91 protein-coding genes (1 of these 91 cut by a window edge) are annotated in these 115,343 nt (G+C 71.3%); 48 read left to right on the top strand and 43 right to left on the bottom strand.

The window, feature by feature from the left end:
- The first annotated feature begins 77 nt into the window (after positions 1-77).
- Positions 78-1,526: an MFS transporter gene (locus ATL40_RS12240; RefSeq protein ID WP_098470477.1), complete on the top strand. Its 1,449-nt coding sequence runs from the start codon at positions 78-80 to the stop codon at positions 1,524-1,526.
- Positions 1,527-1,612: 86 nt separating this feature from the next.
- Positions 1,613-2,851 (top strand): MFS transporter, encoded by a 1,239-nt coding sequence (locus tag ATL40_RS12235; RefSeq protein ID WP_211283119.1) that lies wholly within the window; start codon positions 1,613-1,615, stop codon positions 2,849-2,851.
- Here the strand turns inward: ATL40_RS12235 and ATL40_RS12230 are convergent.
- Entirely contained in the window at positions 2,844-3,707 is an 864-nt protein-coding gene (locus ATL40_RS12230; RefSeq protein WP_098469782.1) for a PPK2 family polyphosphate kinase, read from the bottom strand. The genes ATL40_RS12235 and ATL40_RS12230 overlap by 8 nt on opposite strands.
- A 105-nt stretch (positions 3,708-3,812) precedes the next feature.
- On the opposite strand from ATL40_RS12230, the gene ATL40_RS12225 reads away from it, so the two are divergent.
- Complete coding sequence (locus ATL40_RS12225; RefSeq protein ID WP_169925974.1) at positions 3,813-4,424, top strand: MarC family protein; 612 nt, start codon at positions 3,813-3,815, stop codon at positions 4,422-4,424.
- Positions 4,425-4,440: 16 nt separating this feature from the next.
- On the top strand, positions 4,441-6,972 hold the full coding sequence (locus ATL40_RS12220) for a plasma-membrane proton-efflux P-type ATPase (protein ID WP_098469780.1): 2,532 nt from the start codon (positions 4,441-4,443) through the stop codon (positions 6,970-6,972).
- Positions 6,973-7,023: 51 nt separating this feature from the next.
- Here ATL40_RS12220 and ATL40_RS12215 read toward each other — a convergent pair whose 3' ends face one another.
- Complete coding sequence (locus ATL40_RS12215) at positions 7,024-8,469, bottom strand: DUF2252 domain-containing protein (RefSeq protein ID WP_098469779.1); 1,446 nt, start codon at positions 8,467-8,469, stop codon at positions 7,024-7,026.
- A 205-nt stretch (positions 8,470-8,674) separates the two neighbouring features.
- On the opposite strand from ATL40_RS12215, the gene ATL40_RS12210 reads away from it, so the two are divergent.
- Complete coding sequence (locus ATL40_RS12210; protein WP_098469778.1) at positions 8,675-8,878, top strand: cold-shock protein; 204 nt, start codon at positions 8,675-8,677, stop codon at positions 8,876-8,878.
- A gap of 61 nt (positions 8,879-8,939) precedes the next feature.
- Here ATL40_RS12210 and ATL40_RS12205 read toward each other — a convergent pair whose 3' ends face one another.
- Both ATL40_RS12205 and ATL40_RS12200 read right to left on the bottom strand, forming a co-directional pair.
- Positions 8,940-9,656, bottom strand: a complete 717-nt coding sequence (locus tag ATL40_RS12205; RefSeq protein ID WP_098469777.1) for a PIG-L deacetylase family protein — start codon at positions 9,654-9,656, stop codon at positions 8,940-8,942.
- The gene (locus ATL40_RS12200; protein ID WP_098469776.1) at positions 9,649-10,203 is read right to left on the bottom strand and encodes a dihydrofolate reductase family protein; all 555 of its coding nucleotides are present in this window, start codon (positions 10,201-10,203) and stop codon (positions 9,649-9,651) included. Before ATL40_RS12200 ends, ATL40_RS12205 begins: the two co-directional genes overlap by 8 nt.
- Positions 10,204-10,392: 189 nt before the next feature.
- Between ATL40_RS12200 and ATL40_RS12195 the strand changes: the two genes are divergently transcribed.
- Positions 10,393-11,184: an SDR family oxidoreductase gene (locus tag ATL40_RS12195; protein WP_098470476.1), complete on the top strand. Its 792-nt coding sequence runs from the start codon at positions 10,393-10,395 to the stop codon at positions 11,182-11,184.
- A 52-nt stretch (positions 11,185-11,236) separates the two neighbouring features.
- On the opposite strand, the gene ATL40_RS12190 is transcribed toward ATL40_RS12195, so the two are convergent.
- Positions 11,237-12,202, bottom strand: a complete 966-nt coding sequence (locus ATL40_RS12190) for a LysR family transcriptional regulator (protein ID WP_098469775.1) — start codon at positions 12,200-12,202, stop codon at positions 11,237-11,239.
- A 70-nt stretch (positions 12,203-12,272) separates the two neighbouring features.
- Between ATL40_RS12190 and ATL40_RS12185 the strand changes: the two genes are divergently transcribed.
- Positions 12,273-13,259, top strand: coding sequence for a DMT family transporter (locus ATL40_RS12185; protein WP_098469774.1), 987 nt, complete (start codon positions 12,273-12,275; stop codon positions 13,257-13,259).
- A gap of 11 nt (positions 13,260-13,270) precedes the next feature.
- On the opposite strand, the gene ATL40_RS12180 is transcribed toward ATL40_RS12185, so the two are convergent.
- From ATL40_RS12180 to ATL40_RS12165, 4 genes are all read right to left on the bottom strand, one after another.
- A complete protein-coding gene (locus tag ATL40_RS12180) occupies positions 13,271-14,113 on the bottom strand; it encodes an aminoglycoside phosphotransferase family protein (protein WP_098469773.1) in 843 nt (280 codons plus the stop codon).
- Positions 14,114-14,203: 90 nt separating this feature from the next.
- Positions 14,204-15,856 carry an HNH endonuclease signature motif containing protein gene (locus ATL40_RS12175; RefSeq protein ID WP_169925973.1) on the bottom strand — a complete coding sequence of 551 codons (1,653 nt, stop codon included), beginning with the start codon at positions 15,854-15,856 and terminating at the stop codon, positions 14,204-14,206.
- Between the two features lie 196 nt (positions 15,857-16,052).
- The gene (locus ATL40_RS12170) at positions 16,053-16,715 is read right to left on the bottom strand and encodes a 1-acyl-sn-glycerol-3-phosphate acyltransferase (RefSeq protein ID WP_425443379.1); all 663 of its coding nucleotides are present in this window, start codon (positions 16,713-16,715) and stop codon (positions 16,053-16,055) included.
- A 48-nt stretch (positions 16,716-16,763) separates the two neighbouring features.
- The gene (locus tag ATL40_RS12165; RefSeq protein WP_098469770.1) at positions 16,764-18,062 is read right to left on the bottom strand and encodes an aspartate aminotransferase family protein; all 1,299 of its coding nucleotides are present in this window, start codon (positions 18,060-18,062) and stop codon (positions 16,764-16,766) included.
- Positions 18,063-18,122: 60 nt separating this feature from the next.
- Between ATL40_RS12165 and ATL40_RS12160 the strand changes: the two genes are divergently transcribed.
- On the top strand, positions 18,123-18,452 hold the full coding sequence (locus ATL40_RS12160) for a TraR/DksA family transcriptional regulator (RefSeq protein WP_098469769.1): 330 nt from the start codon (positions 18,123-18,125) through the stop codon (positions 18,450-18,452).
- Positions 18,453-18,478: 26 nt separating this feature from the next.
- On the opposite strand, the gene ATL40_RS12155 is transcribed toward ATL40_RS12160, so the two are convergent.
- Entirely contained in the window at positions 18,479-19,348 is an 870-nt protein-coding gene (locus ATL40_RS12155; RefSeq protein ID WP_169925972.1) for a D-hexose-6-phosphate mutarotase, read from the bottom strand.
- A gap of 163 nt (positions 19,349-19,511) precedes the next feature.
- On the opposite strand from ATL40_RS12155, the gene ATL40_RS12150 reads away from it, so the two are divergent.
- The 5 genes from ATL40_RS12150 (at position 19,512) to ATL40_RS12130 (ending at position 24,566) form a co-directional block, all read left to right on the top strand.
- Positions 19,512-20,057 (top strand): NUDIX hydrolase, encoded by a 546-nt coding sequence (locus tag ATL40_RS12150; RefSeq protein WP_169925971.1) that lies wholly within the window; start codon positions 19,512-19,514, stop codon positions 20,055-20,057.
- A gap of 400 nt (positions 20,058-20,457) precedes the next feature.
- A complete protein-coding gene (dnaK, locus tag ATL40_RS12145) occupies positions 20,458-22,317 on the top strand; it encodes a molecular chaperone DnaK (protein WP_098469767.1) in 1,860 nt (619 codons plus the stop codon).
- Positions 22,314-23,024: a nucleotide exchange factor GrpE gene (locus tag ATL40_RS12140; RefSeq protein WP_098469766.1), complete on the top strand. Its 711-nt coding sequence runs from the start codon at positions 22,314-22,316 to the stop codon at positions 23,022-23,024. The genes dnaK and ATL40_RS12140 overlap by 4 nt, the downstream gene beginning before the upstream one ends.
- 19 nt (positions 23,025-23,043) lie before the next feature.
- Positions 23,044-24,054 (top strand): DnaJ C-terminal domain-containing protein, encoded by a 1,011-nt coding sequence (locus tag ATL40_RS12135; protein ID WP_098469765.1) that lies wholly within the window; start codon positions 23,044-23,046, stop codon positions 24,052-24,054.
- 83 nt (positions 24,055-24,137) lie between these two features.
- Complete coding sequence (locus tag ATL40_RS12130) at positions 24,138-24,566, top strand: heat shock protein transcriptional repressor HspR (RefSeq protein ID WP_098469764.1); 429 nt, start codon at positions 24,138-24,140, stop codon at positions 24,564-24,566.
- Between the two features lie 111 nt (positions 24,567-24,677).
- Here the strand turns inward: ATL40_RS12130 and ATL40_RS12125 are convergent, their stop codons facing one another.
- Entirely contained in the window at positions 24,678-26,060 is a 1,383-nt protein-coding gene (locus tag ATL40_RS12125; protein WP_245867061.1) for an MFS transporter, read from the bottom strand.
- Between the two features lie 49 nt (positions 26,061-26,109).
- Between ATL40_RS12125 and ATL40_RS12120 the strand changes: the two genes are divergently transcribed.
- The gene (locus tag ATL40_RS12120; RefSeq protein WP_169925970.1) at positions 26,110-27,576 is read left to right on the top strand and encodes an MFS transporter; all 1,467 of its coding nucleotides are present in this window, start codon (positions 26,110-26,112) and stop codon (positions 27,574-27,576) included.
- 67 nt (positions 27,577-27,643) lie between these two features.
- Here the strand turns inward: ATL40_RS12120 and ATL40_RS12115 are convergent, their stop codons facing one another.
- The 5 genes from ATL40_RS12115 to ATL40_RS12095 all read right to left on the bottom strand — a co-directional run bounded on the left by ATL40_RS12115 (position 27,644) and on the right by ATL40_RS12095 (position 36,465).
- Positions 27,644-28,675: a LacI family DNA-binding transcriptional regulator gene (locus tag ATL40_RS12115; RefSeq protein ID WP_098469762.1), complete on the bottom strand. Its 1,032-nt coding sequence runs from the start codon at positions 28,673-28,675 to the stop codon at positions 27,644-27,646.
- A 59-nt stretch (positions 28,676-28,734) separates the two neighbouring features.
- Positions 28,735-30,876 carry an RNA polymerase sigma factor gene (locus ATL40_RS15600; RefSeq protein WP_098469761.1) on the bottom strand — a complete coding sequence of 714 codons (2,142 nt, stop codon included), beginning with the start codon at positions 30,874-30,876 and terminating at the stop codon, positions 28,735-28,737.
- Between the two features lie 60 nt (positions 30,877-30,936).
- Positions 30,937-33,057: a prolyl oligopeptidase family serine peptidase gene (locus tag ATL40_RS12105; protein WP_098469760.1), complete on the bottom strand. Its 2,121-nt coding sequence runs from the start codon at positions 33,055-33,057 to the stop codon at positions 30,937-30,939.
- Between the two features lie 88 nt (positions 33,058-33,145).
- Positions 33,146-35,686: a glycoside hydrolase family 65 protein gene (locus ATL40_RS12100; RefSeq protein WP_098469759.1), complete on the bottom strand. Its 2,541-nt coding sequence runs from the start codon at positions 35,684-35,686 to the stop codon at positions 33,146-33,148.
- Positions 35,683-36,465, bottom strand: coding sequence for an HAD family hydrolase (locus tag ATL40_RS12095; RefSeq protein WP_098469758.1), 783 nt, complete (start codon positions 36,463-36,465; stop codon positions 35,683-35,685). The genes ATL40_RS12100 and ATL40_RS12095 overlap by 4 nt, the downstream gene beginning before the upstream one ends.
- Before the next feature lie 203 nt (positions 36,466-36,668).
- Here ATL40_RS12095 and ATL40_RS12090 point away from each other — a divergent pair, with 203 nt between their 5' ends.
- Both ATL40_RS12090 and ATL40_RS12085 read left to right on the top strand, forming a co-directional pair.
- Complete coding sequence (locus tag ATL40_RS12090) at positions 36,669-38,300, top strand: cation:proton antiporter family protein (RefSeq protein ID WP_098469757.1); 1,632 nt, start codon at positions 36,669-36,671, stop codon at positions 38,298-38,300.
- 45 nt (positions 38,301-38,345) lie between these two features.
- Positions 38,346-39,848: an amidase gene (locus ATL40_RS12085; protein WP_098469756.1), complete on the top strand. Its 1,503-nt coding sequence runs from the start codon at positions 38,346-38,348 to the stop codon at positions 39,846-39,848.
- A gap of 31 nt (positions 39,849-39,879) precedes the next feature.
- On the opposite strand, the gene ATL40_RS12080 is transcribed toward ATL40_RS12085, so the two are convergent.
- Genes ATL40_RS12080 through ATL40_RS12070 form a run of 3 tightly spaced genes read right to left on the bottom strand, consistent with a single transcriptional unit; the run spans position 39,880 to position 41,542 of the window.
- Positions 39,880-40,338, bottom strand: coding sequence for a glutaminase (locus ATL40_RS12080; protein WP_143556974.1), 459 nt, complete (start codon positions 40,336-40,338; stop codon positions 39,880-39,882).
- A gap of 21 nt (positions 40,339-40,359) precedes the next feature.
- Entirely contained in the window at positions 40,360-40,782 is a 423-nt protein-coding gene (locus tag ATL40_RS12075; protein ID WP_098469754.1) for an NUDIX hydrolase, read from the bottom strand.
- Positions 40,783-40,798: 16 nt separating this feature from the next.
- Positions 40,799-41,542: an LppM family (lipo)protein gene (locus tag ATL40_RS12070; protein WP_098469753.1), complete on the bottom strand. Its 744-nt coding sequence runs from the start codon at positions 41,540-41,542 to the stop codon at positions 40,799-40,801.
- Between the two features lie 182 nt (positions 41,543-41,724).
- Here ATL40_RS12070 and ATL40_RS12065 point away from each other — a divergent pair, with 182 nt between their 5' ends.
- The 3 genes from ATL40_RS12065 (at position 41,725) to clpB (ending at position 49,575) form a co-directional block, all read left to right on the top strand.
- A complete protein-coding gene (locus tag ATL40_RS12065) occupies positions 41,725-44,352 on the top strand; it encodes a 5'-nucleotidase C-terminal domain-containing protein (protein ID WP_098469752.1) in 2,628 nt (875 codons plus the stop codon).
- Positions 44,353-44,536: 184 nt separating this feature from the next.
- A complete protein-coding gene (locus ATL40_RS12060; RefSeq protein WP_098469751.1) occupies positions 44,537-46,768 on the top strand; it encodes a choice-of-anchor I family protein in 2,232 nt (743 codons plus the stop codon).
- Positions 46,769-46,947: 179 nt separating this feature from the next.
- Positions 46,948-49,575 carry an ATP-dependent chaperone ClpB gene (gene clpB / locus ATL40_RS12055; protein WP_098469750.1) on the top strand — a complete coding sequence of 876 codons (2,628 nt, stop codon included), beginning with the start codon at positions 46,948-46,950 and terminating at the stop codon, positions 49,573-49,575.
- A 73-nt stretch (positions 49,576-49,648) separates the two neighbouring features.
- Here the strand turns inward: clpB and ATL40_RS12050 are convergent, their stop codons facing one another.
- A complete protein-coding gene (locus tag ATL40_RS12050) occupies positions 49,649-50,479 on the bottom strand; it encodes an SCO4651 family lipoprotein (protein ID WP_143556973.1) in 831 nt (276 codons plus the stop codon).
- Positions 50,480-50,617: 138 nt separating this feature from the next.
- Here ATL40_RS12050 and ATL40_RS12045 point away from each other — a divergent pair, with 138 nt between their 5' ends.
- Entirely contained in the window at positions 50,618-51,517 is a 900-nt protein-coding gene (locus tag ATL40_RS12045; protein ID WP_098469748.1) for an LLM class flavin-dependent oxidoreductase, read from the top strand.
- Positions 51,518-51,678: 161 nt separating this feature from the next.
- On the opposite strand, the gene ATL40_RS12040 is transcribed toward ATL40_RS12045, so the two are convergent.
- Positions 51,679-52,458 (bottom strand): exodeoxyribonuclease III, encoded by a 780-nt coding sequence (locus ATL40_RS12040; protein WP_098469747.1) that lies wholly within the window; start codon positions 52,456-52,458, stop codon positions 51,679-51,681.
- Between the two features lie 137 nt (positions 52,459-52,595).
- On the opposite strand from ATL40_RS12040, the gene pyrE reads away from it, so the two are divergent.
- The 3 genes from pyrE (at position 52,596) to ATL40_RS12025 (ending at position 54,948) form a co-directional block, all read left to right on the top strand.
- Entirely contained in the window at positions 52,596-53,171 is a 576-nt protein-coding gene (pyrE, locus tag ATL40_RS12035; RefSeq protein WP_098469746.1) for an orotate phosphoribosyltransferase, read from the top strand.
- A 65-nt stretch (positions 53,172-53,236) separates the two neighbouring features.
- On the top strand, positions 53,237-54,244 hold the full coding sequence (locus ATL40_RS12030; protein ID WP_211283118.1) for a DUF368 domain-containing protein: 1,008 nt from the start codon (positions 53,237-53,239) through the stop codon (positions 54,242-54,244).
- Positions 54,244-54,948: a TrmH family RNA methyltransferase gene (locus ATL40_RS12025; RefSeq protein ID WP_098470472.1), complete on the top strand. Its 705-nt coding sequence runs from the start codon at positions 54,244-54,246 to the stop codon at positions 54,946-54,948. The genes ATL40_RS12030 and ATL40_RS12025 overlap by 1 nt, the downstream gene beginning before the upstream one ends.
- On the opposite strand, the gene ATL40_RS12020 is transcribed toward ATL40_RS12025, so the two are convergent.
- Entirely contained in the window at positions 54,909-55,724 is an 816-nt protein-coding gene (locus ATL40_RS12020) for an HAD-IIA family hydrolase (protein ID WP_098469745.1), read from the bottom strand. The two genes, ATL40_RS12025 and ATL40_RS12020, sit on opposite strands and share 40 nt — an antisense overlap.
- Before the next feature lie 172 nt (positions 55,725-55,896).
- Here ATL40_RS12020 and fbaA point away from each other — a divergent pair, with 172 nt between their 5' ends.
- On the top strand, positions 55,897-56,916 hold the full coding sequence (gene fbaA, locus ATL40_RS12015; protein ID WP_098469744.1) for a class II fructose-bisphosphate aldolase: 1,020 nt from the start codon (positions 55,897-55,899) through the stop codon (positions 56,914-56,916).
- A gap of 78 nt (positions 56,917-56,994) precedes the next feature.
- Here fbaA and ATL40_RS12010 read toward each other — a convergent pair whose 3' ends face one another.
- A complete protein-coding gene (locus tag ATL40_RS12010) occupies positions 56,995-57,339 on the bottom strand; it encodes an STAS domain-containing protein (RefSeq protein ID WP_098469743.1) in 345 nt (114 codons plus the stop codon).
- Positions 57,340-57,583: 244 nt separating this feature from the next.
- On the opposite strand from ATL40_RS12010, the gene ATL40_RS12005 reads away from it, so the two are divergent.
- The 4 genes from ATL40_RS12005 (at position 57,584) to ATL40_RS11990 (ending at position 62,659) form a co-directional block, all read left to right on the top strand.
- Positions 57,584-58,093 carry a DUF3151 domain-containing protein gene (locus ATL40_RS12005; protein WP_169925969.1) on the top strand — a complete coding sequence of 170 codons (510 nt, stop codon included), beginning with the start codon at positions 57,584-57,586 and terminating at the stop codon, positions 58,091-58,093.
- A 45-nt stretch (positions 58,094-58,138) separates the two neighbouring features.
- The gene (locus tag ATL40_RS12000) at positions 58,139-59,425 is read left to right on the top strand and encodes an adenylosuccinate synthase (protein WP_098469742.1); all 1,287 of its coding nucleotides are present in this window, start codon (positions 58,139-58,141) and stop codon (positions 59,423-59,425) included.
- A 104-nt stretch (positions 59,426-59,529) separates the two neighbouring features.
- Positions 59,530-60,990: an NCS2 family permease gene (locus tag ATL40_RS11995; RefSeq protein WP_245867058.1), complete on the top strand. Its 1,461-nt coding sequence runs from the start codon at positions 59,530-59,532 to the stop codon at positions 60,988-60,990.
- A gap of 10 nt (positions 60,991-61,000) precedes the next feature.
- On the top strand, positions 61,001-62,659 hold the full coding sequence (locus ATL40_RS11990; RefSeq protein ID WP_098469740.1) for a CYTH and CHAD domain-containing protein: 1,659 nt from the start codon (positions 61,001-61,003) through the stop codon (positions 62,657-62,659).
- A 30-nt stretch (positions 62,660-62,689) separates the two neighbouring features.
- On the opposite strand, the gene ATL40_RS11985 is transcribed toward ATL40_RS11990, so the two are convergent.
- A complete protein-coding gene (locus ATL40_RS11985; protein WP_098469739.1) occupies positions 62,690-64,135 on the bottom strand; it encodes an MFS transporter in 1,446 nt (481 codons plus the stop codon).
- 74 nt (positions 64,136-64,209) lie between these two features.
- Here ATL40_RS11985 and ATL40_RS11980 point away from each other — a divergent pair, with 74 nt between their 5' ends.
- The gene (locus ATL40_RS11980) at positions 64,210-64,791 is read left to right on the top strand and encodes a winged helix-turn-helix domain-containing protein (RefSeq protein WP_098469738.1); all 582 of its coding nucleotides are present in this window, start codon (positions 64,210-64,212) and stop codon (positions 64,789-64,791) included.
- A 217-nt stretch (positions 64,792-65,008) separates the two neighbouring features.
- A complete protein-coding gene (purD, locus tag ATL40_RS11975) occupies positions 65,009-66,286 on the top strand; it encodes a phosphoribosylamine--glycine ligase (RefSeq protein WP_098469737.1) in 1,278 nt (425 codons plus the stop codon).
- 3 nt (positions 66,287-66,289) lie between these two features.
- Here purD and ATL40_RS11970 read toward each other — a convergent pair whose 3' ends face one another.
- Complete coding sequence (locus tag ATL40_RS11970) at positions 66,290-67,507, bottom strand: Fic family protein (RefSeq protein WP_098469736.1); 1,218 nt, start codon at positions 67,505-67,507, stop codon at positions 66,290-66,292.
- Between the two features lie 145 nt (positions 67,508-67,652).
- Positions 67,653-69,197: a helix-turn-helix domain-containing protein gene (locus ATL40_RS11965; RefSeq protein WP_098469735.1), complete on the bottom strand. Its 1,545-nt coding sequence runs from the start codon at positions 69,195-69,197 to the stop codon at positions 67,653-67,655.
- A 108-nt stretch (positions 69,198-69,305) separates the two neighbouring features.
- Between ATL40_RS11965 and ATL40_RS11960 the strand changes: the two genes are divergently transcribed.
- From ATL40_RS11960 to ATL40_RS11950, 3 genes are all read left to right on the top strand, one after another.
- A complete protein-coding gene (locus ATL40_RS11960) occupies positions 69,306-71,198 on the top strand; it encodes a phosphoenolpyruvate carboxykinase (GTP) (RefSeq protein ID WP_425443377.1) in 1,893 nt (630 codons plus the stop codon).
- A gap of 287 nt (positions 71,199-71,485) precedes the next feature.
- Entirely contained in the window at positions 71,486-72,628 is a 1,143-nt protein-coding gene (gene sfnG, locus ATL40_RS11955; protein ID WP_098470470.1) for a dimethylsulfone monooxygenase SfnG, read from the top strand.
- A gap of 141 nt (positions 72,629-72,769) precedes the next feature.
- Positions 72,770-73,036 carry a hypothetical protein gene (locus ATL40_RS11950; RefSeq protein ID WP_098469733.1) on the top strand — a complete coding sequence of 89 codons (267 nt, stop codon included), beginning with the start codon at positions 72,770-72,772 and terminating at the stop codon, positions 73,034-73,036.
- 88 nt (positions 73,037-73,124) lie between these two features.
- Here the strand turns inward: ATL40_RS11950 and gndA are convergent, their stop codons facing one another.
- Positions 73,125-74,573: an NADP-dependent phosphogluconate dehydrogenase gene (gndA, locus tag ATL40_RS11945; protein ID WP_098469732.1), complete on the bottom strand. Its 1,449-nt coding sequence runs from the start codon at positions 74,571-74,573 to the stop codon at positions 73,125-73,127.
- Between the two features lie 93 nt (positions 74,574-74,666).
- On the opposite strand from gndA, the gene ATL40_RS11940 reads away from it, so the two are divergent.
- The gene (locus ATL40_RS11940; protein ID WP_098470469.1) at positions 74,667-75,584 is read left to right on the top strand and encodes a phosphoribosylaminoimidazolesuccinocarboxamide synthase; all 918 of its coding nucleotides are present in this window, start codon (positions 74,667-74,669) and stop codon (positions 75,582-75,584) included.
- A gap of 39 nt (positions 75,585-75,623) precedes the next feature.
- On the opposite strand, the gene ATL40_RS11935 is transcribed toward ATL40_RS11940, so the two are convergent.
- Complete coding sequence (locus ATL40_RS11935) at positions 75,624-76,949, bottom strand: TNT domain-containing protein (RefSeq protein ID WP_098469731.1); 1,326 nt, start codon at positions 76,947-76,949, stop codon at positions 75,624-75,626.
- Positions 76,950-77,045: 96 nt separating this feature from the next.
- Between ATL40_RS11935 and purS the strand changes: the two genes are divergently transcribed.
- The 3 genes from purS to ATL40_RS11920 all read left to right on the top strand — a co-directional run bounded on the left by purS (position 77,046) and on the right by ATL40_RS11920 (position 79,975).
- Positions 77,046-77,297 (top strand): phosphoribosylformylglycinamidine synthase subunit PurS, encoded by a 252-nt coding sequence (gene purS / locus ATL40_RS11930; RefSeq protein ID WP_098469730.1) that lies wholly within the window; start codon positions 77,046-77,048, stop codon positions 77,295-77,297.
- Positions 77,294-78,007, top strand: a complete 714-nt coding sequence (purQ, locus tag ATL40_RS11925) for a phosphoribosylformylglycinamidine synthase subunit PurQ (protein WP_098469729.1) — start codon at positions 77,294-77,296, stop codon at positions 78,005-78,007. The genes purS and purQ overlap by 4 nt, the downstream gene beginning before the upstream one ends.
- 126 nt (positions 78,008-78,133) lie before the next feature.
- Positions 78,134-79,975, top strand: coding sequence for an AMP-binding protein (locus tag ATL40_RS11920; RefSeq protein WP_098469728.1), 1,842 nt, complete (start codon positions 78,134-78,136; stop codon positions 79,973-79,975).
- An 8-nt stretch (positions 79,976-79,983) separates the two neighbouring features.
- On the opposite strand, the gene ATL40_RS11915 is transcribed toward ATL40_RS11920, so the two are convergent.
- The 6 genes from ATL40_RS11915 to ATL40_RS11890 all read right to left on the bottom strand — a co-directional run bounded on the left by ATL40_RS11915 (position 79,984) and on the right by ATL40_RS11890 (position 87,393).
- Entirely contained in the window at positions 79,984-80,946 is a 963-nt protein-coding gene (locus ATL40_RS11915; RefSeq protein ID WP_169925968.1) for an META domain-containing protein, read from the bottom strand.
- Positions 80,947-81,010: 64 nt separating this feature from the next.
- Positions 81,011-83,023, bottom strand: coding sequence for a glycogen debranching N-terminal domain-containing protein (locus ATL40_RS11910; protein WP_098469726.1), 2,013 nt, complete (start codon positions 83,021-83,023; stop codon positions 81,011-81,013).
- Positions 83,024-83,038: 15 nt separating this feature from the next.
- Positions 83,039-84,199: an ROK family protein gene (locus ATL40_RS11905; protein WP_098469725.1), complete on the bottom strand. Its 1,161-nt coding sequence runs from the start codon at positions 84,197-84,199 to the stop codon at positions 83,039-83,041.
- Position 84,200: 1 nt separating this feature from the next.
- Complete coding sequence (locus ATL40_RS11900) at positions 84,201-85,067, bottom strand: carbohydrate ABC transporter permease (protein ID WP_098469724.1); 867 nt, start codon at positions 85,065-85,067, stop codon at positions 84,201-84,203.
- Entirely contained in the window at positions 85,064-86,005 is a 942-nt protein-coding gene (locus tag ATL40_RS11895; protein ID WP_098469723.1) for a carbohydrate ABC transporter permease, read from the bottom strand. The genes ATL40_RS11900 and ATL40_RS11895 overlap by 4 nt, the downstream gene beginning before the upstream one ends.
- On the bottom strand, positions 86,005-87,393 hold the full coding sequence (locus ATL40_RS11890; protein ID WP_169925967.1) for an ABC transporter substrate-binding protein: 1,389 nt from the start codon (positions 87,391-87,393) through the stop codon (positions 86,005-86,007). The genes ATL40_RS11895 and ATL40_RS11890 overlap by 1 nt, the downstream gene beginning before the upstream one ends.
- Before the next feature lie 95 nt (positions 87,394-87,488).
- Here ATL40_RS11890 and ATL40_RS11885 point away from each other — a divergent pair, with 95 nt between their 5' ends.
- Together ATL40_RS11885 and ATL40_RS11880 are read left to right on the top strand one after the other, a co-directional pair.
- Positions 87,489-89,195 carry a sugar phosphorylase gene (locus tag ATL40_RS11885; protein ID WP_143556972.1) on the top strand — a complete coding sequence of 569 codons (1,707 nt, stop codon included), beginning with the start codon at positions 87,489-87,491 and terminating at the stop codon, positions 89,193-89,195.
- Positions 89,192-90,307, top strand: coding sequence for a glycerate kinase family protein (locus ATL40_RS11880; RefSeq protein WP_143556971.1), 1,116 nt, complete (start codon positions 89,192-89,194; stop codon positions 90,305-90,307). The genes ATL40_RS11885 and ATL40_RS11880 overlap by 4 nt, the downstream gene beginning before the upstream one ends.
- Positions 90,308-90,313: 6 nt before the next feature.
- On the opposite strand, the gene ATL40_RS11875 is transcribed toward ATL40_RS11880, so the two are convergent.
- The 3 genes from ATL40_RS11875 to ATL40_RS11865 form a co-directional block, all read right to left on the bottom strand.
- Positions 90,314-91,144: a MetQ/NlpA family ABC transporter substrate-binding protein gene (locus tag ATL40_RS11875; protein WP_098469719.1), complete on the bottom strand. Its 831-nt coding sequence runs from the start codon at positions 91,142-91,144 to the stop codon at positions 90,314-90,316.
- A 66-nt stretch (positions 91,145-91,210) separates the two neighbouring features.
- Positions 91,211-91,936 carry a methionine ABC transporter permease gene (locus ATL40_RS11870; protein WP_098469718.1) on the bottom strand — a complete coding sequence of 242 codons (726 nt, stop codon included), beginning with the start codon at positions 91,934-91,936 and terminating at the stop codon, positions 91,211-91,213.
- Positions 91,933-92,940: a methionine ABC transporter ATP-binding protein gene (locus ATL40_RS11865; RefSeq protein ID WP_098469717.1), complete on the bottom strand. Its 1,008-nt coding sequence runs from the start codon at positions 92,938-92,940 to the stop codon at positions 91,933-91,935. Before ATL40_RS11865 ends, ATL40_RS11870 begins: the two co-directional genes overlap by 4 nt.
- A gap of 266 nt (positions 92,941-93,206) precedes the next feature.
- Here ATL40_RS11865 and ATL40_RS11860 point away from each other — a divergent pair, with 266 nt between their 5' ends.
- A complete protein-coding gene (locus tag ATL40_RS11860; RefSeq protein ID WP_169925966.1) occupies positions 93,207-94,082 on the top strand; it encodes a DUF1963 domain-containing protein in 876 nt (291 codons plus the stop codon).
- A gap of 86 nt (positions 94,083-94,168) precedes the next feature.
- On the opposite strand, the gene ATL40_RS11855 is transcribed toward ATL40_RS11860, so the two are convergent.
- The 6 genes from ATL40_RS11855 to ATL40_RS11830 all read right to left on the bottom strand — a co-directional run bounded on the left by ATL40_RS11855 (position 94,169) and on the right by ATL40_RS11830 (position 100,744).
- Positions 94,169-95,161, bottom strand: coding sequence for a MaoC family dehydratase (locus tag ATL40_RS11855; protein ID WP_098469715.1), 993 nt, complete (start codon positions 95,159-95,161; stop codon positions 94,169-94,171).
- The gene (locus tag ATL40_RS11850; RefSeq protein WP_098469714.1) at positions 95,161-96,516 is read right to left on the bottom strand and encodes a 3-oxoacyl-ACP reductase; all 1,356 of its coding nucleotides are present in this window, start codon (positions 96,514-96,516) and stop codon (positions 95,161-95,163) included. The genes ATL40_RS11855 and ATL40_RS11850 overlap by 1 nt, the downstream gene beginning before the upstream one ends.
- A gap of 1 nt (position 96,517) precedes the next feature.
- Positions 96,518-97,885 (bottom strand): acetyl-CoA C-acetyltransferase, encoded by a 1,368-nt coding sequence (locus ATL40_RS11845; RefSeq protein WP_098469713.1) that lies wholly within the window; start codon positions 97,883-97,885, stop codon positions 96,518-96,520.
- Positions 97,886-98,021: 136 nt separating this feature from the next.
- Complete coding sequence (locus ATL40_RS11840; RefSeq protein WP_211283117.1) at positions 98,022-98,198, bottom strand: DinB family protein; 177 nt, start codon at positions 98,196-98,198, stop codon at positions 98,022-98,024.
- Positions 98,199-98,308: 110 nt separating this feature from the next.
- Positions 98,309-99,508, bottom strand: coding sequence for a hydroxymethylglutaryl-CoA synthase (locus tag ATL40_RS11835; protein ID WP_098469712.1), 1,200 nt, complete (start codon positions 99,506-99,508; stop codon positions 98,309-98,311).
- Positions 99,509-99,697: 189 nt separating this feature from the next.
- Entirely contained in the window at positions 99,698-100,744 is a 1,047-nt protein-coding gene (locus ATL40_RS11830; protein WP_143556969.1) for a hydroxymethylglutaryl-CoA reductase, read from the bottom strand.
- 95 nt (positions 100,745-100,839) lie between these two features.
- On the opposite strand from ATL40_RS11830, the gene ATL40_RS11825 reads away from it, so the two are divergent.
- From ATL40_RS11825 to ATL40_RS15595, 8 genes are all read left to right on the top strand, one after another.
- A complete protein-coding gene (locus ATL40_RS11825; RefSeq protein WP_098469711.1) occupies positions 100,840-101,508 on the top strand; it encodes a TetR/AcrR family transcriptional regulator in 669 nt (222 codons plus the stop codon).
- A gap of 47 nt (positions 101,509-101,555) precedes the next feature.
- On the top strand, positions 101,556-103,730 hold the full coding sequence (locus ATL40_RS11820; protein ID WP_098469710.1) for an acyl-CoA dehydrogenase family protein: 2,175 nt from the start codon (positions 101,556-101,558) through the stop codon (positions 103,728-103,730).
- A gap of 283 nt (positions 103,731-104,013) precedes the next feature.
- Positions 104,014-104,817: an FHA domain-containing protein gene (locus tag ATL40_RS11815; RefSeq protein ID WP_143556968.1), complete on the top strand. Its 804-nt coding sequence runs from the start codon at positions 104,014-104,016 to the stop codon at positions 104,815-104,817.
- Positions 104,814-106,271, top strand: a complete 1,458-nt coding sequence (locus ATL40_RS11810) for a serine/threonine-protein kinase (protein ID WP_098469708.1) — start codon at positions 104,814-104,816, stop codon at positions 106,269-106,271. Before ATL40_RS11815 ends, ATL40_RS11810 begins: the two co-directional genes overlap by 4 nt.
- 22 nt (positions 106,272-106,293) lie before the next feature.
- A complete protein-coding gene (locus tag ATL40_RS11805; protein ID WP_098469707.1) occupies positions 106,294-112,137 on the top strand; it encodes an Ig-like domain-containing protein in 5,844 nt (1,947 codons plus the stop codon).
- The gene (locus ATL40_RS11800; RefSeq protein ID WP_098469706.1) at positions 112,134-113,102 is read left to right on the top strand and encodes an AAA family ATPase; all 969 of its coding nucleotides are present in this window, start codon (positions 112,134-112,136) and stop codon (positions 113,100-113,102) included. Before ATL40_RS11805 ends, ATL40_RS11800 begins: the two co-directional genes overlap by 4 nt.
- Positions 113,092-114,255 carry a DUF58 domain-containing protein gene (locus ATL40_RS11795; RefSeq protein ID WP_169925965.1) on the top strand — a complete coding sequence of 388 codons (1,164 nt, stop codon included), beginning with the start codon at positions 113,092-113,094 and terminating at the stop codon, positions 114,253-114,255. The genes ATL40_RS11800 and ATL40_RS11795 overlap by 11 nt, the downstream gene beginning before the upstream one ends.
- Before the next feature lie 4 nt (positions 114,256-114,259).
- On the top strand, positions 114,260-115,343 hold the start of the coding sequence (locus tag ATL40_RS15595) for a transglutaminase family protein (protein ID WP_143556967.1). The gene runs 1,196 nt beyond the window's last position; 1,084 of the gene's 2,280 nt are visible here — the first part of the coding sequence; its start codon is at positions 114,260-114,262; its stop codon lies off the right edge, out of view.

The raw sequence follows: 115,343 nt of genomic DNA, 5'->3' as shown, positions 1-115,343 counted from the left end.
GGTATGTTAGGGAGGTGAGTTCGACGTACGCCCCCGCCGCCGCAACCCGCACCCAGTGGTGGGGTCTCGCGGTCCTGATGCTTCCCGTGCTGATCGTCTCGATCGACAACACGGTGCTGAGCTTCGCCCTGCCCTCCATCGCCCTGGACCTGCAGCCCGGCGCCGCCATGCAGTTGTGGATCATCGACGTCTACCCGCTGGTTCTCGCCGGGCTCCTGGTCAGCATGGGCAACCTCGGCGACCGCGTCGGCCGGCGCCGGCTGCTGCTCATCGGCGCCGTCGGGTTCGCGGCGGTCTCCGTGATCGCCGCGAACTCCACCAGCGCCGAGATGCTGCTCGCCTCCCGCGCGCTGCTCGGCGTGTTCGGCGCTGCGCTCATGCCGTGCACCCTCTCCCTGCTGCGCGGCATGTTCACCGATCGCCGCGAGCGCCGCCTCGCCATCGCGATCTGGGCCACCGGCTTCGCCGCGGGCGGCGCGATCGGTCCCATCGTCGGCGGTCTGCTCCTGGAGCACTTCGCTTGGGGGTCGGTGTTCCTGCTGGCCGTGCCGATCCTGCTGCCGTTGCTGATCGGGGCGCCGCTCCTCATCACCGAGTCGCGCGACCCCGCGCCCGGCCCGTTCGACCTGGCCTCGATCCTGCTGTCCATGCTGACCTTCGCTCCGCTGGTGTACGGCATCAAGCACGTGGCCACCCAGGGGTGGGACGTCCTGGCCGGGGGGTGCTTCGCCGTCGCCCTCGGCAGCGCGTACCTGTTCGCTCGTCGACTGCTGCGCCAACGCAACCCCCTCCTGGACGTTCGCCTGTTCGCCGTAGGCGCCTTCACCGGCAGCGTGCTGATCAACCTCATCAGCGTGTTCTCGTTCGTGGGCCTGCTGTACTTCCTGTCCCAGCACCTGCAGCTGGTGCTCGGGATGAGCCCGATGAACGCCGGCCTCGTGCTGGTGCCGGGCACCCTCGCCATGGTGGTGGCCTCTCTCCTGGTGGTGAGGCTCGTGCGCCGCTTCCGCCCGGCCCACCTGGTGGCCGCCGGACTCCTGCTCGGCGCGGCGACCTATGCCACCTTCGCCCTGACCGGGGGGCGGGCCGACCTGTGGGTCTTCGCCCTCGGCTTCGCCGCCCTGGGTGCCGGTGTCGGCGCTGCGGAGACGCTCTCGAACGACATCATCGTGGCGGCCGTCCCGCCCGCGAAGGCCGGCGCCGCCTCCGCGGTGTCCGAGACCGCCTACGAACTGGGGGCCGTGCTCGGCACGAGCGTGCTGGGCGGGGTGCTCGCCGCGACCTACGCCCGCGCCCTCACGATCCCCGCGGGTGTCCCCGCCGAGCAGGCCGCCGCCGCGCGCGAGACCCTCGCCGGGGCGCTCACCGTGGCCGAGTCCCTGCCGGCAAGCGTGGGCGAGCAGCTCGCCCAGTCCGCGCGGCACGCGTTCGACTCCGGGATCGTGGCGACGTCGTTGGTCGGCGTGGTCACGATGCTCTTCGCCGCGGTGCTCGCGCTGCGGGCGCTGCGCGATCAGCGCGGCTGACGCCGACCGGCGGCCGGTGCCCGCACCGGCCGCCGGTGAACACCCGGTGAAGTGCAGTCGGCGCCCTGGTGAGAGAGAGTGGGAGCGTGACCAACCCCCTCACGCGTGCCGGTCGCTGGCTCGAGCCGTGGTTCGCCGCCTACGCGCTCGCCGGGCTGCTCGTCAACGCCCTGGTCCCGATGCTCATCCCCCTGAGCGTCGAGAGCCACGGCCCCACCGCCGTGGCACTCGTGATCTCCGCGTTCTTTGCCGGGCAGCTCACCGCCCCGGCGATCGGCTCCTATGCCGACCGTGCGGGCAAGCAGCGGGTGGTGTTCCTCGGCGCCTTCCCGGCCATGGCGACCTCCGCGATCGGGTTCGGACTCGCCGACTCGGTGCCGCTGTGGGCCCTCGCGGCGCTCGCGGCGGGTGTCTCGGCGGGCGCAGCGCAGACCACCGGCAGTGTGTTCATCGTGGAGGGCCACCCCCGCGAGGAGTGGGACGTGCGGATCGGCTGGTTCCGCCTCACCTTCGGCCTCGGCCAGGTCGCGGGCCTGGCGATCGGCGCCGTCTTCGCCGACGGCCGGGTGAACATGGGGTGGTACGTGGGCGGCGCGGTGATCGCGTTCGGGGTCCTCCTGGGGCGCATCGGGTTGCCACGGGTATCGGCCCCCGCGAAGGGCCACCACCGGGTCCCGGTGAGCGGACCGCCCTCGATCGCGGCGCACCTGCGCCACCCGCGCGACGGCGAGCGGCACCCGAGCGGACTGCGCACCGAGCTGCGGGGCCCGTTCGGGCGGTTCCTGTTGACCTGGCTGCTGGCGATGATCGCAGTGCAGACCATCCTCAACGTGATGCCGCTGGTCATGGACCACGCCTTCAAGGTCACCGCCTCCCATACCGCCACCTACTACCTCATCGGCTCCCTCGCCGGCGCGTTGCTCTACCCCGTGTGCGGTTCGTTGGCGGCGCGCACCACCGCCGCGCGGGTGCTCGGCATCGGCATGCTGATCACGCTGGCGGGCTTCGCGGTGATGACGGCCACCTGGGCGCTCGCGCTGCCCGGAGAAGGAGTCCTCGGGCCCATCGGCCTCGTGCTCATCGCGATCGGGTACCCGTTCGACTACGTAGGCGGCACCATGCTCGCGGCCGAGCTCACCCTGGACGGGCAGGGCTCCGCGATGGGCCTGTTCAACAGCGCCGTGGCGGCCGGCGCGATCGTCGGTGCCATCGCACCCTCATTCCTCGCCACGGCCCTCGGGTACGGCGCGTTGCCGCCCCTGGCCGCCGCGATCATGGTGCTCGCGATGGCAGTCGGGTTCCCGCTGCTGCGCCGCACTACATGAGCTGGCGACGGATGTCGGCGAGGTGGGAGGCGGTGGTCTCGTCCACCTGCGGGTAGCGCGGCTCGAGTCCCCGCATCGTCTCCAACAGGATCGCGAGCGTGGACAGGTGGGAGAACCACTTGTGATCGGCCGGCACCACGTGCCACGGCGCCCACTCGGTGCTGGTGTGGCTGAGCATCTGGGAGAACGCGTGGGTGTAGTCGTCCCACAGGGCCCGCTCCGTCATGTCCGTGGCCGAGACCTTCCAGTTCTTGGACGAGTCGTCGATACGGTCCAGGAATCGGAGTCGTTGCTCCTCCTTGGAGACATTCAGGAAGATCTTGACGATGGTGGTGCCGTTCTCCGTCAGATAGCGCTCCCAGTCGTTGATCTGGCGATACCGCTGCGCCCAGATGTGGTCACCGGCCACCGCGGTGCGTGGCCACAGGAGTTCTGGGTGCACCCGGGTCACGGTCACGTTCTCGTAGTGCGAGCGGTTGAAGACCGCGATCCGCCCCAGTGCCGGCAGCGCCGCCTGGTGGCGCCACAGATAGTCGTGTTCGCGCTCGGTGCTGCTGGGTGCCTTGAAGGAGTACACGTCCACACCCTCCGGATTCACCCCGGACATCACGTGCTTCACCGTGGAGTCCTTGCCCGCAGCATCGATCGCCTGCAGCACGATCAACAGGGCTCCGTCCGCCTGCGCGTAGAACGCGTCCTGCAGCGCGAACAGTTCCTGCTTGGCGCGCTCCAGCGCCGCATTGCCCCCCTGCTTTCCCAACGCGGCGTCCCGCCGGCCGGGATCGAAGTCGTGGCGCAGGTCCACCTTCGCGCCCGGTGTGACGCGGCACGCCGCCGCCCATGATGTGTAATCCATCTCGTCGACCTTTCGTCCGCTGCAGCGTTGGTGGGATTCGCTGCGATGTCCTACCGTCAGAGAAACACATTCGCGGGTCACCCGCAGCGCGAAGGGGAGGAACACGTGACCGTCACGGCGCCCACCCTGCTGACCTTCGCCGTCGCCCTGTTCACCATTGCCAATCCGATCGGCACCATTCCGGTCTTCCTCGATCTCACCGAGAAGATGGATTCCCGCAGACAGCGCCACGTGGCGCTGATGGTCGGGGTCGGCGCGGTGGTCGTGATGCTCATCTCGCTGTTCGCCGGGACCGCTCTGCTGACCTTCTTCGGGATCGACCTGAACTCCTTCAAGATTGCCGGCTTCGCCTACGTCGCCACCATCGCCTGGGCGATGATGGTGCGCCCGGATGCCGTCATGTCCGCCACCGGATCCTCCCCGGCGATCGTGCCCTTGGCCGTGCCCGTGATCGCGGGCCCCGGCGTGATGGCACTGATGATCGCCTACGCCCACGACCACACCGGCCTGACCAACACGCTGATCGGGGTCGGCATCGCGGTGGGCATCAGCGCCCTGGTCGCCGGGATCTATTCCCTGGCGCCGCTGCTGTCCCGGCTGCTCGGAGCCACCGGCATGAACGTGTTCTCCCGGGTGTTCGGTCTCATCCTCTTGGCCATCTGCGTGCAGTCGATCCTCACCGCCCTCGCGGCGGTCTTCCCCTCCTGGTCCCACTGACACCCCCGGAGTCCCCGTGCCCCCCACCCTCGACCTCGAGAAAGCCGACCTGCCAGCCGTCCTCGCCGACCTCGGCGTGGACCCTGCTCACGGACTGACCGCCGCAGAGGCCGCGACCCGCCTGCAGACCTACGGGCCCAACGGCATCACCGAGAAGCAGGAGTCCCTCGCCCGCAAGCTCCTCGGATACTTCACCGGCCCGATCTCGTACATGATCGAGGCCGCCGCCGTCGTCTCCGCGATCCTGGGGAACTGGCCGAGCTTCGCGGTGATCTTCGCCCTCCTGGTGATCAACGCCGCCCTGGCGTTCTGGCAGGACGCGAAGGCCGCCAATGCTCTGGCGGCGCTCAAGGCCGGCCTGGCCCCGGAGGCCACCGTGATGCGCGACGGCGCCTGGAGCACCATCCAGGCCGCCGACCTGGTCCCGGGTGACGTGGTGAAGGTCCGCCTCGGGGACATCGTCCCGGCGGACCTGCGCCTGGTGGGTGAAGGATTCGCCTCGATCGACCAGTCCGCCCTGACCGGGGAGTCCGTGCCGGTCTCCAAGCACGACGGCGACGAGGCCTACTCCGGCAGCGTCGTGAAGCAGGGCGAGATGGCCGGGGTGGTCATCGCCACCGGCAGCAACACCTTCTTCGGGCGCACCGCCAAACTCGTCGCGGGCGCCGGCGCGGTCTCCCACGCCCAGAAGGCGATGTTCCAGATCGGCAACTTCCTGATCCTGGTCGCCGTGGTGCTCGCCGTGGTGCTCGTGGTCTTCCAGGTGTGGCAGGACGTGGACGCCGGGTGGGCGTGGGGCGACGCCCTGACGATCCTGCAGTTCGTGCTGGTGCTCCTGGTCGCTGCGATCCCGGTGGCCATGCCCGCGGTCTTCTCCGTCACGATGGCGCTCGGGGCGCTCGCCCTGTCCAAACAGCAGGCGATCGTCTCGCGGCTGCAGTCCATCGAGGAGATGGCCGGGGTCGACATCCTGTGCTCGGACAAGACCGGCACGCTCACCAAGAACCAGCTGAAGCTCTCCGACCCGATCCTCGTGCAGGCCACCGACCCGCAGGAGGTCATCGTGGCCGGTGCGCTCGCCTCCCGCGCCGAGGACCATGACGCGATCGACGACGCCGTGATCGCCGGACTGGCGACGCCCCTGAGCGGGTGGACCGTCACCGAGTTCACCCCGTTCGACCCGGTCACCAAGTACACCAAGGCCGTGGTCACCGGGCCCGGCGCCACCGATGCCGTGGTCGCCAAGGGAGCCCCGGCCGCCATCCTCGCTCTCGCCGGTGCGGGTGATGCGGAGACGGCGACTGTCAACGACACCGTGGCCCAGCTGGCCGCCAAGGGGAACCGCGCGCTCGCGGTGGCGCGACGGGACGACGGCGCCTGGCGGGTGCTCGGGGTGCTGCCGATGTTCGATCCGCCGCGGGACGACACCAAGGCGACCATCGACGCCGTGGAGGGCAAGGGCGTCGCGGTGAAGATGATCACCGGCGATGACACGGCGATCGCGATCGAGACCGCCCGGCAACTCGGGATGGGCACGAACATCATGACCGCCTCCGACGTGTTCCCGGCGGACATGGACCCGGACAACGTGCCCGAGGTGATCGCCGACCAGATCGAGCGTGCGGACGGGTTCGCCCGGGTGTTCCCCGAGCACAAGTACGCGATCGTGAAGTCCCTGCAGAAGCGCGGTCACCTCGTGGCCATGACGGGCGACGGAGTCAACGACGCCCCGGCTCTGAAGCAGGCCGACTGCGGCACCGCCGTCTCCGGCGCGACCGATGCCGCGCGCGGCGCCGCCGCCCTGATCCTCACCGCACCGGGCCTCTCCGTCATCAACAACGCGGTGGACGAGGCCCGGCGGATCTTCGGGCGGATCACGTCCTACACGATCTACCGCGTGGCGCTCACCCTCACGATCATGTTCCTCGTGGTCATCGCGACCATGACGGAGGGCTTCCAGCCGCTGACGCCGATCATGATCGTGGTGCTGTCCCTGCTGGATGACATCCCGATCATGACGATCGCCTACGACAACACCCCGGTGAGCGAGAAACCGATCCGGTGGCGGATGGGCTCACTGCTGGCCAACTCCGGGATCATCGGCCTGTTCGCCGTCGCCCAGTCGCTCATCATGCTCACCCTCGCCGTCGCCGCCAAGGACCAGGGAATCCTCGGGATCGCCAGCGAGGGGGCCGTGCAGACGATCATGTTCCTGCAACTGGTCTCCGGTGGTCACCTGCTGATCTTCGTCACGCGCAACGAGCGCTGGTTCACCCGCCGGCCCTACCCCGCCAAGCCGCTGTGGCTCGCGATCCTCGGCACGCAGCTCCTGGCGATGGCGATGGCCGCCTTCGGGTGGCTCGTCCCCGCGATCTCCTGGGGCGCGATCGGCGTGGTCATGGCCTACTCGCTGGTGTGGGTGTTCATCATGGGCGCCGTGCGGCTCATCGCGGAACGACTGGTGGACCACCGCACCAAGGCCCGTCGCAAGCACACCGAGCTCTTCCACCGGGATCTGCACGCGCAGCCCGTGGGGCCCGTGGGGTAGGTCTACCAGCGGTCGTGGATCTCCCCGCTGTGGGGAAGTCATGTGCCCAGGCTAGTTCGGCCGGAAGGCGCTCCCGGTCTCGCCCTCGGCCACGGGCAGGCGACCCGAGGCGACGGCGGCGGCGAACTCCTCGTGATCGGCCTCCGTCTGGTCCGCGTACCCCCGGGCGAAGGCGGCGAACGCGTCGGCGGGGGCGTCGTCGTCGCCCAGGTAGGTGGCGATCATCGAGGCGCCCGAGGTGCGGGCATGCCCCTTGGCCAGCAGCGTGCCGACGATGTGGGAGTAGTCCTCCAGGGCTCCCGCCTCCAGGCCGTCCAGGGGCACCGTGCCCTTCATGTTGCGGAAGGTGCGCACGTAGTACTGGTTCCCGCCGACGCTGGTCCACCCCAGCAGCGGGTCGGACACGGTCTGCAGCGCCTGCTGGCTCTCCACCACCCGTTGCCCCTGGTGGTCGTGCCAGGCGTGCTCGCCGTGCACGTACCGCGCCAGCACCGACCGGCGGGCCTGTTTGAGCTGCAGGAAGATCACGTCGTCGGGGTGGGTGCCCTCCAGCAGCGCCACGTAGGCGCGCAATCCCACGCTGCCCACGCCCACCACCTTGTGGGCCACATCCGTCAGCTGATACCACGCCAGCACCCGGCGCCACTGCGCCGGCAGGGAGTGCAGGTACTCATCCAGCCCCTGCGCCACCAGCTCCGCATCGGCCCGGGTGAGCCGTTCGATCAGCGGCGGCTCGGCCTGGATCTCGCGTTCGCCCCGCTCGTTGCGGGCGGTCAACTTCGGCAGCACCCGGTCGCTGGTGCGCTTGCGGGCGGACTTCGCGGCCTTGCGGATCGCCTTGATCAGCGCGGGGTCGTTCGCGGTCTCGGTGAGGTGGTCCACGTCCATCCGCTCGAAGGAGCGCGTGATCAACGGCATGTGCGCCAGTCGCGCGACCTCGGCGGCATACGCCCGCACACACGCGCGCACCGCCTGCTCGCAGTCCTCCTCGGTGAGGGAGTTCTCCCGGCCCGCCACCCAGATCGAGGCGGTCAGGCGCGCGAGGTCCCACTCCCAGGCGCCCACGTGGGCCTCGTCGAAGTCGTTGATGTCGATCACCAACTCCCCCTCGGGGGAGCGGTAGAAGCCGAAGTTGCCCAGGTGCGCATCCCCGCCCACCACGGGGGTGATGCCGGAGGTCGGGAGGCGAGCGACGTCGTCGGCCATCACGATCGCCGACCCCCGCAGGTAGCCGTACGGGGACCCCACCATCCGCGCGACCCGGATCGGGACCAGATGCTCGATCCGCCCCGCGTGGGAGGCCTCCACGAGGTCCACGGCCTCGGGGCGGTGCGCGCGTGCGCGCCAGCCGATCTCTTTCACCGGGCGGGTCTCGCGCAGCGTGCGGCCCAGGGCCTCGCGCTCGTCGCGGCTGACCAGCCGCTTGCGCAGACTCGTGGCCCCCCGGATCGGGTCGTTGCCCGTCAGGGGCGAGATGAGGCGGGTGAACTGCGGCATGGTGATCCTCCCGACGTTGGGTGGGGCACGGGTGAGTCTAGGTGCACGGCCCATCGTGGTGTATCGTGAGCGTTGGTTGCAGTGAATCGCGCATGTTGAGGCCCAGCCGAATGGCTCGGGCCTTTCTTTCTGTGAAGAGGTGTGCAAGGCGCCGTGGCTGAGGGCCGTCTTCTGGCCCGTCTCACCGAACACAAGGAAAGACATCATGACTGAAGGCACCGTGAAGTGGTTCAACTCCGAGAAGGGGTTCGGCTTCATCACCCCGGACGGCGGGGGTAGCGACGTGTTCGCTCACTTCTCCGCGATCGTCGCGGACGGCTACCGCAGCCTCGAGGAGGACCAGCGGGTCTCCTTCGAGGTCACCCAGGGCCCCAAGGGCCCGCAGGCTTCGAACATCACCACTCTCTGAGAGAGTGATCCACAGCGGGCGCCCGGGGTCGACCCGGGCGCCCGCTGTGCTGTCCGGGTGATCAGATCACCCGGACCAGGACGGCGTTCGCCACCCCGATCCGCTGACCCTGCCCCGCGGTCATCTCGGCGAGCATCTGCCGGGGAGCGGGATGCCACGGCAGGGCGGCGAGGTAGGCCTCGTGCGCCTCCAGGGAGGCGATCCCGGCCTCCAGCGGCGGGCCGGAGACGTCGACGCCGTGGGTCAGGCGGGTGTGCCCCGCCACCATGAGCCGCTGCGTGGCCCACGGTTCCAGGCCCTCCTCGAGCAGCTCGGGGAAGAGCCAGGGGTTGTCGGCGTCGCGCATGGCATCGACCACCGCCAGTCCGCACACCCGGTGGTCCACGTGGTTCAGGCCCCACGGGGCCTCCAGCTCCCAGGTCGGGGTCACCACCAATTGGGGTCGGACCTCCCGGATGACCCGCGCGATGTCGCGCCGCAGTTGCGGGGTGTGCTGCAGGAGCCCATCGGGGTGATCGAGGAAGCGGACATCGCTCACCCCCACTGCAGCGCACCCGGCGCGTTGCTCGGCCTCGCGTACCACGGCGGTCCGCTCCGGTGGCATGCCGCGGATCCCCGCCTCACCGCGGGTCAGCAGCAGATACGTCACCGCGACCCCCTGCGCGGTCCAGGCGGCGACGGCGCAGGATGCTCCGTACTCGGCGTCGTCCGGGTGGGCCACGACCACGAGCACGCGCTCGAGCCCGTCCGGGGTGAAGGTCTCCAGCGACTCACTCATCGGGGGAGTACACCACCCGCAGCACGCCACTGGCGAACGCCTCGCAGGAGACCAGGCGCATCGGGAGCATGGCGCCCTCGCCGAACAGTCGCTCTCCGTGGCGGGCGGCGATCGGGTGGATCAGCAGCCGCAGCTCGTCCAGCAGGCCGGCCTCCAGCAGTTGGCGCACCACGCTGATCGATCCGGGGACGATCACCTTCCCGATGGTGGGGTCCGAGCGCAGGGCGCGGGCGCTGGCGAGCAGGTCCGCCGTCGCCTCCACGTTGCGCCAACCGAGGTCACCGGCTGAGCGGGTGGCGACGAGTTTGCGGGTGTCCCCGAGCTGCGCCGCGAACGCGGCGTCCTCTCCGCCCGCGGCCTCGCGGTCAGGCCAGGCGCCGACGAAGGAGTCGTAGGTCACCCGGCCCAGCAGGATGACCTCGGCGCCCTCGTAGTCGCCGCCGGCCGCGGCGCCCATGTCCTCGTCGAAGTACCGGACGTGCCAGTCCGGGTCGATCTCGGCGACGCCGTCGAGCGTGATGAACAGGGACGAGACGATGGTGGCCATGGTTCCTCCTGGGTCGAGTGCAGGGTAGACCTCCCGGCGGCCCGGAACTCACCGAATCCCCGCACCCCCTTGTTCCCGCGCCGCCGGGCTGCCTAGCGTCGAAGGTGGCAGGGGCACCCCGAGTGAGAGGGAGGCATCGTGACCAACCCACCCGCACAGCAGCAGCAGTGGCCCGGACGCACAGCCGACATGACCCCCGTTCCCGACCACGGTGAGTCCTCCTGGACCCCGCGGGAGCGCCTGGTGGGCAAGCGGGCGCTGATCACCGGCGGGGACTCCGGGATCGGGCGCGCCGTGGCGATCACCTTCGCCAAGGAGGGCGCCGATGTGGCCATCAGTTACCTGCCGCAGGAGCAGGAGGACGCCGAGGAGGTCGCCGCGATCGTCGAGGGCGTCGGCCGCCGCGCGATCCTGCTGCCCACCGATCAGCGCACCCAACAGGCCAATCAGGACCTGGTGCGGCTCGCCGTCGAGGGCCTGGGTGGCCTGGACCACCTCGTGTCCAATGCGGCCTTCCAGTGGGGCACACCCGGCGGGCTGGAGAACTTCTCCGCCGAGCAGATCGACCAGGTCATCACCACGAACCTGACGGCGAACCTGTGGTTGATCCAGGCGGCGCTGCCGCACGAGCCCGAGAGCATCACGATCACCACGTCCATCCAGGCCTACCAGCCCTCGGGCCCGCTGCTGGACTACGCCGCGACCAAGGCCGCGCTGAACAACCTCACCGTCAACCTCGCCGCCGAGCTCGGACCGCGCGGCATCCGCGTCAACGCAGTGGCGCCCGGACCGATCTGGACGCCGCTGATCCCCTCCACATTCGGGGAGTCCAAGGTGGAGGGGTTCGGCACCGACACCCCGCTCGGCCGGCCCGGGCAACCCGCGGAGGTCGCTGCCGCCTTCGTGTTCCTGGCCAGCCAGGAGGCCTCCTACGTCTCCGGGACCGTGCTCGGGGTGACCGGGGGGCGCGCGGTGTTCTAGCCCGACCCGGGCACGGTGCCGGCGGGCAGGTCAGCAGTGCCGGGGTGCGGGCTCACGCGCGCGCCTCTGCTCCTGTGCCGGCCCCGGCGCTGGCTCCGGCCCCGGCCCCCGCCCCGGCGCCTGCTCCTGCCCCGATGCCCGCGACCAGCGCCGCCACCAGCGCCGCGGTCGCGGGCGTCGCGCGCGGCGAGGTGACCAGGCTCAGGCGACGCGGGCACGGCGGGTCGATGGGCACCATGATCGTGCCGCGCGGAAGCAGGCCCTCGGCGTAACTCGGGGCGATGCTCACCCCGGTGCCGACCTTCACCATCGAGAGCAGTGCGCCGAGCCCGTTCACGCGCTGCGCGATCCGCATCGCCAGCCCCGCCTGGTCATGGATCCGCTGCGCCTGCACCAGGCAGCCGCCGTTGCCGCACAGCAGGGGATCGTCGGCGAGGTCCGCGAGGGCGATGGCGCTCTGGTGCGCTAGTGGGTGGTCGGTGCGCAGCACGAAGCGCATCTCGTCCCCGGGCAGTGCAACCCCCTCGAACTCCGGCTCGACCCGCAATTCACCACCTACGAGATTCACGCCGTCGTCGATGAGGATCGCCGCGTCCACGGCGCCGCTGCGCAACCAGCCCGGCAGTTCGGCGTCGTCCCCTTCCAGGACCTCCAGGTCGATGCCGGGTGCCGACTCGGCGAGATGCGTCGTCACCTGCGGGAGCAGGCCGTGGATCACACTCGTGACGGCGCCGAGCCGCACCAGCCCGGTGGGTCGCCCCGCGAACGCGCCGACCTCGGCGCGCAGGCTGTCGGTGGCGGCGATCGCCGCCTGGGCGTGGGGGAGCAAACGCTCTCCCAGCGGCGTGGCTGTGGCATCCACGCGGTGCACGACGGCGCCGCCCACCTCCCGCTCCAGGGCCGCCACGGACCCGGAGACGGCGGGCTGGGAGACACCCAACGACTCGGCGGCAGCGGAGAAGGAACGCTCGCCGAGGACCGCGACGAACGCCCGCAACTGCGCCAACGTGAGAGCCATAGGAAGAGGTTATCCCGCGCCGGTGCGGGGTTGTTGGACGGGGCGCGAAGTCGGGGAGCACAGTGCTGCCATGACGACCCCGGTGGCCCCTGTGGCACGTGCTGCTCCTGATTCCTCGGTAGCGGCTTCCGCTGTAGCGGCACACTCCGATGTGCCGCCGACGCGCGGCTACGTGACGGCGCTGATGTTCGCGGCCACCGCCCTCACGTGGGGCTCGAGCTACCTGATGATGAAGTACGCCCTGGTGGGGATCTCCGCCGGGCAGGTCGCCGTGGGGCGCATCCTCCTCGGCGCGCTGACGCTGATCGCGATCATGACGATCACCCGGCGACCGTGGCCGCGCTCGCGCGCCCTGTGGGGGCACCTCACGGTGGTGGGTATCTTCCAGGGCATCGTGCCGTTCTCGCTGTTCGCCTGGGCGGGCCACTACCTGCCGACGGGTCTCTCGGCCATCCTCAACGGCGCGACGCCCATGTTCACCGCGCTCTTCACCGCGATCGCCGTTCCCGCGGCGGCGCTGCGTGGGCGGCAGTGGTTCGGGATCGGTCTCGGCGCGATCGGGGTGATGATCGTCATGGGCCTGTGGGGGGTCATCACCGACCCTGCCTTCGGGGACTCCCTGGTCGCGCAGCTCGCGGTGATCGGGGCCACGATCTCCTACGGTGTCGGGTTCACCTATCTGCGGCGCATGGTCACCGGGCGCTACCGGTGCGACGCCGTGACCCTCGCCTCCGTGCAGGTCACCATGGGCGCGGTGGCGGCCCTTGCGGTCTCGCCCGTGATCGCGTGGGGGCCGATGAACCTCACCCCCTCGGTGGTGGCCTCGATGCTCGTGCTCGGCTGCATCGGCACGGGGGTGGCCTTCACCTGGAACATGCGGGTGGTGATGACGTGGGGTCCCGTCGCCGCCTCCACCGTCACCTACCTGCAGCCCGTGGTCGGCGTGGGGCTCGGGATGCTCGTGCTGGGGGAGACCTTCGCCTGGTACCAGGGGTTGGGCGCCGTGGTGGTCATCGCCGGGGTGTTCCTCACGCAGCGTCCGGTGCGGGTGCGCTAGCCGGGCGCGCACTAGCCTAGCGCCCGCTCGAGCATTCTGCGGCCGTCGTCGGCGAAGTCGGGCTGGCCGACGTCAGTGGCCCACACCACCGTGCTGATCGCCTGCATGAGGAGTTCGTCCCGCCACCCCGCCTCCCTCCAGGGTTCGCCACGCCCGATCCCGTCGAGGTACGCCGTCAGGCGGGGATCGCCGTCGGGAAGGGCTCCCCACAAGCGGACTGCATCGGAGTACCAAGGCCGCCATGCGAATCGCCCCAGGTCGATGAGGGCGACCCCCTCGGGGGAGACCACCCAGTTGCGCGGCGTCATATCGCCATGGCAAGGCACGGCAGGCTCGTGCGCAGGTGTTCCGGCAGTATGGGCGCTCTGGGCGCGGCGAAAGAGGTCGCGACCCAGGAGTGGCGCGGCCCGCGCGAGCCGTTGGGCGATGGTCTTGTGGCGTGCCGCCACGTACTGAGTGCCCCGCTCCCCGTCGGGAGAGCCCAGCGATTGCAGGTGTGCCAGCAGACGACCTGCCTGGCAATAGACCGACGGGTCGGCAGCGGCGTGGGTCCCCTCGACGAGCTGCCCGGGCACGAAGCTCAGCACGAGGAGGTGGTCCGCCTCGCTCGCGAACCGCAGCTCGGGGAATCTCGGTCCCAGGGGACCGAGCGAACGGTGCGCGGCGATCTCACGCTCGGTGTGGGCGCGCATCACAGGCGACGGCGCCTTGATCACCAGGTCCTCGCTCGCCGCGCGCACCCACAGCACCGTGGTGAGCCGCTCTGGCCAACTCATATCCGCAACGAGCTCCGCGTGCGGCAGCCACCGATCCACGTGGCTCTGCTGCTGCGGAGTCAGGCCGGGCAGTGGCATCGGCTCAGGATAGTTGATCCGTGGGGCAAGCCTCCTGGCGCGGCGCAGTGCCCGCACCGGTGTGGTGCAGGCACTGCGCGCTGAGCGCACTCAGGTGTCGAAGAGCGTGGGCGCTGTTCGATCGTCGGCGAGGGTGTCCGACGTCGTCGGTGGTGCTGGTGGTGAGTCGGGTGGGGCGCCGGGTGGGGCGCCTGGCGGCTCGCCGGGTGGTGCGCCTGGTGGTGAGTCTGGTGGGGTGTCGTGGGGTGTTCGTCTCTCGCGCCAGGTGCTTCCTGTGCCGCGGCCGGGTGCTCTTGCCGCTTGATGTGGTCGTGATGCTCGGGGGATGAGGAGCCTGTCGTGCAGGCGGGTGGTGGTTCCGAGGGCGCGCACGGTCGGGGTGGTGAAGGTGAACCCTGTGGCGGTGGGCGTGATGCGCAGGTTGCGGTCGTGGACCTCGTGGTGGTGGCGGCTACACAGGGTGATGCCGTTGGTCAGGCTGGTGTCGCCGTGGTTGTCCCATTCGAGGATGTGGTGCACCTCGCACCATTCGGCGCGGATGGGGCAGTCGGGGTATTGGCAGTGCCGGTCGCGGACGAGGATGGCGCGGCGCAGGTCGCCGGTGTAGGTGCGCTGGGTGCGTCCGAGGTTCAGGGGGATGCCGCCGGGGTCCAGGACTAGGCGTTGCATGAGGGCGTCGCAGGCCAGGACGTCCAGCGCGGCGTAGGGGATCAGGGTGCCGTCCACCAGCTGTGCCAGGGGTGGTTCCTCGCTGAGGCCGGAGGCGGCGAATGCCTCGGCATTGCGATGGAAGACATCGCCCGTGCTGGCACCGGTGCGTTGAGTGCAGGCGAGTCTGCGGCGGTGAGTGAGCAGGTGCCAGGTGTCCTCTCGGATGAGGATGGACAGGTGGGGGCGGACTTGGGCGCCGGTGCGGGCGTCGCCGATGCTCAAGGCGTGGTCGGCGAGGTGGATGAGGGCGTCGGCGCGGCGCTGTTCGGGGGTGCGGGTATCGCCTGTGGCGGGGGTGGGGGTGAGCGCGTCCAGGGCGGTGCGGAGGGTGGCGCCGGCGATGGGGTCGAGGAAACCGTCGATCTGGACGCCGCCGTGGCGGGTGAGCAGGTGCAGGCGGCGGTTCTCGCGTGCGGTGTGGTGGTCGCGGTCTGCTTGGTCGGCCTCGATGGCGGCGGCGCGGGCGCGCAGTTCTTTGCGCAGTTCCGGGACGGTGGCCTGGGTGGCTCGCTGCAGGATCTCTGCTTCTTCGCGGGCGAGGCGATCGCGGGTGGCGTCACTCACCCCACTCAGGACGCTGCTGATGGCGCGGATGTGTCCTTCGCTCACGGTCCCGGTTGCGGTGGCCTCGCGCACGGTGGGCAGCAACTGCAGGGTTGCGCCGGCGGCGGCTTCCGCCTTGGCGGCGCCGAGGCCCTGGCGGGTGCTGGTGGCGCGGTGGGTGATCGCATCGCGGGGGTCGGTCCCGGCGCGGGTGCGGGTGGTGGCCGCCGCGGTGGCGTAGCGGGTGCGGGTGACGTTGAGGATGGAGGCGCAGGTATCCAACCCGGTCAGTGCGGCCTCGATGGCGTCCTGGCCGCCCAGGGCAGCGGCTCCCGCTCCGGCTTCCACGGCGCGTTCGGCCTGCGCCACGCGCTCGGTCAGCGTCGCGATCGCTGCGCGAACAGTCGAGACGGCCTCACGCACCCCGAACGCCGGGGAGTCGGGCCGCACAGGTGGGGACGAGCTCGCGGGGTGGGGGAGTGTCGGCACGGGGGTGGAGTCGCGTGTTGCCGTGGCAGGTCCGGGTCCCGCCGCCGGCCACGCCTGTGGTTCTGCCACCATCGCACTCACCCCCCGCTCGTATCCTCGCTGATTCGAACTGATGTAGCCATGCTAGAGGAGCCGACTGACATCCAGGAGGAGTCGGGAGGATCTGTGGACAGCCAGCGAGGCGGGGAGGTGGGCGCTATCCGCCCTCGCCCGCGGGCCCCTCGCCGGCCGCCGTCGGGCCTTCCTGCTCGCCGACGTCCGGGCTCTCGTCCCGCAGCCGCGGTTCGATCCGGTTCTCCGGGGTATACCCCGCCTTGTCCGCATAGAACGCCCGGATCCGCTCCATGTCCGCGGCGACGTCGCCGGTGAGCGTGATCGTCGGGCCGATGCCGGTGGTCCGGGTCGGTCGGTCGATGTACCCGAGCCCCACCGGCAGGTCGGCGGCGCGCGCGATCCGATAGAACCCGGACTTCCAGTGCGTCGCGCCCTTCCTGGTGCCGTCCGGCGTGACGACGAGCGAGAACGGCGCCTCGCGCTGCGCCTGGAGGATCTCCGAGACCACGCTCGCCGGGTTCGCGCGGTCAACCGGGATCCCGCCGAGGGCGCGCATGATCGGCCCGCGCCACCCCGCGAAGAGCTGCTGCTTGCCGAGCCACTTCACCCGGATCCGCAGCCGCCAGGTGATGGCGAGCATGTAGATGAAGTCCCAGTTGGAGGTGTGCGGGGCTCCGAGCAGGATGCGCGTGGTCTCCGGCTGCGGATCGGAGCGGTACTCCCACCGGGAGAACCGCCAGAACACCGCCGCCACTCCAGCCCGCACGCTGGTGCTCACCCGGGTGCCGACCTCACGCATGCTCATGCCACGAGAGTACGCAGCCCGACCGGCCGGGACCGGCGACGGCGAGAATCACGCCGTCGCGCACTCCCCGATCGCTCGGTCCAGGATCTCCACCCCCAGGTCGATCTCCTCCTCGCTCGCCGTCAGCGGTGGTGCGATGCGGAACGTGCCGCCCCACCCGGGGATCTGGACCACGTTCATGTGCAGGCCGAGTTCCAGGCAGCGGGTGGTCACGGCGGCCCCGAGCGCATCCGCCGGCGCCTTCGACTCCCTATCGGTCACCAGTTCCAGTCCCTGCATGAGCCCGTGCCCGCGCACGTCCCCGATCGCGGCGTGCCGCGACTGCAGGCCCACGAGACCCTCGTGCAGCCGCGCGCCCAGCACGGCCGCTCGTGACACGAGACCATCGCGCTCCACCACGTCGAGCACCGTGTTCCCGACGGCCGCGACCAGCGGGTCCGAGACGTGCGTGGTGTAGAAGAGGAAGCCGCGCTCGTGGGCGATCGCCTCGATCGACTCCGAGGTGATCACCGCGGCCAGCGGCAGCCCCGCACCGAGCGTCTTGGACAGGGTGAGGATGTCCGGCACCACGCCCTCCCGCTCGAACGCGTACATCAGCCCGGTGCGCCCCACCCCGGTCTGCGCCTCGTCCAGGATCAGCAGCATCCCGCGCTCGCGACACTGCTGCGCGAGTGCGGTGAGGTACCCCGGGGGCGGCACGATCACGCCGCCGGAGGAGAGGATCGGCTCCACGATGCAGGCCGCCAGCGACCCCGTGGACTGGGCATCGACCAGGGAGAACCCCAGATCGAGCTGCCGCCGCCAGTCCAACTGGCCATCGCCGTCGGGCACATCGGGGCGGTAGGAGTTCGGGGTGGGGATCGCCAGGTTCCCGGGTGCCACCGGCCCGTACCCCGCGCGCTTGGAGGAGTACGTCGCGGCTGCGGCGCCCTGCGTCATGCCGTGCCAGGAGGCGGCGAAGGACACGATCTCGTGCTTGCCGGTGACGAGCTTGGCCATCCGGATCGCGGCCTCGTTGGACTCCGCCCCGGTGGTCAGCAGCAGCACCTTGCTCAGCGGGTCGGGCAGGCTCTCGCTCAACCGCCGCGCGAGGTCCACCACGGGACGCGAGAGCATCCCGGAGAAGCGGTGGTCGAGGTCGCCGACCTGCCGGCGCACTGTGGCCACGACGTCGGGATGGCTGTGGCCCAGGACGGCGCTCATCTGCCCCGAGGTGAAGTCGAGGATGCGGCGGCCCGACTCCGTGGTGAGCCAGGAACCCTCCGCGCTCGCGATGATCTCCGGGGTGAAGATGCCGCCGTAGCGGATGAGGTGTGCATCGGCGTCGCGCCAGAAGTCGTCGGTCACGCCGCGCACGCTACCGCTGTGGTGTTTCGCGCGGGTGATCCGACGTGATCCACTGACGCGATGGACCTCCGGGAGCGGCTCGAGGCACTGCGTGAGGACCTCCTCGCGCGCCTGGTCGCGCTGGGCGCGAGCCGGGAGCAGATCGTCGAGGCCGCCCAGGGCGCCAACATCGACGATGAACACGATCCCGAGGGCGCCACGATCGCCTTCGAGCGGGAGCAGGTGAGGGCGCTCTCACGCGGCACGACGGCGCAGCTCGCCCAGGTGGAGGCCGCACTGATCCGGATGGCGGAAGGAACGTACGGGGTGTGCGAGGTGTGCGGTGAGTCGATCCCCGAGGGGCGGTTGGAGGCGCGGCCCACGGCCAGTCGGTGCGTGCGGCACGCCTGAGTCCGGCTCAGGAGGCCACGTCCGGCTCAGGTCGAGGCCACCGCGTAGGTCGCCCGCATCGTGTGCGAGCCTCCGGCCTCCAACGGGATCACGCCGTCCAGGGCGTTGGCGACCTCGAGGCACATCATGCCGCGCCACTCCTCATCGCCGAAGTCAGCCATCGCAGCCGACTTCGCGACGGCCGGATTCCACACGACGGTCTTGCTGGAGCCGGACTTCGTGAGGCTGATGAGGCGGCCGGCGGCGGGGTCGATGACCTGGGCGGCGCCGTCGTGGGTGTAGACGCGATCCGTCTCGCCCGCGAACGTGACCTCGCCCTGCTGGATGTTGTCCGGGAGGCCGCCCGGTGCCTTGTCGACGTAGTGACAGCCCTCGAGCCCGCGCACGCTGACCGCGTCGATGTCCGCGACGGCGAGATAGGTGTGGAGAGCATTCTCCAGCACCAGAGGCTCCTGGGTCGTGATCGCGAGTTCGAGCGTCAACTCCTCACCCATCTCCACCACGTAGTCGGCGCTGATGGTGGGATGGCCGACGTCGGCGCCGTCCAGGTGGAAGGCGAGGGAGACGGTCCCATCGACGTCCTGAGCGCCGGTGAACTCCCAGGTGGAGGTGCGGAACCAGCCGTGAGCGGGCGTCATGTCGCCCGTGCGGCCGTCGGCGAACCAGGGCGCGGAGAGCGGGATGCCACCGCGAATGGCGCGTCCGGGCACGAACGTCGAGTGCTCGCTCAACCAGATCACCGGGTCCTGGCCGGACGGCGCCCAGTCCGTGACGTGGGCGCCGTGCAGGTAGACCTCGCCGGTGCAGCGTGCGCTCTCCACGCGGACCGCGGGCAGGTTGCCCTGACCGGTGATGAGCGTGACGGAATCGGGGAGCTCGACAGGGCGTGGATCCATACGCCAGACGGTACGGCCCCGCCACCGCCGGCGCCTGCCGACCGGGCCCACGCCGTCGTACGCGACCACCGTAGGGTCCCGCCGGGGTGTCCGCAGCGCGAGCAGTAATGGCTCCTGAGGCGAGAGGAGGGCGGCAGCGCCGATGTGCCGTGAGAATGGCCCCATGGCGGAGTGGTGGGATCTGCGGGACCCGGACGGCGAACCGATCGGTCAGCGATACCAGCGCGGGTCTGCGGCGCCGTTGCCCGAGGGTGCCTTCCACCTGGTGTCCTCTGTGTGCGCGGTGCGCGCGGACGGCCGGGTGCTGATCACGCGCCGCGCGCCGGGTAAGACCTATCCCGGGGAATGGGAGTTCCCCGCGGGCAGCGCTGTGTCGGGGGAGGAGAGTAGGTCCGCCGCCGTGCGGGAGCTGCACGAGGAGAGTGGCCTAGCAGTCGCCGAGGCCGACCTGGTGCTCGTGGCGCGCTTCGTGCACGGGTCCGAGATCTTCGATCTCTACGCCGTCAGCATCCCTGGCGATCCGGTGCTCGCACTGGACCCGGAGGAGGTCGACGACGCAGCCTGGGTCACGCTGTACGGGCTCGCCGCGCGCGCCGCGGGGGTTGGGGGCGCCGGAGCCCCGCAGATGTGCGGTCCCTGGGTGCGTCGGCTGCGTGAGCAGTGGCAGGCCCTCTCGTCGGCAGTCGCCGCCGTGCAGGCGTCGTCGTAGCCTCGCCGCGGACTGCCTTCGCGCTCGCTCCTGCTCCGCTGGGGGCGGATCGCCCTCGCGCACGGCGGATGAGCGACGGCGTGGCGCGGCACCTGCGGCATCGGCCCTGGTCAGAGGCCGGGCTCCCTGGAGCGGGCGCCGAGTATCCGCCGTGCGCGAAGGCCGTCCGCCGTGCGCGAGCGCGCCTATGCCGATCAGGCGCCCCCGCGCCCCCACTCTGCGCGCGACCCCGCGCCGAACCCACCACGCACGAACCGTGCCCCCGGGAATAGATCCCCACCCCCCAAGGTTGAGCCAGTCAGACTCAAGTTCATTTGACTCCCCGAACTGCGGGGAGTAAGACTTGAGGCCGGACGACTCAACTAGGCCGCGCACGGCGCAGGCCGGAAGGAGCAAGAACATGGGACGTGCAGTAGGTATCGACCTCGGGACCACCAACTCCGTGGTGGCCGTGCTGGAGGGTGGCGAGCCCACCGTCATCGCGAACGCGGAGGGTGCCCGCACCACGCCGTCGGTCGTGGCATTCAGCAAGGCCGGCGAGGTGCTGGTCGGCGAGGTCGCCAAGCGTCAGGCGGTCACCAATGTGGACCGCACCATCACGTCGGTCAAGCGCCACATGGGCACCGACTGGACCACGAAGATCGACGACAAGGACTACACGCCGCAGGAGATCTCCGCGCGCATCCTCGGCAAGCTGAAGAAGGACGCCGAGTCCTACCTGGGTGAGCCCGTCACCGACGCGGTCATCACCGTGCCGGCGTACTTCAACGACGCCGAGCGTCAGGCCACGAAGGACGCCGGGCAGGTCGCCGGCCTCAACGTGCTGCGCATCGTCAACGAGCCCACCGCCGCCGCCCTGGCCTACGGCCTGGAGCGCGGCAAGGAGGACGAGCTCATCCTGGTCTTCGACCTCGGTGGCGGTACCTTCGACGTCTCCCTGCTCGAGGTGGGCAAGGACGACGACGACTTCTCCACCATCCAGGTGCGCGCCACCAACGGTGACAACCGTCTCGGTGGTGACGACTGGGACGCGAAGGTCGTCGAGTGGCTCATCACCCAGGTGAAGAACAACTACGGCGTGGACCTGTCCAAGGACAAGATCGCCATGCAGCGTCTGCGTGAGGCCGCCGAGAGCGCGAAGAAGGAGCTCTCCTCCGCCAGCTCCACCACGATCTCCCTGCAGTACCTGTCCATGACGGAGAACGGGCCGATCCACCTGGAGGAGACCCTCTCGCGGGCCAAGTTCCAGGACATGACCAAGGAACTGCTGGAGCGCACCAAGACCCCGTTCCACAACGTGATCAAGGACGCCGGCATCTCGCTGAGCGACATCGACCACGTGGTGCTCGTGGGTGGTTCCACCCGCATGCCCGCCGTGACCGACGTGGTCAAGGAACTCACCGGCAAGGAGCCGAACAAGGGCGTGAACCCGGACGAGGTCGTGGCCGTCGGCGCCGCACTGCAGGCCGGAGTGATCAACAAGGAGCGCACCGACGTCCTGCTGATCGACGTCACCCCGCTCTCCCTGGGCATCGAGACCAAGGGTGGCGTGATGACCAAGCTCATCGAGCGCAACACCGCCATCCCGACCAAGCGCAGCGAGGTGTTCTCCACCGCCGAGGACAACCAGCCCAGCGTGCTGATCCAGGTCTACCAGGGTGAGCGCGAGTTCGCCTCGGACAACAAGGCCCTGGGCACCTTCGAGCTCACCGGCATCGCCCCGGCCCCCCGCGGCCTGCCGCAGATCGAGGTCACCTTCGACATCGACGCCAACGGCATCGTGCACGTGTCCGCCAAGGACCGTGGCACGGGCAAGGAGCAGTCGATGACGATCACCGGTGGCTCCGCCCTGCCGAAGGAGGAGATCGACCGGATGGTGAAGGAGGCCGAGGCGCACGCCGCAGAGGACGCCAAGCGCCGCGAGGACGCCGAGGCCCGCAACAACGCCGAGAACCTGGCCTACTCCACCGAGAAGCTGCTCGACGACAACGCCGAGAAGCTCCCCGAGGACGTCGCCTCCGAGGTCCGCGAGAAGGTCGCGGCCGTGAAGACGGCCCTGGAGGGCACCGACGTGGAGGCCGTGAAGGCCGCGACGGCGGAGCTCACCGAGTCCAGCCAGAAGATCGGCCAGGCGCTGTACGCGCAGCAGGCCGCCGAGGGTGAGGGCGCACCGACCGACGAGGCCAGCGCCCAGAGCGCACCCGAGGACGACGACGTGGTGGACGCCGAGGTCGTCGACGAGGAGGACGAGAAGAAGTGAGCCAGGACCGCGACCACTCCGCAGACGCGGAGGAAGCGCGGCGCGAGGCTCCCGGCGAGCAGCCGCCCGCCGATCAGGGCGGGCAGTCGGCGCCCGACGGCGAGGGTCACCCCTCGCCGTCGGGCCCCGACGCCGGGGGCACCGCGCCCGTGGACGAGCAGAACAACGATGGGCAGGCCGTGGGCTCCGAGCAGGACATTGAGCAGGACTCTGGGCAGGACACCGGGCAGGCCGACCAGGACGCCGAACCGAGCGCCGAGGAGCGCCTGCAGGCCGAGGTCCTGGACCTGCAGGACCAGGTGGCACGCGGCAAGGCCGATGCCTACAACGCCGAGCAGCGCTTCAACGCGTTCGTGAAGCGCTCCCGTGAGCAGGAGGCCGCAGCGAAGGAGGCAGGGCGCAGCGACGTGGTCGAGGCGCTCATCCCGGTGCTGGACGACATCGCGCTGGCCCGCCAGCACGGTGAGCTCACCGGCCCGTTCCTCGCGATCGCCGACAAGCTCGAGGCCACGCTGTCCTCGCGCTACGGCCTGGAGCGCTTCGGCGAGGTGGGTGAGGAGTTCGACCCCACCCTGCACGAGGCGCTCATGCACCAGACCGCCGAGGGTGCCGAGAGCACCACCATCGCGATGGTCGCCCAGCCCGGCTACCGCCGGGGCGAGGCCATTGTGCGCCCGGCCCGCGTGGGCGTCGTCGGGCCCGAGTGAGCGAAGGGAGGTCGAGACGATGAGTGGACAGGACTGGCTGGAGAAGGACTACTACGCCACCCTCGGGGTGTCCAAGGACGCCGACGCCTCCGCCATCAAGAAGGCCTACCGCAAGCTCGCGCGCACCCACCACCCGGACCAGAACTCCGGGGACCCGGGCGCCGAGGCCAAGTTCAAGGACATCGGCGAGGCCTACGCGGTGCTCTCCGACCCGGAGCAGCGCAAGCAGTACGACTCGCTGCGCGCCATGGCCGGCGGCGGTCCGCGGTTCACCGCGGGGGCGGGCGGCCCGACCGGCGGGGCCAGCTTCGAGGACCTGTTCGGCGGCGCCTTCGGTGGCGGTGGCGGACGGGGCGGGAGCACCCGGTTCTCCACGGGCGGTGCCGGCGGGTTCGAGGACATCCTCTCGGGGATGTTCGGCGGCGGTGGCTTCCCCGGCGGCGCGGGCGGACGGCGTGCCGGTTTCGGTGGCCCCGAACCGGGCGCCGACCTCACGGCGAGCCTCACCCTGCCGTTCCGCATCGCGGTGGCCGGCGGCGAGATGCCGGTGACCGTGGAGGGCCGCTCGATGACCGTGCGGATCCCCGCGGGCGTCCACACCGGGCAGAAGATCAAGCTGCGCGGCAAGGGCCGGCCGGGGTCCGGTGGCGGCGCACCGGGCGACCTCGTGGTCGCCATCACCGTCACGCCGCACCCCGTCTTCGCGATCGACGGGCGCAACCTCACCGTCACCGTTCCGGTGACGTTCGCGGAGGCCGCGCTCGGGGCGACCGTGAAGGTGCCCACGTTCGACGGGGACACGGTGCGGGTGAAGGTCCCGGCGGGTTCGCCGTCGGGCAAGCGGCTGCGGGTACGCGGCCGCGGCGTGCCCGCCTCCGGCAAGAACGCCGCCGGTGACCTGATCGTCACGATCCAGGTGGTCGTGCCCGATCGCCTGACCGACGAGGCCCGCTCCGCCGTCGAGGCGTTCGCCGCGGCCACGGACGGGGCCGACCCGCGGGCCGGGCTCTTCCACGCCGCGACCGCCTGACGGGCGGGGAAGCGACACGGCGGGCGCCGGGGACATCGGTCCCCGGCGCCCGTACTCTCATATCTGACCGAGGAGGTGAGGCCATGAACGCGCACGATGCACCCACGCTGCCGATCTCGGCCGCCGCGGCGCTCGCCGGCATGCACGCCCAGACCCTGCGGCAGTACGACCGCCTGGGTCTCGTGGTGCCGGCCCGCACCTCGGGTCGTGGCCGGCGTTACTCGCTGCGCGACGTGGATGCTCTGCGCCGCGTGCAGCGGCTGTCCAACGAGGGCATCAACCTCGAGGGGATCGCCCGGATCCTCACCCTGGAGCGGGAGAACGCCGAACTGCGCGAGTCGCTGGAGAACCTGCGCTCGGCCCTGGACCCCGGCTCGCGGGTGTTCGCGGCCAGCGCCACCGGCGACGTGGAGTCCGTGCCGCGGGGGCAGCGGGTTCGGATCCGCACGACGACGCAGCGCACCACGGGTGCGCTGGTGCTGTGGCGCGGTCCGCACCACAAGCAGTACTGAGGCCAAGAACGGGCACGTGGTATCTGCAGAACCACCTCGTGGTGTCTGCAGAACCACCTCGTGGTACCTGCAGAACCACCTCGCGGTGGGGACGGGAGTGCCTCGCGGAGGTCAGGCGGTGGCCTTCTCGCCGTCCCAGCCGGGGACGCGCACGAAGCGGGAGACGATCGTGCCGAGCACGAGCAGGATGAGCGGGTACACCGAGATGTACGTGCGGAACGCGGTGCCCGGGTCCGGGCCGGGGTCCTCGCCCGAGACGTAGCCGAACACCAGCGTCAGGGACGCCAGGGACGCCGAGACGATGACCGCGTTGAGGCGCCCCAGCACCCCGAAGGCGGCGAAGAAGATCGCCTCGCGGTGCACCCCGTGGCGCCTGGCGTCCTCGTCCAGCACTCGCGCCATCACGAGGTCGTTCGTGGCGAGCACCCCCGCATAGCCGACGGCGATGCACACCCCGGCGATCACCGCCGTCGCCAGGGAGTCGGCGAAGTAGAGCGGCACGAAGCCGAGCGCACCGATCGGCAGCGCCCGCTTCCAGGTGCGCTCCGCACCCCACCGGCGCACCAAGCGCGCCCACAGCAGGATCAGGGGGATCGCGGAGACCACCACGGCCACCTGCAGGATCGTGGCGTCCAGGCCGTCGCCCTCGAGGGTGTAGCGCACGTAGAGCTGCAACCCGTTGAGGACCAGCGCCATCGCGGAACCGAAGCAGGCGTTCACCACGCCGATGGTCCAGAAGTGCCGGTTGCCGAGGATCTGCTTGAGGGAGGACCACAGCCGGGGCTTGGCCTCGTTCTCGATCCGCGGGTTCTCGCGGACCCCGAGCGCCATGTAGATGATGATCCCGCTGCCGATCACGCCGAAGATCACCGCGAGCGTGGAGTAGCCGACGGTCGGGTCGGTGCACCCGGCGGCGTCCACCGGGCAACCGAGGATGTTCTGGGCGAGCACCGGGGTCAGGCCGAGCGCCAGGATCATCGCGATCAACTGGCAGGCCTGACGGATCGCATTGGCGCGGGCGCGGACCTTCTCCGCGGGGAAGAGCTCGGGCAGCAGCGCGCCGTAGTTGGCGTTGATGAGGGAGTCCGCCGCCTCGGACAGGATCGCGAAGGTCGCGAACCAGATCACCAGCGTGGTCGCATCCGTGGCCACCGAGTCCGGCACGGTGAACAGGGCGATCATCGAACCCAGCAGCACCGCGGCCCCGACGATCAGGTACGGCTTGCGGCGCCCCCACCGGGTGCGGGTGCGGTCCGAGAGGTACCCGAAGACGGGGTTGTCGATGGCGTCCACCACGCCGTAGAAGAGGTAGACCGTGGCGTAGGTGGCGGCGTTCATGCCGAGCAGGTCGACGTAGAAGAACAGCATCGACCCGCGGATCATGTTGATCGGGATCGAGGTACCGAGCATCCCGATGCCGTACCGACCCGGACTGGTGCGGCGTGACTGGGGCGCGTAGGCCGGCGTGCCGGCGGCGGGTGAGGGCGACTCCACGCCCCGACCCTATGCCCCCCGAGTTGCGGGATGTGGGATGGTCGGAGGTGTGAAGCCCCCCGCCAGCGACACCCCCATCGCTCAGCTGCCGGCGCGACGCAAGACCGCCGTCCTCGCGCTGTGCTGCCTGCCCTTCGTCATGGCACAGCTCGACGCGACGATCGTCAACGTCGCGCTGCCGACGATCGCGAAGGACATGCACGCCTCGCTGTCCTCGCTGCAGTGGATCGTCAGCGCGTACGTGCTCGTGCTCTCCAGCCTCCTGCTGTTCTCCGGCACTCTCGCGGACCGGGTCGGTCGCCGCAAGAACCTCATCGCCGGGATCGCCGTGTTCGTGATCGGATCCGCCCTGTGCGGGCTGTCCGACTCGGTGGGCACCCTCATCGCGGCTCGCTGCCTCCAGGCCGTGGGCGGCGCCCTCATCTCGCCCGCCACGCTCGCCACGATCACCACGATGTACCCCGAGCGTGGGGAGCGGGCCAGGGCGATCGGCTGGTGGGCGGGCTCCGGGGGTGTGGGCCTCGCGCTCGGCCCCCTGCTCGGTGGTGCGCTGGTGGAGAGCCTCGGATGGCAGTGGGTGTTCTACGTGAACCTGCTGCCCGGGGTGATCGCGATCGTGCTGTGCTGGCTCTTCCTGCCGGAGTCCCGCTCCCCGAAGCCCCGCCGGTTCGACATCGCCGGCGTGCTGTTGCTCATGGTCGCCGTGTTCACCCTCGCGCACTCGATCATCGAGGGGCCGAGCTACGGCTGGACCTCCCCGGTGATCCTGGGAGGCTTCGCCGTCGCCTTGAGCGTGCTGGTCGCGTTCGTGCTCACCGGCCTGCACCGGCCCGATCCGGTGATCCCGCCGCAGCTCTTCCTCGACGGCGCCTTCACCCGGTCGGTGCTGACCGTGCTGCTGGGCACTGCGGCGCTCGCGGGCCTGCTGTTCACCACCACGCTCTACCTGCAGGACGTGCGCGGGCTGTCGCCGCTGATGGCGGGCGTCCTCACCCTGCCGATGGTCACCCTCTCCTCCGCCGGGGCGGTCATCGCGGGAGGCCTCGTGGCCAAGGGGTACAGCCGCGCCCTGCTGCTGTCCTCCGGCCTGGGCATCGCCGCCTCCGCCGCGGGCTTCTGGTGGCTGCAGGCCGATGCGGTGTGGCTGATCGTGGTCCCGTTCGTGCTGTTCGGGGCGGGCTTCGGGGTGATGAACAACCCGGTGAACGTGACGGCGGTCTCCGAACTGCCCGACGCGATGGCCGGTACCGCGGCCTCGGTGGTCTCCACCTTCCGCCAGTTCGGGCAGGTGCTCGGCGTCGCGCTCGTGGGCACGCTGATGGCGGGCCACCTCGGCTCGAACCTCAGCACCGGGTTCGATGCCGCGTCGACACCGGTGTGGATCATGATCGCCGCCTGCGGACTCGGGATCGTGGCGCTGAACCTGCGGGCGAGTGACCCGCTGAGCGGCTCGACGCACCGGCAGCACGCGGCACCGCACCCCAGCAACCACGGCGGAGCAGGTTTGCACGCCTGAGAGGCGCACACCGCCCACACCGTCCAGACCGCGCAGGCCGCCCGGACCGAGACGGTCCGCGCAGCACCTACACCGAGCCCCGCTCCACCAGTCGCGCGGGCAGCACCAGGGCCTCGGGGGGACGCTGCGGGTCGCGGATGCGGTCCAACAGGATGCGTGTGGCCTCCTGCACCATCATCAGGAGCGGGTTGTCCACCGTGGTCAGCCCCGGCGTCATGTTCTCCGCCGGGCCGAGGTTGTCGAATCCGATGAGGGCGATGTCGCCCGGCACGCTCAGCGACCGAGCCTGTAGCGCACGCCGGACCCCGATCGCCATCGTGTCCGAGGCGACGAACAGTGCATCGAGGTCGGGTACGCGGTCCAGCAGGCGATGGGTCGCGGCCTCCGCCTGTTCGATACCGAACTGCCCGCCCTCCACGGCGTCGTCGGGCAACCCGGCTGCGCTCAGCGCGGCGCGCCAACCCTCGAGGCGGTCCAACGCAGCGGTCATGTCCAGGGTTCCGGTGATCGTGCCGATTCGGCGCCGACCGGCGTCGATGAGCCGCTGGGTGGCCAGTCGGCCTCCCTCGACGTTGTCCACGTCCACATAGCTCATGCCCTCGGAGACGAAGGGTCGTCCGATGAAGACCACGGGACGCGACCCTCGCATGGTCTCCTCGATCTGGTCGCCGCGGTGCGGTGAGGCCACGATCGCGCCGTCCACGTGTCCGGCATTCAGGAAGGACGCCATCCGACCCGGGGACTGTCCTTCATGTGCGATGAGCAGCACGAGCTGGTTCTCGCTGTCGACCAGTCCGCGGTTGACTCCCCGCAGCACGCCGAGCAGGAAGGGGTCGGTGAGGAATCGCTCGTCTGGCTCCGGGATGACCAGGGCGATCGACCCGGTGTGCGAGGTGGCCAGGGCGCGGGCGGCGCGGTTGGGGGAGAAGCCGAGCCGGGCGATCGCTGCGTCGACGGCTGCCTGCGCCTTGGGCGAGACCCGCTCGCCGCCGTTGATGGCGCGGGACGCCGTGGACCGCGAGACGCCCGCCTCGCGTGCGACTTCGTCCAGGGTGGGAGCTCGCCCGGTCACAGTGCCCTCCTCGCCGCCCACGGCCATCGTGGCAGCCTTGATGTCCTGCGGATGGTAGCGCGTCCACCAACTCCGGACCAACCGGGCTACGGCTCGAGGACCACCGTGATCGTCTCGGTGCTGCGGGGCCCGGTGACCGTGACCACGACCTCGCGTTCGCCCGGTAGCGGCAGGAGCGAGTAGGTCCGGATGGAGTAGGAGCCGTCGTCGGCCACGTCCATGGCGCCGAACCAGACGAAGATGCTGAACCGGTCCACCCAGTAACTCACCTGGGAGGCCTCGCCGTCCTCGATCGGCACGTGTCCGGTGATCGGATCACCGGGGGAGAGACGCACGGTGCGCTCGAACGTGGCCGGAGGTGGCGGCGTCGGTTGCTCGGTCGGGGTGGGCGACGGCGTGGGCGTCGGTGTGGGGGTCGGGCTCACCGAGGGTGACGGCGTGGGCGTGGCCGTGGGGGTCGGGCTCACCGAGGGTGACGGCGTGGGCGTGGCCGTGGGGGTGGGCGACGGCGTGGGGGTCGGTGACGGCATAGGGGTGGCCGTCGGTGTGGGGGTCGGACTCACCGAGGGTGACGGCGTGGGGGTGGCCGTGGCCGTGGGTGTGGGTGACGGCGTGGGGGTGGCCGTGGCCGTGGGTGTGGGTGACGGCGTGGGGGTGGCCGTGGCCGTGGGTGTGGGTGACGGCGTGGGTGTGGGTGACGGCGCGGCCGTGGGGGTCGGTGTCGGGGTCGGGCTCACCGAGGGTGACGGCGTGGGGGTGGCCGTGGGTGTGGGTGACGGCGCGGCCGTGGGGGTCGGTGTCGGGGTCGGGCTCACCGAAGGTGTCTGGGTGGGGCTGGGTGTGGCCGTGGCCGTCGGGGTCGGGCTGGGCGTCGCCGTGGGGGTCGGGCTGGCCGTGGCGGTGGGAGCGGCGCTCAAGGACGGTGCGGGCGCAGGCGTGCTGGGCGCAGGCGTGCTGGGCGCCGGCGCCACGCCCGCAGCCGGCGGACTCGGAACGAGCGTCGCCAGGACCTCGGGAACTGACAAGGGGGAGGAACTTGCGGCGATCGACTCGACGGGCTCTGCCTCGGACTCGATCGAGTCCGCGTCCTCGCCGGGGACAGCTCGCGAGGTCTCGTCGGGGGAGGGCAGATCGCTCGGCGAGGGTGTGGAGGCGTCGTCGGCGTCGTCGCCCTGCTCCGTATCGGAGTCAGGCTCCGCAGCGGAGGCATCGGCCACGGTGGCGGTCTGTGCCGAGGTGTCGGTGTCGCGGACCTCGGAGATGACCGCGAAGGCGGCGGCGCCGGTCACGGCCACACCTGCCACAGCGATGGCGGCCGCGGCCCCGGTGCCGAGCCCGGCGCCGGCCACGGCGCTCGAGGCAGTCGCCACCGTGCCGCCCGCCACTCCCGCGGACCCGGCGCCTGCTGCCGATCCGGCTCCGGTGGCGGCACCGCCGGAGGATGCCGAGCCGTGTGTCGCAGCTCCGCCGGCCTTCGCCAGCGAGCCCCAGCCGAGGAATCCCAGGACCCCGGCGCTCGTGAGTGCCGCGAGCGCGCCCGGCGCCAGCGCGGCCGCGGCGGCCGTGCGCGCCGAGAGCAGGAACGCGTACTGGTTCTCGCAGTCGTCGCACTCCCGCCGGTGGTTGGTGACCGCGATGTCGTGCTCGGAGCCGGGTGAGAGCGCGGCCTCCACCATGAGCATGCGCATCTGCGCGCAGTGCTCGTTGTCGGTGGCCAGCACGTGGGAGCGCACGTAGGAATCGCGGAATGCCCGCCGCGCTCGGTAGAGCATGGCGGACGCAGCATTGGAGGAGACGCCCAACTGGGTAGCGATCTCGGAGACGGAACGGCCCTCGAGGTGGGACTTCACCAGCACGCTGCGGGCGGAGTCCGGCAGCCCCGCCAGGACCTCGCGCACGAGGATCCGCTGGTCGTGGCGCTCGGAGCGACTCGGCCCCGGCATGTCCTCGGGCTCCGGGAGTGCGGACTCCCTGCCGTGCTTGCGAAGGAAGTCGATGCACAGATTGCGCACCGTGGTGTCGAAGTAGGACTCGTACCGGCTGGGGGCGGCCTCACCGTGTGTGGGTACCCGCAGGAGCTTGACCAGCGCGTCCTGCACCACGTCCTCGGCATCGGCACTGGACAGGCGGAAGGAGCGCGCGATGGTCATGCCACGCTTGCGCAGCGCACGATAGCGTGCGCGGTACGCCACGGAGTCGATCGGCAACGGGTCGTTGTCGCCGGCCATCACTGCCCCTTCTCTCGTCGTGCTCGCCGCGGGGTCGTCACTCTGTCACCACGTGCGCCCTCACGCCAAATGGTGACGCAGGAACTCGAATGCGAGCGCCGCCGCATAGGCAGACTGCGCGTTCGTGGCTGCCCCCGCATGCCCGCCTTCGATGTTCTCGAAGTAGGTCACATCCGCCCCCGCTTCCATCATCATCGCGGACATCTTGCGTGCATGTCCAGGATGCACCCGGTCATCACGGGTGGAGGTCGTGATCAAGGTCGGCGGGTAGGAACGGTTCGCGTCGAAGAGGTGATACGGGGAGAAGGCGCGCATGAACTGCCATTCCGTGGCGTCATCGGGGTCGCCGTACTCCGCCATCCAGGAGGCCCCCGCGAGCAGCCGGTGGTAGCGGCGCATGTCCAGCAGGGGTACCTGGATGACCACAGCCCCGAACAGTTCGGGGTACTGGGTCAGCATGTTCCCCGCGAGCAACCCGCCGTTCGAGCCGCCCTTGACCCCGAGATGTGGCGGGGAGGTGATGCCACGGTCGATGAGATCGCGCGCCACCGCCGCGCAGTCCTCGTAGGCCCGATGCCGGTTCTCCTTCAGCGCGGCCTGGTGCCAGGTCGGCCCGTACTCGCCACCGCCGCGGATGTTGGCCACCACGTACGCGCCGCCCTGCGCGAGCCAACCACGGCCGGTCGTGGCGGAGTAGGCGGGGGTGAGGGAGATCTCGAAACCGCCGTACCCGTAGAGCAGTGTGGGTGTGGTGCCGTCCAGGGGGCGGGCGCCGTCGCGTACCACCACGTACGGCACCCGGGTGCCGTCGCGCGAGGTCGCGAAGTGCTGCTCCGCCACCAGGGTGTCCGCATCGAACATCGCCGGGGCTCTGCGCAGGAGCTCGACGGCGTCGCCGGCCTCTCCCTCTCCCTCGCCGAGGGTCACGAGGGACAGCGTGGTCGGGCTGAGGTAGTCGGTGCTGGTCAGCCACAGCGCGTCCGCCAGTCCGGTGGCCTCACCGCTGCCCTCGCCCAGGGGATCAACCGCCGCAACCGAGACGGTGCCGATCTCCGGTACCCCGCCGAGGGGGCGCGGCCGCCAGTCCCGGTCCTCGCCGGTGGGCGGGGTGAGCACGAGCACCCGGCTCTTGACGTCCTCCAGCACCTCCAGGAGCAGGTGGTGGCGGGTCCAGGTGCCGCCCACGAGCGCCGTGCTCGGCGTGGGGGTGAAGACCGCGGTGAAGTCCCTGGCGCCGGCGAGGAACGACTCGTAGTCGATGGCGAGGAGGGAACCGGCGGGGTGGGTCCGCCCTCCGACGGCCCAGTCCTCGCGGAGCTCGACCGTGAGCCACTCGCGGTGTACCCCGGCGGAGGCGGAGGTCGGCACCTCCACCAGGTGCGTGGCGCCGTCGCGCACCTCGAAGAGCTCGGAGTGGTAGAAGTCGATGCTGCGTACCACCCAGTCCCGCTCGAATCCCGGGGTGCGCTCGTGCGCGGCGCCTGTGCCGAGGTCCTCGTGGGCGACCTCGAAGACGATCTCGGCCTCCTGCCAGGCCTGACCGCGCTGCCACCGACGCACCCGGCTGGCGTACCCCGAGGCGGTGGGTTCGCCGTCCGTCGAGCTGGTGAGGTAGACGGTGTCCGCGTCGATCCAACTCAGCCCGCCCTTGGACTCCCCGCGGTGGAAGCCACCCTCCTCGGGCTCGATGAAGTGCCGTTCGACCAGATCGAACTCGCGGGTCACGTCGGCGTCCGAGCCCCCGCGGGAGAGGTCGATCAGCGCGCGGCGGTAGGCGTGGGGGCCCGTGCGCAGCACCTGCGCGCCGTGCCAGACCCAGTCGGCGCCCTCGTCGGCGTTGAGCTGATCGACGTCGAGCAGCACCTCCCAGGTCGGCTCGCCCGAGCGGTACTCGCTCAGGGTGGTGCGGCGCCACAGGCCACGCTCGTGCTGCGAATCGCGCCAGACGTTGTACAGATGGCCACCGGCGAGGGAGACGAACGGGATCTTGTCGGAGGAGTCCAGGACCTCGAGGATCTCGCGCTCGGTCCGGGTGAAGGACGGCCAGGAGGCCACCGTCTCGGCGGTCTCCGCATTGCGTTGCCCCACCCACGCCAGGGCCTGCTCGCCGTCGATCTCCTCGAGCCACAGGTGCGGGTCGTCCGGCTGGGGGTCGGGGGGCGTCGGTGCTGGTTGCGTCACCGTTCGAGCCTAGCCCCGTGGGAGGCATGGTCCGGCGGGCGTCGGCGGCCGACGCCCACCGGACCTGCGCCCACCGGACCGGGCGTCCTCAGGAGGGCGGCAGCGCCGCCCGGTCCTCCTCGTCGGCGCTCTCGTGCGGGCGGTCGGGCACCGTGGCGGTGATGAGGGAACCGTCCTCGCGGCGCGAACCCTCGATGTCGCGGAAGGTGGGCTTGCCCGCGCGGGTCGGCGTGGCGGTGATCGGCACCGTGCGCGGCTGCCCGCGCGTGATGGTGACCTGCTGGCCCTGGACCACCACGTCGAGCGAGTCCGCCTCGCCGGTCTCCAGCGTGAAGGTCATCGCCTCACGGTCCAGGTGTACCCGGATCCGGTTCCCGTGCAGCGTGAGCCGGAACGTGAGCGACTCCCAGCTCGCCGGAAGGCGGGGATCGAAGCTCCACGTGCCCAGGTAGTCGCGCATGCCGCCGAAGCCGGCCACGAGGGCGTTCCAGACCCCGCCGAGGGAGGCGACGTGCACGCCCGCGTCGGCGTTGTTGTGCAGGTCGGCCAGGTCCACGTACACCGCCGAGGAGAAGTACTCCTCGGCGAGGTCGGAGTAGCCGACCTCCGCCGCCACGATCGACTGCACCACCGCCGAGAGGGTGGAGTCCCCGGTGGTCAGCGGGTCGTAGTACTTGAAGTCGGCGAGCTTCTGCTCCTGGGTGAACTCATCGCCCTGGAGATAGAGCGCGAGCACCACGTCGGCCTGCTTGAGCACCTGGTGCCGGTAGATCACCAGCGGGTGGTAGTGCAGCAGCAGCGGGCGCTTGTCCGCGGGGGTGTGCGCGAGGTCCCACAACTCCTTGGACAGGAAGTCGTCGTCCTGGGGATGCACCCCGAGGCCGGTGTCGTAGGGCACGTGCATGTGCTCGGCGACTCGGGAGAACTCGGCGATCTCGGGCTTGGTCAGGCCCAGGCGTTGGCAGACGGCCGCGTACTCCACCGGGTCGGCCGCCTCGATCTGGCGCAGCCGGCGCACCGCGGCCCGCAGGTTCGCCCGCGCCATCACGTTGGTGAAGAGGTTGTCGTTCACCACGGTGGTGTACTCGTCCGGCCCGGTGACGCCGTGGATGTGGAACACCGGTGCGGCGTCCTGGTCGCCCTCGCGCCAGAACCCCAGGTCCGCCCACAGCCGCGCCGTCTCCACGAGGATGTCGATCGCCTCGCGGGTGAGGAAGGAGGTGTCCTCGGTCGCGGTCAGGTACTGGGAGACGGCGTGGGCCACGTCCGCATCGATGTGGTACTGCGCGGTGCCGGCGGCGTAGTAGGCCGAGGCCTCCTCGCCGTTGATCGTGCGCCACGGGAACAGCGCACCGGCCTGGTTCACCTCGCCCGCTCGGCGGCGCGCGGCGTCCAGCATCGAATAGCGGAACCGCAGCGCATTGCGGGCGAAGGTGGGGGAGGTGTACGTCAGGAACGGCAGGACGTAGATCTCCATGTCCCAGAAGTAGTGCCCGTCATACCCCGACCCGGTCATGCCCTTGGCGGGCACCCCGGCGCCCTCGGCGCGCGCGCTGGCCTGGATGAGTTGGAACAGGTTCCACCGCACCGCCTGCTGCAGGTGGGGCTGCCCGGCGATCTCCACGTCGCTGCGGGCCCAGAAGTTGTCCAGCCATTCACGCTGCGCCTCGAACGCGGAGGCGATGCCGTTGTGCTTGAGCCGGTCCAGGGTGCGGCGGCATCGATCCACGAGCTCGCGCGGCGGGACGCCCCGGGAGGTGTGGTAGCTGACGGCCTTGGTGATCCTCGTCGTCGTGCCCTTGGTGCCCTGGATGCGGTAGACCTGCTTGGCCAGGTCGTCCTCCATCACCGTGCGCGGCTCGTAGGAGTCGGTGGTCTCGATGGTGTGGTCCGCGATGACGGCGACGGTCATCCCCGATTCGGTGACGCGGTAGCCCAGGGCCGTGCGGCCGGCGTCCTCGTCCGCCCAGGACAGCACGGGCTGAAGCACCCGGCCGTCGAGGTTGGCGGCGCGGCGCGGGTCGAACCCGGCGCCCATCGCCTCCTTCTTCACCCAGTACTCGTCCTGCCCGTCCTGCCGGTTCAGGATCTGGCAGGAGACGGCGATGGGGGCATCGTCGTCGAGCAGCGTGATCTCGTAGTCCATGATCGCCAGGTGGCGCTCGGCGAAGGAGACCATGCGGCGGCTCTTGAGGTGCACATGCTTACCCGACGGCGTGCGCCAGACCAGTTCCCGCGTGAGCACGCCGTCGCGGAAGCTCAGTGAGCGCTCGTAGGACTCCAGGTCCGCGACCGTCAGCAGGAGCGGCTCGTCGTCCACGTACAGCCGCATGATCTTCGCGTCGGGGGCATTGACGATCGTCTGCCCCACCTTCGCGAAGCCGTAGGCGTCCTCCGCGTGGCGGATCGGCCACACCTCGTGCAACCCGTTGATGAACGTGCCGTGGGCGTGGGAGTCCCGGCCCTCCTCCACGTTGCCGCGCAGGCCGAGGTAGCCGTTCGCGACGGCGAACAGGGTCTCGGTCTTGCCGAGGTCCGCATCGCTGTAGCGGGTCTCGCGCAGCGCCCACTCGTCGATGGGGAACCGGCTGCGGTCGAGGGGGTCGAAGCCGGCGGTCGCGGCCGTCATCGGGCGGCCCCGTCCCCGGTGCCTGCGTCGGACTCGGCGCCTGCGTCAGTGGCGCCGGTGAGTGCGGGCACGAGCTCGTCCAGGTCGCTCACCACGGTGTCGGCGCCGTGCGCGATCAGGTCCTCCGCTCCCGCGCCGCGATCCACCCCCAGCACGAGGCCGAAGTCCCCCGCGCGGCCGGCCGCGACCCCGGAGGTGGCGTCCTCGACCACCACGGCCCGGGCGGCCGGCACACCCAGTTGGGCCGCGGCATCCAGGTAGGTGTCCGGGTTCGGCTTGCCCGGGATGCCCCGGGCCGCGGCGACCTCGCCGTCCACGATCACCGCGAAGCGGTCGATCAACCCGGCGGCCGTCAGCACGCTGCGGGCGTTCTTGGAGGAGGAGACCACGGCCACCTGGACATCGCCCCGCGCCGCGAGTGCGTCGAGGAAGGCGACCGACCCCGGGTAGGGGGCCACGCCGTCGCTCGCCAGGACGTCCATGAAGACGCCGTTCTTCCGGTTGCCCAGGCCGCAGACCGTCTCCGCCTCCGGCGGGTCGTCCGGGGTGCCCTCGGGCAGGGTGATGCCGCGCGAGGCGAGCATCGAGCGCACGCCCTCGTAGCGGGGTTTGCCGTCGATGTAGGTGAAGTAGTCCGACTCCTGGTAGGGGGCGGCTCCCGCCCCTGCGAGGTAGTCGGTGAACAACCGGGCCCACGCGTGCATGTGCACCTCGGCGGTCGGGGTCAGGACCCCGTCCAGGTCGAACAGGACCGCATCCAGCGGGTCGAAATCGGGCACGTTGCTTTCCCCTTCACAGCAGTGATCGGCACCGGGTCGCCAGTTGTATCACCCATCCTTGCGCAGCACGTCCACCGATGCCGCCCCTGGCGCGCGACGAAACCCACGTGTTACCGGCGTTTGGCACGATGGGTGCGCACCGCTGGCCGGGCGGTGCGGAGCGTGCCTGGTTCCCGGCCCGCCGACCAGCAGGGGGAAGTGCCGTGGACGTCGCCGCGATCTACCTGTCCGTCACGATCGTGCTCGGGCTGCTCGCGGTGGCCCTGCGGCTGCCGCCCCTGGTGGGGTTCCTCGCCGCCGGGTTCGCGCTGAACTGGATGGACGTGCCGGACTTCCCGGCGCTGGAGACGATCGCCGATGTGGGCGTCACGTTGCTGCTGTTCGGCATCGGGCTGAAGCTCGACCTGCGCACCCTGATCCGCCGCGAGGTGTGGCTCACGGCCACCGCGCACATGGTGCTCTCGGTGGCCTTCGGCACCGGGGTGCTGTGGCTGTGCGCCGTGGTGGGCCTGCCGCTGCTGACCGGGCAGAGCATGACCACGTTCGTGCTGCTGGCGTTCGCACTGTCCTTCTCCAGCACGGTGTTCGTGGTGAAGGTGCTGGAGGAACGGGGTGAGTCGCACTCGCTGTACGGGCGGGTGGCGATCGGCATCCTGGTGATCCAGGACATCGCCGCGGTGATCTTTCTCACCGCGACCAGCGGGGAACTGCCCAGCCCGTGGGCGTTCGCCCTCGTGCTGTTGTGGCCCGCCTCGAAGCTGTTCCGCGCGGTGTGGAGCCGCATCGGACACGGCGAGATGCAGTCCCTGTTCGGTGTGGTGATGGCGCTCGTGCCCGGGTACTGGCTGTTCGATGCCGTGGGCCTCAAGGGTGACCTCGGCGCGCTGGTCATGGGGATGCTGCTCGCCTCGCACCGCAACTCCTCAGAGCTCTCCCGCTCGCTGTTCCACATCAAAGAACTCCTGCTCGTCGGATTCTTCGTCTCCATCGGGCTCACCGGGCTGCCGGACCTCCCGTTGCTGCTGTTGGCCCTCGGCATGGTGCTGCTGCTGCCGTTCAAGGCGCTCGGCTACGTGGTGCTGCTGTGGCTGATGCGCCTGAGGGTGCGTTCCTCACTGCTCGCGGGCCTCGCGCTGACGAACTACTCCGAGTTCGGACTCATCGTGGTGGCCCTCGGCGTGGAGGCCGGGATGCTGGGATCCCAGTGGCTCGTGGAGATCTCCATCGCGGTGGCCATCAGCTTCGTCTTCGCCGCCCTGGTCAACGGGCGCGGGCACCTCATGGTGGAGAAACTCGCGGAGCGACTGCCGCACCAGCCCACCGAGCGGATGCTCCCGGAGGAGCGACCGACCGACGCCGGCGACGCCGAGGTGGTGGTGATCGGCATGGGCCGGGTGGGTGTGGCCGCCTACGACCGCCTCAGCCACCAGCACGGGCTGCGGGTGGTGGGCGTGGACTACGACGACTCCCGGGTCTCGATCCACGAGTCCGAGGGGCGCCACGTGGTGCAGGGCGACGCCACGGACCTGGACTTCTGGCGCCGGATGCGCCGCAGCGGGTCCGTGCGCACCGCCGTGCTCTCGATGCACGAACACGGCTCGAACATCACCGCGCTGGAGTGCCTGCGCGAGAGTGGTTTCACCGGCCAGGTGGTCAGCGTGGCCCGCTACGCCGACGAACTGGCCGTGGCGCGGGAGAACGGCGTGGACGCCGCATTCAACCTCTACGCCGCGGCGGGCCTGGAGGTTGCCGACCAGGCCTGGCGCCTCGCACAGGGTGAGGAGGCCGACGCCGACGCGAACGGCACCGGCCTGGAGGGCAGCGGGCACGCCTGACGGCACGCGCGGCGGTGGCACGCGTGCGCCCGTAGGCTCACGTGGGTGAGTACCGATCGCCGGCCCAGCCCTCCCGTCGACACAGCCGCAGCCATCGCCGTGGATGTGCGCAGCGGTCAGCGCAGCGCCGAGGAGGTCACCCGTGCGGCGCTCGCCGCGGCCGAGCGGCTGGAGCCGCACCTGGGAGCCTTCGCCCGCCTGAGCCCCGAGCTCGCCCTGGAGCAGGCCCGAGCCGTGGACGAGCGGATCGCCGCGGCACACCGCGCGGGCCGGGTGGACGAGCTCGCCACCGCCCTGCCGCTGGCCGGTGTGCCGTGCCCGATCAAGGACCTCAACCAGGTGGCGGGCGTGCCGATGACCGCCGGCGCCGCGTTGCTGGCCGCGGACCCGATCGTGCCGGAGGCCGACGACGGTTCGGTCACAGCCCTGCGCGAGGCGGGCACCACCATGATCGGGAAGACATCGACCCCGGAGTTCGGGTTCCCGCCGTACACCGAACCGAACCTCGGGCCCGGCGGCGCCGTGCGTGCCGCGCGCACCCCGTGGGACCTCACGCGCGGGGCTGGAGGCTCCAGCGGGGGAGCGGCCGCCGCCGTCGCCGCCGGCATCGTGCCGATCGCCCACGCCTCCGACGGCGGCGGTTCCATCCGGATCCCGGCGGCCGCGTGCGGGATCGTGGGGTACAAGCCGTCCGCGGGGCTCGTGAGCAATGGGCCGACCGGAGTCGCGGGCGCCGGGCTCGCGACCCAGGGGGTGGTGGCCCGGACCGTGCTGGACTCGGCGATCGGCACCGACGTCCTCTCACGCGCCTGGCCGGGTGATGCCCCGCACCCCGCGAGGGGCGTCCTGGCGCAGGCCGTGCGGGACGTGCGGGACACGGAGCCGGTCCGTGGTCTTCGCGTGGGCCTGCTCACCGATCCCGTGGTGGCAGGCGACGCGATGGTCCACCCGGAGTCGATCGCCGCGGCAACGGACCTCGCCACGCTCCTGGAGTCGCTCGGGGCCGACGTGGTGCCGGTCCCGGTGCCGTTCACGCCGCAGGAGTGGCTCGCCTTCATGCCGCTGTGGTCGGTGGGTGCCGTGACGCTGCCGATCCCGCCCGAGGCGGATCCGGCCCTGACACCCCTGACGCGGTGGCTGCGGGAACGCGGCCGCTCCTACACGGGTGCGCAGTACGCCGAGGCCGTGATGGCCGCCCAGCGCGTGGCCCGCCAGACGGCCGCAGCATGGGATGCGGTCGACGTGGTGCTCACCCCGAGCTTGGCCGGCCCACCCGCGCCCGTCGGGTCGCTGCGGGACGACGCTGATCCGGCCGGGGACTTCGAGGACCAGAAGCGCTTCACGCCATGGACCTCGATCGCGAACATCGCCGGTACCCCCTCGATCTCGTTGCCCGTGCACACCGCGGTGGTCGACGGCGTGCGGTTGCCGTTCGGGGCGATGCTCACCGGGCGCCCGGGTGGGGACGCGCGGCTCCTGGAGATCGCGCGAGCGGTGGAGGTGGCCTCACCGTTCCAGGCACCACCAGCCTGGCCCGATGCCGCGTGAGCGCACCGGTGGGGGTGCGCTTCCCCGGAGATCAGCCCAGAACTGTCTCCAGGCGCTCGCGCAGGTAGTCCAGGATCGGGATCGGCGGCGCACCCGCGCTCCAGGTGACGACCGCATGGGCCGGATCGATCACACGCCAGCCCAGGTGCACGGTGCGTCCGGGCGCGATCCCGCCCCGCACCGCTGCCTCGCCGAGTTCCGCGCGGCGGCGTGCGGACTCGGCGGTGAAGCCTCGCCGTCGTTCCTCCTGAGCGACGATGACCTCTCCGATGCCGGCCGCTCGGCCCGAGGGGAGGAGCAGCAGGGCCCCGAGGCGCCACGCCTCGCCTGCGGGCGTGATGCGTTCGCGCCGGCCGATCCCGAAGCGCCGGGCCTCGGGCTGGTAGGTCCCGAGGGTCTCCGGCGCGATGCCCGCGGACTCCAACCGGGAGGCAGCCTGGGCGACGGCGGAGATCACCTCCTGCGGCTCCGGCACAGGTCCGTCAGGCACAGGTCCGTCAGGCACGGGTACTCAGGCATCCGTGCCGGAGATGCGCGTGAGCAGGGGGAGCAGGTGGACCTCCGTGAGCGGAGCCAGTGGGAGGCTGCGGGCCTCGGCCGGTTGCACCCAGACGGCCTCCTCGAGTTCCGCACGTGGCCGGAGGCGGTTGGCCACGGCGGCGCTCACCTCGGCGTGGAAGGCGTGGGCCTCGACCCGGTGCCCCGGCTCGTTGGCCGCCACCTCGCTGAACTCGCCCCAAGCGGCGAGATCGGCCTGTGTCAGATGCAGCCCGAGCTCCTCCGCGACCTCCCGGACCGCCGTCGCCGCGGGCGATTCCCCTGGCTCCTGCTTGCCCCCCGGCTGCATGAAGCGCTCGGTCCCGCGTTTGCGTACCAGCAGCAGGGCGCCGTCCGGGCGCGTGATCACGCAGGCGCTGATACGGATCGTGGTCACGGCTCGAGTCCGGCGATCAATCGCGTCGCCCCCGCACCAGGACGGTGACGAGCCCCGCCACCGCCAGTACGGCCAGGATGCCCAGCCCCCACCACACCAGGCGCCAGACGTCCGCGGAGAACAGCGGTGTGAAGGCCGCACCCTCCGCCTCCAGGGTGAGCGGCTCGTCGTACGGCGCCTGCCAGGTGACGGTGTTCCCCTCCACCAGCACGCTCGAGTGCTCGCCGGTGACCTCGCCCACCTCGTCGACCGGACCCGGGAACGTGACCGTCAGCCGGACGAGGGAGTCCGTGGCTCCTGCGCGACGGGGTGGCACGTCATCCTCGGAGTCCTCCTCCACCGCGGGGGCGGCGGGGATCCCCTCCGCATCGAGCGCGTTGATCGTGCCGGCCACCACGAACTCCTCGCCGTCCCGGGTGATCAGCGGCTCGCCGCCGGCGACCACCAGGTCCGAGATCGGTACCTCATCGAGCGTGAGGGTGGTGCCGAGCCAACCCGACTGCTCGAGCGGGGCGGAGGTGACCTCGGCGTGCTCGCGCAGGCCTGGTAGCGAGGTGTCCACGATCCGCAGGACGAGGTCGGCGGCCTCGGCGCGCGACTCCTCACTCTCCTCCTCCGGGTCGTAGGCAACGGCGAAGGCGATCGAGCCGGACGCGGTATCGGAGTCGCCGTCGAGGGTCAGATCGCCCTCCGCCCGCACGCACCCCGCCGTGACCAGCAGGACGAGTGTGAGCGCGATGAGCCGCAGTCCTCGAAGCATGGGGAGAGTTTGGCACAGTCTTTGCCGAGAGGGTGGTGCTCCGCGCTTGGAGCGCCAGCCGCCGACTGCGCGGGCGCGCAGGTGCTGGCGCCCGGCGACGGGAACGGGCCCGCGAAAGGTTTATCGGTTCGTAACCTGCGATCCATGGACCGGCACATGTCCCACGGATAGGTTGAAGGACTGTGAGCCAGATCTCAGAGAACACCAGACGCAGGCGATCCCTGCCCATCATTGCCGTCGCCGGACTCCTCGGAGCCGGTCTGACCGCCGTCCCGGCCCAAGCGGAGCCGATCGTCGAGACCGAGTTGGTGGGTCTGTTGAACATCAATGATTTCCATGGTCGTATTGATGGGAATACGGTGGCGTTTGCGGGGACGGTTGCTGAGCAGGAGAAGTTGATCTCCGATGCTGGTGGGTCGTTCTTGTTCTTGTCGGCGGGTGACAACATTGGTGCGTCGGTGTTCGCGTCGTCTTCGCAGGGTGATCAGCCCACGATTGATGTGTTGAACGCGCTGGGCCTTGCTGCGTCGGCGGTGGGGAATCATGAGTTCGATCAGGGGTTGGATGATCTGATCGATCGGGTGATGGAGGGTGGCGCGAACGCTGCCTGGCCGTATCTGGGTGCGAATGTGTATGACGCTGCTGGTGTTCCGGTGTTGCCGGAGTACGAGATCTTGGATGCTGGTGGGGTCTCGGTGGCGGTGATCGGGACGGTGACGGAGGAGACTCCGGCGTTGGTGTCCCCGGGTGGGATCGAGGGGTTGACCTTCGGTGATCCGGTGGAGGCGACCAACCGTGTGGCGGCGCAGCTCTCTGATGGTGATGAGGGCAATGGTGAGGCGGACATCATCGTGGCGGAGTTCCACGAGGGTGCTGGTGCGGGGACTCCGGATGGTTCCACCTTGGAGCAGGAGGTTGCTGCGGGTGGTGTGTTCGCGCAGATCGTGGAGGAGACCTCCCCGGTGGTGGATGCGATCTTCACGGGTCACACGCACAAGGAGTATGCGTGGATGGCTCCGGTGCCTGGTGAGCCGGGTCGGGGGCGTCCGATTGTGCAGACCGGTTCCTATGGGGAGTTCCTGGGGAAGGTGCTGTTGGAGTTCGATCCGGCCACGGGTGAGGTGGTCTCGGCCAGTGCGGAGAACATTGCGCGTTCCACCACGCCGGATGCGGAGTTGATCGCCGAGTTCCCGATGGTGGCTGAGGTCGATGAGATCGTGCAGGCCGCGTTGGAGGTTGCTGCGGAGATCGGTGATGAGCCGATCGGTGAGGTGACGGCGGACATCACCACGGCGAATGCTGCGGGGTCGTTCGTGGATGGGTTCTATGAGTGGGACCTGGTGGAGGGTGCGTTGCCGACCAAGGGTGATGACCGGGCCAGTGAGTCCACGCTGGGCGCGTTGGTGGGTGATGCGCTGTTGGCGTCCCTGTCGGATGAGTTGCGTGGTGGTGCGGATATCGGTGTGGTCAACCCGGGTGGGTTGCGCGCGGAGCTGTACTACGACCAGGACGGTGTGATCACCTACGCCGAGGCCAATGCGGTGCTGCCGTTCCTGAACAACCTGTGGACCACGACGTTGACGGGTGAGCAGGTGGTGGAGATGCTGGAGCAGCAGTGGCAGACCACCAGTGAGGGTGAGGTCCCCTCGCGGCCTTATCTGCAGTTGGGGTTGTCCTCCAATGTCACCTACACCTATGAGGTGGACCCTGATGGGGATGGTGTGCTGTTGGGTGACGCCGATGATCAGGGTCGGCACATCACCTCGGTGATGATCGATGGTGAGCCGCTGGACCCGGCTGGGTCCTACACGGTGGGGTCCTTCTCCTTCCTGCTGCAGGGTGGGGACAACTTCCGGGTGTTCACCGAGGGCAGCGATACGCGCGATACGGGTCTGGTGGACCGGGATGCGTGGATCGACTACCTCACCGAGGCCTCCCCGGTCTCCCCGGACTTCGCCCGCCAGGCCGTGGCCGTCCAGGACCAGCCGGAGGAGGTCACCCTGGGTGAGCAGGTGGTGTTCACGGCCTCGATGCTGAACCTCACGAGCCTGAACTCTCCGGAGAACACCACGGCCACGGTGTGGCTGGGTGAGACCGAGGTGGGTGAGGTGCCCGTGGTCGATGGTCAGGCCGTGGTGGACCTGGTCCTGCCGAGCACAGGCCAGGCGGGTGCCAGTGAGTTGGTGTTGGTGGCCCAGCCTTCGGGGACCACGGTCACGATGCCGGTGGAGGTGATCGGTTCGCCGTTCATCGATGTGGCGCCGAGCAACATGTTCTACGAGGAGATCCTGTGGCTGTATGAGCAGGGGATCTCCACGGGGTGGATGACGCCCCAGGGCGCGCAGTTCCGTCCGCTGGAGCCGATCAACCGTGATGCGATGGCGGCGTTCCTGTACCGGATGGCGGACGTGGAGGACTACACCCCGCCGGCCACGTCGCCGTTCGTGGACGTGTCCACCAGCAACATGTTCTACACCGAGATCGCGTGGCTGTATGAGGAGGGGATCTCCACCGGGTGGATGACCTCTGCTGGCCGCGAGTTCCGTCCGCTGGAGCCGATCGCGCGTGATGCGATGGCCGCGTTCCTGTACCGGATGGCCGATGAGCCGGAGTTCACCCCGCCCACGGTCTCCCCGTTCGTGGACGTGTCCACCAGCAACATGTTCTACACCGAGATCACCTGGATGCAGGCCACCGGAATCGCCACCGGCTGGGTCGGCAACAACGGCACCTCGGAGTACAAGCCACTCAACGACGTCGCCCGCGACGCCATGGCCGCCTTCCTCTACCGCTTCGACCACATGGAGTGAGGGCTGAGCGAGTGAGGGACCGGCCTTCCGGCCCTATCGAGTGACACCCGGCGCCCCCGGCCCCCGCGACAGCGGAGGCCGGGGGCGCCGTCGTCCCTCGTGCCTGAGTCGTTCACCCGACCGTCGCCCGGCGGTCACCCGGGTGCGACGCCACGGTCAGATCCGCTCCCTAGCGTTCAGGGTCGTGACTCCCTCACTCACCCCGAGGCGCACACGCGCCCTGTCCAGCCTCGCCGTCGGTGCGCTGGCGGCCGCCGGGTTCGCGGCCGCCCCGGCCGCAGCCGAGACCGCCACCTCCGCCGAGGACGCCGCGATCGGGCTCTCCGTTCTCGGCACCTACGCCTCCGGCGTGTTCGACGAGAGCGCCGCCGAGATCGTCGCCTTCCACGCCGCCACGCAGCGCGTGTTCACCGTGAACGCGGAGGCCGGCGTGGTCGACGTGATCGACGCCGCCGACCCCAGCGCCCCCACCAAGGTCGGCACCCTGGCCACCGCCGGAGTCGGCGACATCGTCGAGGGCGCCGTGGCCAACTCCATCGCCGTGCGCGAGGACGGCCTCCTCGTGGTCGCCGTGGAGCACCCGGACAAGGTCTCCGCCGGCTGGCTGGCGTTCTACGACGCCACCACGCTGGGCTCCCTCGGCGCCGTCCAGGTCGGCTCGCTGCCGGACATGGTGACGATCACCCCGGACGGAACCTGGGCTGTCGTGGCCAACGAGGGCGAGCCCGCGGACGACTACACCGTCGACCCCGAGGGCTCCATCGGCGTCGTGGGGCTGCCGGCCGGCCTCGCCGCGCCGGCGCAGGCAGCGGTGCGCATCGCCGACTTCCACGCCTACGAGGACGGCGCCCTGCCCGAGGGTGTGCGGGTCTTCGGGGAGTTCCCGCACGGCGAGGACCTGCCCGTCTCCCGCAACCTGGAGCCCGAGTACGTCACCACCGATGGCACCACCGCCTGGGTGAGTCTGCAGGAGAACAACGCGATCGCCGTCGTGGACATCGCCTCGGCCACCATCACCGACATCCTGCCCCTGGGCACGATCGACCACTCCCAGGCCGGCAGCGGCTTCGACCCGTCCGACCGGGACGAGGAGATCGCCATCCAGACGGTGCCCACCCGGGGGCTGCTCATGCCCGACTCGATCAGCACGATCGAGGTCGACGGCGAGACCTACCTCGTCACCGCGAACGAGGGCGACGCTCGCGAGTGGGGCGACTACGTCGAGGCCGCCCGTGTGAAGGACCTCGGCGAGGACGGGTTCCCGCCCCTGTGCGAGGGAGTGCTGACGGCGGACCAGCTCGAGGACGAGGTGCTCGGGCGCCTGGAGGTCTCCATCGCCTCCGGGCTCAGCGAGGCCGGCTGCATCGAGCAGCTCCACAGCTTCGGCACGCGCTCGTTCACGGTGCTGACCACCGACGGCGAGCTGGTCGCGAACTCGGGTGACGACTTCGAGCAGATCACCGCGGCGCTGATCCCCGAGTACTTCAACTCCAGCAACGACGAGACCGAGTTCGACTCGCGTTCGGACGCCAAGGGCCCCGAGCCGGAGGCGATCACGGTGGGCGAGGTCGACGGCGTGCCGTACGTGTTCGTGGGAGCCGAGCGGGTGGGCGGCATCTTCGTGTACGACCTGACCGACCCGAGCGCGCCCGCGTTCGTCACCTACCTCAACAACCGCGACTTCGAGGCCGACCCCACCACGGCGCAGGCCGGTGACCTGGGGCCGGAGGGCTTCGCCTTCGTGCCGGCCGAGGACTCGCCCACCGGCGAGGCCATGCTCGTGGTCGGCAACGAGGTCTCCGGGACCACCACCCTGTTCGAGGTGGCCTCGACGGCGCTGCCGTTCATCGACGTCAGCGCCGAGGACATGTTCGCCGACGAGATCCACTGGGCCTACGACGCCGGGATCACGACCGGCTGGCAGACCCCCGCCGGCGCCGAGTACCGGCCGCTGGCCGACATCAACCGCGACGCGATGGCGGCCTTCCTGTACCGACTGGCCGGGCCCGAGGACTACACGCCCCCGGCGGCCTCGCCGTTCGTGGACGTGAGCACGAGCAACCAGTTCTACATCGAGATCTCCTGGCTCGCCGAGCAGGGCATCTCCACGGGATGGCCGACCGCGGCGGGTGCCGAGTTCCGCCCGCTCGAGCCGATCAACCGTGACGCGATGGCGGCGTTCCTGTACCGACTGGCAGCACCGGAGGGCTTCACCGCGCCGGCCCTCAGCCCGTTCGAGGACGTGGCCCCCGCCGACCGCTACTACACGGAGATCTCCTGGCTCGCACAGGAGGGCATCTCCACCGGCTGGCAGGGCAACGACGGCACCGCGCTGTACCGCCCGCTGACCCCGATCGCCCGCGATGCGATGGCGGCGTTCCTCTACCGCTTCGCGCAGACCGAACTGCCCGCCTGATCGGACCTGATGGTTCGCGCCCCCGGGGGCGAGCCACCCACCGCCGAGAGCCCCGGAGCGCGACCGCTCCGGGGTTCTCGCGTGCTCCGGGAGCCTGCGTTCGGTCAGGTTGAGTGGAATACACTCAACTTTGGTCGCGTTGATCCAGTCAGACACTGACTCACGTACCGGAGGTCCGGATGAACGACAAGCTCACCACCAAGTCCCAGGAGGCGATCGCCGCGGCGCTGCAGAGCGCGACGCAGGCGGGTAACCCCCACCTGGAGCCCGTCCACCTGCTCGGTGCCCTGCTGCAGCAGGCGGACGGCATCGCCGTCGCGCTGCTGCGCGCCGTCGGCGCCGACCCGCAGGCCATCGCCCAGCGCACCGCCGGCGCCCTGGCCACCCTGCCGAGCGCCAGCGGCGGCACGACGGCGCAGCCCACCGCCTCGCGCGGGCTCAGCAACGCGCTGACCCAGGCGGGGGAGGAGGCGCGGGCGCTCGGCGACGACTACGTCTCCACCGAGCACCTGCTGCTGGCGTTGGCCGCCTCCAGCACCTCCACCGGGGAGATCCTCACCCACGCCGGCGCCAGCCGTGACGCGCTCGCGGCCGCGCTGCCGCAGGTGCGCGGCGGTCGCCGGGTCACCAGCCCCGACCCCGAGGGCACCTTCCAGTCCCTGGAGAAGTACGGGCAGGACCTCACCGCCCGGGCCCGCGAGGGCAAGATCGACCCGGTGATCGGCCGCGACTCCGAGATCCGCCGCGTGGTGCAGGTGCTCTCCCGGCGCACCAAGAACAACCCGGTGCTGATCGGGGAGCCCGGCGTCGGCAAGACCGCCGTGGTGGAGGGGCTCGCGCAGCGCATCGTGGACGGCGACGTGCCCGAGTCGCTGCGGGACAAGCGCCTCATCGCCCTGGACCTCGGCTCGATGATCGCGGGTGCGAAGTACCGCGGTGAGTTCGAGGAGCGTCTCAAGGCGGTGCTGGAGGAGATCACCCAGTCCGACGGCGAGGTCGTCACCTTCATCGACGAGCTGCACACCGTGGTGGGCGCCGGCGCGAGCGAGGGGGCGATGGACGCCTCCAACATGCTCAAGCCGATGCTCGCGCGCGGCGAACTGCGGATGATCGGCGCCACCACGCTGGATGAGTTCCGCGAGAACATCGAGAAGGACCCCGCCTTGGAACGGCGGTTCCAGCAGGTGTTCGTGGGTGAGCCGAGCGTGGAGGACACCGTGGCGATCCTGCGCGGCATCGCCCCGCGTTACGAGGCCCACCACAAGGTCACCATCTCCGACGGCGCCCTGGTGGCGGCCGCCACGCTCTCGGACCGCTACATCACGGCGCGGCAGCTCCCGGACAAGGCGATCGACCTGGTGGACGAGGCCGCCTCCCGGCTGCGCATGGAGCTGGACTCCTCGCCCACCGAGATCGATGTGCTGCGCCGGACCGTGGACAGGTTGACGATGGAGGAGGCCTACCTCGCGGATGGACCAGGCGGGGGCGCCGACGACGAGGCCACGGCCGAGCGCCTGGAGAAGTTGCGCCGCGACATCGCCGACCGCTCAGAGGAACTCGCCGCGCTCAACGCCCGCTGGGAGCAGGAGAAGGCCGGGCACAACCGGGTCGGTGACCTGCGGGTGCGGCTGGATGAGTTGCGTACCCAGTTCGAGATCGCGATGCGGGACGGCAACTACGAGACCGCCGGGCGCCTGGCGAACGGCGAGATCCCCGCGATCGAGCGGGAGATCGCCGAGGCGGAGCGCGCGGAGGCCGAAGGCAGCGAGTCGGCTGAGGGAGCCCTGCCGCACACCGCCCCGATGATCGCGGACAAGGTCGGTCCGGACGAGATCGCCGAGGTGGTCGCCGCCTGGACCGGCATCCCCGCCGGTCGCCTGCTGGAGGGCGAGACCGCCAAACTGCTGCGGATGGAGGAGGTGCTCGGCGAGCGGCTGATCGGCCAGGCGGGTGCCGTGGCCGCGGTCTCCGACGCCGTGCGGCGCTCCCGAGCCGGCATCGCCGACCCGGACCGCCCCACCGGCTCGTTCCTGTTCCTCGGACCCACCGGGGTCGGCAAGACCGAGCTCGCGAAGTCGCTCGCGGACTTCCTCTTCGACGACGAGCGGGCCATGGTGCGCATCGACATGTCGGAGTACGCCGAGAAGCATGCGGTCGCGCGCCTGGTCGGGGCGCCCCCGGGGTACGTGGGGTACGAGGAGGGCGGTCAGCTCACCGAGGCCGTGCGCCGCAGGCCCTACTCGGTGGTGCTCCTGGACGAGGTGGAGAAGGCCCACCCGGAGGTCTTCGACATCCTGCTGCAGGTGCTCGACGACGGCCGCCTCACCGACGGTCAGGGCCGCACCGTGGACTTCCGCAACGTGATCCTCGTGCTCACCAGCAACCTGGGCTCCCAGGCGTTGGTGGACCCGAACCTGGACGAGGCGACGAAGCGGGAGTCGGTGATGGCCGCCGTGCGTGCCGCGTTCCGCCCGGAGTTCCTCAACCGGCTCGACGACGTGGTGATCTTCGACGCTCTCAGCGTGGAGGAGTTGGGCAGCATCGTGGACCTGCAGGTGGAGCGGCTTGCTGCCAGGCTCGCCGACCGGCGCATCGCGCTGGAGGTCACGCCCGCGGCGCGTGAGTGGCTGGCGTTGGAGGGGTATGACCCCGCCTACGGTGCTCGGCCGTTGCGCCGGCTCGTGCAGCGGGAGATCGGTGACCGCCTGGCGCGCCGTCTCCTGGCGGGTGAGGTGGCCGACGGCTCCCGGGTGCTCGTGGACCGCGCCGAGGGTGAGGCGCCGGGCCTGGAGGTCCGCGGCGCCTGAGGTGGTGCCGCCCGACGCCGAGGGGCGGGTGGGGACCCCCACCCGCCCCTCGGCGTCGGTTCCCGGCCCGTGCTCAGCCGGCGTTCATCTCCGTCATGTCGACCACCTCGTCGGCCGGAGGCGCCTCGATCGTGACGGCCTCCCCGAAGTCGGAGAAGGTCATCGTGGTGCTGACTGCGGTCGGCTCCTGGATGTCGTAGGTCATCTGGACCGTGCGGCCCTCGGAGTCCAACCAGATGTCGTAGGTGATGGTGTCCGGCATCGCTCCGGCTGCCTGGCCCGCCGTTTCCGCGAGGCTCGCGCCATCCACGGTCACGTTGTAGTGGGTGGTCTCCACGCCGTCGACCTCCTCGGCGCCGATCTCCTCGACCGACTCCACGGCAGCGGTGAAGGACTCGAGCTGGGCGATCGGGTCCATCGTGGACTCCTCGAATGCGCCGTCCAGGCTCGGGTCATCGGCGGACATGAACACGTAGCCGCCGCCGGCCGCCTCGCCGAGGCCCATGTAGATGCCGCCGTCGAGCATGATCATCTCGATCTCGCCGGCACCCGGCACGGCCATGGTCATCTGCATCGTGTACGGGTCCTGGCTGTAGTCGATGACGCCGGAGGCGTCGGTGCTGCCGAGGTCGCCCATGTCCATCACCATGGTGAAGGACTGGGTGGTGGAAGACATCGCCTGGACGCCGTCGCCGTAGGCGGCGATGAACGCCTCGGTCGCATCGCCGCTCTCGGAGGCTGCGCCGTCCCCGGTGTCGGTCTCTGTCTCGCTGCTCGTCTCGCTGCTTGTCTCGGTGCCGGCTTCGGTGTCGGACTCGGTCTCGCTGCTGCTGCAGGCGGCGAGACCGGCCACGGCCAGCGTTGCGGTCGTTGTGACGAGGAACTTCCCCCACATGGTTCTCATACCCAGGACCCTATCCGGGGCGCCGAGGCCGGTGGGGGAATCAGCATGACGGCGGTCCCCGCCACCAACGAGGGGGGCCGGGGGTCGCGCCTCGACGGGAGCCTGGTCGTCGCTGGGCGCCGGGGGTAGCGTCGAGCCATGCGCGTGAGTACCTGTCTGCTGCCGATCTACCCCCGCCACCAGGCCCGTGAGGCGTGGCGCCGCGCCGAGGACCTGGGGTTCTTCGCTGCCTACACCTACGACCACCTCAGCTGGCGGGAGCCGTTCCGTGCCGGCCCCTGGTACGACGGCCTCCTCACGCTCGCCCAGGCCGCGGAGGTCACCTCACGGGTGCGACTGGGCACCCTGGTGACCTCGCCGAACTTCCGCCATCCCGTCACGCTGGCCTCCGAGGCCGTCACGCTCGACGACGTCGCCTCCGGTCGCCTCTTCCTCGGCATCGGCGCGGGTACCGACGGCGCAGACGCATCGGTGCTCGGGCAGGCGCCGCTCACCGCGCCACGCCGGCAGGACCGGTTCGAGGAGTTCGTGGACCACCTGGACGCGCTGCTGCGCACACCGGAGTCCACGCTGGAGGGGGAGTGGTTCACCGCGCGCGACGCGGTGACGCGCCCCGGCCCGATCACGGTGCCGCGGGTGCCGTTCGGGATCGCAGGGATCGGCCGCCGCGGGCTGGCGCTCGCGGCACGCCAGGGTCAGGCGTGGATCACCACGGGTGACCCGCGCACGTTCGACCCGGACGGCGGCTGCCACACCGCGGCGGACTCGCGCGCGGGGATCGCCACCCAGGTGGGCCGCCTCGAGGAGGCATGCCACGCCGTCGGGCGGGATCCCGCATCGATCGATCGCATCCTGCTGACCGGCTTCGTGCCGGAGCAGTTCGACTCGGCGGCCGCGGTGGAGGACATGGTGGCCGCACACACCGAGCTCGGGATCACCGAGGTCGTCATCCACGCGCCGATCCCCGGCACCGTCTTCGACCTGGAGCAGGGGGTCTACGAGGCGGCGGGTGCCCTCGCCGCCCGGCTCGAGGGCTGAGACCCAGCCGGCCAACAGCAGGCCAACAGCCGCCGAGCGGAGTGTTGCGCAGGGTTCGCGCGCGCCCAGCCTGCGCAAGCACACGCTCGGCGGGGTGGGGGCTGCGCAAGCACACGTTCGGCGGGGCCAGGCTCGTGCCGAGCGGTGGGTTGCGCGGGTCGTCAGTCGGCGAGGTCGACGATCACCGGCACGTGATCGCTCGCGCCCTTGCCCTTGCGCTCGTTGCGGTCGATCGCCGCACCCGTGACCCGCTCGGCGTAGGAGGATGAGCCGAGCTGGAAATCGATGCGCATCCCCTTGTTCTTCGGGAACCGCAACTGCGTGTAGTCCCAGTAGGTGTAGGCGTCCGGCGTGAACTCGCGGGTCACCTCCCGGAAGCCGGCGTCCTGGATCGCCTGGAAGGCGTCCCGCTCCGGCCGGCTCACGTGGGTGGCACCGGCGAACACCTCCATGTCCCAGACGTCACCGTCCAGGGGCGCGATGTTCCAGTCACCCACCAATGCGGTGGGCAGGTCCTGCTGCGCCCACTCGACGGCGTTGGCCCGCAGGGCCTCCAGCCACGCCAGCTTGTAGGTGTAGTGCGGGTCCGCGAGCGTGCGACCGTTCGGCACGTACAGGCTCCACACCCGCACCCCGCCGCACGTCGCGCCGAGCGCGCGGCCCTCCACCACGGCGGCCTCCCCCCACCCGGGCTGCCCGGTGAAGGAGGTCTCGACGTCGGCGATCCCCACCTTCGAGGCGATCGCCACTCCGTTCCACTGGTTCAGGCCGTGTACCGCCACCTCGTAGCCGAGCGCCTCGAACGCCTCCCGGGGGAACTGCTCGTCCTTGCACTTGGTCTCCTGCATCGCGAGCACGTCCGTGCCGGTGCGCTCCAACCAGGCGGTCACCCGATCGACGCGGGCACGGATGGAGTTCACGTTCCAGGTGGCGATCTGCATGCCACCAAACTACCCACCGAGACTGACATCCACCCCCGCCGAGCCCGTGCCTTCGGCGCCGACTCCGTGCCGTGCGGGCACGGCCTCGCCGCGGACGCCACGGTCTCGGCGGGCAGGAGCGACTACGCTCGGAGTCGATGACTGCCACGCCTGCCCACGATCGCACCTCCCGCCTCGCCGCCCTGGTGGCCGAGCTCGCCGTTGTGCACGGCCGGGTCACCCTGTCCTCGGGCCGCGAGGCCGACTACTACGTCGACATGCGGCGCGCCACCCTGCACCACGAGGCCGCGCCCCTGATCGGCCACCTCCTGCTCGACCGCCTCGAGGAGGAGGGCTTCGGACCCGCGGAGATCGACGCCGTCGGCGGACTGACGATGGGCGCCGACCCGGTCGCCGCCGCGATGCTGCACGCCGCGAACTCCCGCGGCCTGGACCTCGACGCGTTCGTGGTGCGCAAGGCCGCGAAGTCCCACGGCATGGGGCGCCAGGTCGAGGGCCCGGACGTCGCGGGCAAGCGCGTGGTCGCGCTGGACGACACCTCCACCACCGGCGGCAGCGTGCTCACCGCAGTCGAGGCGCTGCGCGCCGCCGGCGCCGAGGTGGTCGCGGCCGCCGTGGTGGTGGATCGGGACACCGGCGCCCGCGAGGCGATCGCGCAGGCGGGCCTGCCCTACTTCTGGGTGCTCGACGCCGCGGACCTCGGCCTGGCCTGAGCGACGTCGATCACTTCGGCCCGGCGGCGCGCGGCGCGCGGGTCCGCGCCGGATACCCTGGGCGCGTGACGCGACCTCGACACGCCGCCGAGCCCGGCGCCCCCGGGCCGAACGCTCAGGACCCCGCCCTCGCCGGCGATGAGGCGCCCGCCGCGCCCCGCGCCACCTGGAAGGACGCCCCGGGCCTGGCGGTGCGCGGCGGCCTGGTGGGCGCGGCGGAATCGGTCCCCGGCATCTCCGGCGGCACCATCGCCCTGGTGGTGGGCCTGTATGACCGCTTGATCGGTAGCGCCTCCGCCCTCATCCACGCCGCGCGGGAGGTCGTGACCGGACTGCGCCGCGGCGAGGGTCTCGGCCCCGCGAGGGCGGCCGTGCGCGCCGTCGACTGGCACTTCCTCGCGCCGGTCCTGGCCGGCATGGTCGTGGTGCTGCTCGCCTCGTTGATGACGATCGCGCCGCTCCTGGAGGAGCACCCCGTGCCGGTCCGCTCGGTGTTCTTCGGCATGATCCTGATCTCCATCTGGGTGCCGATCAGCCTCATGCCGCACCGCTTCCGCCCCCAGGACGGCCTCTACCTGCTGCTCGCGGCCGCGCTCGCGTTCTGGCTGACCGGTCTGCCCGAGGCCGAGGTGGGCGCCGAACCGCCCCTGTGGCTGGTGTTCATCGGGGCCGCGATCGCCATCAACGCGCTCGTGCTGCCGGGCGTGTCCGGGTCCTTCGTGCTGCTCGTGCTCGGCCTGTACCTGCCGGTGCGCAACGCGATCAGCGACCTCGACGTGGTGTTCGTGCTGGTCTTCGCGCTCGGCGCGCTGATCGGCCTGGCCTCGTTCGTGAAGGTCCTGAATTGGCTGCTGCACCACCGCCGGCAGGTCACGATGGCGGTGCTCGCCGGTCTGATGACCGGCTCGCTCCGCGCGCTGTGGCCATGGCAGGAGGGCGCGAGTCTCACCGGGCCGGACGCCCCCGGCGAGGCCGTCACGGCGGTGCTGCTGGCGCTCGCCGGCGCCGCTGTGGTCGCGGGCCTGCTGTGGTGGGAGCACCGCAGCGCCGTGCGCGCCGCCCGGCAGGCCTGATGCCCGAGCCCGACGGCGCGGCCCCGCCTCCCGCCGGGCCGGAGCCCGAGCGTGTGGTGGGCGTCGGCCCGTGGCCCGCGGGACCCGACGACTGGCCCGAGGACCCCCGCCTGGACCCGGAGCTCCTGGCGCACGGGGACCGCCGCAATGTGGTGGACGGCTATCGCTACTGGCGCCTGGAGGCGATCGTGGCGGACCTCGACACCCGCCGCACGCCCCTGCACGTGGCGATCGAGAACCTCGAGCACGACATGAACATCGGTTCCATCGTGCGCACCGCCAACGCCTTCAACCTCGCCGGAGTGCACGTGATCGGGCGGCGTCGGTGGAATCGGCGGGGTGCGATGGTTACCGACCGCTACCTGCACGTGCACCACCACCCGGACGCCGAGACCTTCGCGACCTGGGCGCACCAGGCGGGCCTCGCCGTCGTCGGCATCGACAACGTCCCAGGCTCCTCGCCGATCGAGCGCGGCACGCTGCCACACGAGGCGGTGCTCGTGTTCGGCTCCGAGGGCCCCGGGCTCAGCGCGGACCTGCTCGCCCGGTGCGCTCAGGTGCGCCACATCACCCAGTACGGCTCCACCCGCTCGATCAACGCCGGCGCCGCCGGGGCGATCGCCATGTACGAATGGATGCGGCAGCACACGGGTGAGCCGGCGGCTCAGTCGGCGGACAGTGCTGGCTCGGAGGCGAGGACGTAGGGCACGAGGTCGCCGATCCCCTCGTGCACCTCGGTGGGGCGATACGGGTGCGCGGCGATCTGCTCCCGCTTCGTGGAGCCGGTCAGCACGAGGAAGGTCCGCAGCCCCGCCTCCATCCCGGCCAGGACATCGGTGTCCATCCGGTCGCCGATCATGGCGGCGGACTCGGAGTGGGAATCGATGCGGTTCAGTGCGGCGCGGATCATCACGGGGTTCGGCTTGCCCACGAAGTAGGGCTGGTGGCCAGTGGCCGCGCTGATCAGGGCGGCGACGGCGCCGGTGGCCGGGATGGGTCCCTCGGCGCTGGGACCGGTGACATCCGGGTTGGTCGCGATGAACCGGGAGCCGCCGAGGATCAGACGCACCGCCGTGGTGATCTGCTCGAAGGAGAACCGGCGGGTCTCGCCGAGCACCACGAAGTCCGGGTCGGAGGTGGTCTGGGTGAAGCCGGCCTCGTACAGCGCGGTGGTGAGTCCGGTCTCCCCGATCGCGTACACGGTGCCGCCGCTCGCCTGATCGGCGGTCTGGTCGGCGAGGAACGTCGCTGTGGCCAGGGCCGAGGTCCAGATCGCGTGCTCCGGCAGGTCGATCCCGGCGCGCGCCAGGCGCGCGCTCAAGTCCCTGGGGGTGAAGATCGAGTTGTTGGTGAGGACCTGGAACGGCAGACCGCGATCGCGCAGCGCCGTGATGAACTCCGCGGCGCCCGGAAGCGCCTGCTCCTCGTGGACGAGCACACCGTCCATGTCCGTCAGCCATGCGGCGATGTTGTGCGTCATGACTTCACTGTAGGGGTCCGTGCCTGGGCGATCCATGGGAGCCCGGTGGGTGCTGTCCGGACACCTGGGACCCCGGTCCCCGCACCGGGTGGGGCACTCGTGCCAGACTTGGGGGGTCAATGGTGTGCCGAAACTCCGTTCGGCCGGTGTCAGCGCTTTCCCAAGGAGACCCATGCCCATCGCAACTCCCGAGTCCTACAACGAGATGATCGACCGCGCGAAGGCCGGTTCCTTCGCCTACCCCGCCGTGAACATCACCTCCTCCCAGACGGTGACCGCGGCGATCCAGGGCTTCGCCGAGGCGGAGAGTGACGGCATCATCCAGGTGTCCGTCGGTGGCGCCGAGTACGCCTCCGGGTCCACCATCAAGGACCGCGTGACCGGCACGATGGCGCTGGCCGCCTACGCCACCGAGGTCGCGAAGAACTACGGCGTGACCATCGCGCTGCACACCGACCACTGCGTGAAGAAGAACCTGGACTCCTGGGTCCGCCCGCTGCTGGCCATCGAGGCCGAGCAGGTCAAGAACGGCGGCCTGCCGACCTTCCAGTCCCACATGTACGACGGCTCCGACGTGCCGATCGAGGAGAACCTCTCCATCGCCGCCGAGCTGCTCGAACTCTCCCAGGCCGCCCGCACGATCCTGGAGATCGAGGTCGGTGTGGTCGGTGGTGAGGAGGACGGCCACGAGGCCGAGATCAACGAGAAGCTCTACACCACCACAGAGGACGGCCTGAAGACCGTCGAGGCGCTCGGCTCCGGCGAGAAGGGCCGCTACCTGACCGCCTTGACCTTCGGCAACGTGCACGGGGTGTACAAGCCCGGCGCGGTGAAGCTGCGCCCGGAGATCCTCAAGCAGATCCAGGAGGAGGTCGGGGCCAAGATCGGCAAGACCAACCCGTTCGACCTGGTCTTCCACGGTGGCTCCGGCTCCACGGCCGAGGAGATCTCCGCCGCGGTGGACTACGGCGTGATCAAGATGAACATCGACACCGACACCCAGTACGCCTTCACGCGCCCGGTGGCCGGTCACATGTTCGCCAACTACGACGGCGTGCTGAAGGTCGACGGCGAGGTCGGCAACAAGAAGACCTACGACCCCCGCGTGTGGGGCAAGCTCGCCGAGGCCGGCATGGCCGCGCGCGTGGTGGAGGCCTGCCAGCAGCTGCGCAGCGCCGGCCACAAGATGTGAGTCCGACCCGGTGAAGGTGCCGGGTCGCAGGCAGTGGGCGGGCTGAACGGCCCGCCCACTGCCGCGCGGGGGCGCCGCTCAGGTGGCCGAGTCGCCGCCTGCGACGATCTCCACCATGTCGCCGATCCTGGTCACCGACAGCAGGAACTGCACCACCTCGGGCGGGTCCACGAGGCGGAGCCGACCCGGGGTGCGGGTGGCCAGGCGGGCCAGGAGTGCGATGCCGGAGGAATCCATGAAGGTCACCGCACCGGCGTGCACCGTGGTGGGCCGCGCGGCCTGCTCCGCCGCCGTCACCGCGGCCGCGAAGTCCGGTGCGCTTGCCGCATCGATCTCCCCGCGCAGCGTGAGAATGGTGTGTGATGGGCTGGTGTGCACCTCGGCGCTCGGCGTGGGCCGCAGCGTCGCCAGGGGCGTGTCCATGCATCCTCCGAGGTGGAGTGGGTTCCGAGCCGCGGGGTGTTCGGCGCGGTGCCGCGCGGGAATGGCCGCTGCGGTCCCTAGCGAGCGTACGGGACCATGAGTTTTTTGTGAACGGGTGCAGACTGGTGATCTCCCCAACGTTTGCCACCGATTGACCGTAGAGGGTGCGGCCAGTGCCGATGCACCACCGGTGGGCGATTCGGTGGACGCGGTGCACGTGTGGTGGGGATGGGAGGATGGGGCTGTGAGCGAGGACACCCTGGGCGACCGGTTGCCGGTCGGCCCGCCGTCGACCCTGTTACCGGCCGACCACCCCGACCTGGCGGTGATCGCGCTCCTGGGTGAGGCCGGGACGAGCCTCGTGGCCACGGACCTCGATCCCGCGGCGCTGCGGCGTGCGGCTGCGCAGCACCCCGCATCCAGCCTTGCCTGGGCCCTGCTGGCCCGGGCGGAACTGGCCGACGGCGCAACAGGGGGTGACGCCGTCGCTGCCTACGCCTTCGCCCGGGTGGGCTACCACCGCGGCCTGGATGCGCTGCGGCGCGCCGGCTGGCGCGGACAGGGTCCGGTCCCGGTCACCCACCTGCCCAACCGGGGCTTCCTCGCCGCGCTGCTCGCTCTCGGCGAGGCGGCCGCGCGCATCGGTGAGGACGGCGAGGCCGCCCGCATCGAGGAGTTCCTGCAGCAGTCAGACCCCACGGCGGCCAGCGTGCTCGCCGCGGGGATCCCCCTCGGCGAGATCGCCGCGGGCTAGGTCGTCCGTTCCCGGTCGACACGAGATACCTAGGAGAGATGGTCCATGCCAGCAGTCGTCGTCGTCGGAGCCCAGTGGGGAGACGAGGGCAAGGGGAAGGCCACCGACCAGTTCGGTTCCGAGGTCGACTACGTGGTGAAGTTCAACGGCGGGAACAACGCCGGCCACACGGTCGTCATCGGTGAGGAGAAGTACGCCCTCCACCTGCTCCCCTCCGGCATCCTCAGCCCCGGCGTGACGCCGGTGATCGGCAACGGTGTGGTCGTGGACCTGGAGGTGCTCTTCGAGGAGCTGGACGACCTCAATGCCCGCGGCGTGGACACCTCCAGGCTGTTGGTGAGCGCGAATGCGCACGTCATCCCGCCCTACAACCGCACCCTGGACAAGGTCACCGAGCGCTTCCTCGGCAAGCGCCAGATCGGCACCACCGGGCGTGGCATCGGGCCCACGTACGCGGACAAGATGAACCGCGTCGGCATCCGCATCCAGGACCTCTACGACGAGAAGATCCTCGCGGAGAAGATCGAGGGCGCCCTGGACCTGAAGAACCAGATCCTGCTCAAGGTCTACAACCGCCGCGCCGTCTCCCTGGAGGAGACGATGGAGTCGCTGCTGACCTGGGCGGACCGGCTCAAGCCGATGGTCGCCGACACCACCCTGGTGCTCAACCAGGCGCTGGACGCCGGCAAGACCCTGCTGTTCGAGGCGGGCCAGGCGACGATGCTCGACGTGGACCACGGCACCTACCCGTTCGTCACCTCCTCCTCGGCCACCGCCGCGGGGGCGTGCACCGGCTCGGGCATCGGCCCCACCCGGATCGACTCGGTGGTCGGGGTCATCAAGGCCTACACCACACGCGTGGGGGAGGGGCCCTTCCCCACCGAGCTGTTCGACGACATGGGCGCCTACCTGCAGAAGACCGGCGGGGAGTTCGGCGTCACCACCGGCCGCGCCCGCCGCTGCGGGTGGTACGACGCGGTGATCGCCCGCTATGCCTCCCGCGTCAACGGGCTCACCGACCTCGTGCTGACCAAGTTGGACGTGCTGACCGGCCTGGAGAAGGTGCCGGTCTGCGTGGCCTACGAGGTGGACGGGGTGCGCTACGACGAGATGCCCGCCGATCAGTCCGCCTTCCACCACGCCACCCCGGTGTATGAGTACCTCGAGGGCTGGTGGGAGGACATCACCGGCGCCCGCACGTTCGAGGAGCTCCCCGTGAACGCGCGGCGGTACGTGGAGCACCTCGAGGCGATCTCCGGCACCCGGATCTCGGCCATCGGCGTGGGGCCGCAGCGTGAGGCGACGATCGCGCGGCACGCCATCCTCGGCTGACGCGAGGCATTCCTGCAGGTACCGCGAGGTGGTTGCGCAGGCGTGCGGTGTGACCTGGGCCCTTCAACCCACCACGTCGGGCCGATGTGCGCCACGATAGGGGCGTGCCCCCCACCTCCACGGCCACTGCCGCACGCCCCGGCCTGACCGGCGCCTTCGACCGCTACTTCTCCATCACCGAGCGTGGCTCCACGATCGGCCGCGAGGTCCGTGGCGGCCTCGTGACGTTCTTCGCGATGAGCTACATCATCGTGCTGAACCCGATCATCCTGGGGACCGTGCCGGACGGCACCGGCGCCTTCATCGGCGGCTCCGAGGCCGACGCCACCGCCCGGGTGGCGGCCGCCACCGCTCTCGTGGCAGGCGTGATGTCCGTCCTGGTCGGCGTCGTCGCCCGCTTCCCGCTGGCGATGGCCGCGGGTCTGGGCCTGAACGCCGTCGTGGCCTACTCGATCGCCGCCCTGCCGGAGGTGACCTGGGCCGATGCCATGGGCATCGTGGTGCTCGAGGGGCTGATCCTGCTCGTGCTGGTCGCCACCGGCTTCCGCCAGGCGGTGTTCTCCGCGGTGCCCCGGGAACTGAAGACCGCCATCAGCGTGGGCATCGGGCTGTTCATCGCCTTCATCGGTGTGGTCAACGCGGGCTTCGTGCGCCCCGGCGGCGGCACCCCGGTGACCCTGGGGATCGACGGTTCGCTCGCCAGTTGGCCGCTGCTGGTGTTCGTGGTCGGCCTGATGACGGCGATCGTGCTGTGGATCCGGCAGGTGCGCGGCGCGCTGCTGATCTCCATCGTGGCGGCCACCGTGCTCGCGTTCCTCATCGAGGCCTTCGGTCACGTGTCCGACGGCGACGCCACCGGCTGGGCGAGCAACCTCCCCGTCGTCCCGGCCTCCCTCGTGCAGGCGCCCGACCTGTCCCTGCTCGGCCAGTTCTCGCTGCTCGGCTCGGTGGAGAAGATCGGGTTCTTCACGGTGGTGCTGCTCGCGTTCACCCTTCTGCTCGCGGACTTCTTCGACACGATGGGCACGATGGTCGCGGTCGGGGCGCAGGGTGGACTGCTGGATGCCGAGGGGAACCCGCCCCGCACCAAGCAGATCCTCATCGTCGACTCCATCGGCGCGATCGCCGGTGGCGCCGGGTCGGTGAGCTCGAACACGGCCTACATCGAGTCCTCCGCGGGGGTCGGTGAGGGCGCGCGCACCGGCCTGGCCTCCGTGGTCACCGGGGCCGCGTTCCTGCTGGCCACGTTCTTCGCGCCGGTGGTGAACATGGTCCCCGCCGAGGCGGCCACACCGGTGCTCGTGCTCGTCGGGTTCATGATGATGTCGCAGATCAGCGGTATCGACTGGCGGAATCTGGAGGCCGCGATCCCGGCCTTCCTGGTGATCGTGATGATGCCGTTCACCTACTCCATCACCGACGGCATCGGTGCCGGCTTCGTGGCGTTCGTGCTCATCAAGGTCTTCATGGGCAAGGCCCGGCAGGTGCACCCGCTGATGTGGGTCGTCTCGATCCTGTTCATCGTGTACTTCCTGCGCGGGCCGATACAGTCGTTGGTGGGCTGAGGAGGCCACCGTGACCGATACCCCCCTGCATCCGGCCGTCCACCTCGAGCGTGAGGTGAAGGTACAGCTGCCGAACGACGCCGATCTCGCGCCCCGGCTGCATGCCCTGCTCGAGAGCGACGGATCGGCGCGCGAACTGCGATTCCGCGCGGGCAGCGACCTGGACCTGACGGCCGTCTACGTCGACACCCGCGACGCGCGCCTGGCGCGCTGGGGCGTCACGCTGCGCCGACGCACGGGGGGACCGGACACCGGGTGGCAACTGAAACTGCCAGCCTCCCTGGAGCCCTCCGCAGCGCGGTCCGGGGTCTCCGAGCGCCTGGAACTGCACGCCCCGCTGGAGGCGCCGGTTCCCGAGAGCGACCTGGAGGGTACCGCTGCCGACGTCCTGGCCCGGGTCGGCGGCGTTCCCCTGGCGCTCGGGGAGATCACCGCCGCGCTGCTGCGCGATGCGGACCTCGTGCCGATGGGCCTGGTCCGCACCCACCGTCGCCGCTGGGAGGTCACCCGCTCGCTGCCGGACGGTGGCGCCGAGGCCGTGGCCGAGCTCGTGCAGGACTCCGTGACGGCCTGGGATTCCCGCGGCGTCCTCACCGAGGCGTTCCGCGAGGTGGAGGTGGAGGCGCTCACCGACGACGACGGAGTTCCCCTCCCCGGGTCGCGCAAGGCACTGAAGCGGCTCACTCGGGCGTTCGCGGAACTCGGGGCGACTCCCAGCGCCAGCGGCAAGGGGGCGCGGGCGCTCGGCGAGGTGGCTACCGGGCCGGCCGATGTGGTGGTCCACGAGGTCACCCCGGACTCCCCGGCGCGGGAGGTGCTGGCTGCCGCCATCGCCACCCACGTGCGCGCCCTGCTGCTGGCCGATGTGGGCGTGCGGCGCGGCGAACGGGAGGCCGTGCATCGATTCCGGGTGTCCGAGCGGCGGCTGCGCAGTGTGCTGCGGACCTGGGCGCCGCTGCTGGAGGCGCAGTGGTGCGAGCACTTGGTCGCTGAACTCGTCTGGATCGGTGGGGAGTTCGGTCCCGCTCGGGACGGGCAGGTGCAGCGCGACCTGCTGGGCGCCGACCTCGAGCGCCTCGAGGAGACCGTGGCGTGGCCGCAGGCCGCCGGCGAGATCCGGGACGCGCTTGCTGCGCGCGAGTCGAGGGGACTGGAGCGGGGACTGCGCGCGATGCGCAGTGCCCGCTACACCGCTCTGCTGCACGCGCTGGTCGCCGCGGCCGCTGCACCCGCGCTCGACGACGACACGGCGCAGGCCGCGCAGTCAGATGGCGGGGTGCTCGTCCCGCTCGTGGAGGACCGGGTGTCGCAGCTGCGCTCCGCGCTGCGTGACCTCGATGCGGACAGCGGTGAGGGTTGGCACCGGGCCCGGATCCGCGCGAAGGGTGCTCGGTATGCCGTCGACGTGCTGGTGCAGGCCGGGGTCTCCCGGGCACGCAAGCCCGCCCGCCGCCTGGCGCGGATCACCGACGCGCTCGGTGACGTCCAGGACGATGCGGTCGGGCTCGAGGCGCTGCGGGAACTGGCGGGCGAGGTGACCAGCACGCAGGCGGGCTTCCTGCTCGGGCTGCTCGACGCCGTCGTGCGCACTCGGGCGAAGCGCCACCGGGCGAGGGTCCTCGCCAGGTGCGGGGCCTGGCGCCGCGAGCTGCGCCGTCGACTCCTCTGATCCCGCCTGATCCGGCTCGATTCGATCCGGTCAGGCGGCGCGTGCCACCGCGGCGGTCAGCGCCTCACGCACCGTGCTCGGCCGCACCCGCCAGGCCACCTGCGCGATCGCGAGCAGCGAGATCGCCACGGCCGCGAGGAACGTGGCGGGCAGCCCCCACAGTTCGGCGATGAGGCCGCCGAGGACGGCGCCGAGCGGCATCATCCCGAAGGCCAGGGTCCGGCCGGCGCCCCCCACGCGCCCCAGCAGCGAGCGCGGCACGAGGCGCTGGCGCAGGGACTGCGAGACGACGTTGCCGATCGCGTTCAGCGCGCCGATCGCGGCGAAGGCGACCAGCAGCGCCGGGAGTCCGGTCAGCACGATCGGGGTGAGAAGCAGCAGCGTGTTGACGGTCAGGGTGACCACGATCGTGCGGATCTCCCCGAGCGCATCCTGCACGCGCTGGGCGAGGAACGACCCCGCCACGGCGCCCGCCGCGAAGCCCAGCATCAGGAACGGGAACTGTGCCTCGCTCAGCCCGATGTGGGAGGCGGGGCCCACCGCCCAGAGCACGAACACGGCCATGTACCCCGTGGAGGCGGCGTTCAGCACCGCGGCGTTGATCGTCAGCGGGCGAAGCACCGGGTGGCGCCAGAGGAAGGCCAGGCCCTCGCGGACCTCGGCGCCGGCGGCCGCCATGCGGGTGGTGGCACTCGGGGTGGGGGAGCCAGCGTCGCCGCCTGTGGGGGCGGCGGGTGCCGCTGTGACGCTCCCGGGGGGCGCCCGGTGCGGGGTGGACGCGTGGCGGAAGGAGCCGCGCAGGCCGACGAGGAGGACGAGTGCCGCGAGCGCCGCGAGGGCGCCGGCCGCTCCCAGCCCCCACGCGGCGCCGACCACGAGCAGGGCCGCCGCCAGGGGTGCGCCGAGGAAGCCGTTGGTGACCTGCTGCACGGCGATGACGCGGCCGTTGGCGGCCGGCAGCCGCTCGGCCGGCACCAGGTCGGGCAGGATCGAGGTCGCGCCGAGGTCGGCGAGCACCTCCGTGGCGCCGTAGAGGAGGGCGACGATCAGCAGGATCGGCATCGTGAGGAGGTCCTGGGCCGCCAGCAGCGCGGCGGTGCCCAGCAGGGCGGCGCGGGCGAGCAGCGCGAACACCTGGATGCGGCGACGGTCCGCACGGTCCACCAGCACCCCCGCGGCGATCCCCAGCAGCAGCCACGGCAGCCAGGTCGCGGCGCTGAGCAGGGAGACCTGCGCGGGGGAGGTGGTCAACCCGATGGCGATGAGAGGAACCAGCGCCGCGAGCACCCCGTCGCCGAGGTTCGCGGCGCCGGTGGAGGTGAGCTGGGCGGCGAACGGGCGGCCCAGGGCGCGAGCGGGTGCCGGTGTCGCGGTCGGCGCTGGTGTCGGTGTCGGTGTGGGTGTCGAGGGCGAGACCGGGACGGGCCCGGGATCGGGCGTGGACGATCCGGGCGATGCGGCGAGGTGTGCAGACATGGGCGTCTCGGTTCTCTACGCTGGTGGTGCAGAGGGAACTCTGCAAAGAAACCTATGCAAAGGTAACTCTGCACATGACGGATGGCAAGGCTCCGACCTCGATCGGCCCCGCGGCTCTGAAGGCGTTCGCCCACCCGCTGCGGATGCGGCTGTATGGCGAACTGGTCAACCGCGGCGCCGCGACCGCGAGCCAGCTCGGCCGCGCCCTGGGGGAGAGCAGCGGTCAGACGAGCTACCACCTGCGGCAGCTCGAGAAGCACGGTTTCGTCGAGGACGACCCCGGCCACGGCGGCGGGCGTGAACGGTGGTGGCGGGCCCGGGGTTTCGCCCTCAGCGAGCCGGAACTGATCCGTGACCCGGCGACCTCGGCTGCGGCGCTCGCCGTGATGCATCAGGCCGTGGCGGACCGCACCTCCACGCTCGCTGCCTGGCTCGGCTCCATCGACCCCGCGCAGGTCAACGCGATGCCCGGCTTCCTCAGCTCCACCACCCTCTGGCTGACCGAACAGGAGGCCGAGACCCTGGCCGAGGAACTCTCGGCGGTCTTCGAGCGGGCGGTCTCTCCTTATCGCGGGCGTGAGGCTGCGCCACCGGCGGGCTCCGGCCGGGTGCGGCTGCACCTGGATGTGCTCCCGCTGCCCCGCACCGCCGAGTAGCGGCCTCGCCGAGCGTGCGGTTGCGCACGTCTCGACCCTCGCCGAGCGTGCGGTTGCGCAGGGGCCGAACGAGCGCAGCCTGCGTAGGCACCCGTTCGGCGAGGAGGGGGTAGCGCCGAGCGGGTCCTTGCGCAGAGGCTGTGCGCGGAAATCGTGCGCATCTCATCGTTCGGCGAGGGTGGGGTGAACGGTGGGGTGCTCGCTAGGCTGGTGACCCGTGAAGATCCTCCTGGTCGGCTCCGGCGCCCGTGAACACGCCCTCGCTCGCTCCCTGGCCCAGGCCGGCGCGGACCTCGTGGTCGCCCCCGGCAATCCCGGCACCGCCGCGATCGCCGAGAACCGCCCCGTCGCAGCCACCGACCCCGAGGCCGTGACAGCCCTCGCCCGCGAGGTCGGCGCGGCCCTGGTCGTGGTGGGGCCCGAGGCGCCCCTGGTGGCCGGTGTGGCCGACGCCGTGCGCGCCGCCGGCATCCCGGTCTTCGGCCCCGACGCCGACGCCGCGCACCTGGAGGGCTCCAAGGCGTTCGCCAAGGAGATCATGGCCGCCGCGCAGGTCCCCACCGCGAAGGCCCACGTCTGCGCCACCCGCGACGAGGTGGAGGCCGCCATCGACGACTTCGGCCCGCCCTACGTCATCAAGGACGACGGGCTGGCCGCCGGCAAGGGCGTCGTCGTCACCGAGGACCGCGAGGAGGCCCTGGCGCACGCCTCCTCCTGCCTGGCCAAGGTGGACGGCCGCGTTGTGGTCGAGGAGTTCCTCGACGGCCCCGAGGTGTCCCTGTTCTGCCTCTCCGACGGCGCCGCCGTGCTCCCGCTCGCGCCCGCCCAGGACTTCAAGCGCATCGGCGAGGGCGACACCGGCCTCAACACCGGCGGCATGGGCGCCTACTCGCCGCTGGAGTGGGCCCCGCAGGACCTGGTGCGCGACGTCGTCGCCCGCGTGGCCCAGCCCACTATCGACGAGCTCGCCCGCCGCGGCACCCCGTTCGTCGGGCTGCTGTACTGCGGTCTCGCGCTGACCAGCCGCGGGCTGCGCGTCATCGAGTTCAACGCGCGGTTCGGCGACCCGGAGACCCAGGTGGTGCTCGCCCGGCTGCGCACCCCGCTGGACGAGGTGCTGCTCGCCGCCGCCACCGGCACCCTGGCGGGCGTCGAGCTCGAGTGGGACGACGGCGCCGCCACCACCGTGGTGATCGCCGCCCCCGGCTACCCCGCCTCCGCGACGACCGGCGGCGAGATCGCCGGCATCGAGGACGCCGAGGCCGTGGACGGCGCCTGGGTGCTGCACGCCGGCACTGCGCTGGACGCCGAGGGTCGGCTCGTCAGTGCCGGCGGCCGGGTGCTCTCCGTGGTGGGCACAGGTCCCGACCTGGCCGCGGCCCGCGCCACCGCATACGCCGCCGCCGCCCGGATCTCCCTCGACGGTGCGCAACTGCGCACCGACATCGCCGCGGCGGCCGAGCGCGGCGAGGTCACCGTCCCGCCGCAGCGCTAGCGACTACGAACGTCGCCCCGCTCGCTCCGCGAAGTCGTCCAGTGCCTCGAGGACCTCGGGTGCATGCCACACGCGGTTGCGACGCCGACCCACCACGCTGGGCAGCAGGATCCCGGCCTCCGTCATGGTCTGGATCGCTCCGGCCGCCGAGGTGTAGGCCACCTGGAGGTGCTGCTGCAGGTAGGGAACGTCGAGCACTGGCTGCGCGATGACCAGGTCCAGCGCGCGCCACACGGAGGCGCCGGCCCTCGCCGTGACCCGAGCCTTCCAATCAGACCGGAGTCGGCGAAGGTCGTCCAGGAGCCTCCGACCGTTGCTGATCGCGGTTTCGGCCGACCTCACAAAGATTTCGACAATCGGCTCGATCCGGCCCTGGCGGAAGGCATCCAGGGCCGCGAAGTAGGCACCGGTGTCGGTGAGTATCCCGGCACTGATGGGGACCGTGACACGGCGAGTGATGCCCGACCGTCGCAGCATCGCGTGTGCCAGTGCGCGTCCCGTGCGCCCGTTGCCGTCGACGAATGGGTGGACGGTCTCGAACTGGGCGTGGGCGACGGCCACGTGGGTGAGGGCCGGCACGTCACGCCTCGCGCAGAAGGCGGCGAGGTCGTTCATGGCGAGGGGGACGTACTCGGGTGGCGGGGGGACGAACGCGGCCTCGGTCGGTGCCCGGCCGCCGACCCACACCTGCTCCTCCCGCCAGGCGCCCGGTCTGGCGTCACGGTGGCCGTCCAGGAGTGCCGCGTGCATGGCCAGGATCGCGCCGGAGTCGGGTCGTTCGGCCAGATCGAGCGCCGCACGCATGGCCGCCACATTGCCCGCGACCGTTCGAGCGTTCTTGCTTGCCTCGCTGCCGGCCCCGGGCAGCTCGGCGAGGGCCAGTTGGCGCGCGCCGGCGGTGAGGTGCTCGATCTGAGAGGACGCTGCCGACTCCGATCGGAGCAGGACCGAGGCCATGGGTGCGAACTCGGCGGTTCCCATGACGTCGGCGGCCTCGGCGTCGAAGTGCGCCATCTCCACGCTCGCCTGCTCAGCGTCCGCGGCGACACCTGCCGACACGTCCGGATCCAGGCCAGCGATCTGCGGTGGGATCCCGGCCTGGTACGGGCCGGTCAGTTGTTGCGTGGCCCGACGGGAGAGCGTGCCCTCCGCCGGGATCCACACGCACTCCTCGTGGCGCAGGCTCGGCCACGTGGAGCGGTTCGCTGGGGAGTGTCCCATCCTGGAATAGTACCGCGCGGTGTTTGCGGATAGTAACCTAAACACTAATAACGGCGGGCGTTGTTTGCGGTTGCGGCCCCGGGTGTGGACGGCCGAGGCAGCTGTCCGTGCCGCTCAGGTGCCGCTCGGGTGCCGCTCGACCCCGCTACGCGCTGGGGGCGTGTCGATCCAGGAACGCGTACAGCTCGGCGTCGTCCACGCCGGGGAACGTCCCCGACGGCAGCGGCCGCAGCACCTGGGCGTGCACCTGCGCGCTCGGCCAGGAGTGCTCCGCCCACCGCTGTGCCAGCTCGGTCGCGGGGCGGCGGCAGCAGGAGGCGTCCGGGCAGCGCGAGGTGGTCCGCACGTGCGTCTCCCGGCCCCGGAACCACTTGGCGTGGGCGAACGGCACGCCGACCGTGATCGAGAACTCCTTCCCAGCCGCCACTCGCGGGCCCGCCAGCGACCCGGTGCCCGCCCCCGGTCCCGAGCCCGTGCCGGTCTGGGTGGAGGTAAAGAACGTGCCCTCCGGGGTGTCGGTGTACTGGTGGTACTCCGTGGTGCGGTCCCGGCGGTCGAACGCCTGACGCGCCGCCCAGTACCGGCACACGACCTGCCCCTCGATCGCGCCGGTGGAGTCCTGGGGGAAGACGACGCCGTCGTTGCTCCAGCCGCGCACCAGAGCGCCGTCGCCGTCCGCCCACACGAGGTGGACCGGCAGGTCCAGGTGGCTGGTGGCGAGATTGGTGAAGCGCTGGGCGGCGAACTGGTGGGTCACCCCGAAGGCGTCGCGGAAGTCCTCGATCGCGAGGTCCTTCTCCCGTTTGGCGGTCTCCAGGAACGGCACCGCGGCCGAGCGCGGCACGAGGGCGGCGGCCGCGAAGTAGGTGATCTCGAGGCGCTGGCGCAGGAAGTCCGCGTACGAACTCGGCCGGGAATGGCCGAGTAGCCGGTGCGCCAGCGCCTGCAGCGCGAGTGAGCGCAACCCGTGCCCGCCGGGGATGGAGGCGGGTGGCAGGTAGATGCGGCCGTTGCGCAGGTCCGTCACGGTGCGGGTGGAGGCGGGCAGATCGGCGGTGTGGATGATCGTGAAGCCGAGCGAGGCCGCCAACTTCGCGACGGTCCGGTGGGTGACGGCGCCGTGGTCGTACCCGGCGTCACGGATGGCGCGTTCGGCGATCTCCTCCAGCTCGGGCACGTAGTTGTCGATGCGCTGCATGTGCAGCCGCAGCTCGGTGTTGGCGCGGCGCGCCTCCTCGGGGGTCGCCACGGACTCCCGGTCCCGCCGGTCCAGCTCGTCGTGCAGGGCGACGAGCGAGGCGAGGACGTCCGTGGGCACGGACTTGGTGGGGTGCACCTCGGGGGCACCCAGTGCCCGATAGGTGGAGGAGCGCTGGGCGCGCGCGAGCGCGATCTCGAGTTGCGCGCGCCGGTCCGGCGGCGGCTCGTCGGTCAGCAGGTCGCCGGCGCTCGTGCCGAGGGCACCGGCGATGGCCTGCAGCAGGGTGAGCCGCGGTTCGCGGCGCCCGTTCTCGATGTGGGAGAGCTGGGCCGCCGAGGTGCCGACCCGCTCCGCGAGCTGCGCCAGGGTCAGGTCCGCGCGCGTGCGCGCGTGCCGGATCCGCCGACCCAGGGTGAGGGAGTCCGGGCGCTCGGACTCCTCGGCGGCGCGGGACGGTGGGTCGATGTATCGGGCGGGCGAGGAGGCCATGGTGTGACCATACGGCAACTATGACCAAAGTTGCATGGCTATCTCGACGCAACTGTGAGTCATCCGGGTGCACGCTGGAGATACGCACCCGATCTGCTAGGAGACATCGTGGCCATTGCGCTCGAGCACCCGACCGACGTACCCGGCGACGACGCCGCGGCCCACACCGCCGCGGGCGCCGGTGAGATCCCCGTCCACGGCACCCCGTCCACCCGCGCCGACGTGGTCGGGTGGGTCGCCGAGACCGCCGAGCGCACCCGCCCCGACCGCATCGTGTGGGTCGATGGGAGCGAGGAGGAGAACACGGCGCTCCTGGAGGAGATGGTCGAGGCGGGGAACCTGATCCGGCTCAATCCACGGCTGCGCCCGAACTCCTATCTCGCACGGTCGGTGCCGAGCGACGTGGCTCGGGTGGAAGCACGCACCTTCGTGTGCACCCGCACCGAGGCGGAGGCCGGTCCCACGAACAACTGGCGCGCCCCCCACGAGTTGCGGGCCACCCTGGCCGAGTTGTTCACCGGGGCCATGAGCGGCCGCACCATGTACGTGGTGCCCTTCGCCATGGGCCCACTCGACTCGCCGCTGGCGCGGTTCGGTATCGAGATCACCGACTCCCCGTACGTGGTCGCCAGCATGCGCATCATGACCCGGATGGGGGCCGGCGCGTTGGCCCGGATCGACGACGGCGCCGAGTGGGTGCGTGCGCTGCACTCGGTGGGAGCGCCGCTGCGCCCGGGGCAGAGCGACGTGCCGTGGCCGTGCAGTTCGGAGAAGTACATCGCTCACTTCCCCCAGGACCGCGAGATCATCAGTTACGGCTCCGGCTACGGTGGCAATGCCCTGCTGGGCAAGAAGTGCTTCGCCCTGCGGATCGCCTCCGCGATCGGGCGGGACGAGGGCTGGCTGGCCGAGCACATGCTCCTGATCCGGGCCACCTCGCCGCAGGGCCGTGCCATGCACCTGGCGGCCGCCTTCCCCTCGGCGTGCGGGAAGACGAACCTCGCGATGCTGCAGCCCACGATCCCTGGCTGGCGGGTGGAGACCCTGGGGGACGACATCGTCTGGGCCGCCCCGCGCGAGGACGAGGCGGGCACCACGCGACTGTTCGCGATCAACCCCGAGGCGGGCTTCTTCGGCGTCGCCCCCGGTACCGGCTGGAAGACCAATCCGGCCGCGATGGAGACGATGCGCAGCAACACCATCTTCACCAACGTGGCCCTCACCGACGACGGCGACGTGTGGTGGGAGGGGATGACGGAGGAAACCCCCGCGCATCTGGTGGACTGGCAGGGCCGGGACTGGACTCCCGAGGCGGGTCGCCCGGCCGCCCACCCCAACGCCCGGTTCACGGTCGCCGCGGGGCAGTGCCCCACGATGGCGCCGGACTGGGAGGACCCCGGCGGCGTGCCCCTGGACGCCATCGTGTTCGGCGGCCGCCGCGCCACCACCGTGCCGCTCGTCCGCCAGGCCGAGTCCTGGACCGATGGGGTGCTGATGGGAGCCACCGTCTCCTCCGAGCGAACCGCCGCCGCGGAGGGCACAGTCGGGGAGTTGCGGCGCGATCCGTTCGCGATGCTCCCGTTCGGCGGCTACGCCCTGGGCGAGTACCTGCGGCACTGGATCCGCGTGGGGCAGGGACTCGGGGAGGGCGCACCGGCGGTCTTCGCCGTCAACTGGTTCCGCAAGGACGACCAGGGCCGATTCCTGTGGCCCGGCTTCGGGGAGAACTCCCGGGTGATCGCCTGGATCGCGCAGCGCGTGGCTGGGCGCGGCGGCGGTGCCTCGACGGCGATCGGCACCGTGCCGCGGGCCGCGGACCTGGAACTGGACGGCCTGGACCTGCCCGAGGAAGTCGTGACGCAGCTGCTCCGGGTGGACCCCGAGGCCTGGCGGATCGAGTTGGACAGGGCCGAGGGCTATCTCGAGGCAGTGGGGGCGCCGACCGCGGTGATGGCTGCGCTGCGGCGCGAGCGCGCCGCCCTCCGCGGTATCGACGGGTGAGGCGGCACCGACGGGTGAGGCGGTCCTGACGCGGTCGATGCGTCGATTCCCAGAGGCCTGCTGCGCCGTCGGGCAGTCGCGGCCTGACCGGGCCCGCTCCCGTGCAGCGGGCCGGGCATCCCATCATGTGGGACGCCCGGCTCGCTGCGGCGCCGCATTCGGCGGCTGATTAGCGTCGCGGTCAATCGCCCGACGGGGGCGCCGACGCCGCAAGGGAGCCAACCGTGTCCGAGTCCATCACCGGGTCCGCCGCCGGACCCACGGCCGGGACCCCCGGCCCGCAGTCCGTGCCCAGCCGCATCGTCCGGGAGCCGTTGAGGTTCGCCTACTGGGTGCCCAACGTCTCCGGGGGGCTGGTGGTCTCCACCGTGGAGCAGCGCACCGGGTGGGACCTGGACTACAACGTGCGCTTGGCCCGCAAGGCGGAGGAGGTCGGCTTCGAGTACGCCCTCAGCCAGGTGCGCTACCTCTCCTCCTACGGCGCCGCTCAGCAGCACGAGTCCACCTCCACCTCGCTCGCTCTGCTGCTGGCCACCGAGAAGCTCAAGGTGATCGCCGCCGTCCACCCGGGGCTGTGGGAGCCCGCGGTGCTGGCGAAGTTCATCAACACTGCCGACCAGTTCTCCGGTGGCCGGGCCGCGGTGAACGTGGTCTCCGGCTGGTTCAAGGACGAGTACACCCGCCTCGGCCTGCCGTGGCTGGAGCACGACGAGCGCTACCGTCGCTCCGCGGAGTTCATCGAGGTGCTCCGCGCGCTGTGGACGCAGGAGAACGTGCAGTTCCACGGGGACTTCTACCGGGTCAACGACTTCACCCTGCGGCCCGGCCCCGTGCCGGTGCCGGGCCGGCCGCATCCGGAGATCTTCCAGGGCGGCAACTCCACCGCGGCTCGGCGCAACGGCGGCGCGCACGCCGACTGGTACTTCTCCAACGGCAAGGACTTCGACGGGTTCACCGAGCAGTACGACGATGTCACTCGGGTGGCGCTGGAGCATGGCCGGACGGTGCGGTTCGGGCTCAACGGCTTCGCGATCGTCCGCGACACCCAGGCCGAGGCGGAGGACCAACTGCGCGAGATCGTCGCGAACGCCGACACTGCATCGGTGAAGGCGTTCCGCGACTCCGTGCAGCAGGCCGGCGCCTCCACTGCGGACAAGAAGGGAATGTGGGCGGACTCCACGCTGGAGGACCTGGTGCAGTACAACGACGGCTTCCGCACCCGTCTCATCGGCGACCCGGAGCAGGTGGCGCGCCGCATCATCGAGTACAAGAAGCGCGGCGTGAACCTGCTGCTCCTGGGCTTCCTGCACCTTCTGGAGGAGGTCGAGGCATTCGGCACCCGGGTGCTGCCGATCGTGCGCGACCTGGAGGCGGACCTCGAGCGGGACATCGCCCGCCGCGGGGAGCGGGAGGTGCTCACGGGCTCCTGATCGGGTGCCTGCCATGCGGCGGAGCGCTCCGCCGCACGGCCGAGGCGAGGTTCCGCCGCGCGGTGGAGGCGGCGCCGTCGGCCCGGTTCATAGGCTCCTACCAGGAGGGCTCGCCCGGAGCCCCGACCGCAGGAGGCCGCGATGACCAGCACCGTCAGCACCACCGCCAGCACTGCCAGCACCGCCGTTGCCAAGGCGGCGGTGAGCCGCGCATGGCAGACGCGCATCCTCATCGTCGGCGGCACGCTCGGCCTGCTCGCCATGGTGGCGCTGTTCGTGGCGGGGATCCTCACCTCCACCCCCGGGATGACGGTCGCCAGTTCCTCCGGGTTCGCGGCGCTCGCCGGCTCGCTGACCACGGCGTTCGTGGTGGTGCGGCGACAGGCCGCGGCCGCAGGCGCGGCCTGAGAGGGCGATTGCCGCGCGGCCGTGACGCACGAACGCCCCCGGGAGGCCTCCCGGGGGCGTTCTGCTGCGCGAGGGTGCGCGAGGGTGCTCAGTCCTGCTGGGTCTCGCTGCGGTCGTCGCTCCACTCGGTGTGGAACACGCCCTCCTTGTCCACGCGGTGGTAGGTGTGCGCACCGAAGAAGTCGCGCTGCGCCTGCACCAGGGCGGCGGGCAGGCGCTCGGCCCGCACACCGTCGTAGTAGGCCAGCGAGCTGGCGAACGCCGGCGCGGGGATGCCGTTCAGCGCAGCGCCCGCGACCACCCGGCGCCAGGACTCCACACCCTCGCCGATCGCGTGCGCGAAGTAGGGGTCGGAGATCAGCAGCGCCAGATCGGCGTCGCGCTCGTAGGCCTCGGTGATGCGGTCCAGGAAGCGGGCGCGGATGATGCAGCCGCCGCGCCAGATGCGTGCGCAGGCGCCGCGGTCGATGTCCCAGCCGTACTCCGCCGACGCAGCGGCGATCTGGTCGAAGCCCTGGCTGTAGGCGACCACCTTGGAGGCGTACAGGGCACGGCGCACGTCCTCGATGAACGCGGCCTTGTCCGCCACCTCCCAGCCCGCGGTGGCGGCCGTGAGGTTCGCGGCGCGTGCGGCCTCGCGCTGCGGCACGCCGCCGGAGAGGGCGCGGGCGAAGGTCGCCTCGGCGATCCCGGTGATCGGCACCCCGAGGTCGAGCGCGGACTGCACGGTCCAGCGGCCGGTGCCCTTCTGCTCGGCCTGGTCCAGGATGATGTCGACGAATGCCTTACCGGTCTCGGCGTCGGTGTGCTGCAGCACGTCGGCGGTGATCTCGATGAGGAAGGACTCCAGGTCCCCGGTGTTCCACTCCTCGAAGATCGTCCCGATCTCCTGGGCGGACAGGCCCAGGGCGGAGCGCAGCAGGTCGTAGGCTTCGGCGATGAGTTGCATGTCGGCGTACTCGATGCCGTTGTGCACCATCTTGACGTAGTGGCCGGCGCCATCGGGGCCGATGTAGGTGCAGCACGGGGTGCCGTCCACCTTGGCGGAGATCTTCTCCAGCATCGGGCCGAGGGTGGCGTAGGCCTCGGTGGTGCCGCCGGGCATGATGCTCGGCCCGTTCAGCGCACCCTCCTCGCCGCCGGAGATGCCGGCACCCACGAAGTTCAACCCGCGCTCGCGCATCGCGGCCTCGCGGCGGCGGGTGTCGGGGAAGTGGGCGTTGCCGCCGTCCACGATGATGTCGCCCGGCTCCATGTGAGCAGCCAGGTCCTCGATGACGGCGTCCGTCGGCGCACCAGCCTTCACCATGATGATCACGGTGCGCGGGGCCTTCAGCGAGGCGACGAACTCGGCGGTGGTCTCGCTCGGCACGAACTCGCCGTCGTCGCCGTGGTCGTCCAGGAGCGCCTGGGTCTTGGCGTAGGAGCGGTTGTGGATGGCGACGGTGTGGCCGTTGCGCGCGAGATTACGGGCCAGGTTGGAGCCCATCACCGCGAGTCCGGTCACACCGATGTCTGCAGTTCCCGTGGAGGTCATGGGGCCAGTCTGCCTGCGCAGAGCGCGTGCCGGAAGGAACGTCCCGATGCTGGACGCGCCGTGTCCGGTGCCGCCGGGTGGGAGACTGGGTGCGTGACGCACCATCCCGCCGCCACCGCCGTACCCGCATCGCTGCCCGGCTGGCGCCACATCGCTGCCGGCAAGGTCCGCGATCTCTATGAGCCCACCGCCGAGAACCCCGACTGGGACAGCGACGTGGTGCTCGTGGTGGCCAGCGACCGGATCAGCGCCTACGACCACGTGCTTGCCACGCCGATCCCGGACAAGGGCCGCATCTTGACCGCGCTCAGCGTCTGGTGGTTCGAGCAGCTCGCCGACATCGTGCCGCACCACCTCCTGTCCCTCGAGGTGCCGCCGGCCGTGGCCGGGCGCGCGATGATCTGCCGCCGCCTGGAGATGTACCCCGTGGAGTGCGTGGCCCGCGGCTACCTCACGGGCTCCGGCCTGGTGGAGTACCGCGAGGACCGGTCGGTGTGCGGGGTCCCCCTGCCCGAGGGCCTGGTGGACGGCAGCCGGCTCCCGGAGGCGATCTTCACACCCGCGGCCAAGGCCGCCGTGGGTGAGCACGACGCGAACATCACCTACGAGCGGGTCGCCGAGATGGTGGGCGACGGCGCGGCCCACCGCCTGCGGGAGGTCACCCTTGCCCTGTACTCCCGGGCGGAGCGGATCGCGCGCGAACGGGGCGTGATCCTCGCCGACACGAAGGTCGAACTGGGTGCCGATCCCCGCGGCGACGCCTTTGTGCTGGGTGATGAGGTCCTCACCCCCGACTCCTCCCGGTTCTGGGACGCCGAACTCTGGGAGCCCGGGGGAGCCCAGCCCAGTTTCGACAAGCAGTTCGTGCGCGACTGGCTCACCTCGACCGACTCCGGTTGGGACCGCGCGAGCGATGCTCCGCCGCCCCCGTTGCCGGCAACCGTGGTCCAGCGCACCCGTGCTCGATACGTCGAGGCGTACGAGCGATTGACCGGTCGCGTCTTCGAGTGAGCAGGTGGCGGCCGCCCCGTGCCGCGACGGGGCGCCGGTTCAGGCGCCCACGGTCACCTCGAGCAGGCTGCCGGCGAGGATGAGTTGGCGCACGCCTACGCCGTCGGCGGCGATGCGGAACCGCAGCGCACCTCCGGGCTGGCCGAACCACGGGCGCACGATCTCCACCTCCACCTCCAAGGGCGCGGCGGTCAGGACCTGGTAGAGGCGGGCATCGGGGCTCTCGGCCGGCAGCGCTCGGAGCGGTACCGGCGTGCCCCAGGGGAAGAGGTACACACCGTCGATGGCGCCGATCCTGTCCAGCGCAACCCCCGGCGGCAGCGTGGCCAGGTGCGGCCCGCCGGCGTGCCGCACCTGCTCGTAGAAGGCGGCAAGGGTGGGGCGGTAGGCATCGACACGCTGGTGCAGGTCGGTGCGTGGCACGGGGCGGGCGGCGGGCAGCGGCAGGGAGAGGTACTCCCACAGCCAGGTGTAGGCGGCGGGTTCATCGACGGCTCGGTGCACGATCTCGAGTTCGCCGTAGTCCCGGATGCCCACCGTGACTTCGCGACCGATCGTGCTGACCTCCATCGCGCCCTCGAGCGGCGGGTGGTCCGCGGTATCCCCGGGCAGGATGACGGCGTCGGCCGGGTAGCCGACCTCTGCGAGCCTCGCTCGGAACTGCGCCGCGAGAGGAAGATGGGGGTCGGGGCTCGCTGCGATCCCCGGCTCGGCGTGCCCGCCCCGGTCACCGGGCTCCTCGGGAGCCGCCGGCGCGGTGTCCGGCGCGGTGGCCGGCATGGCGAGGGTGGGCGCCGGTTCCGCGGGGATGATCTGCGTGGCCGTGGCCGTGGCCGTGGCGTCCTCGGCGGCAGGCAGCGGCATCGGGTCGGTCCCCTCGCCCGCGGCCAGCACGAGCCACGCGGGCACCTGATCCACGGCTCGTGGGTGACGGCGCAGGTCCTCCAGCCACTCCTGGTCGGAGGGGACGGCGGGGGAGGGCTGCTCCTGGTCGGCCGGCAGCAGCATCCGCAGCATCGGCGCGTTCCAGTAGGGCCGCTCCTGGTGGTTGACCTCGACACCGAGCTGGTCCGTCTCCGCGCCGATCGAGAGGATGAGGGAGAGCCAGGCACCGCGCTCGGGGGTGGCCTGGAGCTCCCGCAGTTCCGCGAGCGACTCGACCGCCTGCTGCGGGGTCTCGAGGCGAACGGGGGCGGATCCCGGGGGCATCAGGTAGGCGCGCGAGGAGTAGGAGTCCGCGGCCTGCGAGAACTCCAGGTGCGCCGTGACCCACGGGTTCGGATGAGCGGCGGCCTGGCCGCGCAACGCATGTGCGGCACGGGCGAGCAGGCTCTGCTCCCGCGAGGTGTCAGGGATCGAACTCATGGCCCCATCCTCGCACCGACGGCTAGGATCGGGGGGCGCGGGCGAGCAGGCTCGGCCGTGCCCGCCCGCCGTATCCCCTCAGTCGGAAAGCGAACCATGCCGCGCATCGTCGTCGAGGTCATGCCCAAGCCCGAGATCCTGGACCCGCAAGGGAAGGCCGTCAACGGCGCCCTCCCACGGCTGGGCTTCCACGGCATCAGCCAGGTCCGCCAGGGCAAGCGCTTCGAGCTCACCGTCCCCGGCGAGGTGACCGAGGAGATGCTGGCGCAGGTGCGCGAGGCAGCGACCACCCTGCTCTCGAATCCCGTGATCGAAGACGTCGTGCGCGTCGAGGTGGAGGAGTCGTGACCCTCGCCGGAGCCCGGATCGGGGTCGTCACCTTCCCCGGCACGCTGGATGATCGGGACGCCGCGCGCGCCGTTCGCCTCGCGGGTGGCTCCGCGGTGCCGCTGTGGCACGGCGAGGAGGATCTGCACGGGGTCGACGCGATCGTGCTGCCCGGCGGCTTCTCCTACGGCGACTACCTGCGGGCCGGGGCGATCGCGCGCTTCTCCCCGGTCATGACGGCGCTCGTGGAGGCCGCGAACGCCGGCATGCCGGTGCTCGGCATCTGCAACGGGTTCCAGATGCTCACCGAGGCGCACCTGCTGCCCGGTTCGATGATCAAGAACGACCACCTGCACTTCGTGTGCCGCGACCAGGTGCTGCGCGTGGAGAACGCGAGCACCGCGTGGAGCAGCGACTTCCGCGCCGGCCAGGAGATCACCATCCCCCTGAAGAACCAGGACGGGCAGTACGTGGCCGACGAGCGCACGCTGGACGAGCTCGAGGGGTCAGGGCGCGTGGTGTTCCGCTACGTGGGCTGGAACCCGAACGGGTCGCGCCGCGACATCGCTGGGATCACCAATGCCCGCGGGAACGTGGTGGGCCTGATGCCGCACCCGGAGCACGCCGTGGAGCCCGGGTTCGGGCCGGACGGCGCCGCGGGCCCGCGCACCGGCACGGACGGCCTGGGGTTCTTCACCTCCGCGCTGCGCTCCGTGCTCGCCACCGCCTGACACCGCGAGGTGGTTCTGCAGGTACCGCGAGGCGGTTCTGCAGGTACCGCGAGGCGGTTCTGCAGGTACCGCGAGGCGATTCTGCAGGGGCATGAAACCTACGGCACCGTAGGTTAACGTAGTGGTGTGAACGCGACTTCCGGCTCCACCTCGTTCCGCATCCCCGAGCTGACCGTTCCCGAGGAGACGGTCAGCGACCAGCTCGACGCCGCTGCACGAGCCTTCCCCGACCGCATCGCCGTGGACTTCCTGCGCCAGACGCGCACCTTCGCGCAGCTCGAACGGGACGTCTCGCGCGCCGCTCGTGCGCTCCTGGATGTGGGGGTACGGCGCGGTGACCGGGTCGCGATCGCGATGCCGAACTGCACCACGCACGTCGCGGTGTTCTACGCCGTGCTGCGGCTCGGCGCGATCGTGGTGGAGCACAACCCCACCTACACCGCGGACCAGATGCGCCACCAGCTCGCGGACTCCGGTGCGCACGTGGCCGTCGTCTGGGAGCCCGCCGCGCAGGCCGCGGTGGACGCCAAGTCCGGCACGGGTCTTCGGGTGGTCATCGCGGTGGACCTCACCCGCGATCTCCCGCGCAGCTCCCGGGCCGCGCTGCGACTGCCGGTGCGCGCCGCGCGCGAGGGCCGCCGCTCGATGCGCGCCCCCGTCCCCGCCGGTGCGTTGCGCTGGCACCGGCTGCTCTCCCACCGCAGCCTGCCGCACAACCACCCGGGACCCAGCCCCGAGGACGTCGCGCTGCTGCAGTACACCGGTGGCACCACCGGCACCCCCAAGGGCGCGGTGCTGACGCATCGCAACCTCGTCACCAATGCCGTGCAGGGGGAACTGTGGACCTCCATCCGCCCCGGCACCGAGGTCTTCTACGCCCCGCTACCGTTCTTCCACGCGTTCGGGTTGACCCTGTGCATGGTGCTGGCGGTGCGCACCGCCTCCACGATGGTCGCCTTCCCGCGCTTCGACCCAGCCGCCATGGTCGCCGCCCAGAAGCGACGACCCGGCACCTTCTTCCCCGCCGTGCCGCCCATGATCGACCGGTTCGTGAGCGCTGCCCGCGAGGCGGGGGTGGGCCTCGACTCCTTCTCCTTCGCCTTCTCCGGCGCCATGCCCCTGGCCGCCGAGACCGCCGCGGCCTGGGAGGAGGCCACCGGCGGGTACGCGATCGAGGGCTACGGCATGACGGAGACCTCCCCGGTGGCGCTCGGCAATCCCCTCACGCCGGAGCGGCGGCCCGGCACCCTCGGCCTGCCCTTCCCGGGCACCGAGATCCGCGTGGTCGACGCCGAGACCCTCACCGACCAGCCCACCGGCGAGCGCGGCGAACTGCTGATCCGCGGCCCGCAGGTCTTCTCCGGCTACTGGAACCGCCCCGAGGAGACCGCCCACCAGCTGCTGCCGGACGGCTGGCTGCGCACCGGCGACGTCGTGGTGCGCGACGAGTCCGGCTGGGTCACCCTGGTGGACCGCATCAAGGAGATGATCGTCTCCGGCGGTTTCAAGGTGTACCCCTCCCAGGTGGAGGACCGCCTGCGAGAGATGCCTGGGGTGGCGGACGTCGCCGTCGTGGGCATGCCGGCCGGGGACCTGGGGGAGAAGGTGGTGGCTGCGATCGTGCTGGACGGCACCGTGCCCACCCTCTCCCTCGCCGAGGTGAAGGAGTGGGCCGCGACGCACCTCTCACACTACGCGGTCCCCAAGGACATGGCCGTGGTCAGCGAGCTGCCGCGCTCCCTCATCGGTAAGGTCCTGCGCCGCGAGGTCCGGGAGGACCTGGCCGAACAGGTCAAGACCCTCGCCGCGCAGAACCTGCAACGACTGGCGGACCTGCCGCGCCCCAGCATGCCGGCGATGCCCTCGCTGCCGAAGCTCCTGAAGAGGGACGACGGCGCAGCCCCCTCACAGGAGGAGGTCCCCGTGGAGGGGGACGAGCAGGGCGAGGGTGAGGCCCGCGAGGGCTGAGCCGCTGGTCACTCGGTGGCGAGCGTGAAGTGCAGCGAGGTGTCGGCGGTGCCCGTCTCGGTGTCGGGGCCACTCAGCCACATCTCCCGGCCGTCCCAGCGCACCTGGGTGACGGCGGCGAGCGCGCCGGCGTAGATCGCTTCGAGCCCGTCGGTGTCCGCTGCGCAGGCCGTGGCGGTCAGATCGATCTCGGTGATCGCCGGTGCCTCGGGCCAGCCGGTGACCTCGGCGCCGTAGCCGTTGCAGAAGGCGGTGCCGGTGAACCGCGTGGGCTCCCGGGGGTCGTCCACGGTGAGGGTGAACATCCCCGCGCCCTCGTCCGCGAGTCGGAACGGCGCGACCTCCTCCTCGCCATGCCTGGCGCTCAGGAGCCTCCACTCGGTGCCGGGCAGGCCCTGCGCGAGCACCCACTCCTCGGTGCGGTACGTGAGTTCATAGGTGGGGCCGGTCAGCACCAGGGTGTCGACGTCCCAGGCCGCGGAGGTGAACTCCATGAGGGCGTCGGACACCTCGGGGCGCGGCTCGGATGGTCCGCATCCGGCCAGGGTCATGGAGCGGTCGGGGGCGTGCTTAACCTCGTCCGGCCATCCGGTGATGGTGCCCCGCCAGCTGTTGCAGATCTCGACGCCCGCGAGGGTGCCGGCCTCGTCGGGGTCGATCTCGGCGTCACCGCGGTCATCCAACGGATCGAACTCCTCCAGGAGTGAGAGGTCCAGGGTGTAGTCGTGCCCGTCGAGCTCGGTGAGTCCGTCCGGGCCCACGATCGCGGTGAGCCCCCAGTCGGTGCTGGGCAGGGGCTGGTCGGTGCCGAGGCTGGGCACGGACTCAGAGGCTGGGTCGCTCGGGCTGTCCGTGTCGGCTGCGGTGGTCCCGGTCCCCGTCGCGCAACCCGCCACCAGCAGGGCGGCGCTCGCGGCGCCCAGCGCGGGCACGAGGAGACGTCGGGTTCGGCGCACGTATGAGGTGTCCATGCCCTGTGTGTGTCGTCCGGGAGCCGCTTCTTGCAGCATGGCGTGAAGCCGTGCGGGGACGACGTCAGTCGGTCAGTGCTCGGGCGACGGCGGCCACGGCCGCGGCGCTCCACGCCTGCGGGAGGCAGGTGGTCGGGTACCCCACGGGCGCACCGGTGGCGGCGGCGTCCTGCCCGCCGTAGAGCTCCGGCATCCGCCCGCCCAGGGCGGAGGCTGCGGCCACGAGCTCGCTCGCCAGCACCCGTGCGTGCTCCGGCAGGCCGACCCGGAGCATGCCGTCGATGACGATCGCCGTGTCATGCGCCCACACACTGCCGCAGTGGTAGGACAACGGCCAGTACCCGGCGCTGGTGGTCGAGAGTGTGCGCAACCCGAATCCTGACCGCATGTCCGGCGCGACCATGAGGTCGGCCACCGCACGCTCCTCGGCGGCCGAGAGGAGACCCGTGCCCAGCAGGTGCCCGGGGTTGGAGGTGAGCGCATCCACCGGCGCGCCCTCGGCGTCCAGCGCGAGCGCGGGATAGCGACGGCCGTCCACCTCGACCCAGAACGCCTTGCGGAAGGCCGCGGCGAGATCGTCTGCCACGGTGCGCAACGCCGTCGGCTCACCCTCTCCCAGGATCTCCAGGAGCTCCGCTCCCGCGAGCAGCGCCCGGTGGGCGTACCCCTGCGCCTCGCACAGGGCCACGGGTCCTGACGCCTGGCGGCCGTCGTGGAACTGCACGGCGTCGCTGGAGTCCTTCCAGCCCTGGTTCGCCAGCCCGGTGCCCGCGGCGTCGAGGTACCGCAGGAATCGCGCGTTCCCCTCGGCCCCTCGCAGCTCCCCGGTCAGCCAGGCCAGCGCGGCGTGCAGGGCGGGGCCGAGGTCGCGCAGCGACTGCCGGTCCGGATCGGCACGGAACGCCTCGCGCACCAGCACGATCCACAGCGCCGTCGCGTCCACGCTCCCGTAGTACACCGGGGGGAACCTCAGGCCCTCCCGCGGCACCTCGTGTCCTTCGGCGCGCAGTTCGTGGAGGATCTTCCCGGGTGCCTGACACGAGACCGGCTCGTGTGCCCTCCCCTGGTGCCGGGCCAGGGCCCGTGCGGTGCCCCAGGCGAGCCGCGGGTCGTGGGGCAGCAGAAGCAGCGCGGTCCACAGCGAGTCCCGCCCGAACAGCGTGAGGTACCAGGGGGCGCCCGCGGCCGCGAACACCGTGTCGGGCGCACCCGTCAGGCGTAGCAACAGGGCGTCGAGGTCCGCGACGGCGGTGCTCGCCCAGGCGTCGAGCCCCGCCTGCCCGGTGGTCGGCAGGGGAGCGAGGGTGTGCTCGGCGGGTGCGATGACGGCGTCCTCGTCACGCACCCGGATCTCCAGCCGTACGGTTCGCGACTCGCCGGGTGCCAGGATGACCTGCCAGTGCGCCGCGAGGTCGACCTCGTGCGCGCCCGGTCCCACCCCGGTGGCGTCCTTCGCGACCGAGCCCCGGGTGATCCCGAGGTCGCCACCGGGCGCGCGGACCCCGACACCGCGCGGACCCGCGGTGAGGTCGACGCCATGCTCGACGTGGCGCAGGTGGCCGGCCTCGGCTACGGGCAGGCCGGAGCGCACCCGGTGCAGGGCGGTGACGGCGATGGTCAGGTCGGCACGCACCGATACGGTGACGGGGGTGTTGCCGGCGTTGTGCACGGTCACGGTCTCGCCGAGTGTGCCCGGGCTCAGCGCCCGCTCGTGGAGCACGGTGTGGCGGGGGTCCTTGGTGGCGTCGAGGTTCCGCAGCGCCCACAGGTGCCGGGCGGCGCGGGCGGTGACGTGCCCAGAGAGGCGCTCGCCCTCGTCCTGGAAGGACCAGCGCAGCCGGGGCAGATACCGCCAGTCCGCGTGGTGCAGGCCCTGGACGCGGGTGCTGGATGTGCCTGCCGCATCGATGCTCCCGTCGTGCGCCGCCCACACCTGAGTGGGTGCGGCGAGGAGCACGTCGCTGCCCAGGGTGCTGGGGCTGGGCGGGGCGGCGGTCGCAGCCACGGGAGCCGCAGCGTCCGGCTGGTTCGCGGGGTGGGGGGAGGGGGTGGCGGCGGTGCCGGCCGGGTGTGTCATGGTGCTCGACGTCTCTCAGGTCTCGTTCTCCAGGCGGGCGTCCACGGCGGCCGGCGCGTACTCGCCGTCGAAGGCGACGCGCGCGAGCCCCACGGGGGCGCAGTCCCGGTGCAGGGTGTCGGTGGTGATCTCGAGGTGGCGGGTGGCTCGGGGGAGTGCGGTGGCATAGACCGCGGAGCGGATCGCGGCCACGAGGGTGACCGACTGCAGTGTCCCGGCGATGACGATCATCGCGGGGTTCATCACCGCGGCCACGCTGCCCAGCACGCGGCCGATCTGCTCCCCGGCGTGGCGGAGGGTGGCGGCCACGGCCGCGTCCCCCGCCTCGGCTCGTGCGGCGAGCTCGGTGAGGTCCGTGAGGTCGGCCTCGTCCAGCCCCTGCTCGGCGAGGCGGTCGAGCACGGCGCGTCCACTTGCCTCGCTCGCGAGGCATCCGGTGCGGCCACACCGACACAGGCGATGCCCACCGATCGGCACGTGACCGATGTCCCCGGCGCCGCCGTCCAGTCCGCGGTAGATCTTCCCGTCGATCACCAGACCGGCGCCGATGTACTCGGACGCCTTGACCAGCACGAGCGGCCGGCCGGGGAGCGCCCGCCCGCGCGACCATTCGCCGTAGGCCATCGCGTCGGCATCGTTCTCCACGTAGACGGGAACGTCCAGGAACTCCTGAAGGGTCTCGGTGATGGGCCAACCGCCCCAGCCGGGCATGATCGGCGGCTCCTCCAGGCGCCCCGTGGTCGGGTCGATCGGGCCGGGCACCGAGACCCCCATGGCGATGACCCGCTCGGCGGGCACGTCGTGCTCCGCCATCAACCGGGAGAACCCGTCGGCCACCCGGCGCAGGGTGGCCTCGGGGCCGTCGGCGACGTGGGTGTCCAGGTCCAGGCGGGCGTGGACGATGCCGTGTGCGTCCACCACGGCCAGCAGCCCGGAGTCGACCTCCAGGGCGGCGACCAATGCCACGGTCGCCGGCTCGAAGACGAAACGGACCGAGCGCCGTCCCCCCGTGGCGCCCCCATCACCGGCGGGTCGGATGACCCCGGCGGCCAGGAGCGCGTCCACCCGCTGGGCCACCGAGATGCGGGACATCCCGGTGGCCGCGAGCAGTTCCCCGCGGGTCGTGGCCTCGCCCGATCGAATGAGGCGAAGGAACTCGCCCGGTCCTTGACTCATCTCACCCCTTGCTGGCCCCGGCGGTCAGACCCTCGGTCAGGTACCGCTCCGCGATTGCATACAGCGCGACGATAGGCACGGTCAGCAGCACGCTGCCAGCCATGAGGATGGTCTTGGGGACCTCCTGGCCGTCGGAGAGCAGGTTCAGCCCGAGGGAGACCGTCCACAGGTCCTTCTTCGCGGTGAGGAACAGCAGTGCGAAGAGGAACTCGTTCCAGGCGATCATGAAGGCGAACAGCGCGGTCGACATCAGGGTCGGCATGGTCAGCGGCACGGTGATGCGCGTCATGATCTGCCAGCGGTTCGCGCCGTCCATGTAGGCCGCCTCGTCGATCGCCTCGGGGATGGACTGCATGTAGGAGCGCAGCATGTGCACGCAGACGGGCACGGTGAGCGCGATGTAGGCGATCGTCAGCCCCGGGAGGCTGGAGCCCAGCCCGATGACCTGGAAGCCCACGAAGATCGGTACCGCGATGATGATCGTGGGGAACATGTACACCGCGAGGAACAGCGCGGAGACCTGCCGGCGGCCTGCGAACCGCAGCCGGGTCATCGCGTAGGAGGCCGGAATGGCCAGCAGCATCGTCAAGACGGTGGCCCCGGTCGCCACGATCGCCGAGTTGCGCATGAATCGGCTGAAGCCGAAGCCGCCCTCGTCCTCCGGCGCGAGCACCCGCCGATAGGTCTCGGTGGTGATCGTGGCCAGGTCGGGGAAGAGTTGCAGCGGGTTGCGCAGCAGGTCCTCGATCCGCACGAAGCTCATGACGATCATGTAGTAGAAGGGGAAGACCGCCGCGATCACCAGGAGCGCGATGACAACCCACTTGCCCACGCTGATCGCGCGGGTCTGCAGCTGGTAGGAGCTCACTTCGCCTCCTGACGTGCGGTGAACCGGGTGTAGGCGAGCAGCCCGATCGCGAGGATGATCGCGAGGACGACGGCGTTGGCACTGGCTGCACCGATGTTGCCGGAGCCCACGAGTTGGTCGTAGACCCGCACCGCCGCGACCTGGGTGTCCGCGGCGCCGCCGGTGAGCAGGTAGATGTCGTCGAACTTGTTGAAGGTCATCACCAGGCGCAGCAGCGAGAGCAGTGCGATGACGGGGAGCATCTGCGGCAGGATCACGTACCAGAACTTCTGCAGCGGGCTGGCACCGTCCACGAGCGCCGCCTCCTCGATCTCGCGGTTGAGACCCGTCAGGGCCGCGGCGAAGAACATGAAGGCGAACGGGAAGTAGCGCCAGATCTCGAAGACGATCACGGTGATCAGCGCGCTGGGTGCGCTGCCGAGGAAGTTGATCGGCTCGTCCCACCCCAGGAACCGGGTGCCGACGGCGTTGATCACCCCGTACTGCGGGTCCAGGATCACGGTCCACACGTAGGCGGCGGCAACCACCGGTGCCACGTAGGGCAGGAGCATGGCCGCGCGGATGGCTCCGCGCCCCGGGAACGCGTCGCGCAGGGCGAGCGCGGCGATGAAGCCCACGATGATCGAACCGGCGGTCGTGGCCACGGTGTAGATGACCGTGGTCATGATCGAGGACCAGAACCCCGGTGCGGTGAGGGTGTCGATGTAGTTGTCGAAGGTGAACGGGTTGAACAGCCCGTTGCGGGCGACATCGCTGTAGCGGGCCTCCTGGAAGGAGAGGACCACGGTCCACAGGATCGGGATGATGATGATGGCGACCACGATGATCGTGATCGGTGCCGACATCATCAGCCCGTCGCGGTTCTCGATCCGCTGCCGGACCGAGCGGCGGGGGCGGGAAGCCGCCCCCGCCTTCGGTGGGGTTGCCGTGGTCGTCATCAGTTGGATGCGGCCTCGGCGACGGCGTCCTGCATCTGCTGCTGCGCGGTGGCCACGTCGATCGACCCCGTGGAGAGGTCGGCCAGGGCCTTGGCGAACGGCAGTTCGGCGGTCAGCGGTCCCAGGAGTTCACCCTGCCCCTGGGGCAGCGCCCAGCGCCCGATGTTGCTGGCGGTGGAGGTGATCTGGTCGATCGTCTCGGCGCTGTAGACCTCCGCGAGCGGGAGCTTGGTGTCCACACCGGCCGGCAGGGTGGTCCAGGTGTCGACGTACTCGGTCGGGTTCTCGGCGGTCCCGTTGCGCACGGGGAACTTGCCCTCCGGTGCCATCCCGAACCACCCCGCGTACCCGTCGCTCAGCATGAACTCCACGAAGCCCACGGCGTCCTCCTGCGGGGCGCTGGAGGTGATCACCCAGGAGGTCATCTCGCCGTATGCGGAGGCATTCCCGTCCGCGTCCGGTCCGGTGATTAGCGGCACGATGCCGGTGTTCTGCGCCAGGTAGTCGCTCTCGGTGCACTCCTCGCAGGAGGGTGCGGCGTCGTCGCGCAGGCCGGCCATCTCGTCCAGCAGGAAGGTGGACCAGATCGTCATGGCCGCCTGGCCGGAGAAGTAGGAGGCGCGGGTGGACTCCACGGTCTGGGTGCCGGACGGCGAGAAGTCCTGGCTGAGCTGGGCGTACAGCTCGATGGCCGCGGTGCACTCCGGGCTGTCCAGGGTGGCCTCGCCGGCGTCGTTCACCATCTGGCAGTCGTTCCCGAGGGCGAGCGCCTCGAAGGTCTGCTGGGTGAAGGGGTTGGAGGCGTCGGTGGCCAGCGAGATGCCGTAGTTGCCGTCGCCGGTGAGTTCCTGTGCCGCCGTCAGCAGCGCCTCGTAGGTGTCGGGGGCCGCCAGGCCCGCCTCCTCGAAGACGTCGGTGCGGTAGGCCAGGATCTGGGCCCAGGCATCGCTGGGGACGCTGAGCTGCTCGCCGTCGTCCTGGGTGAGCTCGAGCGCGGAGGCATTCCAGGTGCTCGCATCGAGGTTCTCGATCACCTCGGCCGCGGCATCGCCGTTGAGGTAGTCGTCCAGGGCGAAGGAGCGCACCAGGCCGAGGCTGACCGAGCCCACGACGTCGGGCAGTTCTCCCGAGAGCGCGGCTGCGGACATGAGCTGGGAGACCTGGTCCTCCTGGACCGGAACGAGCTCGACCTCGATACCGGTGGCGGCGGTGTACTCCGCGATGACGGCCTCGGTGGCGGCGACCCGGTCGGGTTGCACCTCGAGGCTCCACACCAACAGGGAGCCGTCGGACTCCCGGCCTGCGATCTCCCCCGATCCGCAGGCGGTCAGGCCGAGCGCCCCGATGGCGGCGACGGCGACGAGTGATCGATAACGACGTGGATTCACGGCGAATCTCTCTTCCTTGAGTGATCTGGTGGAACAGTGAAGATATGTATACCATCCATACACAAGATGCTCAACGACGAGAGTGAAGGAGCGCGGTGAGCCACACAGATGCACGCCCGAGTGCCCTGGACCAACTGACGAGGAGACTGACCGAGCACGCCGAGGTGCTCTTCGCCGACGACGGCGAACGCACGGCGCGGCTGGTGGCGGGGCTGATCGAACTCGCCGAGCGCTACCGACCGCTCCTGGCGGGGCCGCGGCCCGCGATGGATCAGGCCACCGCGTACCTGATCGCCTACGGTGACTCCTTCCGCCGCCCGGGGCAGCGGCCCTTGGTCACGCTCGCCGACGTCGTGCGGCACCATCTCGCCGACACCGTCTCGGACGTGCACCTGCTGCCGATCTTCCCGTGGACGTCCGACGACGGATTCGCCGTGGTGGACTACCGCCGGATCGATCCCGATCTCGGGGACTGGGAGGACGTGGCCGCGCTCGGACGCGGGTACGCCGTCATGCTCGACTTCGTGGCCAACCACACCTCCGCGTCCAGCACCTGGTTCACCGGATGGCTGGCAGGTGAGGAGCGGTATCGCGACTACTACGTGACCCCCGGGGGCATGGACCTCACTCGCGTGGTGCGCCCCCGCACGACTCCACTGCTCACGCCCTTCACCCGCGCCGACGGCGAGGAGGTGGCCGTGTGGACCACCTTCGGCCCCGACCAGGTGGACGTGAACGCGGCGAACGTCCCCACGCTCCTCGACCTCACCGACGTGCTGCTCGGCTATCTCGCGGCGGGTGCCACCACGATCCGGCTGGACGCGATCGGCTTCCTGTGGAAGGCGAGCGGCACCACCTGCCTGCACCATCCCGCGACCCACGCCATCATCAAGATGTGGCGCGCGCTCGTGGACGAGGTCGCCCCCGGCGCCCGGCTGCTGACCGAGACCAACGTGCCGCACGCTGACAACGTGACCTACCTCGGCAACGGCAGCGACGAGGCGCACATGGTCTATCAGTTCGCGCTCCCGCCCCTGGTCCTGCACACCTTCCTCGCGGGCTCGAGCGAGCGACTGAGCCGGTGGGCCGCCTCCCTGGAGGACCTGGGCGGCCAGGCCACCTGGTTCAACTTCCTCGCCAGCCACGACGGCATCGGCATGCGTCCGGTCCAGGGGATCCTGGAGCCGTCGCAGGCTCAGGCGCTCGCCGATCGAGCGCTGGAACGGGGCGGTCGCGCCAACTACGCCACCGGCCCCGATGGTGAGCAGTCGGTCTACGAGCTCAACATCGCCTACATCGACGCCCTCGTGGACCCGCGCGAGGCCGAGGACACCGCACTGGTGGTGCGGCGCGCACTGGCCGCGCACGCCATCCTGGTGAGCATGGTGGGCGTCCCCGCGATCTACTATCACTCGATGTTCGGGTCCGGGAGCGATATCGAGGGCATGCGGGAGTCCGGGATCAACCGCCGCATCAACCGGGAGCGGCTCGATGCCGATGCGTTGGCGCACGAGGTCGAAACCGACCCTCGACGGCGCGGCATCCTCGAGGGGATCCGCCACCTCCTGAGGGTCCGGGCGCGCAACGCCGCGTTCTCGCCCTACTCGCCACAGGAGGTCCTGGACCTGGGCGAGGAGGTCTTCGCGCTGCGGCGAGGAAGCGGGAAGGATGCTGTGACGGTGCTCGTCAACGTCTCGCGCCGGGACGTCGCGCTGCCCGCCCTCGGCGGCCGCGACCTCCTCACGGGCGAGCAGGTCGACTCCCTCGTGCTTGCCCCCGATCAGGTGGTGTGGCTGCGATGAGAGTCGTCGTGGCGATGGACTCCTTCAAGGGCTCGCTGTCCGCCGAGCAGGCCTGTGAGGCGGTGCGCACCGGCGTGCTCGCGGCCGACTCTGCCGCCCAGGTCGTGCTCGCGCCGATGGCCGACGGCGGTGAGGGCACCGTGGCAGCCATCGTCGCCGCACGCGGAGGCCGGACCCTCCTGGAACCTGCCGTGGACGCGATCGGCCGCGAGACCATGGCGGCGTGGGGTCTCCTCCCTGGCGGCACGGCGGTGCTCGAGGCGGCCGCCACGCTCGGACTCGCCGACCAGCACGCCGATTCCGCGCTCCCTGCCCGCGCCTCCTCCGCGGGTCTGGGGGGACAGCTCGAGCAGGTCCGCGCCTCGGGAGCCCGCAGGGTCCTGGTCGGCCTGGGCGGCAGCGCGTGCACCGACGGGGGCACGGGGATGCTGCTCGCCCTCGGCGCGCGGCTGTGGGACGCCTCGGGTGCACAGATCCTGCCGCGTCCGGGGCACAACCCCCTCCTTCGCCGACCGGTGCGGGTCGAACTCCCGGCGCACCTGGGCATCGAGGTCGAGGTCCTCAGCGACGTCACCAGCCCGCTGCTCGGTGCGCATGGCGCCGCCCGGATGTTCGGGCCGCAGAAGGGAGCGGACCCGGCTCAGGTGGAGTTGCTGGAGGAGGCGATGACCGCCTGGGCGCAGGCCCTTGCCGAGGCCGGCCACGCCGTCGCCGATCTCCCGGGCGCGGGTGCGGCCGGAGGCCTCGGCGCGGCGCTCGCGGCCCTCGGGGCCTGCCTGGTGGGCGGCATCGAACGGGTTGCCGCCGAGGTCGACCTCCCGGCTGCGCTGGTCGGCGCCGACCTGGTGATCACGGGGGAGGGGCGGCTGGATGCACAGTCGGCCCTGGGCAAGGTGCCCGACGGCGTCGCTCGCCTGGCGCGAGCGGCCGGTGTCGCGCGCGTGATCGCCCTGGCGGGCGCCGTCGAGACGGGACCGGAACGGGTTGAGCCGTTCGACGCGGTCCTGGCGATCCAGCCCGGGCCGCGCCCGCTCGCGGAGGCGATGCGCCCGGAGGCTGCGGCGGCGGACCTCGCGCGGGTCACCGGCCAGGTGGTGCGCCTGGCGCGGTGAGCGCGGCTACTGGCCGGCGGGGACCACGAGGCCGCCCCAGGTCTCCAGCTGGTACTCGGCCATCTCCTCGCTCACCAGGAGGTCGTACAGCGCGGTCACGCGCTCGTCCTCGGCCAGGTCAGGCGTGGTGGCCAGCACGTTGAAGTACGGGGAGTCCGAGGGCTCCAGCAGGATCGCGTCGTCCCCCGTGAGCCCCGCGGGCAGCGCGAAGGTGATCGTCACGAACGCGGTGTCCACATCCGGCACGGCCTGCGGGAGCGTGGCGTTCTCGATCTCCACGAACTCCAGGTTGCGCGGGTTGGAGGTGATGTCGGCCGGGGTGGTGGCGCCGTCGGCGATCTCGATGATCCCCTCGGTGGACAGCAGCCACAGCGCGCGACCCTCGTTGGTCGGGTCGTTCGGGATCGCGACCGTGGCGCCGTCCGGCAGGTCGGCGATGTCGGTGAGGCTCTCGGAGTAGAACGCCGAGCTCGGCAGGTACGCCTCGCCCACACTGACCAGCTCGTTGCCGGTCTCGGTGTTGAAGGTCTCCATGAAGGTGGCGTTCTGGAACAGGTTCGCCTCGATCGAGCCGTCCGCGAGCGCCTGGTTGGGGGTGTTGTAGTCGGTGAAGGCGACGAACTCGATCTCCAACCCGGCCTCGGCGGCGGCGGGCTCGAGGAACTCCAGCATGTCCCCGGCGGGGGTCTGCAGGGCACCCACGCGCAGCGTGCCGAGGCCCTCCTCGCCGGATCCGGACTCCGCGTCGGTGCTGCTGTCGCTACCGCACGCGGCGAGGACGAGGGCGGTGGCGGCGGCGGTCGCGGTCAGGGCGGCGCGGCGCAGGGTCGTGGTCATGGGTGTCTCCAGGTGGTCGGCCCGTCGCGCGGACGGGTGGGGTGGCGAGAGGGGGTGGGAGGTGGGTCAGGCGGTGCGTGCCGCGACCCGGGGCCCGCGGGCGTACCGCCGGGCCAGCGCCGTCGCGATCCCCTGCAGGATCATCACGATGGCGAAGATGATGACGATGACGGCGACCATGTAGATCGTGTCGTAGCGCTGGTAGCCGTACCGGATGGCGACATCCCCGAGGCCGCCGCCGGAGACGACACCGACCATGGCCGAGAAGTTGATGATCGAGGTCACGGTGGTGGACAGGCCCAGGATCATCGGGGACAGGGACTCCGGGATGAGCACCTTGGTCACCACCTGCCAGCGGGTGGCCCCGAGGGACTCGGCGGCCTCGACCTTGCCGGGATCGACCTCCTTGATCGCGATCTCCACCATCCGCGCGAAGAACGGGATGGCGACCACCGCGAGCGGCACGATCGCGGCCGTGGTGCCGATGAAGGAGCCCACCAGCCATCGGGTGAAGGGGATGAGGGCGATCATGAGGATGACGAACGGCACCGAGCGGCCGATGTTGACCAGCAGTTCCAGCACGGCGTGGATCACCGCGGACAGGCGCCGGGAACCGGCGATCCGGTCCAGGTAGCGCCCCGGTTCGGTCCCCACCAGGACCACCCCGAGGGGGAGCCCGACGACGATCGTCGCCACGAGCGCGACGCCCACCATGTAGAGGGTCTGCCCGGTGCCGAGCAGGAGGATGGAGAACAGGTCGCCCCAGTAGCCGGGGTCCTGGGTGCCGGTCATGCGCGGGCCTCCTGCGTCGTCGTGCCCGTCCCTCGCGGCTCCGCATCCTCCACGATGACGCCCCGGGCACGCAGATCGGCCAGGACGGCCGCGTTGCGCTCGCCGTCCCCGAGCAGCTCCACCCGGATCCGCCCGGCACGGGTGCCGCCGACGGCGCCGGCCGAGGCCGCGGAGATCGCGATGTCGATGTCGTGCCGGCGGGCGAGCTGGGTGATGACCGGCTGCGCACCGATGGGTCCGGGGAAGGTGAGGTCGAGGACCGGGTGCTCGCTCGCCGTCGCCGGTCCGAGGGGGAAGAGGTCGTGCGTCAGGGGTGAGCCGGGCGCCGCCACCAGGTCGGCGAGCCTGCCCTGCTCCACCACGCGGCCGTGCTGCAGCAGTGTGGCGGAGTCGCACACCGTGCGCACCACGTCCATCTCGTGCGTGATGAGCATGACCGTGAGGCCGAGCTCATCGCGCAACCGGCGCAGCAGCGCGAGGATGGAGCGCGTGGTCTCCGGGTCCAGCGCCGAGGTGGCCTCGTCCAGCAGCAGCACCTCCGGCTGGGTGGCCAGGGCGCGGGCGATGCCCACGCGCTGCTTCTGCCCGCCGGAGAGCTGGGAGGGGTAGTGGGTGGCGCGGTCGGTGAGCCCCACGAGGTCCAGGACCTCCTCGGCGCGCGCGGTGCGGCGGCGCCGCTCGGTGCCGGCGATCTCCAGCGCGAGCTCCACGTTCCCGCGCACGGTGCGCCCGGCCAGCAGGTTGAAGTGCTGGAAGACCATCCCGGCGTGGCGGCGGGAGCGGCGCAGCGCGGCGTCGTCGAGTTCGGTGATGCGGTGCCCCGCCACGGTCACGGTCCCGGCGTCGGGGCGCTCCAGGGCGTTCACGGTGCGGATCAGGGTCGACTTGCCGGCGCCGGAGGTGCCGACCACGCCGTAGATCTCACCGCGTTCGACGTGCAGGGACACCGCGTCCAGCGCCGTGGTGGTGCCGAAGCGCTTGGTGACGGACTCGAGAGTGATCACCGGGCGGCGCCGCGGGGGAGAAGGTGCTGGGTCACGTGGCCACGCTAGGAAGTGGCGGGGCCGTCCTGCGAATCGTGACCAGGATCGTCCGCACTGTGAGAACGTGGCGACCCTCGCACGGCGGACAGCGTTTGCGGGACGTGGAGGGCTAAGGCACGCTATGAGGCGTCAGGGGGCACCTGATTGACGCTCGCGATGTGGCAGCCGGTCGCGATCCACGTGCCCGGTACCGTGCGGGCGACCTACCCCTGACGATGGATGGTGCCATGCGGAACCCGGCGGTCGGTCTTCTCGAGTCCCCCACCTACTCGGCGGTGCGCGCATGGGTGGATCGCACGGGTCGAGGAGAGCTCTCCGCCTCGCCGGCGGTGCTGTTCCGGGAGGAGCACCTCGACAACGGCGATGACGTGCGATTCCGCTGGTCGATGGGCCGGACCGTCAATTGGTTCGGCTGCTGTGCCGTCGCCCCGCTTCAGGAGTGGCCGCGCCGAGCGGACGGGGTGGCGCTGCACCATGTGCTCGCCCTCGACCTACGACTCCTCGCAGGGCTGGCGTGCGGTGGCGCCATGGCGACCTGGCCCGGCTTCTCCGATCCGCTGCCCCAGACGGGAATGCTGGAGGTGTTCCACGATCTGATCACCCCCGGGACTTCCCCCGCCGATGCCCACCGGGGCGCATGGCGGGTGAGGTGGGTCCCTCAGGTGGAGACCGGCGCACTGATCCCACCGCCCGGTGATCTGACCACCGCGGCACTGTGCCGGCGGTTCGTGCCGCAGGCGGGGTTCACCACACCGCCCGAGGCGGACGTGCGCGCGCGCCGAGTCCCCTCAGCGCGACGGCTCTCCCGGGGGGCTCGCAGGTTACGCGACTCGCTGCGATCCGCCTGGCAGGGCAAGAAGGCGAGCGGATTCAGCCACGCCTTCGGCTACCCCGAGATGGGGGAGACGACCTCGCGTCCACTGGTGCGTGATGTGCTCCCGGTGTCCGCCGGGGACGACCACACACTCCTGCTCGACCTGGACCTGGGTGCGCTTCCCGGTGTCTGCCCCCGGGGGACGAGGCTGGAGGTCTGGATGCGCGACACCGATCTCGCGACCGCGCGGTTCGAGCGGGCCTGGTGCCTGTTGCGCCACGACACGTAACGGCACTCGACCGGTGGCGTGACTCACGGGCGCCGGCTCGCTCGCGTGCCGCCCGGGTTCACGGCGGACGCCCGAGCGAGCGCTCCTCAGGCGGAGGTCGTGGACACCAGGTGCACGCGCCCGTCCTTCGGCCGCCACACGGTGGTGCGTGAGCCGGTCGCGTCTCGCTCGACCCGCACCGCCACTCGCGCCGGCACGAGGATCGGTGCCGCGAACTGGACGTCCCACGCGAGCCGGTCGCCCCGAGCGGGGCCGAGGGCCGCGAGGGCACGGGCCGCGGAGTCCATGCCGTGCGCGATGGTGCGGCGGAACCCCATCGCCTTGGCGGCCAGGGTGTGCAGGTGGATCGGGTTGCGATCCCCGGAGACCGCCGCGTAGGCGCGGGTGTCGGCCTTGGCGGTGTGCCAGCCCCCGGTGGGGACCAGGTCGGTCGCATCGGCGGGACGCTCGGGGCGCTGCACGACCTCCAGGCCCGCAAGTGCGGTGCGAGCGGCGAGGTAGGTGGAGGTGCCGCGCCAGACCAGCTCCCCGGCGGAGTCGTGCACCCGTGTCACCAGGTCCACCTGGGTGCCGGTCCCCGCGGAGCCCACCGGGCGTGCCAGCAGGTTCGTGGCGTGCGTGGTGACCTCGAGTGCTTCATCCACCCGCGCTGCGCGGACCTGCTCGATCCGGTTGGCGATGTGCACCATGCCGAGCATGGGCAGCGGGAAGTCGGTGCGGGCCATGAGGGCCAACTGCATCCCGAACACACTGATGTGCACGAACCCGGGAGGCGCAGTGTCACCCGCGCGCTCGCCCACGAGGTGGGCGTAGGCGTCCAGGCGCTCGCGGTCCAGGCGCAGGTCCGCCACGTGCAAGGCGACCCCCGGCAGAGTGGTGGCCTCCGGGGTCGACATCATCGCGGCCCGCCCGGTCTCCACGACCGCCTTGCGGTAGACGGACGACGGTGCGGGTACCGCCGGGAGAGTGCGCACCTCGGACGGGCTCGGGGAGGGGTGGTGGGCGGACGGTGTGACGAACTGATCGAGCCAGTCGCCACCCGGCTCACCCGCCACCGGGCCCCGGTCTGGCGCCGTCATCAGCGGCCCACCAGGTTCTGCCCGCACACCCGCAGCACCTGGCCGTTGACGCCGCCGGCCTGCGGGGAGGCGAGGTAGGCGATGGCCTCGGCCACGTCCACCGGCTGCCCGCCCTGCCCGAGCGAGGCCACCCGGCGGGAGATCTCCCGCTGGGCCCGGGGGATGGAGGCGGTCATCTCGGTCTCGATGAACCCGGGCGCCACCGCGTTCGCACGGCCGCCGCCGGCGGCGAGGATCGGCGCCCAGGCGCGGGTGGCGCCGATGACGCCGGCCTTGGAGTAGCCGTAGTTCGTCTGGCCGCGGTTCCCGGCGATACCGGAGGTGGAGGCGAGGGAGATCTGCACCAGGTGCGGCAACTCGAGGGCGAGGGCCGTGGTGATGCGTAGCTGCGCGGCAAGGTTCACCGCGATCACCGAGTCCCACTTCTGCTCGGTCATGTTCGCCAGCAGCTTGTCGCGCAGGATCCCGGCGTTGTGCACGAGCACGTCCAGGCCGCCGAAGGCGGAGGTGGCGCGCTGCAGGATCGTGGCGGCGGCCTCCGGCGCGGTGATGTCCAGTTGCAGCGCCACGCCGCCGACCTCGTTCATCACCGCCGCGAGGCTCTGCCCCGCCGCGGGCACGTCCACCCCGAGCACGCGGGCGCCGTCACGCGCCAGGGTCCGCACGGTCTGCGCGCCGATGCCGCGGGCGGCGCCGGTGACCACGGCCACCAGCCCCTCCAGCGGGCGGCGCCAGTCCTCGGGCGCGGTGCCGGGGCCGGTGACGGGCAGCAGTTGCCCGTCCACGAAGGCCGAGCGGGCCGAGATCAGGAAGCGCAGCGCCCCGGTGACGGCCGGGCTCTCCAGCGCCACGCCGTCGGCCACCAGGATCCCGTTCGCGGTGGCGCCTGCCCGCAGCTCCTTGCCCAGGGATCGCACCAGCCCCTCCACCGCCTCCCGGGCGGCGGCCAGGGCCGGGTCGGCCACGCCGTCGGCGCTGCGGGAGATCGTGATGATGCGCGCGCAGCGCGCGAGTTCGCGCAGCGTGCCGGCCAGCGCCAGGATCCGCTCGGACTCCTCGCCCGGCTCGGTGATGTCGGTGAGGTCGAGGACCACCGCGCCCCAGCGCTGCTCGGCGGGGCCGTCCTCGGCGGCGTGCCGCCGCACGTCGAGGTCCCAGCCACGCAGGGTCGCCGCGAGGGCGTCGGTGCCGGGTCCCTCGCCGATCACCAGGACGGGTCCGGCGGTGAGGGGATCATCCACCCGGGTGGGGTCGGTGCGGCGCAGCGCCACCGGCTCGGTGAGTCCGAGGGCGCCGGTGAGGGTGCGGGAGATCTGCTTCTGCACGCCGCGCAGGGGTGCCGGGACGGTCGCCATCTCAGGCCTCCAGCAGCATCGCGACGGCCTGGCCACCGGCGGCGCACACGGAGATGAGCCCGCGGATCGGGCCGCCGTCGGAGTCCTGCGCGCGGCGCTCGGCGAGCAGGGTGGCCAGAGTGGCCACGATCCGGGCGCCGGTGGCGGCGAACGGGTGCCCCGCCGCGAGGGAGGAGCCGGTCACGTTCAGGCGCTCGGGGTCGACCTGGCCCAGGGCAGGCAGGCCGAGCTTGGTCTGGCAGAACTCCTCGTCCGCCCACGCGGTGGTGGTGGCCACGACCACGCCGGCGAAGGCCTCGTGGATCTCCACCAGGTCGATGTCCTCCAGGCGCAGGCCCTGACGTGCCAGTAGGCGGGGTACGGCGTAGGCGCCGCCCATCAGTAGCCCCTCCTCGCCGTGCACGAAGTCCACGGCGGCGGCCTCGGCGTCCACGATCCGCGCCAGGGCCGGCAGGTTGCGCTCGGCGGCCCAGTCCGGGGAGGAGATGAGCACGGCGGCCGCGCCGTCGGACAGCGGGGTGGAGTTCCCGGCCGTCATCGTGGGGTTCGGGTGGCCGTTGCCGAACACGGTGCGCAGCCCGGCGAGGGTCTCGGTGGTGGTGTCGGGGCGCAGCGTGGCGTCGCGGGTGAGTCCACGGAACGGGGTGACGAGGTCGTCGAAGTAGCCCGCGTCCCAGGCCGCAGCCAGATTCTGGTGACTGGCCGCGGCGATGGCGTCCTGCGCCTCGCGGGTGACCTGCCACTGCAGGTTGGTCAGGGCCTGGTGCTCACCCATCGACAGCCCGGTGCGGGGCTCGTTGACGTTCGGGGCCACGGGGGCCAGGTCGCTGGGGCGGATCTGCCCGACGAGCTTGAGCTTGTCCAGCGGCTTCTTCGCGGCGTTCATCTTCAGCAGCACGCGGCGCAGCCGGTCGCTGACCACGATCGGGGCGTCCGAGGTGGAGTCGGCGCCCGCGGCGATGCCCGAGTCGATCTGCCCGAGGGTGATCTTGTTGGCGATGTCCCAGGCGGCCTCGATGCTGGTGGCGCAGGCGCGCTGGATCGTCACGGCGTTGGTGTGCGGGTCCAGCGGGGTGCCGAGTACCGCCTCGCGGGCGAGGTTGAAGTCCTTGCTGTGGTTCAGCACGGCGCCGGCGCGGACCTCACCGAGCGTGACGCCGGACAGGCCGAAGCGCGCGACCAGCGCCTCCAGGGTGGCCGTGAGCATGTCGAGGTTGCTGGCACCGGCGAACTGCTTGCCGGCCTTGGCGAACGGGGTGCGGTTGCCGCCGACCACGACGGCGGTGCCGTTGGGGCGGGTGGTCTCGGCCGTGGTGTCCGTGGTGTCCGTGGTGTCGGTGGGGCTGGTCGTGGCGGTCGTGCGGGCCATCGTGTCTCCTTGTGAGGGACGCGGTGAGCGCGTCGTTGCGATCGGATGTCTAGTACTCAGCGTACCGGATACTTCACACCGCTGGGTCGATCGCGCGCGAGAGGGTTCTGCAGGTACCGCGAGAGGGTTCTGCAGGTCACGCCCCGACGTCGTGGAGATGGTGGTGCGCGTCGTGCCAGAAGTACTGGCCCAGCGTCCGCACCGTGAACTCCGACCCGTTGGAGCGCAGGCCGCGGCGCGCGTGATCCGCCTCGGTCACCGACTCGAAGGCCGCCGCGAGCGTGAGGCCCGCGTCGGCCAACTCCTCAGCCACGACTGGTCCAGTCCTTGGTGTCCGGTTCGATCGAGTTCGTCATGACCCGATCGTGGCAGAAGGCCTGCAGAACCCTCTCGCGGTGCCTGCAGAACCCTCTCGCGAAGGGGTCAGTCGGTGGTGCGCTCGTAGCGGCGCATGTGCTCACCCATGCCGGCGAACCGGAACGGTCCGGTGGTCTCGGCGGCCGTACGGTACTCGCGGCCGTCCTCCGGAAGGGTGGTCTTGTGCAGCACCTCGTAGGCCGTGTGGTCCAGGGGGATCCGCCGCTCGATGATCGAGCGGTGCTCCTGCACCCGCAGCAGGTCGCGGTACCCGGGTTGGATGACGCCGCCGAAGAACTCCGCCACCGAGCCCGACCCGTAGCTCGCCAGGCCGACCCGTGCGCCGGTGAGATCGCCGTCGTGGGTGTCCAGCAGCGAGGCCAGGGCCACGTACACCGAGGCGGTGTAGGAGTTCCCGATCAGCCGGTTGTAGCGCATCGTGTCGGCGAGGTAGTCCGCGACCTCGGCCGGAGCGGGGTTCTGGCCGGCCATCACGGCGAGGTGGCGATGCGCCTTGCTCGCCATCTTGGTGAACGGCTGGTGGTAGCAGATCGAGGCGAAGGACTCGAACGGGGCGCCGCCCTGGTTCAGGTAGTCCGTCCAGGCGCCGCCGATGGCATTGAGGTAGGCCTTGATCGAGCCCTTGCCGTCCACCAGCGCGGTGGAGCGGTAGTTCGGGCGCCAGAAGTCCATGACGTCCTGGGTGAAGACGCCCGCAGGGTTCGCCACTGCCATGAGGCCCGGGTTGGCCTGGACGAGCATCGCGGCGGCCGCGGCGCCCTGGGTGGATTCCCCGGAGGAGCCCAGGTCGTAGCGCGCGACGTCGGAGGCGACCACGAGCACCTTCTGCGAAGGGTCGCGGGCGATGAGGCCGATGGCGAACTGCAGCGCCGCCGTGGCGGAGTAGCAGGCCTGCTTCAACTCGACCACACGAACGGTCTCGGGCAGGCCCACCAGTTGGTGCACGTACACGCCGGCGGACTTCGACTGGTCGATGCCACTCTCCGTGGCGAACAGCAGGGTGCGGATGCCGTCCATCCCGTTGCGCTCGAGGATCCGGGCGGTGGCCTCGGCGGCCATCGTGACGATGTCCTCGTCCGGGGCGAGCACGCTCATCACGTCCTGGCCGATGCCGACCGAGTACTTCGCGGGATCGATCCCCTGGTGGTCGGCGAGCGCACCGAGGTCGAGCCGGTAGTGCGAGGTCGCCAGTGCGAGATCGTGGATGCCGATCGACGCCGGCGTCACCGACTCGGGCTGGGACATGGTGGCGTTGGCTCCTTCTCGCGTGCGCCTCGGGGGCTGCCGGGGCGGGGCACCGGCGATGCCCACCCATGATTATGGACCTACTTCACTTGGTGAACGACCCGACCAGCCTACCTGGACGGACCCTCCACGTGATCTCCACGTCTTGTGAGAGCCCGGTACCCGGCGTGGCCCCGCTCGTGTGGACGGTCATGGGGTTGGGCGGGAACCGCGTTCCAGCACCACATGTGACCGCATCAGTTCACCTGGATTGGTCTGGGCCGCCATGAGCGAGAGCTCCCCGCACCACACTGCGGCGGCCGCCAAGACGGCCAGTCGTCGCGCGTTCTCGCCCGCAGGGCGATCCTCGCGGCACCCCAGGCGCGTGAGTGCCTCCTCGACCTGCGGCAGGCCCTTGCCGTTGCCCACGGACCCCACGATCAGGTGCGGCAGGGTGCAGGAGAAGTAGAGGTCGCCGTCGCGGTCCTCGGCCCGGGTGATGCCCTGCGACCCCTCGACGATATTGGCCGCGTCCTGGCCGGTGGCGAGGTAGAAGGCAAGCAGCATGTTCGCGTAGTGCGCGTTCGCGCTGCGCAGCGACCCGGCCACGAGGGAGCCGAGGAGGTTCTTGCGGGTGTTGAGCGTGGCCATCCGCTCGGCGGTAGTGCGCAGCCGCTTGGTCACCAGCTCGCGCGGGATGAGGGCCTCGGTGACCACGTTCTTGCCGCGCCCGAGGATGCCGTTGACAGCCGAGGTCTTCTTGTCCGTGCAGTAGTTGCCCGAGATCGAGCCGTACCGCAGCCCGGGTTCGACGCTGAGGATGTGGTCCATCAACCGCTCGGCCGCCAGTGTCACCATGTTGTGCCCGGAGGCGTCCCCGGTCGTCAACTCGAAGCGCAGGAAGAGCAGGTCGCCCACGATCTGCACGTGCAGATCGATCAACCGGGCGAATCTGCTCGTCGCGGAGATCACCGACTGCAGTTCCTCGCGGGAGGATTCCAGGCGCCGCCAGGCAGCCAGGGCGGTGGCGGCGTCGTCCGCCTCGAAGACGACCGACCGGCTCATCCGCTCATCGACCACGACGGCACGGATGCCCCCGTCGATCAGGGAGGAGATCCGTGCGCCACGACCGACAGACGGCCACAGCGGGGTCTCGTAGGTGGCCAGCGGGACGCTGATCTCGTCGGTGACGTCGCCGCTGATGCGCAGCGGGCCGACCCACTTCAGCGGGATCGGGGTGTGTGCCTGTTCGCTCATCACCGCCTGACGGTACTACTGGTACCCGCCATCGGCCCCGGTGGGCACTCCCGGGTCAGTGGGCGAAACTCCAAGTACCTGATACTCTGAGTTTCATGAGTGAGGTGGCCGAGGTCAGTGGCGATGGTCGCTCCCGCCGCTGGGAGCAGCATCGCGCCCAGCGGCGCGCTGAGTTGACGCACGCCGCTCGCCGCGCCATCCACCATGGCGGCTCGGACCTGTCGATGGACGAGATCGCGGGTGCCATCGGCACCTCGAAGTCCATCGTCTACCGGTACTTCACCGACCGCACCGGCCTGCAGACGGCGATCGGTGAAGCCGTGCTGGTCGATCTGGGCGACGCCCTCGCCCGCGCGACCAGTGGTGCCCGGGAACCGCACGACGTCATCGCGAGCATGGTGCGCGTCTACCTGGAGATGATCTCCCGCTCCCCCTCGGTCTACGCGTTCGTCACGCGCGGGGAGGCCGACTCCGGGACCGGTCCGATGCGCACGCTCGCCGATGACGCCGCTGCCCTCCTGGTGCCCGTGCTCGCCGAGGTCCTGGCCGCCTCGGGTAGGCCACCCGGGCTCGCCGACACGTGGGCGGGCGGCGTGATCGGGTTCGTGCGCGGCGCAGCCGAGGTGTGGCTGCAGCAGACCTCCCACGACGCGGACTCCCGAGCCGGCGCTCTGGAGGACCTCACCGACACCATCACCGAGTGGGTGTGCCACGGCACGAGCCCCTCACCCGTTCCAGTCTCGCAGGACCACCGCGGGCGCTGACCGCGCCCGAAGAACACCGCCGCCCGCGGCACGACGAAGGAGTCACCATGGAGTTCACCGAGCAGAGCGCCACCGACAAGGACGGCACCGCGACCACGGCCGGGACGGCCCCCGGCCTGACCACGCCGACCGACCACGCCACGCCCCTGACCGAGGCCGCGATCCGGGAGCTGGGTGACCTGCTCGACGGGCGTTGGGCCGAGCTGCGCCGCCACTCCCGCACCGTGGCCACCGACCCGGACCTGGTGCACGTCCCCGGCCTGCCGGTCCCCGAGCACCGCGATCGGGTGCTCGCGGCGCTGCAGAAGCTCGCCGACGCGAGCGAGGTCCAGCGCGCCTTCCCCACGCGGATGGGCGGCGAGGACAACCCCGGCGGGAACATCGCCAGCTTCGAGGAACTCGTGGTCGCCGACCCGTCCGTGCAGATCAAGGCCGGCGTGCAGTGGGGTCTGTTCGGTGCCGCCGTGCTGCACCTGGGCACCGAGCACAACCACGAGGAGTTCCTCCCCGGCATCATGACCCTGGAGGTGCCCGGCGCCTTCGCGATGACGGAGATCGGACACGGTAGCGACGTCGCCTCGATCGGCACCACGGCCACCTACGACCCCGAGACCGAGGAATTCGTCATCCACACCCCCTTCCGGGCGGCGTGGAAGGACTACCTCGGCAACGCCGCCCTGCACGGGGTCGCGGCGGTCGTGTTCGCCCAACTGATCTCCCGGGGCGTGAACCACGGCGTGCACGCCTTCTACGTGCCGATCCGGGACACCACCGCCCCCAAGGACGAGCGTGGCGCCTACCCGATGCTCCCGGGCATCCAGTCCGAGGACGACGGCGTCAAGGGTGGCCTGAACGGCATCGACAACGGTCGTCTGGCCTTCGATCACGTGCGCATCCCGCGCACCAACCTGTTGGACCGCTACGGCCAGGTGGCGCCCGACGGCGAGTACTCCTCTCCCATCGCCTCGCCCGGGCGGCGCTTCTTCACGATGCTCTCGACTCTCGTGCAGGGGCGCGTCTCGCTGGACGGCGCGGCGGCGGTCGTCTCCAAGATGGCCCTGGCCATCGCCATCCGGTACGGCACGGAGCGCCGCCAGTTCACCGGCGCCGACCCCGACGTCGAGACGGTGCTGATGGACTACGGCACCCACCGGCGGCGCCTGATCCCCCGTCTCGCACGCACGCTCGCGGTGCAGTTCCTGCACAACGACCTGCTCGAGCGCTTCCACGGCGTCTTCTCCGGTGAACACGACACCGACGAGGACCGCCAGGACCTGGAGACCCTCGCGGCGGCCGCCAAGTCCCTGTCCACCTGGCACGCACTGGACACCCTGCAGACCGCGCGGGAGGCGTGCGGTGGGCAGGGCTTCCTTGCCGCGAACCGTCTAGTCAGCCTGCGCGCCGACATGGACGTCTACGCCACCTTCGAGGGCGACAACACGGTGCTGCTCCAGTTGGTCGGCAAGCGCCTGCTGACGGACTACGGGCGCTCGACGGCGCAGATGGACGTGGCCGGTCAGGTGCGCTGGGTCGCGGACCGCGCCGGCGACATGGCCCTGCACCGTACGCCGCTGCGCCGGGCCTCCCAGTCCATCCGGGACTGGGGTTCGCGCGCCCGCTCTGCGGAGGAACTGCGTGACCCGGCCGTGCAGCGCGAGCTGCTGGAGGACCGCGTGGAGTCCATGGTCGAGGAGATCGCGCTGCGGCTGCGCGCGAGCCAGAAGGGCAGCCCGGTGGAGAAGGCCGCCGCGTTCGACGAGAACCAGGTCGAGCTGATCGAGGCCGCTCGCGCGCACGGCGAACTCATGCAGTGGGAGGCGTTCACCGGGGCGCTGGAGGCCATCACCGACCCGCAGGCGAAGCGTGTGATGACCTGGCTGCGGGACGTGTTCGCGCTCACCACGATCGAGGACCACATGGCCTGGTACGTGGTCAACGGGCGCCTGTCCGCACAGCGTGCCCGCACGGTGACCTCCTACGTGGAGCGTCTGCTGAAGCGGCTGCGCCCGCACCTGCGCAGCATCGTGGACTCCTTCGGGTACGGCGACGAGCACCTGCGTGCCGACATCGCCACCGGCGCGGAGGCGGCGCGGCAGGCCGAGGCGATGGCGTACCACAGTCAGGAACGGGCCACGGGTCGGGCCCCGGTCTCGGAGAAGGACACGGCCAAGGGGCGCGCGAAGGGCGCCGGGCGAGTCGGGGGACAGCGCGCGAGCGCCTGACCTCCCGCGACAGGACGCCGAGCCCCGACCGGGGCTCGGCGTCCTGTTGCGTGCTGGGCCGCAGCGGCGCGGATGCCCCGGGTCCAGGCGTGCGCGGGTGGAGTGGTATTCCCTGATGCGCACAGTAGTCTGATCGCTTCAGGTTCGATGTGCCCGGCGGTCGTCATCGGCTCGGGCGCATCGAACTCGGCAGGGGGTCATCAGGGGGTGTTCCGTGGCGTCGCCGTGGTACTACGCGAAGGGCGAGTGGTTTGCCATCGCCTGCGGCCCCATGCTGGCATGCGTGCCCCCGACCACGCCGGATGAGGCCGTTGTGCAGTGGTGGCGTCTGCTGAACGGGGCGTCGGCCACCGGGGGGGCGGCACGGCTCGCCGCGCTGCGCCTGGTCGGGGAGCGCACGGGCGACGCGGTTCTGGTGCTCGACGCGACCAGCGACGGCGAGGCGACCCTGCTCGCCCGCGGAGACCGTGCCGCGCTCGAGGCCACCGGTGGCGATGCGAGCGCGACCACCTGGACCGAGGAGGTTCTGGAGGCGGCCGACGAGCTCGAGGTGCGGGTCGCGGGCCACGCGGGCGGCGAGCCGTGGATGCCGCTGCTGGCCGGTGTGGCGCGCGTGGGCGCGTTGGTGCGCGGGGAGGTCACCGCAGTCCCCGGCACCGGTGCTCCGGGCGCCGCCTCCGGGCAACCATTCGCCCCCCGGGACCAGGAGGACGCCGCGCACCAGGCCCTGGAGGCCCCGGCGGCCGCGCCGGTGCGGGTGCGCCTGCACCTGTCCTCCGGGGAGAGCCTCGACGTCGAGGGGCCGGTACTGATCGGACGCGCCCCCACGGCTCCGGCGGGGCAGGCGGCGCGACTGGTCTGCGTCGCGAGCCCGCGCGGCGGGATCGCCCGCACCCACACCCGGGTGGAGGTGCGCGGCGCGAGGGTCCTGGTGACCGACCTGGCCACCACCAACGGCGTACTGGTGAGACATCCGCGCCGTCTCCCGTTCCGTCCCCAGGCGGGGGTCGCGACCGAGGTCGGGCACGGCGCCGTCGTCGAACTCGCGGACGGCGTGAGCTTCCGGGTCGAGGTGGGGCAACGATGAGACGCCCGGGGGCGCCCGCCATCGAGGGTCTGGAACCCCTTGACCTCATCGGCCGTGGTGGCTCGGCGGACGTGTACACCTACCGCCAGGTGATGCCGCCGCGGACCGTCGCGGTGAAGGTGCTGCACGGCACCGGTGAGGGGCACACGCTGGCACCCACCGAGGCGGTGGTGATGGCGGCGCTCTCCCACCATCCCGCGATCGTGACCATCCACCAGGCCGGGGTGAGCGAGGACGGCCGTCGTTACCTCGTGATGGAGTACTGCTCGCGCCCCAATCTGGCGCGTCGCTACCGCAGTGAGCCGATGGGGGTGCCCGAGGCGCTGAGCCTGGGTGTGCGGTTGTCGGCCGCGGTCGAGACGGCGCACCGCAGCGGCGTGCTGCACCGGGACATCAAGCCCGCGAACGTCCTGGTGACGGACTACGGGTGGCCGGCGCTCGCGGACTTCGGGATCGCCTCGAGCCACGGTGGGTCCACGGGGGGGATGTCCTTGCTGTGGGCCGCGCCCGAGGCCGTGGAGGATCCCGATGCCTTCGATGCCCGCTCGGATGTGTACTCCTTGGCGGCCACGATCTACACGTTGCTTGCCGGGCATGCGCCGCACGAACGCGGGTCGGAGCGGCTGGAGGCCTCCACGCTGGTCGACAGGACCTTGCGCGAGTCGGTGCCGCCCTTGGGGCGCTCCGACGTCCCGACCTCGCTGGAGGCCGTGCTGGCGCGCGCGATGGCTCGTGACCCGCAGGACCGCTTCGACGCGGCGGTGGACCTGGGCCACGCGCTCCAGGACATCGAGCGAGAACTCGGCCTACCCGTGACCGAGTTGACGCTCTCGCTGCCCGAAACGACGACCGGCGACCCGAGTCTGGTCGACCTGACGGACTGGGACACGGCGGCCACGGGCGCCACCACGCGTCGGCTCGCCGCCCCGGCGCCGGCGGTACCCGGGGGTGAACGGGGGCGCAGCACCCCCCGCTCCCTCGGTGGCGTGGGCGGCGTCGGTGAGCCGGGGAGCCCCGCGCCTGCCACTGCGGGTTCGACCGTGCCGGCTGCGGGCCGCGTGGCCGTGCGGCGCCTCGCGTTGGCCCTCTGCGCCGCGATCGTCGCGACGATCATCATCGCCTGGGCCCTGTCCCGAGCGGCGCAGGTGGAGACTCCTGACGAACCGACTCCCGCTCCCGAGCCGGCGTTCACCGCGGGGGTCCCCGCCCCGAGCGACCTGGTCCTGCGCCGCGAAGGGGAGGACGTCGTGGCCACCTGGGTGAACCCGTCCCCGCAACCGGGGGACCGGTTCTCCTGGCAGGCGGAGCTCGACGGCGTACCGACCGCGCGCGAGTCGACAACCCGGACGCAGGTGCGGGTACCGGCAGGGGGCGTGACCGAGGTCTGCCTACAGGTGGCCGTGGTCCGCCAGGACGGTGCGTTGAGCGATCCCGAGGAGCAGTGTGTTCCCTAGGGTTCCGGCGTGGCTCGCGCGTGTGGCTGCCTGGCTGACACCGGCGCGGCTGCGCTGGGGTCTGCTCGCGCTCGGCGTGGTGGTCGCGACCACCCTGGTCTGGGGTCATCCCGGACTCCGTGTCCAGGACGTCACCCTCGACGACGGCGGTGTGTGGGTCACCCACCCCCAGGAGCACGCCCTCGCGCGCTTCAACACCGGCATCCGAGAACTGACCGGTGAACTCGACACGGGGGTGGAGTCCTTCGACGTCGTGCAGGACGAGGCCACGGTGCTGCTGGTGGAGGCGACGCGCCTGACCGTGGTGGACGTGCGGACCGTGACGCGCTCCACCAGCGTGACGCTGCCGGCCGGCGCGGAGGTGGACCTCGCGGGCGACATGGTGATGATCTGGGACGCAGCGGCCGGTGAGACGTGGTTGCGGCCGGTGGCGCTCCTGGGCTCCTTCGACGCGTTGCGGGACGTCCCGGATGCCGAGCCCGGACCGGGCGGCGTGAGCGCGCTGCGCCGCGACGGCAGCGTGGCCACGATGACGGCGGCAGGCCAGGAGTTCCTCACGACCTGGCGGAGCGAGGAGGGTGCGGCCGAGGAGGGTGCCGGCCAGGCCCGCACCGACCCGACGCGCCGCCGGGAGGCGTCCCCGCAGGGTGGCTGGGAGCAGGCAACGGTGGCGGGAGAGTCCCTCGTGGCGCTCGCGGGCACCACCCTGTCGATGCCACACGGGGTGGTGCAGGTGCCCGACGACGCCCGGCTGCAGGAGCCGGCCGCGCCCGGTGACTCACTCGCTGTGGCGACCCCGGGCTCGCTGCTGCGCGTGGACCTCGGCTCGGGTGCGGTGACCGAGGATGTGGTGCACGAGGGGGCAGTGGCTTCCGAGGCGACCGCGGCCCCGGTGCGGATCGGCGAGTGCGTGCACGCCGCGTGGGCGCGGGCGACGGACTCCTACGCGCTGCGCTGCGGGGGCGAGGACGACATGACGCTGGATGTCCCCGCCCTGGCGGGGGCCGTGGAACCCATTCTGCGTAGCAACCGGGGGCGAGTGGTGCTCAACGACGCCGCGAGCGGCGCGGTGTGGGTGCCCCAGGTGACGGCGGAACGGCTCGACGCGGTGTGGGCCTCGCTCGAGGCGCGCACCGAGGAGAGCTCCGTGGCGCCGCAGGACCGGGAGTCGACCGCGACAGCGGGCGCCGAGTGCGGGACCGAGGCCTCGGATCTCACCGCCGTCGACGACGAGTTCGGGGTGCGCCCCGGTGGGGTCGTCGTGCTCGACGTCCTGCGCAACGACTCCTCCGCTGGTTGCGGGGTGCTGACGGTCACGGCCGTGGAGGACGTGCCTGCCGAGATCGGGCACGTCACCGTGGTCAACGGCGGCCGGTCGGTGCAGCTGACCGCGGCGGCGCAGGCGCAGGGCGAGGTGACGTTCGCGTACTCCGCGACCGACGGATCGGGAAGCACCACGCCCCAGCGTGCCGCCGTGACGGTGCACGTGATCCAGCCGGGCACCCAGCGTGCGCCGGAACACCATGTCTCCCCCCACCTGCACGTGGAGCAGGGGGGATACCTCGTCTACGACGCGCTGGCGGACTTCCGCGATCCGGACGGTGACACGCTGGAGCTCGTCAGTGCGCACCCCACCGCCGGGCAGGTGCAGCTGGATTCCCGAGGACTGCTCACCTTCTGGCCCGGAGGCACCGAGCCCGGACAGGTCCGGCTCGAGGTGGTCGTCACGGACGGCGAGCACGAGGTCACCGCATCGGTTCCGGTGAGTGTGCACGAACCCGCCTCCCTCCCACCCGGCCTCGGCGTCGTGCACGCGCAGGCCGCGGTCGGTGAGGTGGTCACCGTGCAGCCGCTGGAGGCCGTGGTGGCGGGTGGCGCGAGCACCATGCGGCTCACGGGCGTGGAGGAGGTGGAGGGCCTGGAGATCGTCCCCGACCTGGCCGAGGGGACCATCCGGGTCAGCGGCGCGGTCCCCGGTACCTACGAGGTCCCGTACTCGGTGGCGTCCGGTGGCCAGGTCGCGAGCGGCATCGTGCGCCTGGACGTGCGCTCGGGGGAGTCGACCGCGATCGTGACCACGAGTGACGTGGTCCACCTTCCGGCCGCGGGGGACGTCACGATCCGGCCCCTGGCCAACGACCTGCCACCCGCGAACAGCGTGCTCGTGCTGAGCGAGGTCGAGGTGGTGCAGGGGGAGGGCCTGGAACTGTCGGTGCGCGGCCACGACACGCTCACGCTGAGTCGGGTCGCCGACGTCTCGGGCGACGTGCAGTTGCGCTACACCGCCACCGACGGGCGGGTGAGTGCCACGGAGACGATCACCGTGCTCGCGCAGGGGCATGCGCAGGAGCAGCTCGCGCCGAGCCTCGCCGATATCGACGTGTCGGTCAAGGCGGGTGGGGTGGTGACGGTGCCGGTCCTGGAGCACGCCACCGCCGCGGAGGGCGAGCAGTTGAACATCATGGCCGACGGCGTGACCCAGCCGGATGCGGGCCTCGTCATGGTCTCGGGTGACAGTGTGCGCTTCCTTGCGCCGCAGGAGCCGTCGACCCAGCGGTTCACGGTCGCGGTCACCGGGGAGGGGGGCACCGCCAGCGCGGCGGTGACGGTCGCGGTGCACGAGCCGGATCCCGCGAGTAAGGAGCCCTCGCTGCCCACGGACATCACCGCGCGGGTGTTCGCGGGCGAGGAGGTCAGCATCCCGATCCCGCTCATCGGGATCGACCCCGATGGTGACGGCGTGCTCCTGCTCGGCCAGGCATCCGCGCCGAGTCTGGGACGGGTGACGGAGTGGCGCTCGCGCACCGTGGTGTACGAGGCGTACCCGGATGCCGCCGGGACCGACACGTTCACCTACGCGGTGGAGGACTGGGCGGGCCAGCGCAGTACCGCCACGATCCGGGTCGCGGTGATCCCGCGGCCCACGGACGCCGGATCCGTCACCGCGGTGGACGACCTCATCGAGGTGCGGCCCGGCACGACCGTCAGTTATCCGGTGCTGCGCAACGACGCCGATGCCGCAGGTGGGGCATTGGCGCTCCTCCCCTCGCTCGACGTGGGAACCCCGGGGGTGAGTGCGCGGGTCGTGGGCGAGGAGATCCATGTGACCGTGCCGGCCTCCCCACCGGATGCCTCCGGCGCGCTGCACATCGTCTACACCGCCTCCTCCGTCACCTCGCGGGACTCGGCGGTGCTCACCGTGTTGGTCGCCGACGACGCCGAGGTCGAGGCGCCGGAGGCGGCGGACGTGGTCGTGCGCCCGGTGGACACCGTGGGGCGCGCCGAGGTCGAGGTCGACGTGCGTGCGCTGGCACACAACTCCCTCGGCGGCGTGGAGGATCTCCAGCCGGTGGTGCCGGAGGGTGTCGAGGGCGTGGACGTCTCATCGCTCGGCGTCCTCACGGTGACGCTGACGGACACCACCCGGGTGGTGCCGTACGGGCTGGAGGTCGCGGGGCCGGACGGCGAGAGTCTCATCGGCTACGCCACGATCACTGTCCCCGCACTCGGCAACTTCCCGCCGGTGCTGCGACCCCGAACCGAAGCGCTGACGGTGCGCTCGGGAGAGAGCCTCGTGGTGGACCTGACGGAGTACGTACAGGTGGCGCCGGGCAAGGAGGTGGTGCTCGCCGACGCCGATGCCGTCAGCGCCACGCAGGCGCAGGAGGTCCGCGTGGTCGATTCCCAGACCGTCGAGTTCGTGGCGGGCGCCGGGTACGCCGGCCCGGCCTCGCTCACCGTGACCGTGGCCGACGGCCCACCCGGCGGCATCGGAACGCGCGAGTCGGTGCTCAGCCTCCCGGTGACCATCCTCGCGACCGAGGACTACCCGCCGAGGTTCGCCGGTGCGCGCCTCGACATCGCCCCGGGGGAGGAGCCTCTGACCGTGGACCTCGCGGACCTGACCTCCTCCGTCGCGGCGCTCGGCGAGGACGGCTCGGGCTACCGCTACCGCCTCACCGGCTCCCCGCCGCAGGGCGTGGAGGCGGCGCTGTCCGGGACACTGCTGACGGTCTCGGCGGCGGTCGACACGCCGAGCGGAACCCAGGGTGCGATCGGTATCGCCATCGACTACGGCGGCCAGGAGGAGGTCCTGGGCCGGGTGGAGGTGGATGTGGTCGCCTCGACCCGGCCGCTGGCCCGGCTCCTGGATCATCGCCTGACAGCCGAGGCCGGTAGCGAGGTGGTCGTGGACGTTCTCGAGGGCGCCTTCAACCCGTTCCCGGCCCGCTCGCTCAGCGTGGTGGGCACGCAGATCACCGGCGACGCCACCGCCAGCAGCACCGGTGGCCAGGTCACCGTGGCACTCTCCGAGGCGGCTCGCGGGCGGGTCCGGCTGGTCGTGACGGTTGCGGACGCCACCGGCGAGCGCAGCCGCGTGGTGCAGTCGGAGGTGATCATCACCGTCCTGGCGCCACCGCAGCAGCCGGCGCCGCCATCGGTGCTGTCGGTGGGCGACGGGTCGGTCGAGCTGTCCTGGAGTGCCCCCGCCGCCAACGGTGCGGCGATCTCCGGTTATCTCCTCACGGCGAGCGATGGCCGGACGGCGGAGTGCGCCACGACCTCCTGCACCTTCGAGGGCCTCCCGAACGCCGTCCCCGTCGCGTTCACCGTCACCGCACGCAACACCGTCGGTTCCTCCGAACCCAGCCTGCCCAGCGAGACGGTGACCCCGGACGTGGTGCCGGACGCCCCGCCGACCCCCACCCTCGAACGCGGGGACGGCATCCTCACCGCCCGCTGGGCGCCCGCGACCTCCCGAGGAACCGCGGTGATCGGCTACGACCTCGAACTGGCCCCCGGCGGGGAGCGCGTCAGCCTCGGCGCCGAGGACCTGGAACACGTCCTGCAGGACCTGGATCTCGGCGAGAGCTACCGGGTCCGCATCCGTGCGCACAATCAGATGGCGCAGCCGGGGGCGTGGAGTGAGTACTCGACACCGCAGGTCGCCGCCGCAGCCCCGGGGGTGCCCACCGGACTGCGTGCACCGAGCGGGCTGAGCGACGGCTCAGGTGTGCTGTCGGCCTCCTGGGAGGCCCCGGCGCCCAGCGGCGACCCGGTGACCTACCAGGTTCGTGTGACCGGGCCGGTGGCCGACGGCTCACAGGCTGCGCGAGGTGTGCTGGAGACGAGCGGTACGTCACTGACCGTCCGCGGCGTGGTCCCGGGGGAGCAGTACTCCCTCGAGGTCCGGGCCCGCAACGCGGTGGGCGAGTCGGCGTGGAGTCAACCGCTCCGGACCCGGGTGTGGAACGCACCCGGCACGCCCACCGCGCTGACCCTGGAGGGCACCTCCTCCCCGGGCACGACGACGGTCTCACCGACCCTGCGATGGACGGCGCCGACCGCGACCGGTGGTCGAGGCATCACCATCGCGCGGTACGACGTGCAGTACCGGCTCGACGGTGCTGAGCAGACGCTCACCGCCACCGGCCCGGCGCTGACCCTGAACGACCTGCCCGCAGGCGCGAGCCTGTCCTTCCGGGTCCGCGCGGTCAACAGCGAGGGCGCGCTCGGGGAGTTCTCCCCCTGGTCGGCTGCGACGACCCTCACCGCTAGACCCCTGGTCACCGGTGCCTCGGCCGAGGTCGCCACGGACGGCACCGTGACCCTGACCTGGCAGGTGCGTGACGGGGGGTCACCGGTCTCGGCCACGGAGATTGCGATCGACGGGCTGGGCATCTACGCCGCGGGGACACAGACCACGTGGCTGAGTGAGGCGCCCGTGCCTGCCGGGGAGTACCAGGTGAGGATCCGCGTGACCACCGCGATCGCGACCTCCGAACCGGCGGCCCTGACCGTGGTGGTGCCGCCGCCGCAGGACGCGGGGGACAGGATCAACCGAGGGAGTGGGGGACCACGATGACGATGACGGCTGCCGGAGCCCAGGAGTTCGCCACGGCGCTCCAGGCCCTGACGGACAACGTGGCACACGTGCTGCTGGGCAAGCGGCGGGTGATCCGGCTGGCCCTGACCACCATGCTGGCGGGTGGGCACCTGCTGCTGGAGGACGCCCCCGGAACCGGGAAGACGTCCCTGGCACGGGCGATCGCCGCCTCGGTGCAAGGCAGTCACAGCCGGATCCAGTTCACTCCGGATCTGTTGCCCACCGATGTGACCGGTGTGTCGGTGTACGACCAGTCGACCGGGTCCTTCACCTTCCAACCGGGACCGGTGCTCGCCTCCATCGTGCTCGCTGACGAGATCAACCGGGCATCCCCGAAGACCCAGTCCGCCCTCCTGGAGGTGATGGAGGAGGGGCACGTCACGGTGGACGGCACCGTGCACACGGTCGGTGATCCGTTCATGGTCATCGCCACCCAGAACCCGGTGGAGCAGGCCGGGACGTACCGGTTGCCGGAGGCGCAACTCGACCGGTTCCTGATGAAGACCAGGATCGGCTACCCGGACACCGAGTCGGCGATCGCGGTCCTGGAGGGCTCGGCCCTGCGTGACCGCGCTGCGGAGATCGGACCGGTGATGAGTGCCGAGGAGGTGGTCGCGCTCGGCCAGGCCGCGAGCGATGTCCACGCCGACCGCCGGATCCTCGCCTACGTGAACGCGCTCGTGGAGACGACACGGTCGGACCCGCGTACGGTCCTGGGCTCCTCGATGCGCGGCGGGATCGCCCTGGTGCGGGCAGGAAAGGTGTGGGCCGCCGGGCAGGGCCGGCACTACCTGTTGCCCGACGACGTGAAGGACCTGGCCCTGGTGGTGCTCGCGCACCGCCTCGTGATGGACCCGGACGCGGAGTTCGCCGGGGCGACACCCGACGCGGTCGTCGAGGATGCGCTCGCACTCGTCCCCGCGCCCAGCGCCGATGAGGAGTGACCACACACTCACCCGTCTCGGCTACGGGGTGGCGATCACCGGGCCGATCGGGGTCGTGCTCGGCGTGCTCACCGGGTGGGTGGAGGCACTCGCGGCCGGGGTGTCACTGATCACAGCACTGGTGGTGGCAGAGCTGCAGGCCCGGGGCGTGGCGAGTTACCACGTCGAGATCACCGCGAGCACGCTGCGGGTGGCGCTCGGCGAGGCGACCTCGGCCCGAGTGAGCGTCGTCTCACGCTCACGGCGACGAGTCTCCGCCTCCATCGTCGAGGTCATGGTGGGGGACCGACTCTCGGCATTCGAGGTGCCCGCGCTGCGCCCCGGTGCCGGGCATGTGGCAGAACTCGAGGTCCCCACCCATCACCGTGCTGTGGTGACCGTGGGTCCGGCGACCACGGTGCGCACCGATGCCCTGGGCCTGGTGCGTCGTCGACGGGTATGGAGCGGTCGCACGTCCATCTTCGTGCACCCCCGGACGGTGTCCGCTCCGGCCGCGGTGAGTGGACAGGTGCGGGACCTGGAAGGTCGTGCGCTGAGCGCCTTTGCCGAGGCGAACCTTGCCTTTCACGCCCTGCGCGCCTACACCCCCGGTGACGACGTGCGGCGTATCCACTGGCGCTCCACCGCGCGCACCGGTCGGGTGGTGGTGCGCCAGGACGAGGACGTGCGCCGCACCCGCACCGCGCTCGTCCTGGCCATGGACGAGCAGGAGTACCGCGGGCGCCGCGACATCGAGCTCGCGGTCAGCGTATTCGCCTCCATCGCCGCGATGGAGGTGCGGGAGGGCCGTGGTGTGGTGGCGGTCGCGGGCCGAGAGCTGCCCGTGCAGACCCCGACCGCCCTCCTGGACGCCTTGTGCGCTGTGGATCCGCGAGCGGGCGGGGAGTCCTCGCAGCGGGCTGCGAGCGTGGTCCGGCGGATCGTTCCCGACGCCTCCCTCGTGGTGGTGGTGACCGGCGCGGCCGCGCCCCCCGCACAGGTGCGCGCGGCGCTGTCGCACATCCCGGGGTCGTCGCGTCGGGTGGCGATCGTGTGCAGACCCGGGGCGGGGGTGACCGTGCGCTCCTGGGGAGCCGACGTCATGGTGCGACTCGGTGACCTCAGCGAGTTGCCCGGTCTCACCCGGCGGATCTCGGCTGCGAGCGTGGAGTAGCGCGATGACCCGACCGTCCTCCGCATCGAGGCTCGTGCGGCGCTCCGTGGGGTCGCGTGCACTGGCTCCCCTGGCGTGCCTGCTGGCGATGGCGCCCCTGATCCCGGCGTACCGCTCGGCCACCGTCGTGCTGATCGCGGTCGCCGGCGTCACCGCCGGGTCGGTGCTCGCTGCCGTGTGCGAGCGGCGCGGGTGGGGGATCGCGAGATTCGGTCTCGCGCTCGTGGCCTGCTACGCCGCGGGGTACGTCCTGGTCGTGGCGCCACCGATCGCAGGGCGCACCTGGTGGCAGTCCCTGACCGGTGCCGCTACCGGGTGGTACCAGGGGTGGAAGGATGCACTCACCCTGCAGGCGCCGCTCGGGTCCGCTCCCCAGGTCGCGGTCGTGCCGTGGGTGATCGGCCTGACCACCAGCGCCGTCGCGGGACTGGTCGTGGCACGGTCGCGTGGCTCGGCCCGCCGACTGGCGGTCCTGCTGCCGGTCGGTGCCATGCTGCTCAGCCTGGTGCTCACGGACCGGTCCCCGCTGGCCCCTGCCGTGGTCGGGTCCCTCCTGATCCTGCTGGTGGTGCTGTGGGCCCGCACCATCGCACGTCCCGGACGATTGCACGCGCACCGGCCGCGCGCCATGACAGCCGCCCTTGTGATCCCGCTGGCACTCGGCGTCGGCGTGGCGCTGCTGGTGCCGCTCCAGCCGCGTCTGGTGATCCGAGATCATGTGGCCCCGCCGGTCGACATCTCGGCCTGGCAGAGCCCGCTGGCGCAGTTCCGGTCCTACGTGGGCGAGCGTGCGGAGGATCACCTCTTCACCGCGACCGGACTCCCCGCAGGGACCCGGATGAGGATCGCGGTCATGGACACCTACGACGGCGTGACCTGGAGGAGTTCCCCGGCGGCCGCGCTCTTCCGGCACTGGGGTGGCCGCGACGAGTCGGCGCTGGGTGCTGCGGGACCGGTGGCCGCCGCCGAGGTGGTCGAGGTCGAGGTCGTGCTGGAGGCTCTGGAGACACCGTGGCTACCGACCGTGGGCGACCCGGTCGACCTGGACGCCACCGAGGCGCTGGCCCCCACGATCCGGTACAACGCCC

It is taken from the genome of Serinibacter salmoneus (genome assembly GCF_002563925.1).
Taxonomy (GTDB): Bacteria; Actinomycetota; Actinomycetes; order Actinomycetales; family Beutenbergiaceae; genus Serinibacter; species Serinibacter salmoneus.
This window is presented reverse-complemented; position numbering and strand designations above follow the sequence as displayed.

Bases quoted from the DNA above. Each gene is read 5' to 3' on its own strand.
- ATL40_RS12240 (WP_098470477.1), top strand. From the start codon at position 78: ATGCTTCCCGTGCTGATCGTCTCGATCGACAACACGGTGCTGAGCTTC.
- ATL40_RS12230 (WP_098469782.1), bottom strand. From the start codon at position 3,707: ATGGATTACACATCATGGGCGGCGGCGTGCCGCGTCACACCGGGCGCG.
- ATL40_RS12215 (WP_098469779.1), bottom strand. From the start codon at position 8,469: ATGCCGCAGTTCACCCGCCTCATCTCGCCCCTGACGGGCAACGACCCG.
- ATL40_RS12210 (WP_098469778.1), top strand. From the start codon at position 8,675: ATGACTGAAGGCACCGTGAAGTGGTTCAACTCCGAGAAGGGGTTCGGC.
- ATL40_RS12205 (WP_098469777.1), bottom strand. From the start codon at position 9,656: ATGAGTGAGTCGCTGGAGACCTTCACCCCGGACGGGCTCGAGCGCGTG.
- ATL40_RS12200 (WP_098469776.1), bottom strand. From the start codon at position 10,203: ATGGCCACCATCGTCTCGTCCCTGTTCATCACGCTCGACGGCGTCGCC.
- ATL40_RS12195 (WP_098470476.1), top strand. From the start codon at position 10,393: ATGACCCCCGTTCCCGACCACGGTGAGTCCTCCTGGACCCCGCGGGAG.
- ATL40_RS12190 (WP_098469775.1), bottom strand. From the start codon at position 12,202: ATGGCTCTCACGTTGGCGCAGTTGCGGGCGTTCGTCGCGGTCCTCGGC.
- ATL40_RS12185 (WP_098469774.1), top strand. From the start codon at position 12,273: ATGACGACCCCGGTGGCCCCTGTGGCACGTGCTGCTCCTGATTCCTCG.
- ATL40_RS12180 (WP_098469773.1), bottom strand. From the start codon at position 14,113: ATGCCACTGCCCGGCCTGACTCCGCAGCAGCAGAGCCACGTGGATCGG.
- ATL40_RS12170 (WP_425443379.1), bottom strand. From the start codon at position 16,715: ATGAGCATGCGTGAGGTCGGCACCCGGGTGAGCACCAGCGTGCGGGCT.
- ATL40_RS12160 (WP_098469769.1), top strand. From the start codon at position 18,123: ATGGACCTCCGGGAGCGGCTCGAGGCACTGCGTGAGGACCTCCTCGCG.
- ATL40_RS12155 (WP_169925972.1), bottom strand. From the start codon at position 19,348: ATGGATCCACGCCCTGTCGAGCTCCCCGATTCCGTCACGCTCATCACC.
- ATL40_RS12150 (WP_169925971.1), top strand. From the start codon at position 19,512: ATGGCGGAGTGGTGGGATCTGCGGGACCCGGACGGCGAACCGATCGGT.
- dnaK (WP_098469767.1), top strand. From the start codon at position 20,458: ATGGGACGTGCAGTAGGTATCGACCTCGGGACCACCAACTCCGTGGTG.
- ATL40_RS12135 (WP_098469765.1), top strand. From the start codon at position 23,044: ATGAGTGGACAGGACTGGCTGGAGAAGGACTACTACGCCACCCTCGGG.
- ATL40_RS12130 (WP_098469764.1), top strand. From the start codon at position 24,138: ATGAACGCGCACGATGCACCCACGCTGCCGATCTCGGCCGCCGCGGCG.
- ATL40_RS12115 (WP_098469762.1), bottom strand. From the start codon at position 28,675: ATGGCCGTGGGCGGCGAGGAGGGCACTGTGACCGGGCGAGCTCCCACC.
- ATL40_RS15600 (WP_098469761.1), bottom strand. From the start codon at position 30,876: ATGGCCGGCGACAACGACCCGTTGCCGATCGACTCCGTGGCGTACCGC.
- ATL40_RS12100 (WP_098469759.1), bottom strand. From the start codon at position 35,686: ATGACGGCCGCGACCGCCGGCTTCGACCCCCTCGACCGCAGCCGGTTC.
- ATL40_RS12070 (WP_098469753.1), bottom strand. From the start codon at position 41,542: ATGCTTCGAGGACTGCGGCTCATCGCGCTCACACTCGTCCTGCTGGTC.
- clpB (WP_098469750.1), top strand. From the start codon at position 46,948: ATGAACGACAAGCTCACCACCAAGTCCCAGGAGGCGATCGCCGCGGCG.
- ATL40_RS12050 (WP_143556973.1), bottom strand. From the start codon at position 50,479: ATGAGAACCATGTGGGGGAAGTTCCTCGTCACAACGACCGCAACGCTG.
- ATL40_RS12045 (WP_098469748.1), top strand. From the start codon at position 50,618: ATGCGCGTGAGTACCTGTCTGCTGCCGATCTACCCCCGCCACCAGGCC.
- ATL40_RS12040 (WP_098469747.1), bottom strand. From the start codon at position 52,458: ATGCAGATCGCCACCTGGAACGTGAACTCCATCCGTGCCCGCGTCGAT.
- pyrE (WP_098469746.1), top strand. From the start codon at position 52,596: ATGACTGCCACGCCTGCCCACGATCGCACCTCCCGCCTCGCCGCCCTG.
- ATL40_RS12025 (WP_098470472.1), top strand. From the start codon at position 54,244: ATGCCCGAGCCCGACGGCGCGGCCCCGCCTCCCGCCGGGCCGGAGCCC.
- ATL40_RS12020 (WP_098469745.1), bottom strand. From the start codon at position 55,724: ATGACGCACAACATCGCCGCATGGCTGACGGACATGGACGGTGTGCTC.
- fbaA (WP_098469744.1), top strand. From the start codon at position 55,897: ATGCCCATCGCAACTCCCGAGTCCTACAACGAGATGATCGACCGCGCG.
- ATL40_RS12010 (WP_098469743.1), bottom strand. From the start codon at position 57,339: ATGGACACGCCCCTGGCGACGCTGCGGCCCACGCCGAGCGCCGAGGTG.
- ATL40_RS12000 (WP_098469742.1), top strand. From the start codon at position 58,139: ATGCCAGCAGTCGTCGTCGTCGGAGCCCAGTGGGGAGACGAGGGCAAG.
- ATL40_RS11985 (WP_098469739.1), bottom strand. From the start codon at position 64,135: ATGTCTGCACACCTCGCCGCATCGCCCGGATCGTCCACGCCCGATCCC.
- ATL40_RS11980 (WP_098469738.1), top strand. From the start codon at position 64,210: ATGACGGATGGCAAGGCTCCGACCTCGATCGGCCCCGCGGCTCTGAAG.
- ATL40_RS11970 (WP_098469736.1), bottom strand. From the start codon at position 67,507: ATGGGACACTCCCCAGCGAACCGCTCCACGTGGCCGAGCCTGCGCCAC.
- ATL40_RS11965 (WP_098469735.1), bottom strand. From the start codon at position 69,197: ATGGCCTCCTCGCCCGCCCGATACATCGACCCACCGTCCCGCGCCGCC.
- ATL40_RS11950 (WP_098469733.1), top strand. From the start codon at position 72,770: ATGACCAGCACCGTCAGCACCACCGCCAGCACTGCCAGCACCGCCGTT.
- gndA (WP_098469732.1), bottom strand. From the start codon at position 74,573: ATGACCTCCACGGGAACTGCAGACATCGGTGTGACCGGACTCGCGGTG.
- ATL40_RS11935 (WP_098469731.1), bottom strand. From the start codon at position 76,949: ATGAGTTCGATCCCTGACACCTCGCGGGAGCAGAGCCTGCTCGCCCGT.
- purS (WP_098469730.1), top strand. From the start codon at position 77,046: ATGCCGCGCATCGTCGTCGAGGTCATGCCCAAGCCCGAGATCCTGGAC.
- ATL40_RS11915 (WP_169925968.1), bottom strand. From the start codon at position 80,946: ATGGACACCTCATACGTGCGCCGAACCCGACGTCTCCTCGTGCCCGCG.
- ATL40_RS11910 (WP_098469726.1), bottom strand. From the start codon at position 83,023: ATGACACACCCGGCCGGCACCGCCGCCACCCCCTCCCCCCACCCCGCG.
- ATL40_RS11905 (WP_098469725.1), bottom strand. From the start codon at position 84,199: ATGAGTCAAGGACCGGGCGAGTTCCTTCGCCTCATTCGATCGGGCGAG.
- ATL40_RS11895 (WP_098469723.1), bottom strand. From the start codon at position 86,005: ATGACGACCACGGCAACCCCACCGAAGGCGGGGGCGGCTTCCCGCCCC.
- ATL40_RS11880 (WP_143556971.1), top strand. From the start codon at position 89,192: ATGAGAGTCGTCGTGGCGATGGACTCCTTCAAGGGCTCGCTGTCCGCC.
- ATL40_RS11875 (WP_098469719.1), bottom strand. From the start codon at position 91,144: ATGACCACGACCCTGCGCCGCGCCGCCCTGACCGCGACCGCCGCCGCC.
- ATL40_RS11870 (WP_098469718.1), bottom strand. From the start codon at position 91,936: ATGACCGGCACCCAGGACCCCGGCTACTGGGGCGACCTGTTCTCCATC.
- ATL40_RS11860 (WP_169925966.1), top strand. From the start codon at position 93,207: ATGCGGAACCCGGCGGTCGGTCTTCTCGAGTCCCCCACCTACTCGGCG.
- ATL40_RS11855 (WP_098469715.1), bottom strand. From the start codon at position 95,161: ATGACGGCGCCAGACCGGGGCCCGGTGGCGGGTGAGCCGGGTGGCGAC.
- ATL40_RS11850 (WP_098469714.1), bottom strand. From the start codon at position 96,516: ATGGCGACCGTCCCGGCACCCCTGCGCGGCGTGCAGAAGCAGATCTCC.
- ATL40_RS11845 (WP_098469713.1), bottom strand. From the start codon at position 97,885: ATGGCCCGCACGACCGCCACGACCAGCCCCACCGACACCACGGACACC.
- ATL40_RS11835 (WP_098469712.1), bottom strand. From the start codon at position 99,508: ATGTCCCAGCCCGAGTCGGTGACGCCGGCGTCGATCGGCATCCACGAT.
- ATL40_RS11830 (WP_143556969.1), bottom strand. From the start codon at position 100,744: ATGAGCGAACAGGCACACACCCCGATCCCGCTGAAGTGGGTCGGCCCG.
- ATL40_RS11825 (WP_098469711.1), top strand. From the start codon at position 100,840: ATGAGTGAGGTGGCCGAGGTCAGTGGCGATGGTCGCTCCCGCCGCTGG.
- ATL40_RS11820 (WP_098469710.1), top strand. From the start codon at position 101,556: ATGGAGTTCACCGAGCAGAGCGCCACCGACAAGGACGGCACCGCGACC.
- ATL40_RS11810 (WP_098469708.1), top strand. From the start codon at position 104,814: ATGAGACGCCCGGGGGCGCCCGCCATCGAGGGTCTGGAACCCCTTGAC.
- ATL40_RS11800 (WP_098469706.1), top strand. From the start codon at position 112,134: ATGACGATGACGGCTGCCGGAGCCCAGGAGTTCGCCACGGCGCTCCAG.
- ATL40_RS11795 (WP_169925965.1), top strand. From the start codon at position 113,092: ATGAGGAGTGACCACACACTCACCCGTCTCGGCTACGGGGTGGCGATC.